At 58.0% G+C, this 115343-nt stretch carries 108 protein-coding genes, 3 tRNA genes and 1 pseudogene (2 of these 112 only partly in view); 46 read left to right on the forward strand and 66 right to left on the reverse strand.

Translation table 11 applies throughout. The features are described from left to right. Together TSA66_RS19970 and TSA66_RS19975 are read left to right on the forward strand one after the other, a co-directional pair. Window positions 1–280: the final stretch of a [protein-PII] uridylyltransferase gene (locus TSA66_RS19970; protein WP_040041265.1), read on the forward strand. 2270 nt of this gene lie to the left of the window's left edge; 280 of the gene's 2550 nt are visible here — the last part of the coding sequence; the start codon falls outside the window, past its left edge; it ends in the stop codon at window positions 278–280. A gap of 32 nt (window positions 281–312) precedes the next feature. Beyond that, window positions 313–1059: a pseudouridine synthase gene (locus TSA66_RS19975; protein WP_040041266.1), complete on the forward strand. Its 747-nt coding sequence runs from the start codon at window positions 313–315 to the stop codon at window positions 1057–1059. Window positions 1060–1093: 34 nt separating this feature from the next. On the opposite strand, the gene def is transcribed toward TSA66_RS19975, so the two are convergent. Genes def through TSA66_RS26590 form a run of 4 tightly spaced genes read right to left on the reverse strand, consistent with a single transcriptional unit; the run spans window position 1094 to window position 5651 of the window. Then, window positions 1094–1627: a peptide deformylase gene (def, locus tag TSA66_RS19980; RefSeq protein ID WP_040041267.1), complete on the reverse strand. Its 534-nt coding sequence runs from the start codon at window positions 1625–1627 to the stop codon at window positions 1094–1096. Next, on the reverse strand, window positions 1624–2499 hold the full coding sequence (galU, locus tag TSA66_RS19985) for a UTP--glucose-1-phosphate uridylyltransferase GalU (RefSeq protein ID WP_084200043.1): 876 nt from the start codon (window positions 2497–2499) through the stop codon (window positions 1624–1626). The genes def and galU overlap by 4 nt, the downstream gene beginning before the upstream one ends. Before the next feature lie 5 nt (window positions 2500–2504). Further along, window positions 2505–4568 (reverse strand): NAD-dependent DNA ligase LigA, encoded by a 2064-nt coding sequence (ligA, locus tag TSA66_RS19990; RefSeq protein ID WP_040041269.1) that lies wholly within the window; start codon window positions 4566–4568, stop codon window positions 2505–2507. A gap of 3 nt (window positions 4569–4571) precedes the next feature. After that, the gene (locus TSA66_RS26590) at window positions 4572–5651 is read right to left on the reverse strand and encodes a cell division protein ZipA C-terminal FtsZ-binding domain-containing protein (RefSeq protein ID WP_040041270.1); all 1080 of its coding nucleotides are present in this window, start codon (window positions 5649–5651) and stop codon (window positions 4572–4574) included. Window positions 5652–6064: 413 nt separating this feature from the next. Here TSA66_RS26590 and TSA66_RS27120 point away from each other — a divergent pair, with 413 nt between their 5' ends. Then, window positions 6065–6436 carry a hypothetical protein gene (locus TSA66_RS27120; RefSeq protein WP_157691735.1) on the forward strand — a complete coding sequence of 124 codons (372 nt, stop codon included), beginning with the start codon at window positions 6065–6067 and terminating at the stop codon, window positions 6434–6436. A 68-nt stretch (window positions 6437–6504) separates the two neighbouring features. Here TSA66_RS27120 and smc read toward each other — a convergent pair whose 3' ends face one another. Next, window positions 6505–10035: a chromosome segregation protein SMC gene (gene smc / locus TSA66_RS20005; protein ID WP_084199765.1), complete on the reverse strand. Its 3531-nt coding sequence runs from the start codon at window positions 10033–10035 to the stop codon at window positions 6505–6507. A 186-nt stretch (window positions 10036–10221) separates the two neighbouring features. Here smc and dapC point away from each other — a divergent pair, with 186 nt between their 5' ends. The 10 genes from dapC to alaC all read left to right on the forward strand — a co-directional run bounded on the left by dapC (window position 10222) and on the right by alaC (window position 21263). Then, window positions 10222–11427 carry a succinyldiaminopimelate transaminase gene (dapC, locus tag TSA66_RS20010; RefSeq protein ID WP_040041272.1) on the forward strand — a complete coding sequence of 402 codons (1206 nt, stop codon included), beginning with the start codon at window positions 10222–10224 and terminating at the stop codon, window positions 11425–11427. 23 nt (window positions 11428–11450) lie between these two features. After that, window positions 11451–12278, forward strand: a complete 828-nt coding sequence (dapD, locus tag TSA66_RS20015) for a 2,3,4,5-tetrahydropyridine-2,6-dicarboxylate N-succinyltransferase (RefSeq protein ID WP_040041273.1) — start codon at window positions 11451–11453, stop codon at window positions 12276–12278. 120 nt (window positions 12279–12398) lie between these two features. After that, window positions 12399–13532, forward strand: coding sequence for a PilT/PilU family type 4a pilus ATPase (locus tag TSA66_RS20020; protein WP_040041274.1), 1134 nt, complete (start codon window positions 12399–12401; stop codon window positions 13530–13532). Between the two features lie 4 nt (window positions 13533–13536). Further along, the gene (locus TSA66_RS20025) at window positions 13537–13890 is read left to right on the forward strand and encodes an ArsC family reductase (RefSeq protein WP_040041275.1); all 354 of its coding nucleotides are present in this window, start codon (window positions 13537–13539) and stop codon (window positions 13888–13890) included. Between the two features lie 3 nt (window positions 13891–13893). Continuing rightward, on the forward strand, window positions 13894–15021 hold the full coding sequence (gene dapE / locus TSA66_RS20030; protein WP_040041276.1) for a succinyl-diaminopimelate desuccinylase: 1128 nt from the start codon (window positions 13894–13896) through the stop codon (window positions 15019–15021). A 63-nt stretch (window positions 15022–15084) separates the two neighbouring features. After that, window positions 15085–15969 carry a 50S ribosomal protein L3 N(5)-glutamine methyltransferase gene (prmB, locus tag TSA66_RS20035; protein WP_040041277.1) on the forward strand — a complete coding sequence of 295 codons (885 nt, stop codon included), beginning with the start codon at window positions 15085–15087 and terminating at the stop codon, window positions 15967–15969. Between the two features lie 2 nt (window positions 15970–15971). Next, entirely contained in the window at window positions 15972–17933 is a 1962-nt protein-coding gene (locus TSA66_RS20040) for an ATP-binding cassette domain-containing protein (protein WP_040041278.1), read from the forward strand. Window positions 17934–17977: 44 nt separating this feature from the next. Next, complete coding sequence (locus tag TSA66_RS20045) at window positions 17978–19066, forward strand: CaiB/BaiF CoA transferase family protein (RefSeq protein WP_040041279.1); 1089 nt, start codon at window positions 17978–17980, stop codon at window positions 19064–19066. Between the two features lie 10 nt (window positions 19067–19076). Beyond that, complete coding sequence (locus tag TSA66_RS20050) at window positions 19077–19913, forward strand: Rossmann-like and DUF2520 domain-containing protein (RefSeq protein ID WP_040041280.1); 837 nt, start codon at window positions 19077–19079, stop codon at window positions 19911–19913. A 138-nt stretch (window positions 19914–20051) separates the two neighbouring features. Beyond that, on the forward strand, window positions 20052–21263 hold the full coding sequence (gene alaC / locus TSA66_RS20055) for an alanine transaminase (protein WP_040041281.1): 1212 nt from the start codon (window positions 20052–20054) through the stop codon (window positions 21261–21263). A 46-nt stretch (window positions 21264–21309) separates the two neighbouring features. Here alaC and TSA66_RS20060 read toward each other — a convergent pair whose 3' ends face one another. Beyond that, window positions 21310–21657 carry a hypothetical protein gene (locus tag TSA66_RS20060; RefSeq protein ID WP_040041282.1) on the reverse strand — a complete coding sequence of 116 codons (348 nt, stop codon included), beginning with the start codon at window positions 21655–21657 and terminating at the stop codon, window positions 21310–21312. 222 nt (window positions 21658–21879) lie between these two features. Here TSA66_RS20060 and ompR point away from each other — a divergent pair, with 222 nt between their 5' ends. The 4 genes from ompR (at window position 21880) to TSA66_RS20080 (ending at window position 26148) form a co-directional block, all read left to right on the forward strand. Next, a complete protein-coding gene (gene ompR, locus TSA66_RS20065) occupies window positions 21880–22641 on the forward strand; it encodes an osmolarity response regulator transcription factor OmpR (RefSeq protein WP_040041283.1) in 762 nt (253 codons plus the stop codon). An 18-nt stretch (window positions 22642–22659) separates the two neighbouring features. After that, window positions 22660–24012, forward strand: a complete 1353-nt coding sequence (locus tag TSA66_RS20070; protein ID WP_040041284.1) for an ATP-binding protein — start codon at window positions 22660–22662, stop codon at window positions 24010–24012. A 108-nt stretch (window positions 24013–24120) separates the two neighbouring features. After that, complete coding sequence (locus tag TSA66_RS20075) at window positions 24121–25308, forward strand: DUF4382 domain-containing protein (protein WP_084199767.1); 1188 nt, start codon at window positions 24121–24123, stop codon at window positions 25306–25308. Between the two features lie 234 nt (window positions 25309–25542). Further along, complete coding sequence (locus tag TSA66_RS20080; protein WP_040042804.1) at window positions 25543–26148, forward strand: DUF4382 domain-containing protein; 606 nt, start codon at window positions 25543–25545, stop codon at window positions 26146–26148. Window positions 26149–26199: 51 nt separating this feature from the next. Here TSA66_RS20080 and TSA66_RS20085 read toward each other — a convergent pair whose 3' ends face one another. Beyond that, a complete protein-coding gene (locus TSA66_RS20085) occupies window positions 26200–26496 on the reverse strand; it encodes an encapsulin-associated ferritin-like protein (RefSeq protein ID WP_040041286.1) in 297 nt (98 codons plus the stop codon). 201 nt (window positions 26497–26697) lie between these two features. Between TSA66_RS20085 and TSA66_RS20090 the strand changes: the two genes are divergently transcribed. After that, window positions 26698–27855, forward strand: a complete 1158-nt coding sequence (locus TSA66_RS20090; RefSeq protein WP_040041287.1) for an iron-containing alcohol dehydrogenase — start codon at window positions 26698–26700, stop codon at window positions 27853–27855. 126 nt (window positions 27856–27981) lie between these two features. Beyond that, the gene (locus TSA66_RS20095; RefSeq protein ID WP_040041288.1) at window positions 27982–28185 is read left to right on the forward strand and encodes a hypothetical protein; all 204 of its coding nucleotides are present in this window, start codon (window positions 27982–27984) and stop codon (window positions 28183–28185) included. Between the two features lie 11 nt (window positions 28186–28196). Here TSA66_RS20095 and ispF read toward each other — a convergent pair whose 3' ends face one another. Both ispF and ispD read right to left on the reverse strand, forming a co-directional pair. After that, the gene (gene ispF / locus TSA66_RS20100) at window positions 28197–28697 is read right to left on the reverse strand and encodes a 2-C-methyl-D-erythritol 2,4-cyclodiphosphate synthase (protein ID WP_040041289.1); all 501 of its coding nucleotides are present in this window, start codon (window positions 28695–28697) and stop codon (window positions 28197–28199) included. Then, window positions 28694–29392 carry a 2-C-methyl-D-erythritol 4-phosphate cytidylyltransferase gene (gene ispD / locus TSA66_RS20105; RefSeq protein ID WP_040041290.1) on the reverse strand — a complete coding sequence of 233 codons (699 nt, stop codon included), beginning with the start codon at window positions 29390–29392 and terminating at the stop codon, window positions 28694–28696. Before ispD ends, ispF begins: the two co-directional genes overlap by 4 nt. 144 nt (window positions 29393–29536) lie before the next feature. Between ispD and mfd the strand changes: the two genes are divergently transcribed. The 7 genes from mfd (at window position 29537) to TSA66_RS20140 (ending at window position 40070) form a co-directional block, all read left to right on the forward strand. Continuing rightward, window positions 29537–32977: a transcription-repair coupling factor gene (mfd, locus tag TSA66_RS20110; protein WP_040041291.1), complete on the forward strand. Its 3441-nt coding sequence runs from the start codon at window positions 29537–29539 to the stop codon at window positions 32975–32977. 85 nt (window positions 32978–33062) lie between these two features. After that, window positions 33063–33905 (forward strand): phosphoserine phosphatase SerB, encoded by an 843-nt coding sequence (gene serB / locus TSA66_RS20115; RefSeq protein ID WP_040041292.1) that lies wholly within the window; start codon window positions 33063–33065, stop codon window positions 33903–33905. 19 nt (window positions 33906–33924) lie between these two features. Then, on the forward strand, window positions 33925–34287 hold the full coding sequence (locus TSA66_RS20120) for a DUF4870 family protein (RefSeq protein ID WP_040041293.1): 363 nt from the start codon (window positions 33925–33927) through the stop codon (window positions 34285–34287). Window positions 34288–34558: 271 nt separating this feature from the next. Continuing rightward, entirely contained in the window at window positions 34559–35698 is a 1140-nt protein-coding gene (locus TSA66_RS20125; RefSeq protein ID WP_040041294.1) for an FIST signal transduction protein, read from the forward strand. A 4-nt stretch (window positions 35699–35702) separates the two neighbouring features. Next, complete coding sequence (locus TSA66_RS25795) at window positions 35703–38492, forward strand: bifunctional diguanylate cyclase/phosphodiesterase (RefSeq protein ID WP_052452467.1); 2790 nt, start codon at window positions 35703–35705, stop codon at window positions 38490–38492. A 63-nt stretch (window positions 38493–38555) separates the two neighbouring features. Next, the gene (locus TSA66_RS20135) at window positions 38556–39149 is read left to right on the forward strand and encodes a hemerythrin domain-containing protein (protein WP_040042806.1); all 594 of its coding nucleotides are present in this window, start codon (window positions 38556–38558) and stop codon (window positions 39147–39149) included. A gap of 48 nt (window positions 39150–39197) precedes the next feature. Beyond that, window positions 39198–40070: a YihY/virulence factor BrkB family protein gene (locus tag TSA66_RS20140; RefSeq protein WP_040041295.1), complete on the forward strand. Its 873-nt coding sequence runs from the start codon at window positions 39198–39200 to the stop codon at window positions 40068–40070. A 13-nt stretch (window positions 40071–40083) separates the two neighbouring features. Here the strand turns inward: TSA66_RS20140 and TSA66_RS20145 are convergent, their stop codons facing one another. The 6 genes from TSA66_RS20145 to TSA66_RS20170 form a co-directional block, all read right to left on the reverse strand. Then, the gene (locus tag TSA66_RS20145; protein ID WP_040041296.1) at window positions 40084–41274 is read right to left on the reverse strand and encodes a cystathionine beta-lyase; all 1191 of its coding nucleotides are present in this window, start codon (window positions 41272–41274) and stop codon (window positions 40084–40086) included. 12 nt (window positions 41275–41286) lie between these two features. Continuing rightward, window positions 41287–42642 carry a 30S ribosomal protein S12 methylthiotransferase RimO gene (gene rimO / locus TSA66_RS20150; RefSeq protein ID WP_040041297.1) on the reverse strand — a complete coding sequence of 452 codons (1356 nt, stop codon included), beginning with the start codon at window positions 42640–42642 and terminating at the stop codon, window positions 41287–41289. 90 nt (window positions 42643–42732) lie between these two features. Beyond that, entirely contained in the window at window positions 42733–43305 is a 573-nt protein-coding gene (gene phaR / locus TSA66_RS20155) for a polyhydroxyalkanoate synthesis repressor PhaR (protein WP_040041298.1), read from the reverse strand. Window positions 43306–43541: 236 nt separating this feature from the next. After that, window positions 43542–45251 carry a class I poly(R)-hydroxyalkanoic acid synthase gene (gene phaC / locus TSA66_RS20160; protein WP_040041299.1) on the reverse strand — a complete coding sequence of 570 codons (1710 nt, stop codon included), beginning with the start codon at window positions 45249–45251 and terminating at the stop codon, window positions 43542–43544. A 343-nt stretch (window positions 45252–45594) separates the two neighbouring features. Next, window positions 45595–46353 (reverse strand): peptidoglycan editing factor PgeF, encoded by a 759-nt coding sequence (gene pgeF, locus TSA66_RS20165; protein WP_040041300.1) that lies wholly within the window; start codon window positions 46351–46353, stop codon window positions 45595–45597. Between the two features lie 3 nt (window positions 46354–46356). Further along, window positions 46357–47376 (reverse strand): RluA family pseudouridine synthase, encoded by a 1020-nt coding sequence (locus TSA66_RS20170; RefSeq protein ID WP_040042807.1) that lies wholly within the window; start codon window positions 47374–47376, stop codon window positions 46357–46359. A 58-nt stretch (window positions 47377–47434) separates the two neighbouring features. On the opposite strand from TSA66_RS20170, the gene TSA66_RS20175 reads away from it, so the two are divergent. Beyond that, window positions 47435–48232 carry an outer membrane protein assembly factor BamD gene (locus TSA66_RS20175; protein ID WP_040042808.1) on the forward strand — a complete coding sequence of 266 codons (798 nt, stop codon included), beginning with the start codon at window positions 47435–47437 and terminating at the stop codon, window positions 48230–48232. Between the two features lie 52 nt (window positions 48233–48284). Here TSA66_RS20175 and yaaA read toward each other — a convergent pair whose 3' ends face one another. Next, entirely contained in the window at window positions 48285–49061 is a 777-nt protein-coding gene (gene yaaA / locus TSA66_RS20180; protein WP_040041301.1) for a peroxide stress protein YaaA, read from the reverse strand. 27 nt (window positions 49062–49088) lie between these two features. Here yaaA and TSA66_RS20185 point away from each other — a divergent pair, with 27 nt between their 5' ends. From TSA66_RS20185 to TSA66_RS20195, 3 genes are all read left to right on the forward strand, one after another. Further along, a complete protein-coding gene (locus tag TSA66_RS20185) occupies window positions 49089–49553 on the forward strand; it encodes a putative toxin-antitoxin system toxin component, PIN family (protein ID WP_040041302.1) in 465 nt (154 codons plus the stop codon). Between the two features lie 24 nt (window positions 49554–49577). After that, window positions 49578–50747, forward strand: a complete 1170-nt coding sequence (locus tag TSA66_RS20190; protein WP_040041303.1) for a pyridoxal phosphate-dependent aminotransferase — start codon at window positions 49578–49580, stop codon at window positions 50745–50747. Window positions 50748–50903: 156 nt separating this feature from the next. Next, window positions 50904–52058 (forward strand): HD-GYP domain-containing protein, encoded by a 1155-nt coding sequence (locus tag TSA66_RS20195; RefSeq protein ID WP_040041304.1) that lies wholly within the window; start codon window positions 50904–50906, stop codon window positions 52056–52058. A gap of 31 nt (window positions 52059–52089) precedes the next feature. On the opposite strand, the gene TSA66_RS20200 is transcribed toward TSA66_RS20195, so the two are convergent. Next, window positions 52090–52737 (reverse strand): glutathione S-transferase, encoded by a 648-nt coding sequence (locus TSA66_RS20200; protein ID WP_040041305.1) that lies wholly within the window; start codon window positions 52735–52737, stop codon window positions 52090–52092. A gap of 158 nt (window positions 52738–52895) precedes the next feature. Here TSA66_RS20200 and TSA66_RS20205 point away from each other — a divergent pair, with 158 nt between their 5' ends. The 4 genes from TSA66_RS20205 (at window position 52896) to TSA66_RS20220 (ending at window position 56333) form a co-directional block, all read left to right on the forward strand. Beyond that, window positions 52896–53675, forward strand: a complete 780-nt coding sequence (locus TSA66_RS20205) for an oxepin-CoA hydrolase, alternative type (protein ID WP_040041306.1) — start codon at window positions 52896–52898, stop codon at window positions 53673–53675. Continuing rightward, window positions 53672–54376, forward strand: a complete 705-nt coding sequence (locus TSA66_RS20210; protein ID WP_040041307.1) for a histidine phosphatase family protein — start codon at window positions 53672–53674, stop codon at window positions 54374–54376. The genes TSA66_RS20205 and TSA66_RS20210 overlap by 4 nt, the downstream gene beginning before the upstream one ends. Window positions 54377–54490: 114 nt before the next feature. Then, window positions 54491–55558, forward strand: a complete 1068-nt coding sequence (locus TSA66_RS20215; RefSeq protein ID WP_040041308.1) for a phosphotransferase family protein — start codon at window positions 54491–54493, stop codon at window positions 55556–55558. Window positions 55559–55640: 82 nt separating this feature from the next. Further along, a complete protein-coding gene (locus TSA66_RS20220) occupies window positions 55641–56333 on the forward strand; it encodes a glutathione binding-like protein (RefSeq protein WP_040041309.1) in 693 nt (230 codons plus the stop codon). 45 nt (window positions 56334–56378) lie between these two features. Here TSA66_RS20220 and TSA66_RS20225 read toward each other — a convergent pair whose 3' ends face one another. The 12 genes from TSA66_RS20225 to TSA66_RS20280 all read right to left on the reverse strand — a co-directional run bounded on the left by TSA66_RS20225 (window position 56379) and on the right by TSA66_RS20280 (window position 68858). Continuing rightward, entirely contained in the window at window positions 56379–56834 is a 456-nt protein-coding gene (locus TSA66_RS20225; protein ID WP_040041310.1) for a MaoC family dehydratase, read from the reverse strand. A 28-nt stretch (window positions 56835–56862) separates the two neighbouring features. Further along, on the reverse strand, window positions 56863–57318 hold the full coding sequence (locus TSA66_RS20230) for a MaoC family dehydratase (RefSeq protein WP_040041311.1): 456 nt from the start codon (window positions 57316–57318) through the stop codon (window positions 56863–56865). A gap of 20 nt (window positions 57319–57338) precedes the next feature. Further along, window positions 57339–58478, reverse strand: coding sequence for an acyl-CoA dehydrogenase family protein (locus TSA66_RS20235; RefSeq protein ID WP_040041312.1), 1140 nt, complete (start codon window positions 58476–58478; stop codon window positions 57339–57341). A gap of 9 nt (window positions 58479–58487) precedes the next feature. Beyond that, the gene (locus TSA66_RS20240; RefSeq protein WP_040041313.1) at window positions 58488–59684 is read right to left on the reverse strand and encodes an acyl-CoA dehydrogenase family protein; all 1197 of its coding nucleotides are present in this window, start codon (window positions 59682–59684) and stop codon (window positions 58488–58490) included. Window positions 59685–59820: 136 nt separating this feature from the next. Further along, entirely contained in the window at window positions 59821–60243 is a 423-nt protein-coding gene (locus TSA66_RS20245; RefSeq protein ID WP_040041314.1) for a DUF1178 family protein, read from the reverse strand. 184 nt (window positions 60244–60427) lie between these two features. Beyond that, on the reverse strand, window positions 60428–60709 hold the full coding sequence (locus TSA66_RS20250) for a hypothetical protein (RefSeq protein ID WP_040041315.1): 282 nt from the start codon (window positions 60707–60709) through the stop codon (window positions 60428–60430). 387 nt (window positions 60710–61096) lie between these two features. Beyond that, the gene (gene lipA / locus TSA66_RS20255; RefSeq protein ID WP_052452469.1) at window positions 61097–62077 is read right to left on the reverse strand and encodes a lipoyl synthase; all 981 of its coding nucleotides are present in this window, start codon (window positions 62075–62077) and stop codon (window positions 61097–61099) included. A 9-nt stretch (window positions 62078–62086) separates the two neighbouring features. Further along, window positions 62087–63211 (reverse strand): glycine cleavage system aminomethyltransferase GcvT, encoded by a 1125-nt coding sequence (gene gcvT / locus TSA66_RS20260; protein ID WP_040041316.1) that lies wholly within the window; start codon window positions 63209–63211, stop codon window positions 62087–62089. Between the two features lie 43 nt (window positions 63212–63254). Continuing rightward, on the reverse strand, window positions 63255–64634 hold the full coding sequence (locus TSA66_RS20265; protein WP_040041317.1) for an L-serine ammonia-lyase: 1380 nt from the start codon (window positions 64632–64634) through the stop codon (window positions 63255–63257). A 114-nt stretch (window positions 64635–64748) separates the two neighbouring features. Beyond that, window positions 64749–67613, reverse strand: coding sequence for an aminomethyl-transferring glycine dehydrogenase (gene gcvP / locus TSA66_RS20270; RefSeq protein ID WP_052452470.1), 2865 nt, complete (start codon window positions 67611–67613; stop codon window positions 64749–64751). Window positions 67614–67715: 102 nt separating this feature from the next. Continuing rightward, window positions 67716–68096 (reverse strand): glycine cleavage system protein GcvH, encoded by a 381-nt coding sequence (gcvH, locus tag TSA66_RS20275; RefSeq protein WP_040041319.1) that lies wholly within the window; start codon window positions 68094–68096, stop codon window positions 67716–67718. Window positions 68097–68663: 567 nt separating this feature from the next. After that, on the reverse strand, window positions 68664–68858 hold the full coding sequence (locus TSA66_RS20280; RefSeq protein WP_040041320.1) for a hypothetical protein: 195 nt from the start codon (window positions 68856–68858) through the stop codon (window positions 68664–68666). 529 nt (window positions 68859–69387) lie between these two features. Between TSA66_RS20280 and TSA66_RS20285 the strand changes: the two genes are divergently transcribed. From TSA66_RS20285 to TSA66_RS20295, 3 genes are all read left to right on the forward strand, one after another. Next, window positions 69388–71757 (forward strand): DNA polymerase II, encoded by a 2370-nt coding sequence (locus TSA66_RS20285; protein WP_040041321.1) that lies wholly within the window; start codon window positions 69388–69390, stop codon window positions 71755–71757. A 331-nt stretch (window positions 71758–72088) separates the two neighbouring features. Further along, entirely contained in the window at window positions 72089–73609 is a 1521-nt protein-coding gene (locus TSA66_RS20290) for an MFS transporter (RefSeq protein ID WP_040041322.1), read from the forward strand. A 44-nt stretch (window positions 73610–73653) separates the two neighbouring features. Beyond that, window positions 73654–74100: a MarR family winged helix-turn-helix transcriptional regulator gene (locus TSA66_RS20295; RefSeq protein WP_040041323.1), complete on the forward strand. Its 447-nt coding sequence runs from the start codon at window positions 73654–73656 to the stop codon at window positions 74098–74100. Between the two features lie 78 nt (window positions 74101–74178). On the opposite strand, the gene TSA66_RS20300 is transcribed toward TSA66_RS20295, so the two are convergent. From TSA66_RS20300 to TSA66_RS20310, 3 genes are all read right to left on the reverse strand, one after another. After that, on the reverse strand, window positions 74179–75363 hold the full coding sequence (locus tag TSA66_RS20300) for a DUF1501 domain-containing protein (RefSeq protein WP_040041324.1): 1185 nt from the start codon (window positions 75361–75363) through the stop codon (window positions 74179–74181). Window positions 75364–75385: 22 nt separating this feature from the next. Beyond that, on the reverse strand, window positions 75386–76939 hold the full coding sequence (locus TSA66_RS20305) for a DUF1800 domain-containing protein (RefSeq protein ID WP_094299016.1): 1554 nt from the start codon (window positions 76937–76939) through the stop codon (window positions 75386–75388). Window positions 76940–77098: 159 nt separating this feature from the next. Beyond that, the gene (locus tag TSA66_RS20310) at window positions 77099–77731 is read right to left on the reverse strand and encodes a DUF2076 domain-containing protein (RefSeq protein WP_040041326.1); all 633 of its coding nucleotides are present in this window, start codon (window positions 77729–77731) and stop codon (window positions 77099–77101) included. 264 nt (window positions 77732–77995) lie between these two features. Between TSA66_RS20310 and TSA66_RS26370 the strand changes: the two genes are divergently transcribed. The 3 genes from TSA66_RS26370 to ltaE all read left to right on the forward strand — a co-directional run bounded on the left by TSA66_RS26370 (window position 77996) and on the right by ltaE (window position 82050). Further along, window positions 77996–78370, forward strand: a complete 375-nt coding sequence (locus TSA66_RS26370; RefSeq protein ID WP_232429581.1) for an ABC transporter permease — start codon at window positions 77996–77998, stop codon at window positions 78368–78370. 245 nt (window positions 78371–78615) lie between these two features. Continuing rightward, the gene (locus TSA66_RS20320; RefSeq protein ID WP_040041328.1) at window positions 78616–80493 is read left to right on the forward strand and encodes a potassium transporter Kup; all 1878 of its coding nucleotides are present in this window, start codon (window positions 78616–78618) and stop codon (window positions 80491–80493) included. A gap of 492 nt (window positions 80494–80985) precedes the next feature. Next, window positions 80986–82050, forward strand: a complete 1065-nt coding sequence (ltaE, locus tag TSA66_RS20325; protein ID WP_040041329.1) for a low-specificity L-threonine aldolase — start codon at window positions 80986–80988, stop codon at window positions 82048–82050. 142 nt (window positions 82051–82192) lie between these two features. On the opposite strand, the gene TSA66_RS20330 is transcribed toward ltaE, so the two are convergent. Beyond that, window positions 82193–82525, reverse strand: a complete 333-nt coding sequence (locus TSA66_RS20330; RefSeq protein ID WP_157691736.1) for a hypothetical protein — start codon at window positions 82523–82525, stop codon at window positions 82193–82195. A gap of 422 nt (window positions 82526–82947) precedes the next feature. Here TSA66_RS20330 and TSA66_RS20335 point away from each other — a divergent pair, with 422 nt between their 5' ends. The 3 genes from TSA66_RS20335 to TSA66_RS25800 all read left to right on the forward strand — a co-directional run bounded on the left by TSA66_RS20335 (window position 82948) and on the right by TSA66_RS25800 (window position 85620). Beyond that, window positions 82948–83742 (forward strand): radical SAM protein, encoded by a 795-nt coding sequence (locus TSA66_RS20335; RefSeq protein WP_157691737.1) that lies wholly within the window; start codon window positions 82948–82950, stop codon window positions 83740–83742. 79 nt (window positions 83743–83821) lie between these two features. Beyond that, entirely contained in the window at window positions 83822–84574 is a 753-nt protein-coding gene (locus TSA66_RS20340) for a glycosyltransferase family 2 protein (protein WP_052452472.1), read from the forward strand. 65 nt (window positions 84575–84639) lie between these two features. Beyond that, window positions 84640–85620 carry a glycosyltransferase family 2 protein gene (locus TSA66_RS25800; protein WP_052452473.1) on the forward strand — a complete coding sequence of 327 codons (981 nt, stop codon included), beginning with the start codon at window positions 84640–84642 and terminating at the stop codon, window positions 85618–85620. Window positions 85621–86026: 406 nt separating this feature from the next. On the opposite strand, the gene TSA66_RS20350 is transcribed toward TSA66_RS25800, so the two are convergent. The 3 genes and pseudogenes from TSA66_RS20350 to TSA66_RS20360 form a co-directional block, all read right to left on the reverse strand. Continuing rightward, window positions 86027–86839 carry a universal stress protein gene (locus TSA66_RS20350; RefSeq protein WP_040041331.1) on the reverse strand — a complete coding sequence of 271 codons (813 nt, stop codon included), beginning with the start codon at window positions 86837–86839 and terminating at the stop codon, window positions 86027–86029. 267 nt (window positions 86840–87106) lie between these two features. Beyond that, window positions 87107–87237 (reverse strand): annotated as a pseudogene (locus TSA66_RS20355) (transposase); the annotation flags it as partial. Between the two features lie 94 nt (window positions 87238–87331). Further along, window positions 87332–87604 (reverse strand): hypothetical protein, encoded by a 273-nt coding sequence (locus TSA66_RS20360; RefSeq protein WP_040041332.1) that lies wholly within the window; start codon window positions 87602–87604, stop codon window positions 87332–87334. Window positions 87605–88028: 424 nt separating this feature from the next. Here TSA66_RS20360 and TSA66_RS20365 point away from each other — a divergent pair, with 424 nt between their 5' ends. Further along, window positions 88029–89123 carry an AI-2E family transporter gene (locus TSA66_RS20365; RefSeq protein WP_052452475.1) on the forward strand — a complete coding sequence of 365 codons (1095 nt, stop codon included), beginning with the start codon at window positions 88029–88031 and terminating at the stop codon, window positions 89121–89123. 734 nt (window positions 89124–89857) lie between these two features. On the opposite strand, the gene TSA66_RS20375 is transcribed toward TSA66_RS20365, so the two are convergent. The 28 genes from TSA66_RS20375 to TSA66_RS20500 all read right to left on the reverse strand — a co-directional run bounded on the left by TSA66_RS20375 (window position 89858) and on the right by TSA66_RS20500 (window position 112455). Further along, window positions 89858–89931, reverse strand: a tRNA-Cys gene (locus TSA66_RS20375). 91 nt (window positions 89932–90022) lie between these two features. Then, window positions 90023–90098: transfer RNA gene (locus tag TSA66_RS20380), tRNA-Gly, on the reverse strand. A gap of 105 nt (window positions 90099–90203) precedes the next feature. Beyond that, a tRNA-Gly gene (locus tag TSA66_RS20385) sits at window positions 90204–90279 on the reverse strand. 59 nt (window positions 90280–90338) lie between these two features. Then, window positions 90339–90923, reverse strand: a complete 585-nt coding sequence (gene pgsA / locus TSA66_RS20390) for a CDP-diacylglycerol--glycerol-3-phosphate 3-phosphatidyltransferase (RefSeq protein ID WP_040041333.1) — start codon at window positions 90921–90923, stop codon at window positions 90339–90341. Window positions 90924–91000: 77 nt separating this feature from the next. After that, window positions 91001–92857 (reverse strand): excinuclease ABC subunit UvrC, encoded by a 1857-nt coding sequence (gene uvrC / locus TSA66_RS20395; RefSeq protein WP_040041334.1) that lies wholly within the window; start codon window positions 92855–92857, stop codon window positions 91001–91003. Window positions 92858–92872: 15 nt separating this feature from the next. Further along, the gene (gene nagZ, locus TSA66_RS20400) at window positions 92873–93922 is read right to left on the reverse strand and encodes a beta-N-acetylhexosaminidase (protein ID WP_040041335.1); all 1050 of its coding nucleotides are present in this window, start codon (window positions 93920–93922) and stop codon (window positions 92873–92875) included. Then, entirely contained in the window at window positions 93919–94311 is a 393-nt protein-coding gene (acpS, locus tag TSA66_RS20405; protein ID WP_040041336.1) for a holo-ACP synthase, read from the reverse strand. Before acpS ends, nagZ begins: the two co-directional genes overlap by 4 nt. Then, complete coding sequence (gene pdxJ / locus TSA66_RS20410; RefSeq protein WP_040041337.1) at window positions 94308–95075, reverse strand: pyridoxine 5'-phosphate synthase; 768 nt, start codon at window positions 95073–95075, stop codon at window positions 94308–94310. The genes acpS and pdxJ overlap by 4 nt, the downstream gene beginning before the upstream one ends. A gap of 17 nt (window positions 95076–95092) precedes the next feature. After that, a complete protein-coding gene (gene recO / locus TSA66_RS20415) occupies window positions 95093–95932 on the reverse strand; it encodes a DNA repair protein RecO (RefSeq protein ID WP_040041338.1) in 840 nt (279 codons plus the stop codon). A gap of 87 nt (window positions 95933–96019) precedes the next feature. Continuing rightward, window positions 96020–96922 carry a GTPase Era gene (gene era / locus TSA66_RS20420; RefSeq protein WP_040041339.1) on the reverse strand — a complete coding sequence of 301 codons (903 nt, stop codon included), beginning with the start codon at window positions 96920–96922 and terminating at the stop codon, window positions 96020–96022. Beyond that, the gene (rnc, locus tag TSA66_RS20425; protein ID WP_040041340.1) at window positions 96919–97884 is read right to left on the reverse strand and encodes a ribonuclease III; all 966 of its coding nucleotides are present in this window, start codon (window positions 97882–97884) and stop codon (window positions 96919–96921) included. Before rnc ends, era begins: the two co-directional genes overlap by 4 nt. A gap of 15 nt (window positions 97885–97899) precedes the next feature. Next, window positions 97900–98289 carry a DUF4845 domain-containing protein gene (locus tag TSA66_RS20430; RefSeq protein WP_040041341.1) on the reverse strand — a complete coding sequence of 130 codons (390 nt, stop codon included), beginning with the start codon at window positions 98287–98289 and terminating at the stop codon, window positions 97900–97902. A gap of 19 nt (window positions 98290–98308) precedes the next feature. Next, complete coding sequence (gene lepB, locus TSA66_RS20435; RefSeq protein ID WP_040041342.1) at window positions 98309–99220, reverse strand: signal peptidase I; 912 nt, start codon at window positions 99218–99220, stop codon at window positions 98309–98311. Continuing rightward, the gene (gene lepA, locus TSA66_RS20440; protein WP_040041343.1) at window positions 99217–101010 is read right to left on the reverse strand and encodes a translation elongation factor 4; all 1794 of its coding nucleotides are present in this window, start codon (window positions 101008–101010) and stop codon (window positions 99217–99219) included. The genes lepB and lepA overlap by 4 nt, the downstream gene beginning before the upstream one ends. A 267-nt stretch (window positions 101011–101277) precedes the next feature. After that, window positions 101278–101529 (reverse strand): glutaredoxin family protein, encoded by a 252-nt coding sequence (locus TSA66_RS20445; protein WP_040042814.1) that lies wholly within the window; start codon window positions 101527–101529, stop codon window positions 101278–101280. Window positions 101530–101614: 85 nt separating this feature from the next. After that, window positions 101615–103102: a DegQ family serine endoprotease gene (locus TSA66_RS20450; protein ID WP_084199786.1), complete on the reverse strand. Its 1488-nt coding sequence runs from the start codon at window positions 103100–103102 to the stop codon at window positions 101615–101617. 20 nt (window positions 103103–103122) lie between these two features. Next, complete coding sequence (locus TSA66_RS20455) at window positions 103123–104160, reverse strand: MucB/RseB C-terminal domain-containing protein (RefSeq protein ID WP_040042816.1); 1038 nt, start codon at window positions 104158–104160, stop codon at window positions 103123–103125. Window positions 104161–104165: 5 nt separating this feature from the next. Beyond that, the gene (locus tag TSA66_RS26375; RefSeq protein ID WP_084199788.1) at window positions 104166–104813 is read right to left on the reverse strand and encodes a sigma-E factor negative regulatory protein; all 648 of its coding nucleotides are present in this window, start codon (window positions 104811–104813) and stop codon (window positions 104166–104168) included. Between the two features lie 69 nt (window positions 104814–104882). Further along, window positions 104883–105485 (reverse strand): RNA polymerase sigma factor RpoE, encoded by a 603-nt coding sequence (rpoE, locus tag TSA66_RS20460; RefSeq protein WP_040041344.1) that lies wholly within the window; start codon window positions 105483–105485, stop codon window positions 104883–104885. A 101-nt stretch (window positions 105486–105586) separates the two neighbouring features. Continuing rightward, on the reverse strand, window positions 105587–106081 hold the full coding sequence (locus TSA66_RS27125; RefSeq protein ID WP_332309949.1) for a protein YgfX: 495 nt from the start codon (window positions 106079–106081) through the stop codon (window positions 105587–105589). Between the two features lie 61 nt (window positions 106082–106142). Further along, a complete protein-coding gene (gene fabF, locus TSA66_RS20465; RefSeq protein ID WP_040041345.1) occupies window positions 106143–107390 on the reverse strand; it encodes a beta-ketoacyl-ACP synthase II in 1248 nt (415 codons plus the stop codon). 32 nt (window positions 107391–107422) lie between these two features. Next, a complete protein-coding gene (acpP, locus tag TSA66_RS20470; protein WP_040041346.1) occupies window positions 107423–107662 on the reverse strand; it encodes an acyl carrier protein in 240 nt (79 codons plus the stop codon). A gap of 122 nt (window positions 107663–107784) precedes the next feature. Beyond that, complete coding sequence (gene fabG, locus TSA66_RS20475) at window positions 107785–108531, reverse strand: 3-oxoacyl-ACP reductase FabG (protein WP_040041347.1); 747 nt, start codon at window positions 108529–108531, stop codon at window positions 107785–107787. After that, window positions 108528–109460: an ACP S-malonyltransferase gene (fabD, locus tag TSA66_RS20480; protein ID WP_040041348.1), complete on the reverse strand. Its 933-nt coding sequence runs from the start codon at window positions 109458–109460 to the stop codon at window positions 108528–108530. The genes fabG and fabD overlap by 4 nt, the downstream gene beginning before the upstream one ends. 17 nt (window positions 109461–109477) lie before the next feature. Beyond that, entirely contained in the window at window positions 109478–110464 is a 987-nt protein-coding gene (locus tag TSA66_RS20485) for a beta-ketoacyl-ACP synthase III (protein WP_040041349.1), read from the reverse strand. Next, window positions 110461–111552: a phosphate acyltransferase PlsX gene (plsX, locus tag TSA66_RS20490; RefSeq protein WP_040041350.1), complete on the reverse strand. Its 1092-nt coding sequence runs from the start codon at window positions 111550–111552 to the stop codon at window positions 110461–110463. The genes TSA66_RS20485 and plsX overlap by 4 nt, the downstream gene beginning before the upstream one ends. A gap of 149 nt (window positions 111553–111701) precedes the next feature. Continuing rightward, window positions 111702–111884, reverse strand: coding sequence for a 50S ribosomal protein L32 (gene rpmF / locus TSA66_RS20495; protein ID WP_040041351.1), 183 nt, complete (start codon window positions 111882–111884; stop codon window positions 111702–111704). Between the two features lie 73 nt (window positions 111885–111957). Beyond that, window positions 111958–112455, reverse strand: a complete 498-nt coding sequence (locus TSA66_RS20500; RefSeq protein ID WP_040041352.1) for a YceD family protein — start codon at window positions 112453–112455, stop codon at window positions 111958–111960. Window positions 112456–112561: 106 nt separating this feature from the next. On the opposite strand from TSA66_RS20500, the gene TSA66_RS20505 reads away from it, so the two are divergent. After that, on the forward strand, window positions 112562–113176 hold the full coding sequence (locus TSA66_RS20505; protein WP_040041353.1) for a Maf-like protein: 615 nt from the start codon (window positions 112562–112564) through the stop codon (window positions 113174–113176). Between the two features lie 39 nt (window positions 113177–113215). Beyond that, a complete protein-coding gene (locus TSA66_RS20510; protein ID WP_040041354.1) occupies window positions 113216–113968 on the forward strand; it encodes an SAM-dependent methyltransferase in 753 nt (250 codons plus the stop codon). A gap of 275 nt (window positions 113969–114243) precedes the next feature. Here the strand turns inward: TSA66_RS20510 and TSA66_RS20515 are convergent, their stop codons facing one another. Both TSA66_RS20515 and TSA66_RS20520 read right to left on the reverse strand, forming a co-directional pair. Then, entirely contained in the window at window positions 114244–115245 is a 1002-nt protein-coding gene (locus tag TSA66_RS20515) for a S49 family peptidase (protein ID WP_040041355.1), read from the reverse strand. Window positions 115246–115277: 32 nt separating this feature from the next. Beyond that, window positions 115278–115343, reverse strand: the 3' portion of a protein-coding gene (locus TSA66_RS20520; protein WP_040041356.1) for a Rieske (2Fe-2S) protein. The gene runs 306 nt beyond the window's last position; only the last 66 of its 372 coding nucleotides appear in the window; the start codon falls outside the window, past its right edge — the gene reads right to left on this strand; it ends in the stop codon at window positions 115278–115280.

Below are 115343 nucleotides of genomic sequence, written 5' to 3' on the forward strand. Positions count from 1 at the left end.
TCGCCTATCGCGCACCTTCCCGATCACGCCGACAGTTGACTTGCGCCCGGACGAACGCGGCCAGTATTACCTGCTCTCCGTTTCCGCCAACGACCGCAACGGCCTGCTGTATTCGATCGCCAATGTGCTGGCGAAATACAAAGTGAATCTGCATACCGCGAAGATCATGACGCTGGGCGAGCGCGTGGAAGACGTGTTCCTGGTGGATGGTCCGGTTTTAAACAATGCACGAAGCCAGATCCAGCTCGAAACCGAGCTGCTGGAAGCGCTTCGCGTATAAATACCTGCTCGCCTTATCCATACGATACTCCAATGACTGAACCCGTTCGCTTATCCAAACGCATGTCTGAACTTGGCCTGTGCTCGCGCCGCGAAGCCGATGAATGGATCGCGCGCGGCTGGGTGCGCGTAGACGGCGCCATTGTTTCCGAACTCGGAAGCAAGGTCCTTCCGCACCAGCGCATCAGCGTGGAACGTCAGGCCAGCGCCCAGCAAGCACGCCGGGTAACAGTCCTGCTTAACAAACCAATGGGCTATGTCAGCGGCCAGGCTGAAGACGGCTACAAGCCGGCGGTCACCCTGGTCAATGCAGAAAGCCGGTGGAAGGAAGACAAGGCCTCGCAGCAGTTCCACCCCAGCCAGTTGCGCAGCCTGGTTCCGGCAGGCAGGCTCGATATCGATTCGGTTGGATTGCTGGTGCTGACCCAGGACGGCCGCATCGCAAAGCAGCTGATCGGCGAAGACACCGCGATCGAGAAGGAATACCTGGTGCGTGTGCAGTACACGAAGCCGGGACGACTGCCGGAAGCCGACCTCAAGCTGCTGAATCACGGCCTTTCACTCGACGGCAAGAAGCTGTTGCCCGCCAAAGTACGCTGGCAAAATGACGATCAATTGAGCTTTATTCTGCGTGAAGGAAAAAAGCGCCAGATCCGCCGCATGTGCGAAGCAGTGGGGCTGAAAGTGCTCGGATTAAAACGCGTACGTATCGGCCGAGTCACGCTCGGCAATCTGCCGCCTGGTCAATGGCGCTACCTGGGAAGCGACGAAAAATTCTGAGCACTCCTGGCGACTGTGGCGGGATTAAGCCCGGTCAGTCATCGCTTGCGTCAAGCCCCGGAAACAACACGTCGGTAAAGCCAAAGCGCGAAAAATCCTTGATTTTCATCGGGTAAAGAATCCCGGCAAGATGGTCGCACTCGTGCTGGACAACGCGTGCATGAAACCCGTCCACGTCGCGCCTGATCGGATGGCCGTACCGATCGACGCCCTTGTAATGCAGCTTGGTCCAGCGCGGCACCATCCCGCGCAAGCCGGGAACGGAAAGACAACCTTCCCATCCATCCTCGATCTCATCCGACAGCGGAGTTAGCACTGGATTGATCAAGACCGTTTCCGGCACAGGAGGCGCATCCGGATAGCGCTGGTTTTGCCCTAAGCCGAAAATGACAAGCTGCAGGTTCACGCCGATCTGGGGCGCGGCAAGCCCGGCACCAGAGGCGGCGTGCATGGTATCGAACATATCCTCGATCAAGGCGTCCAGTTCCGGCGTTCCAAATTGCGTGACTGGTTCGGCCTGCAGCAACAGGCGCGCATCGCCCATCTTGAGGATTTCCCTGATACTCATTTGAACTGCTGAAGAAAATTAGAGAATGCCGCGCCCATTTCGGGATGCTTTAATCCCATCGCCACCGTCGCCTGCAGGTAGCCAAGCTTGGAGCCGCAGTCGTAGCGGTGTCCGACATATCGATACGCCAGCACCGGATCGGTTTTCATCAAGGCGGCAATGCCGTCGGTAAGCTGGATCTCGCCACCCGCGCCCTTTCCGAGGCCGTCGAGACACGCGAAAATCCGGTTGTCGAGGACATACCGTCCGACCACCGCCAGCGTCGACGGCGCAACTTCCGGCGCCGGTTTTTCGACAATGCTGTTGACCTTCTCCAGCCCGCTCTTGTAGGGCGTGACGCTGACGATGCCATACTGTCTCGTCTCGGCGCGCGGCACCTCGTGGACGGCCAGCAGACTCGCGCCCTCGCGGCTATACAGGTCGGTCATCTGGGCCAGCACCGGCGCCTGTCCCGCGTCGACGTCCATGAAATCATCGGCCAGCAGCACGGCGAACGGCTCATCCCCAATCACCGGGCGTGCGCACAGAACCGCATGCCCCAAGCCGAGCGGGGCAGACTGTCGAATATAGATGCAGTTGACGTTTTTCGGGACTGCATTGCGCACCACTTCGAGCAGCGCTGTCTTGCCGGCGGCTTCCAGTTCCGCCTCCAGCTCGTAAGCAGTATCGAAATGGTCCTCGATTGCACGCTTGTTGCGGCCGGTGATAAACACCAGATCCGTAATGCCTGCCGCGACCGCTTCTTCCACTGCATACTGGATCAATGGCTTGTCTACGATGGGGAGCATTTCCTTTGGTTGTGCCTTAGTGGCGGGCAAAAACCGGCTTCCCAGGCCGGCAACCGGAAAAACTGCCTTTCTGATTTTTTTCATCATTATTATTCCAGTAAATGAAGCAAGCCTGCTTCGTCGATAATCGTGACGCCCAGCTCCTGCGCCTTGGCCAGCTTGCTGCCCGCCTCCTCGCCTGCCACCACGTAGCTGGTCTTCTTTGAGACCGAACCTGCCACCTTTCCGCCAGCAGCCTCGATTTTCCCGGCCGCTTCATCCCGGGTCAGCGTCGGCAAGGTACCGGTCAGAACGAATGTTTTGCCCTGTAGTGGCTTGGGTAAATCAGCCGGGCGCTCGTGTTCCGCCCAATGGATGCCGGCGGCGCGCAGCTGCTCGATCAATTCCCGATTCATCGCTTCGGACAGGAACGTGGTGATCGAACGCGCCACTACCGGGCCAATGTCGGCGACTTCGAGCAACTGCTCTTCCGACGCATTCAACAGGGCATCCAGGTTACCGAAGTGATTCGCCAACTCCTTCGCCGTAGCCTCGCCGACATGACGAATGCCCAATGCGTAAATGAAGCGTGCCAGCGTGGTCGATTTGGATTTTTCCAACGCATTGAGCACGTTTTGTGCCGACTTGTCGGCCATGCGATCAAGTTCGACCAGCGCGCTCAGGCCGAGCCTGTACAGATCGGCAGCAGTGGTGACGACATGCTTGTCGACCAATTGATCGATCAGTTGCTCGCCGAATCCTTCGATATCCATCGCACGCCGCGACACGAAGTGCAGCAATCCACCTTTGCGCTGCGCGGCACATTTGATCCAACCGCCGGAACAGCGCGCAATGGCTTCCTCTTCCAGCCGGACAATGGGCGAGCCGCAGACCGGACATTGCGCCGGCATCCTGAATTCGCGCGCGTCGGCCGCGCGCAGTTCGGGGACATAGGCAACCACCTCGGGAATGACGTCACCGGCGCGGCGAACGATTGCGGTATCGCCAATCCGGATATCCTTGCGGCGGACTTCATCCTCGTTGTGCAGGGTGGCATTGGTCACAGTCACGCCACCGACAAATACCGGAGCGAGCCGCGCCACCGGCGTAATCGCCCCGGTACGTCCGACTTGAACGCCAATATCCTGCACTACCGTCATCGCTTCTTCAGCCGGGAATTTATGCGCGATTGCAAATCGCGGGGCGCGCGAAACGTAACCTAGTTTCAGCTGATGCTCCAGCCGATTCACCTTGTACACCACGCCGTCGATGTCATACGGCAGGTGCTGGCGCTTTGCGGCGATGCCATGGAAAAAATCGAGCAGCCCTTGCGCGCCCTTCACCACGGCACGCTCCCGACAGACAGGCAGCCCCAGGCTGGCGTACCAGTCGAGCAACGCGGCATGCGAAGGCGGCATCTGTGCGCCTTCCAGCAATCCGATACCGTAAGCGAAAAATCGCAGCGTGCGCTGCGCGGTAATACGCGCGTCAAGCTGGCGCAGGCTGCCCGCTGCGGCATTGCGCGGATTGACAAATTCTTTCAGGCCTGCAGCGCGCTGGCGTTCGTTGAGATTGGCGAAGTCGGCCTTGTACATCAGCACTTCGCCGCGCACATTAAGTATCGCCGGCGGATGATCGGTATGCAGGCGTAGCGGAATGGCGCGCACGGTACGGATGTTGGGCGTGACATTCTCTCCGGTGGCGCCGTCGCCCCGGGTTGCGGCTTGGGCCAGGACGCCATTCTCGTAGCGCAGGTTGATTGCCAGTCCGTCGAATTTCAGCTCGGCGGAATACTCCACTTCATCCGCAAGTTCAAGCCCCTCCCGAACGCGGCGGTCAAATGCGGTGGCGTCGTCTTCGCTAAACGCATTGTTCAGGGACAGCATCGGCACCGAATGGCGCACCTGCTCGAACTGGGGCAGCGGTTTGCCACCAACCCGCTGGGTTGGCGAATCGGAGGTAATCAGGTCGGGATGCGCCTGCTCCAGAGCCACCAGTTCGCGGAACATCTTGTCGTATTCCGCGTCCGGGATGGACGGCTTGTCGAGAACGTAATAGGCGTGGCTATGCCGATCCAACTCGGCCTTGAGCCATGCGGCGCGCTCCTGCCAATGGCTTTCTTCCGGACTTGCAGGGGAGGCATCCGGAGGCATTTTAAATAAATCCGGTTGCATCGTTTAACTGAACAAGCGCAGGGCCCTGGTCGAACCGGCCGGGATAGTTGCTGCATCCATCTGCCTGTAGAACGCACTGACCTGCTCGCCGATTTCGGCCAGTGTTGCTTCCGACAGCGCCTGGTTGCCGTCATCGACAACGGTGCCGTCAAGCCGAGCCGCAAGCATGCGAGCGCATGCGATCATCGCGCCGAAGCCGTCACGCGCCGGCGCGACGCGCGGCACATCGAGCAGCAAGGTCAGACGCGACGTGATTTCCTCGGCCAGCGTGACATTGGTGGATAGTGAAAACAGGATTCCGCCCTCCCCGTCTGGCATCACCAACCGGCCGTCAGGGCGAAGATCAAAACCTTGGCGCTCCAGCGCGCCCAACAACGTATTGATCGCCCATGCCGCACCGTTGGAATGGACATTGACGCTCAGTTGCGCATCATATTCAGTGACGAACTGATGCAGCGAGCGTGCCTTTTCCATCACCTCCGCCATGTCCGGCACATCGGGGTCGGCGTCCAATTCATCGGCGATCTGACGCAGACGCATGATCAGTTCCGAGTATTCGATTTCATTCAAGGCGCTGCTGCGATTCGCCAGCTGCACGCCGGCGCGCAATCCAGAATAAGCGCCACCGTGCGCAATCGGCTCCCAGTCGCCGTCGTCGCGCAGACCGATGAAATGAACTGGCTTGCTACCGACATGACGCAGCGCCTGCAGCTTCGGCAAAAGCTTTTCGCCGCGCACGGGCACGTCAAGCGATATCGGAATCACACAATCGATTAAGTCGTCCACCGGCAATTCGCGCTGAAAAACCCGCTTTGCTTGCGGTTCGGCACTCTCGGTCGGGGCCACCGGCTCGTCGTCCACTACGATGTCGGGTACGTCGACTTCGGCCTCCAGCGTCGGCTCATGCCGGCCAATCCCCGGCTCCGAAAGCGCGTCGGAATTCATCAACACATCGTCATGGTCTGAAGAAAAGGCTCGCTGCACGCTTTTCTTCGCCTTGTATTCCTGCCACTTGTTATAAGTAATCACGGCGGCCACGATAGTGCCGCCAATTGCCATCAGGCTTACCTGGAGGTCGGTCATGCCGCTTGCACCTTAGCGTAATGAATTGAAGCGCGCGTCGCGCAGGTTGAGGGAGAGCACGTGCATTGCAGCGCAGCTGATACAAAAATCATTTACATCAATCCAATAAATTCTGCCAGGTATTCGTTTTCGACGAATGCCATCCCGCAAAAGGCGAGAGTTCGAGTAACGGCGAGCATAAAGTTAGCAAGTTGAACAGTCTTGGTCAATGGACAACAAATATTTCGATGCGTATTCCAAAAAAGAAAGTAATTCCGACGGACTTGATCATGTCGGAATCAGGGAAATCGGGCCGTTGACCGTTATCAATACAACCACAATCATGCCGCTAATAAAATAACAACAAATCCAGAGGCGCCGCTGGAGTGCAGAAAACGAAACGTCTGTGAAACATTCTTTCGTATGGAGACCGCATGAATTTCGATTATGGAGCAGGCGCAACACTGAATCGCGACGCTACCCGGCGCGACAACCCCACAGAAACCAACGCAAACCGATCGAAAAGAAATCGCGATACAGCACCCATGAATAACTTATCCAGCACAAACATTCATACTAGCAAACCCAATTTGGACATTTCCAATACGAAAGAATTCAAATTGCAGGAACTTGCCATGCTGTCACTTTCGCCGATCCTGCGTACGATTCATCATTGGTGGCTGCAACGCGCGGAACAGCATTACCTGATTTGTGCCGACGTCGAACAGCAACGTGCGCGCGAAGCGCAAATGAACGTTGCGTATTATCAAAAGCGTGCCGCACTTGCCCGCTCTGCCCGTCTCTGAACATCGTTTCACTTAAAGAAAGGCGTCCCTGATTGTGGCGCCTTCCCTTATCCTCATTCAACCTCTCGTCACGCAACCTGAGCTTCGGTTGCAAAATTCGCTGCCGCTTCCATATCCACCGCGACAATGCGCGAAACGCCCTGCTCCTGCATCGTCACTCCAATCAACTGTTGTGCCATTTCCATAGCAATCTTGTTGTGTGAAATGAACAGGAATTGAGTTTGCGACGACATGCGCTTGACCATGTTGCAGAAACGTTCAGTGTTTGCATCGTCGAGCGGAGCGTCCACCTCGTCCAGCAGGCAAAATGGTGCGGGATTAAGCTGAAACATCGAGAACACCAGCGCCGTCGCAGTCAATGCTTTTTCTCCGCCTGACAGCAGGTGAATCGTTGCGTTTTTCTTTCCGGGCGGCTGTGCCATTACCTGCACCCCCGAATCAAGAATTTCTTCGCCAGTCATGATCAGCTTTGCATTGCCGCCGCCAAACAGTACCGGGAACAATTCGCCAAAATGTTTGTTGACCTTGTCAAAGGTATCCTGCAGCAATTCGCGTGTTTCCTTGTCGATTCTGTTGATCGCATCTTCCAACGTGCAGATCGCCTCGGTCAGATCGGCATGCTGCGCATCGAGGAAATTTTTGCGTTCGCGGGCCTGCGCCAATTCTTCCAGCGCGGCGAGATTGACGGCGCCTAAGGCCGCAATGGCGTTGGTCAGGCGCGTCACCTCGCCCTGCAGATAAGACGGTTTCATATCGCTATTCAACTTCTCCGCAAGAGCCGCTTCGTCCGCCTGCACCTCGAGGAGTTGCTGCGCATATTGTTCCTGATTCAGGCGCGCTGCTTGTTCCTTCAGCTGCAACTCCATGATCCGGTCGCGCTGCGGCTGCAAGCTGCGTTCGGCTTGCATGCGCGCTTCTTCCGTGTGGCGCAGCTTTTGGGTTAACTGGTCGAGTTCATGGCGGGCGTCCGCCAATGCACGCTCCTGTTCGGAGCGCTTTTCCAGGAGGGTCTGCAGACCGGCCTGCGCTGCCTGATCATCCAGACTTTCCAGTTCCAGATGTCCCTGCTGCATGCTTGCAAACAATTGTGTCGATTGCTCGGACGCGGTGGCAATACTGCGCTTCAATTCCTCGATCTTGTTGCGATGGGATTTTTCGGCGAATTCGGCTTCTTGGGCGCCACGTTCCAGTTCGCGCAGGCGCTGACGCGCGTCATTGAGCTGCTGCTCCTTCGTCAGATAGTCGGTCTGGCCATTTTCATGCCTTTCCTGCAACTCTGCCAGCTCGATGTCGAGCTGTTCGAACTTAGCCTCGGATTCCGCCTTGACTTGTTGCTGCTCCGCCTCCTGCGCAGCAATCTCCGCAAGATCTGTCTCAATCTGTGTGCTGCGCTGGTTGAAGCGCTCCTGCACTTCGGAGAGTTTCATCACTTCCAGCTGCAAGCTGTGCGCGGTCTGCGTCAAGCCGGTAACACGCTGGCGCAGCTCCTGCAGGCGCTGCATTGCCTGCGACAATGCCGCTTCCGTGCGCATGGCGCGGGACTTTGCTTCGTCAGCCAGCATCTGCTGCGCGCGCAATTGCTTAGTAATATTTTCGATTTCCTGTTGGCGCGCCAGCATGCCATCCTGCTCCGAGTCCGAAGCGTAGAAGCGCACACTTGATTTCTCGATCAAATGCCCTTGGCGCGTGACGAAACAACCGCCCGGCGGCAGCTTGGCGCGATCAACAAATGCCGAGTTGACGTCGTCGGCGACGAACACGTTGTGCAACCAGTCTTGCAGCAGCACACGCAGGCCGGGTTCATTCAGGTGCAACAGATTCAGGAACGGCTTCAACCCGGATGGCCCATCGGCGTAAACCGCGCCACCCATAGCGTTTGGCGTAAACAGCGCAAGCTTGGCCGGCGGCGTATCGTTGAAGAATGCCTTGGCCCAGTCGAGATTGGACACCTCCAGTGCAGATGTGCGTTCCCGCAGAACGGATTCCAGTGCAGTTTCCCAGCCCTGGTCGATATGCAGCTTCTGCCACAGGCGGGGCAGCTCGCTGAGTTCATGCTTCTTGAGCCAGGGCTGCACCTTGCCCTGGGTTTGCACATTTTCCTGCAGCTGCTTCAATGCAGTCAGGCGCGCATCAAGCTGCGCATTATTTGCAGTTTCAGTATTCAGCTGGGCCTGAGCGGCGCGACGCTCCTCTTCCAGCTTCGGCTGCATCTCCTGCGCGGCCTCCAGCTGTTCACGCGCCTCTTCCAATGCAGCCTGCTTTTCTTCGAGCTGCATTTTCAGGTTGGTTAAATGCGCGGTATCCGGCATCGCCATGCCATTCTTTTCCTGCGACAGGCGCTCGCGGCGCGATGCCAGATTAGCGAGGATGCCGGATGCATTGCGCTGGTGCGCAGATTCCAACTCGATCTGTTGCTGGACCTGCATGATCTTGCCGCGCGACTCGGTTGCCTTCAGCTGCGCCTCGCGCCATGCCTGTTCGAGTGCCGGCAGGTTGTCGTTCTGATTCTGGGCGGCCTGCTGCGCCTGCTCGACGCGCATGGCATGCTCTTCGAGGCGCATCTCGGCGTCGGCCAGCTCGTCCTGAAATTGCTGCCCCTGGCGCTGCCACTGGTCGCGTTGCGCCGTAAGCGAATTGAGCTGGGCCTGCAGCCGGTTGCGCGACTCGATCACGAACTTGATCTGCGCCTCGAGGCTGCCAATCTCGGAATTGGTCTGGTACAGGTGACCTTGCGCCTGGTGCATGCGGTCACCGGCTGCATAGTGCGCCTGACGCATGTGCTCGAGTTCAGTTTCGACATGGCGCAGCTTCGCAGTTTGCTCTTCCAGATCGAGTTGCGCCTTTTCGATATCGCGGAAAAATTTCTCCTGCTCGGCCTTCGCTTCGTTCTTGCGCAATAGCCACAACAGCTTTTGTTTTTCGTCTTGGTCGGCCTGCAGTTCGTGGAATTTCTGTGCGACCGCCGCCTGCACTTCCAGCTTTTCGAAATTGGTATTCAGTTCGCGCAGGATGTCTTCGACCCGGGTCAGGTTTTCGCGCGTATCGTGCAGCCGGTTTTCAGTTTCGCGGCGACGCTCCTTGTACTTGGACACGCCGGCAGCTTCTTCCAGGAAAATCCGCAGGTCTTCCGGGCGCGCTTCGATGATGCGCGAAATCATGCCTTGACCGATGATCGCATAAGCGCGCGGCCCCAGGCCGGTGCCGAGAAAGATGTCCTGGATATCCCGGCGGCGAACCGCCTGGTTGTTGATGTAGTAACTTGATGTGCCGTCGCGCGTCAGTACGCGCTTGACCGCGATTTCCGCATACTGGCTCCATTGGCCGGCGGCGCGGCCGTCGCTATTGTCGAACACCAGCTCGACCGAGGCGCGCCCGGCCGGCTTGCGGGCGGTGGAACCATTGAAGATCACGTCCTGCATCGATTCGCCGCGCAACTCGGACGCCTTCGACTCCCCCAACACCCAGCGCACCGCGTCCATGATGTTGGATTTGCCGCAGCCATTCGGCCCCACCACACCCACCAGCTGGCCCGGGACCTGGAAATTAGTAGGATCCACAAAAGACTTGAATCCCGATAATTTGATGGAATTTAGACGCACGTTATCGACTGTTCTACACTAAAGTAAGCATGCAACGGCCTTCGCCGCGCGAAAGGGCCTTATCATAACATTTCAAGTCTACGGTTCATTACTTTCAGCTCAGTAATCACGGGCAGATGGCATGAACGGTATAATGCCGCCTTTAGCGTTTTTGCATTCCGATCCACTCCCTCCGCGTCCGTCCAAGTGAATCCGCTCCTCGACAAGCTTCAACCCTATCCTTTCGAAAAGCTGCGGCTTTTGTTTTCCGGTATCACGCCAAATTCCGCCTATTCCCCGATCAGTCTCGGCATCGGCGAACCCAAGCATCCGACGCCGCCATTTATTCAAAAAGCGATAGCGGACAATTTGGGCGGACTAGCCAACTATCCGGCAACGGCCGGCTCCGATGCGTTGCGCGCCGCGGTTGCCGGCTGGCTGGAGCGGCGCTACGGTTTACCTCCATTTAACCCCGCGACGCAAATCCTGCCCGTTAACGGTTCCCGCGAAGCCTTGTTTGCGCTGGCACAAGCTGTAATTGATCCGAGCCGGGGTGACGCACTCGTGATGTGCCCGAATCCGTTCTATCAGATCTATGAAGGCGCCGCCTACCTGGCCGGCGCCCAGCCATATTTCGTCAATTCCGATCCGGGCCTCAACTTTGCACCGGACTATAAGAGCGTGCCTGCCGACGTGTGGCCACGCGTGCAGTTGCTTTATCTTTGCTCCCCAGGCAATCCGACCGGCGCCGTGCTGACGCTCGAAAACTGGAAGGAATTGTTTGAATTGTCCGATCGCTACGGCTTTGTGATCGCCGCCGACGAATGCTATTCCGAGATTTACTTCAAGGAAGACGCTCCGCTGGGCGGACTGGAAGCGGCACACAAGTTGGGCAGAACCGGCTATCCGCGCCTGATCGCTTTCTCCAGCCTGTCCAAGCGCTCCAACGTGCCGGGCATGCGCTCCGGCTTCGTCGCTGGCGACGCGGAAGTCATGAAGAAATTCCTGCTGTACCGCACCTATCATGGTGGCGCGATGAGCCCGCCGATCCAGGCCGCGTCCGTGGCAGCGTGGAACGACGAGCAGCACGTCGAGGAAAACCGCGCCAAATACATCGCCAAATTCAAACAGATCACGCCGATGCTGCAGGAAGCGCTTGACGTGCAGCTGCCCGACGCCGGTTTTTACCTGTGGGCGAAGGTCGACAAGCGCGTTGCCATTTCAGACACGGAATTCGCGAAGCGCCTCTATGCCGAATATAATGTGACCGTATTGCCGGGAAGCTATCTTGCGCGCGAAGCGCATGGCATCAACCCCGGCCAGAACCGTATCCGCATGGCATTGGTGGCTGAAGTGGAAGAATGCCTGGAAGCCGCCGGCCGCATCGTCGAATTCGCCAAGAAATTATCGTAATCCACCAACTTCAGAGCATTCAGATGACTCAACAACTCCAACAAATTATTGACCAGGCATGGGAAGACCGTGCCAATTTTTCGCCCAAGTCCGCCCCGGCAGAAGTGCGTGATGCGGTAGCACACGTGCTGGCCCAGCTCGATGCCGGCACGCTGCGCGTGGCGCAAAAAGATGGCGGCAACTGGACCGTCAACCAATGGGTCAAGAAGGCCGTGCTGCTGTCGTTCCGCCTGGAAGACAACGCGCCGATGCCGGCCGGCGGCAGCATGCAGTTCTACGACAAGGTGCCGACCAAGTTCGCCAGCTACACTGCCGAAGACTTCGCCAAGGGCGGCTTTCGCGTGGTGCCGCCGGCAGTGGCCCGGCGCGGCAGCTTCATCGCCAAGAACGTGGTGCTGATGCCGTCCTACGTGAACATCGGCGCCTACGTCGACGAAGGCACAATGGTCGACACCTGGGCCACCGTCGGCTCCTGCGCGCAGATCGGCAAGAACGTGCACCTGTCCGGCGGCGTCGGTATCGGCGGCGTGCTGGAACCGATGCAGGCCAATCCGACCATCATCGAAGACAACTGCTTCATCGGTGCCCGTTCCGAAATCGTGGAAGGCGTGATCGTCGAAGAGAACTCGGTGATCTCGATGGGCGTATATATCGGCCAGTCGACAAAAATCTACGATCGCGCCACCGGCGAAGTCAGCTATGGCCGTATTCCGGCCGGCTCGGTCGTCGTGTCGGGCAGCCTGCCTTCCGCCGACGGCAAGTACAGTCTGTACTGTGCGGTAATCGTCAAGCGCGTCGATGCCAAGACGCGCGCCAAGACCGGCATCAACGAACTGCTGCGCGAAGCGTAAGCTGTTCGCGTTATGGGCCCTGCCCCACTTCACGCCCCCGCGGGGCGTGAAGCGATGAGTCAAGAAACCCCACCGTCGCCCCGCCTTCCTGAGAAGGACGCTTTTACGTAGGAGAGCATCATGGCAATGGACCGTCTGTTCCAGCTGATGAAGGATAAAAAGGCATCGGATCTGTTCATGGCCGTGAACTCGCCGGTCCACATCAAGATCAACGGCCATCTGCTCCCCGTCAACCAGCAGAAGATGGACAACGCAACCATCAAAAACCTGCTGTCTGAAGTCGCTTCCGAATCACAGCTGCAGATACTGGAAACGCACAACGAGCTCAACATGGGCATCCCGGTTCCGGGGGTTGGCAGCTTCCGCTTGTCGGCATTCCGCCAGCGCGGTTCCGTATCTGCCGTATTTCGCTACATTCCCGGTGATATTCCGCGCCTGGCCGACCTCAACCTGCCGCCAGTACTGGCCGAGGTCATCATGGAAAAGCGCGGCCTGGTTCTGGTCGTGGGCGCGACGGGTTCCGGCAAATCGACCACGATCGCGGCCATGCTCGACCATCGCAATGCGAGCAAGACCGGTCACATCCTGACGCTGGAAGATCCGATCGAATTCCTGTTCACCAACAAAAAATCGATCGTGAACCAGCGCGAAATCGGGACCGATGCGGAAAGCCTGCAGATCGCGCTGAAAAATGCGCTGCGTCAGGCGCCGGACTGCATCCTGATTGGCGAGATCCGCGACAAGGAAACCATGAGTGCCGCGCTGGCCTATGCGCAGTCCGGCCACCTCGTCGTCGCCACGCTGCATGCGAACAACAGCTACCAGGCGCTCAATCGCATCATCAATTTCTATCCGATCGAAACCCGTACCTCGCTCCTGCCCGATCTCGCCGCGACCATCAAGGCGGTGATTTCGCAGCGCCTGGTGCAAACGAAGGATGGCGCCCGACGCGCAGCGATTGAAGTGCTGCTGAATACGCGCCATGTGGCCGAACTGATCGAGCAAGGCGATATCTCTCAGATCAAGGAAGCGATCGAGAAGAGCATGGCGCCCGGATCGCAGACTTTCGAACAGGCGCTGATGCAACTGATCCAGGACGATGTCGTCACGCAGGAAGAAGCCCTCGCCAACGCCGACTCGGCGAGCAACCTGTACTGGCTGATCAACAATGCGCAGGGCAAACAGGCGCAACCGGAACCCGAAGAAAAGAAAGACGAAGGCCCGACCTTCACCGAATTCACCCTGAACGTCTGACAGCATGACCGCACTCCTCTACGGCATCCCGAACTGCGACACCGTCAAAAAGGCAAGAACCTGGCTCGACCGCAACGGCATTGCCTACACCTTCCACGACTTCAAGAAGGCCGGGCTCAGCCGCGCGCAGATCGATACATGGCTGTCGGACGTTTCATGGGAAGTGCTGGTCAACCGCAAGGGAACGACGTGGCGCGCATTGAGCGACGAACGCAAGGCGGCGGTGGCCGATGCCGATAGCGCCGCCGACCTGATGCTGGAATCGCCGTCGGTGATCAAGCGCCCCGTGCTCGTGCTTGGAGGCAGCACGCATGTCGGATTTTCCGACGATGCCTACCAACAGATTTTCAACAAATAAGCCATGAGTAAAACGCTTGCCCTCACCGAAGAACTGATCGCCCTTTCCTCCGTGACGCCGGACGACAAGGGCTGTCAGCGCCGCATGATCGAACTATTGTCCCCCCTCGGATTTGAATGCGAGACCGTCGAGTCCGGCAGTGTGACCAACCTCTGGGCACGCAGGGGCACTGCGCAGCCGCTGGTCGTCTTCGCCGGGCATACCGATGTCGTGCCGACCGGCCCGCTCGATCAGTGGCACTCGGATCCGTTCTTGCCGACCCAGCGCGACGGCAAGCTGTACGGCCGCGGCGCGGCAGACATGAAGACGTCGATTGCCGCGATGGTTGTGGCTGTCGAAGAGTTCGTCGCGGCGCATCCGGACCACAAGGGCTCGATCGGCTTTCTGATCACAAGCGACGAGGAAGGCCCCGCCGTCGACGGCACCGTGGTGGTGTGCGACATGCTAAAGGAGCGCGGCGAGCAGCTCGATTACTGCATCGTCGGCGAACCCACGTCGACCGACCAGCTGGGAGACGTAATCAAGAACGGCCGCCGCGGCTCGATGTCCGGACGGTTGACCATCAAGGGCGTGCAGGGGCATATCGCCTATCCGCACATGGCGAAGAATCCGATCCATCTTGCCGCGCCCGCGCTGGCGGAGCTGGCGGCGGAGCATTGGGACGAAGGGAATGAATACTATTCGCCGACGTCCTGGCAGATGTCGAACATCCACGGCGGCACCGGCGCGACCAATGTCATTCCGGGCGAAGTCGTGGTCGACTTCAATTTCCGCTTTTCCACGGCAAGCACAGTCGAGGGCCTGCAGCAGCGGGTACACGCCATTCTGAACAAGTACGACTTCGACTACGACATCAAGTGGACCGTCGGCGGCCGTCCATTCCTCACGCCGCGCGGCGTGCTGTGCGACGCGATGACCCAGGCGATCAAGTCGGAAACCGGGATCGATGCCGATCTGTCGACTACCGGCGGCACTTCCGACGGACGCTTCATTGCCCAAATTTGTCCGCAGGTGATCGAATTCGGCCCGCCCAACGGCAGCATCCACAAGATCGACGAGCATATCGAGCTGCGCTTCATCGATCCGCTCAAGAACATCTACCGGCGCACCCTGGAAAACCTGCTGCGTTAACCTCCCGAATTCCCTGCACATGCACGAAGGGAATTCATCGCGACTTTCTCACAACCGTAATCCATGACACCAGAAAATTTTTCCACGATCCGCGACCTGCTGCGTTATGCGGTTACCCGCTTCAACAGCGCCCAGCTGTTCTTCGGCCACGGTAGCAGCAATGCATTCGATGAAGCCGCATACCTGATCCTGCACACGCTCAGGCTCCCCCTCGACAAGCTCGATCCCTTTCTCGATGCGCGCCTGCTGCCGGAAGAAGTCGCCGCCGTGCTCAAGGCGCTTGAGCGGCGCGCGAGCGAGCGCGTGCCGGCTGCCTACATCACGAACGAGGCGTGGCTTGGAGACTATCGCTTCTATGTCGACGAGCGCGTAATCGTGCCGCGTTCCTTCATTGCCGAACTGATTCCCGATCAGTTCGTGCCTTGGGTGGAAGATCCCAACGCCGTCGCCAACATCCTGGAATTGTGCACCGGCTCGGGCTGCCTGCCGGTCATGCTGGCCGACGCCTTCCCCAATGCGCATGTGGATGCAGTCGACATCTCGCCCGAGGCCCTGGCGGTAGCCCGGCGCAACGTGGACGACTATCACCTGCAGGACCGCATCACCCTGATCGAATCGGACCTGTACGCAAACGTCCCGAAAAAAAAATACGATTTGATCGTCACCAATCCGCCGTACGTCAACTCCGGTTCAATGAGCAAGCTGCCACAGGAATACCTAAACGAGCCGCAGATTGCGCTGGCCGGCGGTGCTGACGGCATGGATCTGGTACGCAGGATCGTGGCCGGTGCAGGAGAGCGGCTGACCGAGGATGGCGTACTGGTTGTGGAAATCGGCAATGAGCGGGAATTCGCGGAAGCGGCATTTTCCGACCTGGAGCTCACCTGGCTGTCGACCTCAGCCGGCGACGACATGGTGTTTCTAGTGACAGCTGACCAGCTGAAATAGCAATGATACGTTTTCAGCAAGTCAGCCTGATCCGCGGCATCAAGCCGCTGCTCGACAACGCCGACGTGACGCTCAACCCGGGCGAAAAAATCGGCCTGATCGGCGCCAACGGCGCCGGCAAGTCCAGCCTGTTCGCCCTGCTGCGCGGCGAGCTGCACGCCGACCAAGGAAGCGTCGACTTTCCATCGAAATGGCGCATGGCTTATGTGGCGCAGGAAACGCCTGCGCTTGACCGCCCGGCGCTGGAATATGCGATTGACGGCGATGCCGGTCTGCGCCGCTTACAGGCGGAACTGGCACAGCTGGAAGCCCTGCCCGATCATGCAGCCCATGGCACCCGCGTCGCGGAGCTTCACGCAGCGTTGGCGGATGCGGATGCCTACACGGTGCGCTCGCGCGCCGAACAGCTGCTGACCGGCCTGGGCTTCACGCAAGACCAGATGCAGCAGCCGGTCGCCAGTTTCTCCGGCGGCTGGCGCATGCGCCTCAACCTCGCCCAGGCGCTGATGTGCCCGTCCGACCTGCTGCTGCTGGACGAACCGACCAACCACCTCGATCTCGATGCCATCATCTGGCTTGAGGACTGGCTGAAACGTTATCCCGGCACACTGATTATCATTTCGCACGACCGCGATTTCCTTGACGGCGTGGTCAATGTGATCGTCCACATCGACGACCGCAAGCTCAAGCGCTATTCCGGCAACTACTCGGCCTTCGAACGCCAGCGCGCGGCGCAGATCGCGCTGACCCAGGCTTCCTACGAAAAGCAGGCCAGGCAGCGCGCCCACCTGCAATCCTTCATCGACCGCTTCAAGGCCAAGGCGACCAAGGCTCGCCAGGCGCAAAGCCGCATGAAGATGTTGGCGAAGATGGAGGAAATCGCACCGTTGCAAGCAGCCGCCGAATTCTCGTTCGAGTTCCGGGAACCGGTCAGCGCGCCGAACCCCTTGCTGGTGATGGAAGACGTCAACGCCGGCTACCACACCGAAGCCGGCGACAAGACCATTGTGTCGGGCATCACCTTCTCGCTGCAGACCGGCCAGCGCATTGGCCTGCTCGGCGTCAACGGCGCCGGCAAATCCACCCTGGTCAAGACTATCGCCGGCGAGCTGAAACCGCTGACCGGCGACGCGCGGCTTGGCAAAGGGCTGGTAATCGGCTATTTCGCGCAGCATCAGGTCGAAATGCTGCGGCATGACGAATCCCCCTTGTGGCACCTGATGCGTATTGCGCCCAACGTGCGCGAACAGGAGCTGCGCAATTTCCTCGGCGGCTTCAATTTTGGCGGCGACATGGTGACCAGCAAGATCGCACCGTTCTCCGGCGGCGAAAAGGCGCGCCTGGCGTTGGCGCTGATCGTCTGGCAGCGCCCCAACCTGCTGCTGCTGGACGAACCGACCAACCACCTCGACCTGGAAACGCGCGAGGCGCTCACCATGGCGCTGGCGCAGTTCGAGGGAACGCTGGTGCTGGTGTCGCACGACCGCCACCTGCTCCGCGCCACCACCGACCAGTTCATGATCGTGGCCGATGGCAAGCTGCAGCCGTTCGACGGCGACCTCGACGACTACCGTGACTGGCTGTTCAAGACCAAGCTCGGCAAAACGGATACCCCTTCTGCCGCTTCGGACCCATCCGAGAAGGCTTCCGCGGCAACGACGTCGGAGTCGCGCGAAGACCGCCAGGAGCGACGCCGCCAGGAAGCCGAGGAACGCCAGCGCCTGTCCGCGCTGAAGAAGCCGATCGAAGCACGCATCAAGCGACTTGACGAACAGATGGCGAAGCTCAACACACGCAAGGCCGAAGTCGATGCTCGGCTGGCCGATCCCGCCATCTATGACGACGCCAACAAGGACGAACTGAAGGCGCTGATCCTCGACCAGGCTTACCTGGCCAAGGAACTGGAACAGCTCGAAACAGAATGGCTGGAGCAGCAGGACGCGCTGGAACAGCTCACTACCTGAACTGCCGGGCAACAGCGATTTCACCGATTTCAAAGGGAGGCTGCATGAATCAACCGATCGACAAGCCGCTGCAAGGTGTTCGCGTACTGGACCTGACACGGCTGCTGCCCGGCCCGATGGCGACCCTGCATCTGGCCGACATGGGTGCCGACGTCATCAAGATCGAAGACCCGGGTGTCGGCGACTATGCGCGCACCATGGGTCCGGTGCGCCATGAAGTATCGCAGTTTTTCGTCGCGGTCAATCGTGGCAAGAAGTTCATGCGGCTCGACCTCAAGAACGCGGGACAGCGCGAAGAATTTCTCAAACTGGCCGAGGCTGCCGACGTCGTTGTCGAGAGCTTCCGGCCCGGCGTAATGGACAAGCTCGGCATCGGATGGGAGGTGCTGAAGCGCCGCAATCCGAGGCTCGTGATGTGCGCCATTTCCGGCTACGGGCAGGATGGGCCGCTGGCGCAGATGGCGGGCCATGACCTCAACTATGTCGGACTGGCCGGCATGCTGGAGCAGAATGTCGGGCCGGACGGCATCCCCGCCCTGTCCAACCTGCAGGTCGGCGATCTTCTGGGCGGCGCGCAGGCTGCGGTGCAAGGTATTCTCGCTGCCCTGATCGGCGTAAAGACAAACGGACGTGGGCGCTTCATCGACGTGTCGATGACCGATGCCGTATTCGCGCACAACATTATGCCGCTGGTCGCGGTCAACAACCACGGCCGGACTGCGCCGCCGGGGCACGACCTGCTGACTGGCGGCGTTCCCTGCTACAACGTCTATCGCGCCAGCGACAACCGTTTCATGGCGGTCGGCGCGCTCGAACTCAAGTTCTGGGAAGCCTGCTGCGACGTGCTGCAGCGCCCCGATCTGAAGGCACGCCACTGGAGCCTCGGGCAGGAGGTGGGCGGTGCCGACGCGATGGCGGTCAAGGCCGAGCTCGATGCGATCTTCGCGCAGCACAGTCTGGCGGCATGGACCGAAAAATTCTCCACCGCCGATTGCTGCGTAACGCCGGTCCTGCGCATGGACGAAGCCCTTATGCATCCGCTGTTCCAAGCGCGCGGCATGGCCGCGCAACAGACCCATGCGAGCGAAGGCAAATACTGGGCGACCGGGCCTGCGGTAAAGTTCAAGGAGTAGTCAAGCACCTATGGCTGCAACGCTCAATATCGTCGGCTGCGGCAAGCTTGGCCGGACCCTAGCGCGGCTGTGGACGGACCACTCCGTCCTGACCGTCCAGGACGTGCTGAACCAATCGCTGGAAAGCGCGCAGCAAGCAGTATCGTTCGTCGGCGCCGGACAGGCCGTGGCAGATTACGCCTCGCTGCGCCCTGCCGATATCTACATGATTGCGGCCACCGACGACCGGATCGTGCCTTGCTGCGAAGAGCTGGCGCGCGCCGGCAAACTCACGGCGCATACAGTGGTATTCCACTGCAGCGGCGCGCTGCCGTCTGGCGCACTGCAGGCCGCGCAGCAGGCAGGCGCGGCGGTCGCAAGCGTTCATCCGATCCGCAGCTTCGCAAGCCCGCAACAAGCGGCTGCCGACTTCGCTGGAACCTATTGCGGCGTGGAAGGCGATCCGCAAGCGCTCGCCACTCTGAACGAATCCTTCGCCGCCATCGGCGCGCGCATGGTGCCGATTCATGCCGACTGCAAGGTCATCTATCATGCAGCAGCGGTATTTGCGAGCAACTACCTGGTTACCCTGCTCGATGTCGCGCTGCAGGCTTATGCAAAATCAGGCGTGCCGCAGGACGTGGCCTTGCGCATGATGGAACCGCTGGTGCGAGGAACGCTGGACAACGTGTTCAATGTCGGAACGGTCAACGCGCTGACCGGGCCAATTGCACGCGGTGACATGGCAACGGCCGACAGGCAGGCGCGCGCCGTCGCCGAGTGGAACAAGAATCATGGGAAGCTATACGAACAGTTCGTCGAATTGACAAAGGCGCTTGCCGCACGGCGCCATTCAACCCAGACCTGAGTTCGCCCCGGCCAACCAACGTCGTTTGCCGTTTCGGATATCCTTGGTTAGAATCAAGCCAGAGACAGCTTTCCCCCTTCAGGAAAAGCCGGTTTCAACGTCGCTCGGACGGTTCCGGGCGCTTACGTAAAAATTCACATGACAACATCTCAAAGCCCGCGCCGCTTTGCGCGCATTGATCGTCTTCCCCCTTACGTTTTCAATATCACCGCCGAGCTGAAAATGGCGGCCCGTCGCCGCGGCGAGGATATCATCGACATGTCGATGGGTAATCCCGATGGCCCGACTCCGCCGCATATCGTCGATAAGCTGGTGGAAGTGGCCAAGCGGCCCGACACGCACGGTTACTCGGCTTCCAAGGGTATCCCGCGTTTGCGCCGCGCCATTGCGCGCTGGTACAAGACGCGCTACGACGTCGACTTCGACCCGGACAGCGAAGCGATCGTGACGATCGGCTCGAAGGAAGGCTTGGCGCACCTGATGCTCGCAACGCTGGAGCGCGGCGACACCGTGCTGGTGCCCAACCCCAGCTATCCGATCCACATCTACGGCGCGGTGATCGCCGGTGCCGATATCCGTTCGGTGCGCATGAGTCCCGGCGTCGATTTCTTTGCCGAGCTGGAGCGCGCCATCCGGGAAAGCTATCCGAAGCCCAAGATGATGATCTTCGGCTTTCCCTCCAATCCGACGGCGCAATGCGTGGAGCTCGATTTTTTCGAGCGCGTGGTCAAGCTGGCCAAGGAACACGACATTCTGGTCGTGCACGACCTGGCCTATGCCGACATCGTCTTCGACGGGTGGAAAGCGCCCTCCATCATGCAGGTACCGGGCGCGCGCGACGTCGCCGTGGAATTTTTCACGCTTTCGAAAAGTTATAACATGGCCGGCTGGCGCATCGGTTTCATGGTCGGTAACAAGGAACTGGTCGCCGCACTCGCGCGCATCAAGAGTTACCACGACTATGGCAGCTTTACCCCAGTCCAGGTCGCCGCGATCGCAGCGCTGGAAGGTGACCAGACGTGCGTGCAAGAGATCTGCGCGAAATATCAAAGCAGGCGCGACGTACTGGTCAAGGGCTTGCACGAAGCGGGTTGGAACGTGGACCTGCCGAAGGCCTCAATGTACATCTGGGCGCAGATTCCGGAACCGTACCGCCATCTCGGATCGCTGGAATTTGCGAAACAGCTGCTGGCAAAAGCGAAGGTCTGCGTTTCGCCAGGCGTCGGATTCGGTGAATATGGCGATGAGTATGTGCGCTTTGCGCTGATCGAAAACGAGGCACGCATCCGCCAGGCGATTCGCGGAATCAAGATCATGTTCCGTGAAGACGGGCTTGTCCGCCGCGATTGAGCGGTCGACGGCTGGCGCAATGCGAACGATTGCGCCAGCCAGTGTTCTATCGTTGTTTTGGCACGTAAATGTCGTGTCCGACTTCATCGATCTGCCGGCGCAGCGTGCGGCGGTCTTCCGGAGACATCCTTCCCTGCCGGCGCGCATTTTCCTGCGCGCTGGAGCCGCTGTCGCCCTGTGCAGTATAACCGCTGGTTTCAGGCAATCCCACGACCCTGCCGCGGCGCGGCTCCTGCTGGCGCTGCCCGGGCGGCTCCGGGTCTTGCAGATTGCGCTCGAGGACGGCATTCTGCAAGTAGGCGCGTTCGGTACGGCCGAACACGCCCGGGCCGGCAAGCACATTCGCCGTACCCGAAATCAATAACAGAAAGAAGCCAAAGTGAGTGAGCCGCATGTCTCGCCGCAAATTCATAAACTGCTTGCCCGCCGGTGCCGGAATCCATGTCCCTTGCTGCGTCTTGAGCTAGACTTCGCATAGCGGTTAAGCTTGAACAGTGATCCTAGTGTAGGTCGCATCATGCGATGCGATAACCTGATTAAGGTAAAGTTTGTAACTCTTTGTAATGCTTTTCATTAAGCAGATGAATCACCGACTTTCCGACGTTACCATAGCGCCATGAATACGACAAATCCGACAACAAACCATCCCGCCTCCAGCGGTCATCAGGCAAAAATCCTGGTGGTCGACGACGACCTGCGCCTGCGTGATCTGTTGCGCCGTTATCTGGCCGAACAAGGCTTTAACGTGGTGACTGCGGAAAATGCCCAAGCCATGAATAAGCTGTGGATCCGCGAGCGCTATGACTTGCTGGTGCTGGACCTGATGCTGCCCGGCGAAGACGGCCTGTCGATCTGCCGGCGCCTGCGCGGGGCCGGCGACCAGACACCGATCATCATGCTGACGGCCAAAGGGGAAGACGTCGACCGCATCGTCGGACTGGAGATGGGAGCCGACGACTACGTGCCGAAGCCGTTCAATCCGCGCGAACTGGTGGCGCGCATCAACGCGGTCCTGCGCCGCAAGGGACCGGATGAAATCCCGGGTGCGCCGTCGGAAACGCCGCAGACCTTCCGTTTTGGCGATTTCGTGCTCGATCTCGGCACCCGCACGCTCAAGCGCAACGACGACACCATTTCGCTCACCACCGGCGAATTCTCGGTGCTGAAAGTATTTGCACGACACGCACGCCAGCCGCTGTCGCGTGAAAAGCTGATGGAACTGGCACGCGGCCGCGAATACGAAGTGTTCGACCGCAGCCTGGACGTCCAGATTTCCCGCTTGCGCAAGCTGATCGAGCCGGATCCCTCCAATCCGATTTTCATTCAGACCGTGTGGGGACTCGGCTACGTATTCATTCCGGATGGCCAGCCGCGATAGAGGCATCCACCGCTTCGCATGAAGAAAATCCGAAACCGCCTCGGCTGGCTCAGGAGCGGTCTGTTCTGGCGGACCTTCATTTTGCTGGCGTTCCTGATTACGGCAAGCCTGTTGACGTGGGTGGCAAGCTTCCGTACGGTGGAACGCACGCCGCGCGCGCAGCAGATTGCGGCACAGGTGATCTCCATCGTAACCATCACGCGGGCGGCGCTGACCCACTCCGCACCGGATTTACGGCGCGAGCTCCTGTTCGACCTCGCCAGCAATGAAGGCATTCGCGTCTACCCCCTGGAAAAAAACGATGTGATCGAACCACCCGAGGACAGCGGCGTGCTTCCCGTGCTGGAGTCCGACGTCAAGGCCCGCCTAGGTAACGACACGAAATTCGCCGGCAAGGTCAACGATGTGGCCGGTTTCTGGATCAGCTTCAAGATCGATGACGATGAATACTGGCTGCGACTGGACCGCGAACGCATCGAGCGGGTATCGAACATCCAGTGGCTGGGCTGGGGCGCCATTTCCCTCGCACTAGCGCTGCTCGGCGCAGTCTTCATTTCGCGCCTGATCAATCAGCCGTTAGCGCGCCTGACCGATGCCACCCGCGCCATTGCCAAGGGCGTGCAGCCTGAGCCGCTGCCGGAAAAGGGCCCGACCGAGATCAGGGAAGCCAACCGCAGCTTCAACCAGATGGTGGCCGACCTGAAGCGACTGGAATCGGACCGTGCCATTATTCTTGCTGGTATTTCACATGACCTGCGCACCCCGCTCGCGCGCATGCAACTGGAACTGGAGCTGGCGAAGTTGAACGAAGATGCCCGCAACGGCATGCAATCCGACCTGGCGCAAATGGATTCGATCATTGGTCAGTTCCTCGAATATGCGAGGCCAAATGACAAGTCGCAGTACGCTTCGGTCGACCTGAGCGCGCTGCTGTCCAATTGCGCGCATGAGGCGGAACGCCTGCCGGACGTGCGGATCACGACCGATATCGCGAAAGGTGTAACGGTAATCGGCAACGCCACCGAACTGAAGCGCGTCGTCCACAACCTGATCGAGAATGCCCGCCGCTACGGCAAGAGCGCCGGCATCGATCTGGCCGAGATCGACATTGCCTGCCACGCAGAAAACGGGCAGGCGGTGATCGAGGTGGCAGACAATGGCTCGGGAGTGCCGGAATCCGAAATGGAGCGCCTGCTGCGGCCGTTTACGCGCATGGACATCGCACGAGGGCAAGCCAACGGTTCGGGATTGGGATTGGCCATCGTGGATCGCATCATCAAACGCCATCACGGCATGCTCAAGCTATCGAATCGCGCCAGCGGCGGATTGAAAATCAGGATTTCATTCGATTCGGCGACGGCGCGGGCATAACAATTTTTTACATAGTCTTTCTTTCCACGATATTTTTGATTCGTTACAGTTCTCTCGAGGTAAGGCTTCGGCCTGCCATTGGCAATGGACAAACACCAGGGAGCTGCAATGAAGAGAATATCGACATCCTTTCGCCATCTTGGCCTTCCAATGGCCCTTGGCCTCACCGGCCTGCTTTCCGCCTGCGGCGGCGGAGGGGACAGCACAGCAGCGCAGGGAACGCTGCAGGTCAAGCTGACCGATGCCCCGGCTTGCGGCTTCGACAACGTGTATGTGACGGTCTCCAAGGTCCGCGTCAATCAGAGTACGAGCGCCACTGAAGGCGACGGCGGCTGGCAAGATATCGTTCTGACCGCACCGAAGAAGATCGATCTGCTGACACTGACCAATGGCTTAACAACGGACCTCGGCATCAAGACCTTGCCGGCTGGCCGTTATACGCAGGTGCGCCTGGTACTGGAAAAAAATACCTCTGCACCGTCCGCCAATTCGGTCGTCGTAGGCGGACAAGCCAAGGCACTCTCCACACCGAGCGGGCAGACCAGCGGACTGAAGGTCAATATCAAGGACGGCGGATTCGAGGTAGCGGCCAACTCGACGGTGGACCTGATGCTCGATTTTGACGCCTGCAAATCCATCGTTGCCGAAGGCAACGGCAACTATTCTCTCAAGCCTGTCATTACGGCATTTCCGCTGCTTGCCGAAGCAGGAGTTACGGGCATCGCCGGCAGCGTCGCTGCTGGCCTGAGCGCCCCGCTCGTCACCGCGCAACAGAACGGTGTCGTGGTAAAGGCGACCGTGCCGACCGCGGACGGTAAGTTCGACCTGTCGCCACTGCCTGCTAGTTCGGCCTCATATGTGGTCGTCCTGACTGCAGACGGGCGCACGACCTCCGCCATCACGGGCGTTCCGGTGACTTCGGGCCAGAAAACCTCGATTGGCACGACGATCACCCCGACCGCTTCTGCGATGCGGACCATCAGCGGCACGTCAACGCCGGTCGCAGCGCAGGCGCTGGTGCGTGCCACGCAAAACTATTCGAACGGGACTGCGGTCGAGGTCGGCTTCAAGAATGCCGATGCGGGCACCGGCCAGTATTCCCTGTCGGTTCCGGTCGAAGCGCCGCTACTGGGCAGTTACAGCACCTCCGCGATCACTCTCGCACCCGATGCGCCTGCGACCGCCGGCAAGTACACGGTGGAGGCGTCTGCCACCGGCTATGCCTCCCAGGCTGCGAACGTTGACGTCAGCAGCGCCAATGCCACAGTGGATTTCCCGCTAGTGCCAGCACCCTGAATTGCCGCAGAAACGCTCTTTTGAGCCAAGCCTCCGCCTCCATGCGGAGGCTTTTTTTTCGGATGTCCCGACGCAGTCGAAAAAAAGCGAAATGCCTGCATTGTCCTAATGACATTAAAAAGCCACAGAAGAACGGCGCGCATCAATATAGAATATTGATTTTTGAACAATAATCACTATGGCAATGCGGCCGACGTCATTGATGCGGACCACATACCTATTCAGGGAGACAACATGCGACTCAGGAAAATCGCCCAACAAGCAAACTTGCTTGCGGCCATTGGCATGACGGTTCAACTTGCCGGTTGTGGTGGAGGAACCGACCACGCTATCGCCGAGGGCACGCTGCGCGTGTCGCTCGCCAATACCGGTTCAACTACGTGCGGCTACGATATGGTCCGCATCGCGGTGGATTCCGTCATGGTGAACCAGAATGCAAACGCGATCCCGGGTGACGCCGGCTGGCAACCGAGGGATGTGCCATTGGGGCTGCATCAGTCCAAGGACGTGAATCTGAGCGCGCAGAACAACAACGTTCCGCAGGAAGTCGTCACGATGTCAGTACCGGCTGGGCATTATGCGCAAGTACGCCTGTGGCTCGAGCAAAACAGTGCGCTTGTCGTGGCGCCCAGCTGGGTCATGAAGTCGGGAACCCAGATTGCACTCGATACGAGCAAGGCCGCCAGTATTCCGATTCCGTATGCATTCACTGTTCCGGCTAACGGACAAGTTGACCTCACCTTGAACTTCGACGTGTGCCAGTCCATTGTCGATACTGGCGGCATGTTCCAGCTGATATCGGCGCCGGTCATTAGCGCCACATCAACTGCGGGAACCTGACGGGTAGCCTTGCTGCGGCGGCTGGCAACAGCGCGCCGCACGTAATTTCGCTCAGTCAGGTTCGTGACTGGCAATATCGCCGGGCTTGAACAGCACCTCGCGCAGCTCGTGGTCCATCTTCGGATCGCGCCGCCTGATCCATTCCAGCACCATGGCGGCATGCTCCTTTTCCTCGTCGCGGTTGTGCTCGAGGATGCGTTTCAACTCCTGGTCGGCGGTCGCATCGATGCGCTGGTTGTACCAGTCGACCGCTTCGAGTTCTTCCATCAGGGAAGTAATTGCACGATGCATGTCCATGGTTGCCGCGGACAGTTTGTCGAGTGGTTCATGGAAGCCTTCACTTGCCATAGTTTCTCCTTGAGGTCATGTCGTCACAATGATGGAGATCATTGTGAAATCTGCACAAGGAAAGCTCAAATTGGCAGTTTCAATATTGAAGATAGACAAACACAATTCATGATTGCCCGAAAAGGCCGCCCCCAACCCGATTTCATGCTTGACGTTACAATAAGGCACGCAATAACAGTCCGATAACCTTGGGAGATTCCGGTGCTGAACTTCGATTTCTATAATCCGACCAACATTCTTTTCGGCAAGGGACGCATCGCCGATCTGGGCAAGGTGGTGCCGGTCAATGCGCGCGTGCTGGTACTGTACGGCGGCGGCAGTATCAAGAGCAACGGCGTGTTCGATGAAGTGATGACGGCATTGGCCGGACGCAGCGTCCATGAATTTTCCGGCATCGAGCCGAACCCGAGCTACGAAACGCTGATGCAGGCGGTCGAGCTGGTGCGCCGGGAAAAGCTGGACTTCCTGCTGGCCGTGGGCGGCGGTTCTGTCATCGATGGCACCAAGTTCGTGGCGGCGGCGGCCTGTTTCGATGGCGATCCCTGGGCGATACTGGAAAAGCGCGGCCGCAATATCACGCAGGCGCTGCCATTCGGCGCGATCCTGACGCTGCCGGCAACCGGCTCTGAAATGAACGACGGCTCGGTCATCACGCGCAAGGCACTGCAGGCGAAGATGGCATTTTCCAGCCGGCTGGTGTTCCCCAAGTTTTCCATCCTCGACCCGTCCAAAACCTTCACCTTGCCAGCAAGGCAGGTCGGCAACGGCGTGGTCGATGCATTTGCCCATGTGATGGAACAGTACATGACTTATCCGGTGAATTCGCCGGTGCAGGACCGTTTCGCCGAAGGCTTGCTGCAGACACTGATCGAGGAAGGCCCGAAGGCATTGGCCAATCCGCAAGACTATGACGTGCGCGCCAATATCATGTGGTGCGCAACACTTGCGCTGAACGGCCTGATTGGCGCCGGTGTGCCGCAGGACTGGGCCACGCACATGGTCGGCCATGAGCTGACCGCCTTGTACGGACTCGATCATGCGCAGACGCTGGCGATCGTGTTGCCGGGCATGCTACGCGTGCGCAAGGAAGGCAAGCGCGCAAAACTGCTGCAATACGCCGCGCGCGTGTGGAACATCAGCGAAGGCGATGAGGACGTCCGTATCGAACAGGCGATCCAACGCACCCAGGATTTCTTCGAGCAAATGGGCGTCAAAACCCGCCTCTCCGACTACCAGCTTGGCGCGCAAAACATCGAGGCGATCCTGAAACACCTGGAAAGCCACCGCATGGTGACGCTGGGCGAGCAGCGCGATGTGACGCTGGAAGTCAGCCGCAAGGTACTCGAACTGAGCGTGTAATCTGCTTCCGCCAAGCGTGAACTTCCTGCCAGACGGTCAATCTACTGTGTGATATGCACAAGGGCATAACGTGGCTTGATCGTCGGCATGGCTTCGTGTCCATGCATCACGTTCGCAGGAGGATTCATGAACCCCACACCCTCTTCCGGCAACACCGGGATCAACGCACCACCCCACCTGAAGCCGGGCGATGAAGCCGCGCCGGGCACGGTCGGCACCGGCGAAGATATCTGCCAGGATTGCTCAGGCACTGGAAAGCGAAAGGATGGCAGCGAGTGCCCGACCTGTGAAGGCACAGGCCGCATCGTCCAAGGAATTGGCGGCGGCTGAGTCCTGCGGATTCAGTTCATTTCATCGCGCCGGTAGATCAAGGCCACGGCTTCCGCCGCGATGCCCTCTTCCCGTCCGAGATAGCCGAGCTTCTCGTTGGTCTTCGCCTTGAGGTTGACCTGAGCCAGGGTGACATCGAGATCAGCGGCGACATTCGCGACCATTTGCGCGATATGCGGCGCCATTTTCGGCGCCTGCGCAATGATGGTGGCATCAACATTGCCGATCAGGTAGCCGGCGGCGGCGACGCGCTTGCACGCTTCGCGCAGCAGTACCCTGGAATCCGCCCCTGAAAATTGCGGGTCGGTATCAGGGAAATGCCGTCCGATGTCTCCCAGCCCGGCAGCGCCCAGGATCGCGTCGGTGATCGCATGCAGCAGCACGTCGGCATCCGAGTGCCCGAGCAAGCCGGCCCGATGGGGAATGGCGACGCCGCCGATGATCAGCTTGCGGCCCGGCACCAGCGCGTGGCAGTCGTACCCTTGTCCGATGCGGAACGGGGGCAGGTTCATGCGATTCCTTTCAAATACAGTTCGGCCAGCGCCACGTCATGCGGCAACGTGACCTTGAGATTGCGTGGGCTCCCTTCGACCAGCTTCGGCTGCAGGCCAAGCGCTTCGATCGCGCTTGCCTCGTCGGTGACGGCGTCCGCCTGTTCCAGCGCGCGCCGCAGCAATGCATAGCGAAACATCTGCGGCGTCTGCGCCGCCCACAAGTGTTCGCGCGAAACCGTCGCCTGCGCGCGGCGTTCGCCGTCGCCGCGCTTGAGCGTGTCGACCACCGGCAAGGCGAGCAGCCCGCCCACCGGATCATCGCGCAGTTCGCATACCAGCTTGCCGATCAACTCGCCGTTCAGCCCCGGTCTGGCGGCATCGTGCACCAGCACCCAGTCGTTCTCGCCGACCTGGCCACCGATGGCGCGCAAGCCATTCAGCACCGACTGATGCCGGGTCGCGCCGCCATGATAGATGACGGAGATGCGGTCGAACAGGTGGCTGGCGCCGGACAGCACATCGGCAATATAACCATCCTCGGGCGAGACAACGACATAGGTATGTGCAATTTCCGGCGTGGCGGCAAAGGTGTCCAGCACATGCCTGAGCATCGGCTTGCCTGCCAACGGCAGGTATTGCTTCGGGCAACCAGCGCTCATGCGCGCGCCGACGCCCGCGGCAGGGATGAGCGCGAAATAACGAGATGACATCATTGCGTTCCAATGAAAACCCCGTTCCGGCCGGGGCGAAGTGCTTGGTTTATAATCTCCGCATATTTTCTCACAGCCAAAGTGCGCTGAAATGCAGGCATTTCGGCACTTTTTGGCGAAACATGACATTTCAGATGTCCCGACTTGATGTCATTCGATCTAAAGAAATCCCTTCCCAAGCCCGGTAACCGATTTGCCCTGCCCGCTGTGCATGGCTCGGCCGACGCCTTCGTTCTGGCACAGGGCGCCATCGAACTGAAGGCGCAGAAGCGCATGCTGGCGGTGGTTGTCGCCAATGCCACCGATGCACAGCGCCTGCTCGACGAAATCCCGTGGTTCGGCGGCGAAGCCGAGTTGCGCTGCCACCTGTTGCCGGACTGGGAAACGCTGCCCTACGACGCCTTCTCGCCGCACCAGGACCTGGTATCGGAACGCCTGGCAACGCTGTATGAAGTGCAAAACGGCCAGTGCGACGTGCTGATCGTGCCAGCCACGACGGCCTTGTTGCGCATGGCGCAGCCCTCCTTCCTGGCCGCCCATACCTTTTATTTCAAGCAGGGCGAAACGCTGGACGAGGCGCGCCTGAAATCGCAGCTGACGCTGGCAGGCTATACCCATGTGTCTCAGGTGATGTCACCCGGCGAATACTCGGTGCGCGGCGGCCTGATCGACCTGTTTCCGATGGGTTCGGCGCTGCCTTACCGGCTCGACCTGTTCGGCGACACAATCGAGACGATCCGCACCTTCGATGCGGACACGCAGCGCTCGCTGTATCCGGTGCGCGAAGTGCGCCTGCTGCCGGGCCGCGAGTTCCCGATGGACGAAGCCTCGCGCACCGCCTTTCGCGGCCGCTGGCGCGAGGAATTCGAAGGCGATCCGTCCAAGTCGCCGATCTACAAAGACATCGGCAACGGCATCGCGTCCGCCGGCATCGAGTACTACCTGCCGCTGTTTTTCGATGAGACAGCAACGCTGTTCCAGTACCTACCGGACGATGCGACCTTCGCGCTGGTCGGCGATATCGACGGCGCGATCAAGCGCTTCTGGAGCGATACGCAGTCGCGCTACAAATTCCTGAAGGCCGACCGCGAGCGGCCGCTGCTGTCGCCGGAACGGCTGTTCCTGAAGGACGAGGATTTCTTCACGCTGGCCAAGCCGCACGGGCGCTGGGTAATCCAGGCAGGCGACACCGCCTCCGAGATTTCCGCGCCGATCCCCAATATCGCCGTCAACCGCCGTGTCGACGATCCGCTCACCAATCTGCGTTCCTACCTGCTGCAGACCGGCAAGCGCGTCATGATCTGCGCCGAGTCGAACGGCCGGCGCGAAACGCTGCAGCAGTACTTCAACGAATACAACCTGGCGCTCGCGCCGTGCGAAGGCTTTGCCGGCTTCGCCAGCGCTTCCGACAAGCTGATGCTGGGCGTGGCGCCCTTGCATGCCGGTTTCGAGCTTGGCTTCGATCACGGCAACCTCGCTTTCATCACCGAGACCGAGCTGTATGCCGGCTCCGGGCGCCGCGCAGGAAAACGCAAGCAGGAAGGCGCGACGCAGGTCGAATCGATGGTGCGCGACCTGTCGGAACTGAAGATCGGCGACCCGGTCGTGCATGTGAATCACGGCATTGGCCGCTACATGGGTCTGCTGAGCATGGACCTGGGCGAAGGCGAAACCGAATTCCTGCATCTCGAATACGCGAAAGACACCAAGCTGTACGTGCCGGTATCGCAGCTGCACGTGATCTCGCGCTACTCCGGCGCCTCGCCGGAAGACGCGCCGTTGCACGTGCTCGGCTCCGGCCAGTGGGAAAAGGCCAAGCGCAAGGCCGCGCAGCAGATCCGCGACACGGCGGCGGAACTGCTCAACCTGTATGCACGCCGCGCAGCGCGCCAGGGACATGCCTTCCAGTACTCGGCGCACGACTACGAAGCCTTCGCGGAAAGCTTCGGCTTCGAGGAAACGCCCGACCAGAGCGCAGCGATCAATGCTGTGATCAAGGATATGACCGGCGGCAAACCGATGGATCGGCTGATTTGCGGCGACGTCGGCTTCGGCAAGACCGAGGTCGCGCTGCGCGCCGCTTTTGTGGCCGTCATGGGCGGCAAGCAGGTCGCGATCCTGGCGCCGACCACGCTCTTGGCGGAACAGCATGCGCAAACCTTTGCCGACCGCTTTGCCGACTGGCCGGTGAAGATCGCAGAACTGTCGCGCTTTCGCACCGGGAAAGAGGTCACGGCGGCGATCAAGGGCATGGCCGAAGGCACGATCGATATCGTGATCGGCACCCACAAGCTGTTATCGAACGAGGTGAAATTCTCGCGCCTCGGCCTGGTCATCATTGATGAGGAACACCGTTTTGGCGTGCGGCAGAAGGAAGCGCTGAAAGCCCTGCGCGCCGAAGTCGATGTGCTGACGCTCACCGCGACGCCCATTCCACGCACGCTCGGCATGGCGCTGGAAGGCTTGCGCGACTTTTCGGTGATTGCCACCGCGCCGCAAAAGCGGCTGGCGATCAAGACCTTCGTGCGCAGCGAGAACGATTCGGTGATCCGCGAAGCCTGCCTGCGCGAACTGAAGCGCGGCGGCCAGGTGTACTTCCTGCACAACGAAGTCGAGACCATCCAGAACCGCATGGCGATGCTGGAAGAGCTGCTGCCGGAGGCGCGCATCGCGGTCGCGCACGGCCAGATGCACGAGCGCGACCTGGAAAAGGTGATGCGCGACTTCGTGGCGCAACGTTTCAATATCCTGTTGTGCACCACCATCATCGAAACCGGCATCGACGTGCCGACCGCGAACACCATCATCATGCACCGCGCCGACAAGTTCGGCCTGGCGCAATTGCACCAGTTGCGTGGCCGCGTCGGACGCTCGCACCACCAGGCGTATGCCTACCTGCTGGTGCATGACGTGCACGGCCTGACCAAGCAGGCGCAGCGCCGGCTGGACGCGATCCAGCAGATGGAGGAGCTGGGCAGCGGCTTCTACCTGGCGATGCACGACCTGGAAATCCGCGGCGCCGGCGAGGTGCTGGGCGAAAACCAGTCGGGCGAGATGATGGAAATCGGCTTCCAGCTCTACTCCGACATGCTCAATGAAGCGGTGCGCTCGCTCAAGAACGGCAAGGAACCAGACTTGGCCGCACCGCTGTCGACCACGACCGAGATCAACCTGCACGTGCCGGCGCTCTTGCCACAGGATTATTGCGGCGATGTGCACGAGCGGTTGTCGCTCTACAAGCGTTTGGCCAATTGCGACAGGCAGGAAGCGATCGACGACCTGCAGGAAGAATTGATCGACCGCTTCGGCAAGATGCCCGACCCGGCCAAGGCGCTAATCGAAACGCACCGGCTGCGGCTTGCCGCCACGCCGGTCGGAATTGTTAAAATCGATGCCCACGCCGAATTGGCGGTGCTGCACTTCCAGCCTAACCCGCCGATCGACGCGATGCGCATCATCGAGCTGATCCAGAAGAACCGCCACATCAAGCTGCATGGACAGGACAAGCTGCGCATCACGGCCAACATGCCGGATCTGGCAGCGCGCGTGTCGCAGGTGAAAGCGACCATTCGCTCGCTGGTCGGATAAGCGAACCATCGAATGGCATGGGGTGCATAGCGTCCCATGCGCCAATGTTTTTATTTTTTTCGAGACTGCGACAAGCAGCCAAGTAATGAATCTGATTCTCCAGGGCCTCGCCGCCGACCGCTCCACTATCGACCGCATCGCCACCATGGCGGATGCCCAGCGCATCGTCCAGCTCAACCCGGACGCCTATCGCTGCGAAGGCGTCGGGTATTCCGATGCATTGAAAACAAAGATCGACAGCGAATGCTTCGCCGCCCGGCTCGACTACGCATTTGTCGAAGCTGGCCGCAAGCTCGGCGACTTCAGCCTGGTCGCGATGGACATGGATTCGACGCTGATCACCATCGAATGCATCGACGAGATCGCAGACATGCAGGGCTTGAAACCGCAGGTTGCGGAAATTACGGAAGCGGCGATGCGCGGCGAAATCGAATTCCGCGAAAGCCTGACGCGCCGCGTATCGCTCTTGAAGGGGCTTGATGCGAGCGCATTGCAGCGCGTCTACGAAGAACGGCTGAAGCTTTCCCCGGGCGCGGAAAAGATGCTCGCCGCTGTGCAGGCGGCGGGGCTGAAAACCCTGCTGGTGTCCGGCGGTTTCACCTTCTTCACCGACCGCATGAAAACCCGCCTTGGCCTCGACTATACGCACTCAAACGAACTTGAAATCGTCGACGGCAAGCTGACTGGCAAGGTTGTCGGCAGCATCGTCGATGCCGATGAAAAAAAGAATACCGTCGAACGCGTGTGCCGCGAGCTTGATATATCGCCGAAGGAAGCAATCGTAATGGGCGACGGTGCCAACGATTTGAAAATGATGGGCATTTCCGGCATGTCCGTTGCGTTCCGCGCCAAGCCGGTTGTGCGGGCACAAGCAGATGTCGCCTTGAATTTTGTAGGATTGGACGGCATTTTGCCTTTGTTCGATTAACTCCCTCCAGGGAAACACCATGACCCAGGAACTCGTATTCGATGAAAAGTTGCAGTCCGCCAAGAACCTCGCCTGGTGGTTATACATCGGCCACGGTGCGAGCTTCCTGTTTTCGCTGGGCGCGTTTTCCTGGATTCCACTAATCATTAATTACATCAAGCGCGACGAAGCCCTCGGCACCTTCGTCTACACCCATCACAGCTGGCAAATCCGCTCGTTCTGGTGGTTTTTCTTTTGGATGGTGATCAGCGTGGCGCTCGCGTTTACCATCATCGGCATACCGCTCGCCTGGCTCATCGGCACGGTGGCATGGGTATGGAAAGCGTACCGCCTGCTCAAGGGCATTCTGGACCTTAACGATAACAAGGCAATGCCGGTTTGATGGCGCAGTATTTTGTTGCGCCACGGCATAACCTGTTCCTTGCCTCTTCCAAACCTGTGGCCAGTAAAAATGATGGCCAGGTTTCACTCCTTTCCAGACATTACCCGGCTGCCTATCAGGTTCGGGAATGCCGAGCCTGTCCTCGTATTTATTTCTAGGCATCAAGATTTCTTCGGTGTACTCTTTAAGCATTAATCGGTCAGTGATTGCCCTCGGCAACTGATACCGGCCGCGCCAAGAGCATGTAAAACATGCCGCAGGAGGGAGAACCATGCAACTGAGTACATTTTCATTCGATGCCGTGCGCGGCTGGTCGGTGTCCGCGTTTCCGCCGCTCGACTCCGAACGCACGCTCATCATGGTCTACGCGGCACCCGACTACCTCAACACTCCCCAGCCTATTTCGGAACTGTGCCGCGCCTATCCGCGTGCGCGGCTGATCGGTTGTTCCACGGCTGGCGAGATCGCCGGCCCGGCGGTCAACGACGGCAGTCTTTCCGTTGCGGTAATGCGGTTCGAGCACAGCGATGTCACCGCAGTCTCCGCCCAAATCAGGCATGCGTCCGATTCGCACGACGCCGGCACACTACTGGCCGGTCAACTCCGGCGCGCCGGCTTGCGCAGCGTCTTTGTCCTGTCCGACGGCTTGCACGTCAACGGCAGCGAGCTGGTGAAGGGATTGGCGTCGGCCTTGCCGGTCGATGTCACGGTCACTGGCGGCTTGGCGGCAGACGGCGACCGCTTTCAGCGTACATGGGTCATCCGTGACGGAAAGCCGGAGAGCGGGATCATTACCGCGGTCGGCCTGTACGGCGAGCGGCTCCGCATAACCCACGGCTCGCGCGGCGGCTGGGACAGCTTCGGCCCCGAACGACGCATCACGCGATCCAGCGGCAACATCCTGTACGAACTCGACGGCAAACCGGCGCTTGCGCTCTACAAGGAATATCTCGGCGAACGGGCATCCGGCTTGCCCGCCACCGGCCTGCTGTTTCCGCTGTCGATACGCAAGCAAGCCGGCGAATCGCGGCAGGTAGTCAGAACCATCCTCAGCATCGACGAATCCACCCAGGCGCTGATCTTTGCCGGCGACGTGCCGAAGGGCTATCTGGCGCAGCTCATGCGCGCCAATTTCGACAGGCTGCTCAATGGCGCAAGCCTTGCCGCAGGCCAGGCGAAGGGTGAGGACAAGGCGATCGGCCCGGTGCTTGCAGTCGCCATCAGCTGCGTCGGCCGCCGGCTGGTGCTGGGCGAACGCATCGAGGAAGAAACCGAAAGCACGCTGGAAAATTTGCCGCCCGCGACGCAGCAGGTCGGTTTCTATTCCTACGGCGAAATATCCCCGTACACGAACGGCAGCTGCGACCTGCACAACCAGACCATGACCTTGACGACGTTTTCCGAGTTCTAGACCCGTGCCTCCCAACCATAATCTGCTGCTGCGCCAACTGAAAAAACTCGGCATCGATGTTGCCGAAGGCCCGAACTCGCGGGAACAGTGGCTGCAATTTCTAGATCGCGTCAACCGCGCCTATACGGAAGCAGACCAGGAACGCTATCTGATGGAGCGTTCGCAGGAAATTTCTTCCCGCGAAATGCAGGAGCTATACACCCGGCTGGAGGAGGCGCAGCGCATCGCAGGATTGGGGAACTGGTCGTTCAACCATCTGGATCACAACGGGCATTGGTCGGAGGAGTGCTTCCGCATATTCGATTTCGATCCATCCTCGCCGCCGCCCAGCTTCCGCCATATTCTGCAAAGAGTGCAGAAAAGAGACCGCCGGCGTCTGAAACAGGCGTTTCAGGCTGCGCTGCGCAAAGGGCAAGGCTGCGAGATCGAATTCCGCCTGCGCCGGCCGAATGGCGCTACGCGCTGGGTACGCATGCTCGTCAAGCCGGTCGACAATGACGATGGCACGATCGCGCGCCTGCACGGCACGATGATGGATATTACCGTGCGCAAGCATAGCGAGATCCGCCAGGCGTTAAAGCACGCGATCACTCGCGCCGTGGCGGAATCCGTGTCGATCGACGATACCATGCCGCAGATCATCCAGATCGTCTGCGAGACGGTCGGCTGGGCGGGCGGCACGTTATGGATGTTCAATCGCCCGGAAAATTCATGCGAGCGCATCCATTCCTGGTCCGTGCCCGATTCGCGCGTGCGGCAATTTTTCGACGGCACGCCGTGCACTCTCGCCCTGCCGGCGCGCGACAACCTGATTGGCCAGGTCATCGATTCGGGCCAACCGGTGTGGATCGGCGACGTTGGCCGCATACCCGACGCCCCGATCACCGCGGCGCAACTCGGCGCGGGCCTGCGCGCGGCATTTGCCTTCCCGATCCTGAATGGAGGCGAGCTGCTTGGGGTGGCCGAATTCTTCGGCAGGCGGCCGCAGGAAGCCGATGACGAAATACTGCAAAGCGCGGCATCGATCGGACGTCATATCAGCCAGGTCCTGCAGCGCAGGCAGGCCGAACATGCCTTGCGCGAGAGCGAAGCCCATTTCCGCGCGCTGGTGGAGCAGGCAAGCGACAGCTTCTATGTGCACGACAGCACGGGCCGCCTGATCGACGTCAACCAGCATGCATGCGACAGCCTCGGCTACAGCCGCGCCGAACTGCTGTCGATGACCATGATGGAGATTGACGTCGACCTTTCCCTGGACGATTTGCGCCACCTGCAGGCACGCACCATCGAAGGTGCTGCGCTTGCCGTCGAGAGCCGCCATCGGCGCAAGAACGGCTCCACCTTTCCGGTCGAGATCCGCATGGGCCCGATCCGCATCGGCGGCAAGGAGCACCTGCTGTCGCTGGCGCGCGACGTTACCGAGCGCAAGTCCTTGCAGCAGCATATCGAGCATCTCGCCTACCATGATGCGCTCACCGCCCTGCCCAACCGCGCGATGTTCAACCGCCACCTGCGCCACGCCATCGCACAGGCGCAGCGATACAACAAGCGGCTGGCGGTGCTGTTCGTCGATCTCGACCGCTTCAAAAACATCAACGACACGCTGGGCCATGAAGCCGGCGACCGCCTGCTGCAGGAAATGGCGCATCGCATCGGATCATGCCTGCGCAGCGGCGACGTAGTCGCCCACCTGGGCAACGCGGAAAGCCTGGTGGCGCGGCTGGGCGGCGACGAATTCGTCGTGCTGGTCGAGGAAGTGACGGATAGCAGCCAGGCCAGCCAGATCGCCCACCGGATCCTGGCGGCGACCGTCAGGGAATACCAGCTCGACGGACAGCTGGTCCATATGACGGCGAGCATTGGCATCAGCTTGTTCCCGGAGGACGGACGCAACGAATATGCGCTGATGAAGCATGCGGATATCGCGATGTACCGTGCCAAGGAAAGCGGCAAGAATACGTTCCAGTTTTACTCAGCCCAGATGGATGCCCATTCGGCCAAGCTGCTGGCGCTCGAATCGGGCCTGCGCCGGGCTATCGAGCGCGACGAATTGACGCTGCACTATCAGCCAAGGGTGGATGCCCATACCGGGCGCATCACAGGGGCCGAGGCGCTGGTACGCTGGCGCCACCCCGACCTGGGGCTGGTGGCGCCGGCGCACTTCATTCCGCTGGCTGAAGAGACTGGCCTGATCGTGCCGCTGTCGAAATGGGTGCTGCGGCAAGCCTGCATGCAGCATTCCCAGTGGCGGCGGCAGGGGCTGCCGCCCTTGCGCGTTTCGGTCAATCTGTCGGCACGCCAGTTTACCGACGATAACCTTTCTGGCGAGACAGCAAGGACGCTGCATGAGTGCGGCATGGATCCTTCCCTGCTTGAGCTCGAAATTACCGAGAGCATGATGATGTACAACACCGACCGGACTATCCAGGTACTGTCGGAATTGCGCATGATGGGCATCGCCATCGCTATCGATGATTTCGGAATCGGCTATTCTTCCCTGTCGCATCTGAAGCAGTTCCCGATCGACATCATCAAGATGGACCGCGCGTTCATCAAGGATATTCCCAACGACTTTTCGGATGCGGCCATTGCCGATGCAATCATTGCAATGAGCAAGCGCCTCAACATGACGATCGTCGCCGAGGGCGTGGAATCGCTTGCGCAACTCGAATTCCTGCGCGAACGCGGCTGCGATGAAATACAAGGGTACTATTTCAGCAAGCCATTGCCCGCCGACGAATTCGTCCAGTTCGCATTCTCCAACTTGGGTATTTCGCAGCGCGTCCAGGCTTAGGCACATCGATTGCTTGGCTAAAAGGCTTCTTCGCCCCTCACCCTGCCAATGGAGGATGCCAGCATGAAATCGATTACCCGTTCCGTCGCCAATACGCTTTCGCCATCCATCACCAACATGATCCGCATGGACCATACCCATGTCCTGGCCACGTTTCATGAGTATGAAATGGATACAAGCCCGCAGAAAAAAAAGACATTGGCCGACTCGGTCTGCCTGGCCCTGGAAATTCATGCGCAGCTGGAGGAAGAAATTTTTTACCCCGCCATGCGCGAGCTTGCCGCCGACACGGCTGTCGTACAAAAAAGCATTCCTGAACATAACGAAATGCGCCGCCTGATTGCCGAACTGCGCCACATGGAGCCGACCGATCCGTCATACGACAAGATATTCCTCGAGTTGATGCGCGATGTGATGCACCACGTTGCGGATGAAGAAACGTCGCTGCTGCCGGATGCGGAACGGCTACTTGCGGACCGGCTAGGCGAACTTGGCATGCGCATGACCAAGCGCCGGCTGCAATTGGCGGCGCCCCATGCAGGCGAACTGGCGCGCGGCGCCATGCGCACATTTCCTACCACCTCCGTGGTCGTGGCGGCAGGTGCGCTGCTGGCCGGAACATATCTGGCGCGCCGGACGTTTGCCCGGCATGCGTGATGTAACAGCCAAAAACCTTATCCATTCACTCCACTGGGGGTAACGCTCATGCAGATTCCCGGTCTTCGGGGGCTTTCGCCCCTCGTACTCGTCAAGAAATCCGTCAAGGCATTTTCCGATGACGACATGTCGACTTATGCGGCAGCGCTTTCCTACCAGGTCTTGTTTTCGCTGTTTCCCTTCCTGCTGTTCCTGATCGCGCTGCTCGGATTCTTTAATCTGTCCGACTTCTTCGAGTGGCTGCGGCAGCAGGCACAGGTCTTTTTGCCGGAGCAGGCAATGCAGCAGGTCAACAAGGTGATCCACGAGCTCAAGCAGCCGAAAGGCGGCCTGATGTCGGTCGGGGCGATCATCGCACTCTGGACCGCCTCGGCCGGAGTGCGGGCCACGATGAACGCCTTGAACACGGCTTATGACGTGGAAGAAGGCCGCCCGGCATGGAAGCTTTACCCGCTCTCGGTGCTGTATACGATCGGACTTGCAGCCATGCTGATCGTCGCCGCCACCTTGTTCGTGATCGGGCCGCAGGCGGTGCAATGGGTGGCCAGCAAAATAGGCCTGGAACAGATTTTCGTCCTGTTATGGACTTGGCTGCGCTGGCCGGTTGTCCTGTTCCTGTTCACCCTGGCGATTGCCGTGGTCTATTACGTTGCTCCCGATGTCGAGCAGGACTTCCGCTTCATCACCCCTGGCGCGGCACTGGCCGTCATCGTGTGGATTGCGGCGTCGCTCGGGTTTAATCTCTACGTGCGCAGTTTTGCCGATTACAACGCGACCTATGGAAGTGTGGGCGCGATCATCGTGATGCTGCTGTACTTTTACATTTCGGCCGCGGTGTTGCTGTTCGGCGCCGAGATCAATGCGGTGATCGAACATCATTCGCCATCAGGGAAAGACCCCGGCGAAAAGAAACTGCATTAATAGTGACGCATCGTCAGGCGGCCCGCAGGGCCGCAAATGCCTGTTCGATATCCGCGATCAAATCCTGCGGGTCTTCCAGGCCGATATTGAAGCGCACCAGTTGCCCCTGATCGCGCCAGCTCGCGCGCATGGACTGTATGCGATACGGCACACACAGGCTGTTGGCACCGCCCCAGCTGTAGCCGATCTTGAATAGCCGGAGGCTGTCGATGAAGCGGTCGGTTTGGTCCTCGCCATAGCGCGCGTCGAACAGCACCGAAAACAGCCCGCCCGCACCAGTGAAGTCGCGCTTCCAGGTTTCATGCCCGGGGCAATCTGCGAAAGCCGGATGCAGGACTTTGGCGATTTCCGGCCGCGCCTTGAGCCAGGCAGCAACCGTGCGCGCAGCGGCATCGTGCGCGTCGAAACGCAGCTTCATGGTCGGCAGGCTGCGCAGCACGAGATAGCAGTCGTCCATGCCGACGCCATACCCCAGGCGCATATGCGCCATCTCGATACGATGGATCAACTCCTTGTCGCGCGTAATGACTGCTCCCATCAAGACATCGGAGCCGCCCGACTGGTACTTGGTCAGCGCCTGCATCACGATATCGACTCCATGCTCGAATGCCCGAAACGCAATGCCCGCTGACCAGGTATTGTCGATCGCCACATAGACCTTCTGCGTGCCCGTGCTCTTGCGCTTTGCGGCGCGGCAGATGGCGGGGATGTCGGGCACTTCCATCGATACCGAGCCCGGTGCTTCGGTCCAGATCAGCCGGGTATTGGCTTGGATCAGGTCGGCAATCCCCTCTCCAATCAGCGGATCGTAGAAACGCGCGCTGATGCCGAAATCGCGCGCCAGCCAATTGCCCAGCTCGCGGTTCGGGTTGTACACGTTATCCGGGATTAGCACATCGTCACCGCTTCGCAGCAGAGCAAGGTCGACCATCGAGATCGCCGCCAGCCCGCTCGGCGCCAGCAAGCAATGCTCGCCGCCCTCTATCTGCGCAAGGCGCGCTTCGAGGGTGAACGACGTCGGCGTGCCATGCAAGCCATAAGTGTAGGAATTCTTGTCCTGCCAGTTACGCGAACGCACGGCGGCGACGTTCTTGAACAGGACGGTGGAGGCATGATGAATCGCCGTCGGAAAAGCACCAAACCCATCCGGCGCCTTGTAGTCGCTGTGAATGAGCGTGGTCTGAAGCGATTTGCGATCCGTCATGCGACCTCCCGATCAGGACTCAGCCCACAAATCGTAGGCGTCGGCGGCGGCCACCCTGACGTCGACGAATTCACCGACGTGCAGCTTCCTGTGCGGCTCGAACGGTGGCTTGACATACACTACACCATCGATTTCCGGCGCATCAGCGGAAGAACGCGCGACGGCGCCGCCAGTCCTCTCCACTTCGTCGATCAGCACGCGGATAGTCTTGCCGACTTTCGCCTGCAAGCGCTTCTTGGAAATCCCTTCCTGCAGCGCCATCACGCGGTCGCGCCGTTTGTCGCGCACCTCTTCGGGCACCGGATCCGGCAATTCGTTCGCTGTCGCACCCTCCACCGGCGAATAGGAAAAACAGCCGAGCCGGTCGATCTCGGCTTCCTTCAGGAAGTCGAGCAGATACTCGAACTCCTGCTCCGTCTCTCCGGGGAATCCGGCGATGAAGGTCGAGCGGATTGTCAGATCCGGGCACATCTTGCGCCACGCCTGGATGCGCTCAATATTCTTTTCACCGTTGGCCGGACGTTTCATGCGCTTCAACACATCCGGGTGCGCGTGCTGCAGCGGCACATCGAGATAAGGCAAGACCCTGCCCTGCGCCATGAGCGGGATGATGTCATCAACATGCGGATACGGATAAACGTAATGCAGGCGCACCCAGGCATCGTATTGTGCGGCCAGCTCGCCCAAGGCAGTGACCAGCTGCGTCATATGCGTCTTGACCGGCTTGCCATTCCAGAAGCCGGTACGGAACTTCACGTCGACGCCGTACGCGCTGGTGTCCTGTGAAATCACCAGCAATTCCTTGACGCCGGCCTTGAACAGGTTTTCCGCCTCCAGCATCACATCGGCCACCGGGCGCGACACCAGGTCGCCACGCATCGACGGGATGATGCAGAAGCTGCAGCGATGATTGCAGCCCTCTGAAATCTTGAGGTAGGCATAGTGTTTCGGCGTTAGCTTGATACCTTGCGGCGGCACCAGGTCGACAAACGGGTCGTGCGGCTTGGGCAAATGCTGGTGCACGGCGCTCATCACTTCGCCAAGCGCATGCGGCCCCGTCACTGCCAGCACCTTTGGATGGACGCTCTGGACGATGTCCTTGCCGGCGGCATCCTTTTTCGCGCCCAGGCAACCGGTGACGATCACCTTGCCGTTTTCGTGCAGCGCTTCGCCGATTGCATCGAGCGACTCCTGCACGGCAGCATCGATGAAACCGCAGGTGTTGACGATCACCAGGTCGGCGCCGTCGTACGACTTCGCCGTCTCATAGCCTTCGGCGCGCAGCTGGGTGATGATTTGTTCCGAATCGACCAGGGCCTTGGGACAGCCGAGCGACACGAAACCGACTTTGGGAGAGGAATCGGACATAACAAAAAAGGGTACAAAGCGAATCCGCTATTGTACCCTTTCAAGCCGCCGTTCTTGCCTGCAGAGGCAAGAGTTACTTTAATGCGTTGACTATTTCTTATCCTTGTCGGTCATGCCGGGAAACGGGAAATTTCCCGGAAAACCGCCAAACATGTTCTTGGTCTGGTTTTGCATCTGTTCCTGCATCTGCATGAACAGGTTCTTGCTCTGCTCGATGTAGTTGCTCATCATCCCCTGCATCATCGGTCCCTGTACATTCATGAACTGGGTCCACATTTCCTGGCTAAACGGCTTGCCCTCGTAAAACCCCTTGGAGGTTTCAGCCAGCTTGTTCTGGATATCGATGAAGGCCTGGATGTTCTTCTCGAGATAGGAACCCATCATCCCCTGCATCGCGTGACCGTAGTAGCGGATGATCTGCGACAGCGCGCTGCTGGAAAACATCGGCGTACCGTTCGCCTCTTCTTCCAGGATGATCTGCAACAGGATGCTGCGGGTCAGGTCCTCTTCAGTCTTGGCATCGACGACGGTGAATTCCTCATTGTCGAGCACCAGTTGCTTCACATCGGAAAGCGTAATGTAGGAACTGGTCTGGGTGTCGTAAAGGCGGCGGTTCGGATACTTCTTGATCAAGCGCTCGGTAGCCTTTTTTGCACTATTCATCGAATTTCCAGTGTTTTGCGTTGCAACGCATTTATGCCGTTTTATAAAAAGCGAACAAGCGTTCGCCTCTGTCTCATTTAATTATAGTGCGAAAAAACAAAGATTTACGCAACTATTGCCAGATAATTATAGGCTTATTGCAACGCAATTGAGAACAACTTTATTTCTTTTTGACAATACCGACGCATCGACTCCGACACGCCGGCAAAATGCACCTTATCAATCCGGCGCGCTACTTACTCTGCCTTGACTTTCACGTAACGGCCGGGCGCGGGTTCGATCACCTTGTACTTGGCGCTGCCATACTTGGGCGCCTTCACTTGCCCGCCCGCGTTCTTTTCGAGGAATTTCGACCATTCGGGCCACCAGCTTCCCGTATGCTCGGTCGCGCCTTGCAACCACGTGCCCGCATCAGCCGCCGGCTTGTCATTGCTCCAGTAGCTGCGCTTCTTCTTGGCCGGTGGATTGATCACGCCCGCGATATGGCCGGAGGCGCCGAGCACGAAGCGGTTATTGCCGCGCTTCTTGGAATTCAACAGATTGGTCGATTCATAGGCGGCGGTCCATGGCACGATGTGATCTTCCCGCGAACCATAGATGAAGGCCGGAACATCGATAGCGCCGAGATCGACCGGAGTGCCGGCCACCGCGAGCTTGCCCGGCACTTTCAGGCTGTTTTCAAGATAGAGATTGCGCAGGTACCAGCAGAACATCGGTCCTGGAAGATTGGTGGCATCCGCATTCCAGTACAGGAGGTCGAACGGCGGCGGGTCCTCGCCTTTCAGGTAGTTCGACTTCACGTAATTCCAGACCAGATCGTTCGGACGCAGGCTGGAAAATGCGGACGTAAAATCGCGCCCGGGCATCAAGCCGCCATTGCCGATGGTCTTTTCGCGCAACGCCACCTGTGCTTCATCGATAAATACGTCGATGACACCGGTTTCAGAGAAGTCCAGCAGCGTCGTCAGCAAAGTGACGCTGGACACCGGTTTTTCGCCGCGCGCGAACAGCAATGCCAGCGCCGTCGACAGGATCGTTCCGCCGACGCAGAAGCCGAGCGCATTGATTTGCTCCTGTTTGGAAATGTCACGCACGACGTTAATCGCCTCAATCGCGCCTTGTTCGATATAGTCGTCCCAGGTCGCATTGGCCAGCGAGGCATCCGGATTGCGCCATGAAACCAGGAATACCGTATGGCCTTCGCTGACGGCATACCGCACCAGCGAATTCTCCGGCTGCAGGTCGAGAATGTAGTACTTGTTGATACACGGCGGCACCAGCAGCAGCGGCCGCTCGAACACGGTTTTTGTCAGCGGCTTGTACTGGATGAGCTGGAAAAATGCGTTTTCGAATACGACTGCGCCTTCGGTGTTGGCCACGTTGCGCCCGACTTCGAACGCAGACTCATCGGACTGCGAGATGTGGCCTTTTTGTAAGTCTTCGATCATGTGGGAAATGCCTTTCATCAGGCTCTCTCCCTTGGTTTCGATCAGTTTTTGCTGCACTTCCGGATTGGTCGCGAGGAAGTTGGCCGGCGACATAGCGTCGACTAATTGCTGAACCGCGAAACGGATTTTCTGTTTTGCGCGCGGCGTTGCTTCCACTGCGTTCGCCATCGCCATCAGAAAGCGCGAATTAAGCAGATAAGTGGCGGCATTGAAAGCGAACATCGGATTCGACTGCCATTCCGGTCCGGCAAAACGCCGGTCGGCAATGGCTGGCGTCTTGGAGCTCAGCATCTCCTGCCACAGCGAGGACAATTGCTGCATGTAGTCGTTCTGCAGCTGCACCACCGTGGAAGGGTCGATGGTTGCGCCGAATTCCTTCATCGTTGCGGTAATCGGCTTCGTATCGATTTGCTGTGTTTTCAGCCAGGATTGCCATACGTTTGGATCGAACTTGGGCATCCACGGGGCGAAATCGGTTTGCGGGGTGAACATGTTCATGCGTGCATCTCTAGGTTCTGACGTGTCGTTGAAGTTCGGATGTTGTACTTAACCTTCGGTTAGATCGTTGCCATCGCCGGACTTAACTTGTTTTTGTGATGTCTGTTACCGCGCAATTCTCCTTGCCGGCCACGATCTTTCTGCTGTACGTCTTGTGTCTCCCCAGCTACCCATTTTAACTTGCGCCATACGCGCTAACGCACACCCCGCCACAAGGAAATCGAAAATATTCCTGCATAACGACTGGCATTATGCATTCGATATTTCCCTTAAGAAAGGTTATGGAAAGAGATAGAAATAAATTGAAATGGGCGACCAAATCTTCCCCCATGAGAGAAGACAATTACTTGAGCCAAATCAACGATGCCATGCGGCCAGTCGTCTTGTCGCGTCGATAGGAAAAAAAACGGTCTTGATCGGCCACAGTACAGAGGCCGCCGCCGTACACGCGGGTTACACCGGTGCGTGCGAGTATCGATTTGGCCAGACGATAAATATCCGCCCAATATTTTCCCGTCTGAGCAGGATTCGGCTTGAAGGCCGATGCGAGGCCGGCATCACGCTTTGCGAAGGCATCAAATACATCCTGCCCGACCTCGAAACAGTCCGGTCCGATTGCCGGCCCGAGCCAGGCAAGTATCTCGCCGGCGCCAGCATCACGCATGTACGCGGCCGTGTTCTCCAATACGCCATGCGCAAGGCCGCGCCAGCCGGCATGCGCAGCTCCGACCACCCGCCCCTGCGTATCGCAAAACAACACAGGAAGGCAATCCGCAGTCTGGATGACACAGACCACGCCGGGTCGATCAGCGATGCTGGCGTCCGCGTCCGGGATGCCTTGCCCGATGTCGCCGGCATTGACCACCCTTGTGCCATGAACCTGCGATAACCACGCTGGCTCTGCCGGCAACTGCTTGCGCAACAGCGCCCGGTTTTGCCTGACATGCTCGGGATCGTCGCCGACATGCGTGCCCAGATTCAGTCCGCCACCGCCCGCGCCATCGTCATACGGCGCACGGCTTGTACCGCCCATACGCGTGGTCGACAATGCGGCGACATTGGTCGGCGCATTGCTCCAGTCGGGAACGATGAAATGGTGCATCGATCAGTCCGGGACAGTCGCTTCAATGCCCGCCCGCGCGAACAGCAGCGCCAAATCGGATGGCAATGCCGCACGCCATTCGCATGGTTTTCCTGATTGGGGATGCGTCAGGCCGAGCCGATAGGCGTGCAATGCCTGCCGCCCGAATGCCGGTGCCAAATGCGGCTTGCCGTACAGCGGATCGCCCACCAGCGCAAAACCGATTGACGCCATATGGACGCGAATTTGGTGAGTGCGCCCGGTTTCCAATTGACAGCGCAAAAGACTGACCGGACGGCTATCCAGTTGTCCGTTCGCCAGTCGCTCGTAATGCGTAATCGCCGGCTTCGCGCTTTCATGCGTGGAGACTGCCATTTTGATCCGGTCGCGCGGGTGGCGGCCGATTGCGGCCTCGATCCTGCCGCTAATCTGTGGCATGCCCCACACCAGTGCCAGGTATTCGCGCTTGACGGTACGCGCCTGCAACTGGCGTACCAGATCTGTCTGCGCCTCCAGTGTTTTGGCAACCACCATCAAGCCGCTGGTTTCCTTGTCAAGACGGTGCACGATCCCGGCGCGCGGCACACCGCCCAATGCCGGAATGTGGTGCAGCAAGCCATTGAGCAGGGTGCCGGTCCAGTTGCCTGCCGCCGGATGGACGACCAGCCCGGCCGGTTTGTCGATGACAAGAATGGACTTGTCTTCGTGGATGATCGACAGCGTCATCGCTTCCGGCTGATAGGCTTGTTCCTCTGGCGCCGCCTGCGGCTGGACGACAATGGTTTCATCACCCAGCATTGTCGTTTTCGCGCGGGCCGGCTGGCCTTCCACCGTCACATGGCCGGCTTCAATCCACTGCTGGATACGGCTGCGGGAATATTGCGGCACCAGGGTCGACAGTGCTTTGTCGAGCCGCATGCCGCAAAAATCGGGGTTCAGGGCCAGGGTGATCGCGGATTGGTCCGGCAATCCAGCGTCTTCGTCACCCTCGTCAAAATCGGAGTCGGGCAGGGTTTTATTCAAATTCGGTTTTTCGGCGCGCATCGTGGCAAGTTCCATCAGCTATAATCAATCTCTTGTTCAGATGTATTCTTGCAACGTCATGCAAAAAAAATCCCTGAAGTTCGCTGCCCTTGTTCTCGCCGCCTCGCTGTCGGGTTGCGGTCTGCTTCCCGAAAAAGTGGATGAGACCAAGGATTGGCCAGCCGCCAAATTATACTCGGAGGCTCGCGACGAATTATCGAGCGGGAATTACGAAAAAGCGATCCAGTACTTCGAAAAGCTGGAATCGCGTTACCCATTCGGCACTTATGCGCAGCAGGCGCAGATGGAAATCGCTTACGCCAATTACCGGCAAGGCGACCAGGCACAGGCGCTGGCTGCGGTGGAACGCTTCATCAAGCTCCACCCGAACCATCCGAATGTCGATTACATGTACTACCTGCGCGGATTGATCAACTTTAACGACAACACCGGCTTTTTCGATTTCCTGTCCAAACAGGATCCGAGCGAGCGCGATCCGAAAGCCGCGCATGAAGCGTTCGACTCCTTCAAGCAGCTGGCCGAACGTTTCCCGGACAGCAAGTACGCCAAGGATGCGATCGCCCGCATGAAGTACCTCGTCAACGCGATGGCACGGCATGAAGTGCACGTGGCGAATTACTACTATCGCCGTGGCGCCTTTGTGGCGGCAGCCAACCGGGCACAGGTGGCGGTCAACGAATACCGCGATGCGCCAGTGGTCGAAGAAGCCCTGACCATCATGGTGCGTTCATATGATGCGCTGGGGCTGACCGATCTGCGTGACGATGCGGAGCGCGTGCTGAAATCGAATTTCCCGAACAGTGCGTTTTTCAAGGGCGCCGTGGCGCAAAGCGAACCGTGGTGGAAAATCTGGTAGGTCGCACTTCCCGCAACAAAGCCTCGCAATGCGAGGCTTTGTTGTTTCTGGCCTAGCGCTCGATCCGGCGCCGAAAGAACCACACGTCTTCGCTCGAGGCGGCCGCGTCGAACGCATACCCGTCCGCATCGAACTCCTTCAGCTTCTCCGGCTGCCTGATCCCGTTTTTCACTGCATAGCGCGCCATCATGCCGCGCGCGCGCTTCGCATAAAACGAAATCACCTTGTATTTGCCGCCCTTCCAGTCCTCGAACACCGGCGTGATGACCGGCGCCTTCAGCAACCGAGGCTTGACCACCTTGAAATACTCTTCCGACGCCAGCTTGACCAGAGCCTTCGATTTCTGCTCGGCCAGAACCTGATTAAGCGCCTCGGTCACCCGGTCGCCCCAGAATGCATACAAATCCTTGCCGCGCGGGTTGGCCAGCCGGGTGCCCATTTCCAGCCGATACGGCTGCATCAGGTCCAGTGGCCGCAGCACACCGTACAGGCCGGATAAAATGCGAATCCGGGATTGCGCGACATCGAGATGTTTTGCGGTAAGCGACGGCGCATCGAATCCATCGTAGACGTCGCCATTAAATGCGAGAATCGCCTGTTTTGCATTCTCTTTGGTGAATCTGCGGGACCAGGAAGCGTAACGTCCGACATTTAACACGGCCAACGCATCCGAAATCTGCATCAGGCTCCCAATCTGCGCCGGCGACAGCTGTTTCAGGACGTCGATCAGTTCGGCCGAATGGTCGATGAAATCAGGGAGGGTGTACGCATCGGTGGTCGCAGGCGTATCGTAGTCGAGCGTCTTGGCGGGCGATAAAACAATCAGCATGGAAAATCAATCAGGATAACTAAGGCAATGATACCGACGCGCATTGTAATCGACACCAACGTCTGTCTGGATCTGTTCGTCTTTCACGACCCGCGCTGGGCAGAGCTGCTTGCGGCGCTGCAGGCCGGGACGGTGGAAGCAGTAACGCGAAACGACTGCCGCACCGAGTGGCTGATGGTTCTGGAGTACCGCCATCTCCCGCTGGACGAGCAATCGCGTCCGCTCGCGGCAGCGCAGTTCGATGCCCTGATCACCTGCCTCGCCGCCGACACGCTGTCGCCGTGCGACGACATTCGTCTTCCTGTCTGCAAGGATCCGGACGACCAGAAATTCCTCGAACTGGCACGCGACGCCCGGGCGCACACCTTGATCACCAAGGACAAGGCGCTGCTGAAACTGGGAAAAAGAACCGCGCGGGCGGGGCTGTTCCGTATCATCCGGCCGGAATCCTGGCTGCCGGCCGAAGCGGCTATGGTTACAATGCCAGCTTGACTCCCACAACTGTCCGCACCTCGCATGAATCCGTCTTCCAGCACTCCTGCATTGCAGTCGAAACTGCCGAACGTCGGCACCACGATCTTTACCGTCATGTCCGCCCTTGCCGCGGAAAAAGGCGCGGTCAACCTGGGCCAGGGCTTTCCTGATTTCGACTGCGATCCGGCGCTGGTCGACGCCGTGACGGCGGCGATGAAGCAAGGTCTGAACCAGTATCCGCCGATGGCGGGAGTGCCGGTATTGCGCGAAGCGATCGCGGCAAAAATCGATGCGCTGTATGCGCACGCCTATGACGCCGCTACGGAAATCACGGTGACGGCGGGCGCCACCCAGGCCATCCTGACCGCGATCCTGTGCAGCGTGCGGGCGGGCGATGAAGTCATCGTGATCGAACCGGCCTACGACAGCTACGTGCCTGCCATTGAGCTGTCCGGTGGCACACCTGTCTTCGTCCAGATGGAAGTTGGCCCGGACGGCTATTCCGTGCCGTGGACGAAAGTGGCTGCCGCAGTCACCGACCGCACTCGCCTGATCATGATCAATTCGCCGCACAATCCGACTGGCTCGGTGCTGCGCGCGGCCGACCTGGAAGCGCTCGCAGCCATCGTACGCGGAACCGGCATCCTGATCATTTCCGACGAAGTGTACGAGCATATGGTGTACGACGCTGTGCGCCATGAATCGGTCTGCCGACACCCTGAGCTGGCGGCGCGCTCCTTCGTCATCTCCAGCTTTGGCAAGACCTACCATGTGACCGGATGGAAGGTTGGCTATGTCGCCGCTCCGGCGCCGCTGTCCGCCGAATTCCGCAAGGTACATCAATTCAACGTCTTTACCGTCAATACGCCGGTGCAGCATGCACTGGCGCGCTACATGAGCGATCCGGCGCCCTATCTCGAACTGCCGGCGTTCTACCAGCGCAAGCGCGACCTGTTTCGCGCCGGCCTCGCGTCGACCCGCTTCAAACTGCTTCCATCCGACGGCACCTATTTCCAGTGCGTCGATTACTCCGGCATTTCGGACATGGCGGAAGCCGACTTTGCAAAATGGCTGACGGCGGAAATCGGCGTTGCCGCCATTCCGGTATCCGCCTTCTATCACCGGCCGCACGAATCGGGCATCGTCCGCTTCTGTTTCGCCAAAAGAGACGAAACCCTGCACCGTGCCTTGGAACGGCTTGCAACCCTCTAGAAAATTTCTTATGCTGCCTATAGGAAACAACAAAATTTGCCGATAACAGAGGCAAGGCGCGCCAGATTATTCATCGCCGGCCTGAAAGCAAGTTAAATAAAAGACATGCAAGGCCGCATTTTGCAACCCCGTCATTGTTCAGTGCAGGGATAGCAGATGGACCAGAAAAACCTCACTGTTGCGGACTTCCTGATCGGCCAGCCATTGCCATGGGACGTCTACACCGAAGGCGACAAGCTGCTGCTGCGCCGCGGGCAAATCGTCCAGTCCGTAGAACAGTTGAACAAGCTGTTCGAGCGCGGCCTGTATATCAATCGCTCCGCAGAGGAAGAGGCAGCAGCATCGGCCAAGGCGCACGAACGCCCCGCACCCAAGAAGGCGGAAACCCCGTCCGCGCTGCATTTCATCAATCTGGCCAACAAGCGGCTCGAGCGCCTGCAGTACAACCTGGCCAATGAAGACGGCGCGCAGGAAAAGATCCTCGAAGTAGTAAAAGCCCTCACTCATGCGGCAAACATCCACTCCGACGTGGCGCTGGCCAGCGTTCTGCTCAATCAGGATGCCGCTAACTATGCCGTGCGGCATAGCGTTGATACCGCGATCGTTGCGCTGCACGTGGCACGCGCGATGAAGAAAACGCCGGAGGAGATTCAAATCATCATGGCAGCGGCCTTGACCATGAATATCGGCATGCTGCGCCAGCAGGATCATCTCGAAAGCAAATCCGAACCGCTCACCGAGAAGGAAAACGACGTCATCCGCCATCATCCGCAGGAGTCAGTCGCCCTCCTGCGCCAGGCCGGCGTCACGCATCCGGAATGGCTATCGTATGTGCTGCTGCACCATGAAAACGAGGATGGCAGCGGCTATCCGCTCGGCACCGATATCGGGGACATCCCGCAAAACGCCAGAATCGTCGCGATGGCCGACCGCTATTGCGCGGCCGTCGCTCACCGCAAATACCGCAAGACCTTGATGCCGAATGCGTCGCTGCGCGATGTGCTGATGGCCGGCGGCAAGGCCAGCGATCCCATGCTGGCCGCCTACTTCATCAAGGAGCTCGGCATGTATCCGCCGGGCGCCTTCGTGCGTCTGCAAAGCGAGGAAATCGCGGTGGTGACAAAACGGGCGACCGCCGATTCTGCGGCAGTCGTGCATGCCTTCATCGGCCCGCGCAACTCCGCGCTTTCCATCCCGCTGCAACGTGAAACAGCGAAGAAAGCGTTTGCGATCCGGGAAGCTGTGTCCAGCGATCAGATCACCCTGCGCTTCAGCATGCATCAGCTCTGGGGCGACGTTGCCTCGCCATGAATAAAGGCCGCGCAGCGGCCTTTTCTTCGGATTATTTGAAGCGCTGCCTGAACAGTTCGGAGTTGGCCTTGCGATCCGCATTGACGCGCTGCGCAGCCGGGCGCGCATTCATCATCGCCACATATTCCTGCACCGGCAAATCGGCCAGCACATCTTCGCCATAGATCTTCTTTGTCGTGCTGCTAATCAGCGGTAAATGAACCAGCGCGGCACAATCCGCCATGGTGAATTGCGCACCAGCCACATAGGGCGCGAATTTCGCCAGGTGCGCAAACGCCTTTGCATTGCGCCGCAACAGCTTGCGCGCGCGCTCTTTCACCTCATCCGACACCTTGCCGCCGAAGAAGGCTTCCACGAACAATTCGCGCGCCACCAGCTCCAGATGCAGTTCCAGGAAGGTGATCAGCTCGCGCACCTTGGCGGCAGCGAACGGATCGGGCGGCAGCAGCGGCTTTTCCCGATAGGCAGCTTCGAGATACTCCATCATCACCTGCGATTCGCACAGCAGGCCGTGCTCCGTTTCGAAAAAGGGCACCTTGCCGAGCGGCGAGCGCGCCAGCATCTCGGGGGAACGGTCGGTCCATACCAGCTCTTCTTCGAATGGCACTCCCTTTTCCAGCAGCGCGAACTTGACCTTGTTGTAGTAATTGCTGGCGGCAAAGCCGCAGAGTTTCAGCATGTCGTCTCCCCCTCTTGTTGATGGTTTCTTGTGCGAGAAGCTTACCGCAGGAAATAATCGATTTGCAGCCTCGCCCACTTGACTCCCGCATTTCGGCAATAATATCGTGCAATGCTATTGCGTTTCATCGCACATCAATTTTCCAACCCGCCATCACCATGTCCGCCGAACTCCAAGCCTCGCGCCAGGACGCGACCCTGATTCTGACCATCTCCAATCCCGGCGCCAGGAATGCACTCCATCCTGATATGTACGCCGCTGCGATCGAGACCCTGACCACCGCCGAACGCGACGAGTCGATCCGTGCCGTCGTGCTGACCGGTGCCGACCATTTTTTCTGCGCCGGTGGCAACCTCAACCGGCTCCTCGATAACCGCAGCAAGGATCCGTCCGTGCAGGCCGACGCGATCGACCAGTTGAACGGCTGGATCGAGGCGATCCGCGACTGCCCGAAACCGGTCATTGCCGCCGTCGACGGTGCGGCAGCCGGGGCCGGCTTTTCGCTGGCGCTGGCTTGCGACATGATCGTCGCCGGCCAATCCGCCAAGTTCGTGATGGCCTATGTACGCGTCGGCCTCACGCCCGACGGCGGCGGCTCCTGGTTGTTGACGCGCGCCCTGCCGCGCCAGTTGGCGTTTGAAGTCCTTGTCGAAGGCAAGCCGGTGAGTGCGCCGCGGCTGCATGACTTGGGCCTGGTCAATCGCCTGGTAGCCGACGGCACTGCGCTCGACGCTGCCCTTACCTGGGCCGACGAGCTGGCCGAACTGTCGCCCAATGCCGTCGAACGCATCAAGTCGCTCACGCACGAAGCGCAAGTCAGCACGCTGTCCAAGCACTTCGACACCGAAAAGCGGCATTTTGTCGAGAGCCTGCATCATCGCGACGCGCACGAAGGCATTACCGCTTTCCTGGATAAAAGAAAGCCTCACTACAAATGACTCCCCATCAAAGGCGGCGCATCTACCTGATGCGCCACGGCAGCGTCACGTATTTCGACGACCAGGGCAAACCCTTTCTCCCCGAACAGGTGCCTCTGAACGAACTAGGCCGACAGCAGGCTACCGCCGCGGGCAAGGTATTCGCGCAGGCTGGATTGCATTTTGACCGGGTGATCGTGTCCGGCTTGCCGCGCACCGTCGAAACTGCAACACGGGTCTTGGCCGAAACCGGACAGCAAATCGAACTGGAGCAATGGCCCGACCTGGAAGAACTACGTGGCGGCAAGCTCTCGGCGATTCCCGACGAAAGCCTGAAAGAGGCCTTCGTCGGCGCGTTTGACGGGCTAGTACCGGAAGACAAGCAATTTCTCGGCGGCGAAACCATCGGCCAGCTGCTGGACCGCGTGCATCCATGCATCGACCGCCTGCGCGCCGATCAATCCTGGGATACGGTCCTGCTGGTGCTGCATGGCGGCGTCAATCGCGCCATCCTGTCCTATGCGCTGACCAACCAGCGGCTCTTCCTCGGCAACCTGGCGCAGACTGCCGGCTGCATCAATGCCATAGACGTCGGCGCAGTCCACGCTGACTGGGTGGTCCGCATCGTCAATTACTCGCCCATCTCTGAACTACAGGGCGAATCGCGCCACACTACGATGGAAGTACTGCTGGAGCAGTACCGCAAGTCGCGCGGCCTGTAGGCAGCCGAGCGCCTTATTGGCTACGTGCCAGCACAAGCTAAAATAGTACGGTCGTACACTTTTATGATGTAAAATGAGCCATCGTTGATCCGCCCCTTACGCAAAGGAGACAAGATGTTCGAAGAATTCATGGGCACCCGGCCGGTGTCGGAACGCGCGAAGTTCGATGTCGACGCATTGCAGGCATACATGCGCGACCACGTCGAAGGCTATTCCGGTGCGCCGCTTACCGTTGAACAATTCAAGGGGGGGCAATCCAACCCGACCTTCAAGCTTTCCGCGGGCGACCAGCGCTATGTACTGCGCACCAAGCCGGGACCGGCCGCCAAGCTGCTCGCCTCCGCCCATGCGATCGACCGCGAGTTCCGCGTGATGGACGCGCTCAACAAGGCTGGATTTCCCGCGGCGCGACAATACGCATTGTGTCTGGACGAGTCGGTGATCGGCCGCGCCTTCTACATCATGGAATTCGTCGACGGCCGCGTGCTGTGGGACCAGTCCATGCCGGGCATGAGCAACGCCGATCGCGCTGCCCACTACGACGAGATGAACCGCGTAATCGCACAGCTGCATACGATCGATTACGCCGCCATCGGCTTGGCCGATTTCGGCAAGCCGGGCAACTACTTTGCGCGCCAGATCGACCGCTGGACCAAGCAGTACCGCGCATCGGAAACCGAAAAGATCGACGCGATGGACAAGCTGATCGAATGGCTGCCGAATAACATCCCGCCTGGCGACGAAACCAGCATCGTGCATGGCGACTACCGTCTCGACAACATGATCTTCCATCCCACCGAGCCGCGCGTGCTGGCCGTCCTGGACTGGGAATTGTCGACGCTGGGCCATCCACTGGCCGATTTCTCGTACCACTGCATGAGCTGGCATATCCCTCAGGGGCAGTTCCGCGGCATCGGCGGCCTCGACCACAAGGCGCTCGGCATCCCCACCGAAGACGAGTACATTGCGAAATACTGCGAGCGCACCGGCAAGACGATCCGCAAGGAAGACTTCGACTTCTACCTCGCCTACAACATGTTCCGCCTGGCCGGCATCATGCAGGGCATCATGAAGCGCTACGTCGACGGCACCGCCGCCAGCGAGCAGGCGCTCAAGAACGGCAAGGCCGCGCGCCCGATGGCGGAAATGGGGTGGAGCTACGCGTCCCGCGCCAAGGGCTGATCCCCGTCCTTCTTGTCAGCACGGAACCTCAAACTTCTGCATAATCAAACAGGGTTTGAGGTTCCGATAACGAGGAGAAAAAATGATCGACGTTTATACCGCCGCCACGCCGAACGGCCACAAGATTCACATCATGCTGGAAGAATGCGGCCTGCCCTACCGGGTACATCCCATCAACATCGGCGAAGGCGACCAATTCAAGCCCGAATTCCTTGCGATTTCCCCTAACAACAAGATTCCTGCCATCGTTGACGCCGATGGCCCGGACGGCAAGCCGATCTCGCTGTTCGAATCCGGCGCGATCCTCGTCTACCTCGCCAGCAAAGCCGGCAAATTCCTGGGCGACACCGACCGCCAGAAATTTGTGACCTTGCAGTGGCTGATGTTCCAGATGGGCGGCGTCGGGCCGATGCTGGGGCAGGCGCACCACTTCCGCATCTATGCGCCGGAAAAAATCGAGTACGCGGTCAACCGCTATACCAATGAAGCAAAGCGTCTGTACGGCGTGATCGACAAGCAGCTGTCGAACAATGCCTATCTGGCTGGCGACGAATATACGATCGCCGATATTGCCACTTTCCCCTGGCTGCGCTCATGGAAGAATCAGGGGGTCGAGCTGGCGGAATTTCCGAATGTGAAGCGCTGGTTCGACGAACTCAGCGAACGTCCTGCCGTCAAGCGCGGCGTCGAAGTGCTGGCCAGCGCGCAAAAGCCACTGACGGACGACAAGGCGAGAGAAATGCTGTTCGGGAAAGCCCAGTACGCAAAGCACTGAACAACCGAACGTCCCGGGCAGCCAGGACGTTTGACAGAATGACGATTACCAATAGCGCAGCGAAATCGATTCGGCTATACAGACCGGCTTGTCGCCGCCCTCGCGCTCAACCGTCACCTTCCAGATAAGCTGCGCGCCATTCTCGATATCTTCCACGCCTTGCAAGATCATGCGGGCGCGCACCTTGCTCCCGACCGGAACGGGCGCCGGGAAGCGTACCTTGTTAAGGCCGTAATTCACGCCCATTTTACTCATCGGCATGCTGACTGCACTCTCCATCAGCATCGGCAGCAGCGACAGCGTGAGAAAGCCATGCGCGATGGTGCCGCCGTAGGGCGACTCCTTGCGGGAGCGCTCGACGTCGATATGAATCCATTGATGGTCGCCGGTCGCGTCGGCAAACATGTTGATGCGCTCCTGGCTGATCGCAACCCAGTCGCTCACTGCGACTTCCTGCCCAATCAGGCTTTTTAATTCTTCTACCGAAGTAATTTCACGCATGTTGTCTCCTCACTGATCTCGTTGATTTTCAGGCAGGCCGGCGCTGGAACATGCCCATCCCCTTGACGGTGGCGACTAACTCTCCATGCTGGTTTTTCGCTTCCCACAAGGTGACGACGACGCCGCGATCCGGCCGGCTGCCCGAAGGCCGCTTTTCCAGCGCGGTGGTGGTGACAGTCAGGGTGTCGCCGCCGCGCACCGGCTTGAGCCAGCGGATCTCATCGACCCCGGGCGAACCCAGGCTGGCGGCGCGATTGAGGAATCCATCCACCATCAAGCGCATGATCATGCCGCAGGTATGCCACCCGCTGGCGATGATGCCGCCATACATCGATTTTGCCGCAGCCTCCTTGTCGACATGAAAAGGTTGGGGGTCGAACTGTGTCGCGAAATCGATGATTTCTTCCTCCGCCACAGTACGGTGTCCGACTTCAATGGTTTTGCCTACTTCAAAATCTTCAAAGTACCAGTTCGGTTGCAACATGTCCCCTCCCCCCCTTTAATTCAAGCGGCGTCCTTGAAGCCAGGTTGCGCGGCAAAGCGTGCCAGGTGATGATCAGTATCGCCCAAGGTAAGCTCGATCATGGTCAGGCGCTTGAAGTGGTGCGCCGACGGCAGTTCATTGGTCACGCCCATGCCGCCGTGCAGTTGCACTGCCTGCTGGCCGACGTATTTCATCGCCTGCCCAACGCGCGCCTTCGCTGCCGACACCGTACGGCGGCGCTCGGCCACATCGGCCGATTCCACTTTTACCGCGGCCAGCGTCGCCATCGAGCGCGCTTGCTCCGTCTGCATGAACATCTCGGCCATGCGGTGCTGCAGCACCTGGAATTTACCGATCGGGACACCGAACTGCTGACGGGTCTTCAGGTATTCCAGCGTCGCGGCATTCAATGCATCCATCGCGCCGACAGCTTCTGCGCACAGCAAGGCTGCGCCGTAGTCGGCCGCCGCATCCAGGATGTCCCAGCCCGCGCCTTCCTTGCCAAGCAAGGCGGACGGCTGCACCTGTACATTGTCGAACGTGATATCGGCCGCGCGCTGGCAGTCGAGCGTGCGGTAATCGCGACGGGATACGCCGGTCGCGTCTGCCGGAACCACAAACAGGGAAATGCCGCTGGTGTCGCGCTGATTGCCGCCGGTGCGTGCCGAGACAATCAGCTTGTCGGCCTGCCCGCCGTGGATGACGACGGTCTTGGTCCCGTTAATGACGTATCCATCGCCATTGGCCTTGGCCGTGGTCACGATATCGGCCAGGTCGTGGCGCGCCTGTTTTTCGCCGAGCGCGGCCGCCAGCTTCAGTTCGCCGCCAGCGACCTGTTCCAGCAGCGCTTCCTGGCCGCCAGCGAGTTTGAGGAACTGGGCGCCGAGGATCGTAGCGAAATACGGCTCAACGACCAGCCCGCGGCCGAGTTCCTGCATCACGACCAGCATGTCGACTGCGGATCCGTTAAAGCCGCCCTGCTCTTCGGGAACCGGCAGTGCGGTCATGCCCAGTTCGGTCAGCGTCGCCCACGCCTCATCCGATACGCCCTTGTCGGAGTGAACGATCTTGTTGCGATGCTCAAAGGTGTAGTCCTTGTCGATGAAGCGGCGCAGCGCATCCTTGAATTGCTGTTGTTCCGGGGTGTAATTGAAGTCCATGTCTCCTCCTTACAGGCCCAGGATCATCTGGGAAATGATGTTCTTCTGGATCTCGTTGGATCCGCCGTAGATCGATGTCTTGCGATAGTTGAAGTAGTAGCCAGCCAGTGGCGCAGCATCGTCGTCCCCGGCCACGCTGTGCTCGTGTTCGCCTTCCAGGTAGGTCGGATCGAACGGCATCGCGTACGGCCCGACGGCTTCGACCATCAATTCGGTCAGCCACTGCTGCACCTCGGTGCCTTTCACCTTCAGCATCGATGCTTCCGGCCCCGGGCCGCGCTTGGCGCCCTCCTGCGACAGCACGCGCAGCACGGTCATTTCAAGCGCCATGATTTCAATCTCCAGGCTGGCGACCTTGGCGGCGAACAGCGGATCGTCGAGCAGCGGCTTGCCGTTCTTGAACTGCTTGTTGGCGACGCGCTTCAAGAACTGCAGTTCACGCTTGGCGCGGCCGACCGCCGCGATATTGGTGCGCTCGTGGCCAAGCAGGTATTTCGCGTACGTCCAGCCCTTGTTTTCTTCGCCGATCAGGTTCGCCACCGGCACCTTCACATTGTCGAAGAAAACTTCGTTCACTTCGTGGTCTTCATCGAGCATGATGATCGGACGCACAGTGATGCCCGGCGTCTTCATGTCGATCAGCAGGAACGAGATGCCTTCCTGCTTGCGCGCATTCGGATCGGTGCGCACCAGGCAGAAAATCATGTCGGCGTGCTGGCCCAGCGTGGTCCAGGTCTTCTGGCCATTGACGATGTAGAAGTCGCCCTGGCGCTCGGCGCGCGTCTTCAGCGATGCGAGATCGGAACCGGAACCGGGTTCGGAATAGCCCTGGCACCACCAGTCATCGCAATTCAGGATGCGCGGCAGATAGTGCTTCTTCTGTGCCTCGTTACCGTAGGCCATGATGACCGGAGCCACCATGTTCACGCCAAATGGCAGGATAGCCGGCGTTCCGGCGCGCGCGCACTCTTCTTCCCAGATATGGCGCTGCACCGCGGTCCAGCCGGTACCGCCGTATTCGACCGGCCATCCGGTGCCGACCCAGCCCTGCTTGGCGACGATCTTGTGCCAGCGGACGAAATCTTCTTTCGAGAGGCGTTTGTGGTTGAGGACTTTATGCTGCAAGTCTTTGGGAAGATTCGCATCCAGGAAGGCGCGAACAGTATCGCGGAAGGACAAATCCTCCGCCGTGTAATTCAAATCCATGCTGTCTCCTAGTTGTCCGGGTTAAAAAGCACGACCGTTCGAAAAGATTATACAGCGGATTTCAGGAACGCATAGCGAAATAATAAGTGGCGGACCAGCGGGTCAGTGTGACCAGCCGAGGCAAGGAAAACGGCAGTTATTGGAGCGGTTGCTTCAAGGCCGCGGGTAACGGAAGCGGGGTAACATCGATCCCCTCGTCCACCAGCGCCTCGCATTCGGCCACGCTCGCGATGCCGCGAATCGAACGCTCCGGTGATTCGTTGTAGTGGATGCGCCGAGCCTCGTCGGCAAAGCGTTCGCCGACATCCTCGGCGCTGGCAACGACCTGGCGCATCATGTTCATGATTTGCGCTTGGATCTTGGCCGCGACGTTCCCGCGCGGCTCTTGTGCAGTAGAAAGATTGAGGCGTGGAGCGGAAGGAAGCTTGTTGACTGAGCGGCTTTCGCAGACCGGGCACTCGATGCGGTTCTGAGCCAGTTGCGTCATATAGTCATCCTCCGAAGAAAACCATCCTTCGAAGCGATGATCATGCTCACAACTGAGGTTATAGACTTTCATGGAAGTGCCGGATCGAAAACCGTATTGGAAACAGGCAATTGCCGTTCCCACGCATTGTGCGGATGAAGATGGCTAACAAGTCACCGCAGAAACAAGTGGCGCTATTTTACAGTTTTCTATCGGTACACGTAGTGCGGGAGCGGATGCGCTTGGCATCGCTATGACCAGGCGACATCCCGTTGAATTAATTAAATTCGAACTGCTGCTGTGCGCTTGCCAGAATGTTGGGCAAGCGCTGCGCAAAAAGCACCGCCTTTGCGCGGCGGCGAGCGTTATGCGCATCCATTGCACCAGTCAGCTTTTTCACATTCGTCTTGATATCCATAACCTGTTCAGATTTAGCAAGCCGAACCAAACTGCGCAAGCTCTCGCGCAACAGATACTGTTGACGCTGCGTCGCATCTTCTCCCAACATCGCTGCAATCAGGTTGTCAATCACTTGGTCCGTCTCAAGTCGCTTCTTCATGATTGTCTCCAGTTGATGATGGGAATTTTCTGACTAGAAAGTATCCTTAATTCTATGCCAGCAATTTTTGAGGAATCTCAATCAGAATTCGGATTTCATTCTCTCCGGTAATGATAAATATTTAATTGTCAACAAAAAAAAGCCCGCATGGCTGACGCAATGCGGGCAAATACTTCCTGGGAGGCCTTAAGGGACCGACCTCATCGTATGACAGTCCGAATATGACAGTTTTGCGTTACCACAAAGAACATATTACCGTTGACGATTATCAAAAGTTACCCACAGCAACTGTGGCTAAGCCTGTTGATAACCATGTTGATTTGTTCCTATCCTTCTGATTTGGAAAGATTTTTTCTACGTACACATTCCTTGAGCAAGACGCGCCATTCAGAACTGCCCCTTCGCCTGCAAGTCAGCATGGTACGACGAGCGCACCATCGGTCCAGATGCGACGTGCGTAAAGCCCATTTTTTGCCCGGCGACGCGCAATGCATCGAATTCTTCCGGCGTGACGTAACGCTGAACCTGCAAATGGTGCGCGCTCGGCTGCAGGTACTGGCCCAAGGTCAGCATCTCGATCCGGTGTTCACGCATGTCGCGCATCACCGCCTCGACTTCTTCCAGGGTTTCGCCAAGCCCCAGCATCAGTCCGGATTTGGTCGGCACGTTCGGATGCTGTTCTTTCACGCGCAACAACAGATCGAGCGAATGATCGTAATCCGCTCCCGGTCGAGCTTGCTTGTACAGGCGCGGCACCGTTTCGAGGTTGTGATTGAACACATCCGGCGGCGCCTCCCGGAAGATTTCCAGCGCAGTGTCGACCCGCCCGCGGAAGTCCGGGGTCAGAATCTCGATCGAAATGCCCGGATTCAGGCGTCGCGTCTGCTGGATGCAGGCCACGAAATGCGCCGCACCACCGTCGCGCAAATCGTCGCGGTCAACCGAGGTGATCACAACATACTTTAAACCCATCGCCTTGATCGTCTCGGCCATGTTCTTTGGCTCCTCCGGATCAAGCGGATTGGGACGGCCATGGCCGACGTCGCAGAAAGGGCAGCGACGAGTGCAGATGTCACCCATGATCATGAAGGTGGCCGTGCCGCTCTTGAAGCATTCGCCCAAATTGGGGCAATTCGCTTCTTCACATACCGTATGCAGCTTGTTCTCGCGCAGCACCGACTTCAGGCGCTGCACCTCGCGCGTTCCGGTGAATTCCGCGCGTATCCACTTCGGCTTGCGCAGATACTGCGATGGCTCCGTTGGCGCAATCTTGATCGGAATACGCGCCATCTTTTCCGCGCCGCGCAGCTTTTCACCAGCCTGCACCGGACGCGGGACATCCGTCTTGTCGATCTTCGAGTCGTTCATCGGCAGCCTTCAACCGCGGTAGTAGCGCTGCGGCGCAAACGGTGTCTTCGCCACCTCCACCGGTACCGGCTTTCCACGCACGATAGCCAGGAGCGCGGTGCCAATCTTGGCATGTGCGGTGTCGACATAGCCCATCGCGACTGGTCCGCCAACTGTAGGGCCGAATCCGCCGCTGGTCACTTTTCCGATCACACGGCCTTCCAGATCGGTCAGCTCTGCGCCTTCGCGCACAGGCATGCGGTCCTTGACCAGCAGGCCGATACGTTTGCGCGCAACGCCTTCGGCGAGCTGACGCATGACGGTTTCCGCACCCAGATAGCCGCCGGGACGGGCACCATCTGCACGCCGCGCCTTCGACAACGCCCACGCGAGGCTCGCTTCGACCGGCGTTGTTGTCGTATCCATGTCATGGCCGTACAGGCACAGGCCGGCTTCCAGGCGCAGGGAGTCGCGCGCGCCAAGGCCGATCGGCGCCACTTCCGGCTGCGCCAGCAGCAGGCGTGCCAGCTTTTCCGCTTTTTCATTTGGCACCGAGATTTCAAAGCCGTCCTCGCCGGTATAGCCGGAACGGCTGACGAAGCACTCGGCGCCGGCCAGCCAGACCGTGGTAGTCTGCATGAAGACCATCTTGACGGTGTCAGGCGCAAGACGCGCCATGACGGCCGCCGCAGCCGGCCCTTGCAGGGCCAGCAAGGCACGCTCGGAGAGCTCTTCTATCGTGCAATGGGCGCCGATATGCTTGCGCATGTGTGCGACATCCTGCTGCTTGCATGCCGCATTCACCACCACAAACAGATGGTCGCCGCCGTTCGACACCATCAGATCGTCCAGAATGCCGCCCTGTTCGTTGGTGAACATCGCGTAACGCTGGGTATTCAACGGGAGGTCGACGATATCGACCGGTACCAGCGTCTCCAGCGCGGCAGCGGCGCCCGGTCCGGACAGGCGCACCTGCCCCATGTGCGATACATCGAACAGGCCGGCCTGAGCGCGCGTGTGATTATGCTCCTTGAGCACGCCGGTCGGATATTGCACCGGCATTTCGTAACCGGCGAACGGCACCATGCGGGCGCCAAGTTCGACATGCAGGTTGTACAGCGGAGTACGGGCCAGAGCTTGCGTGGTGTTTTCCATAGAATTGTTTTCCTTTTTTATCCAATGCTGCAAACGCGCGGCATCAGCACTCGATCACATTGACCGCAAGCCCTCCGCGCGCGGTCTCCTTGTACTTCGTTTTCATGTCTGCGCCGGTCTCGCGCATGGTCTTGATCACCTTGTCGAGCGACACGAAATGCTGTCCGCTGCCGCGCAAGGCCATGCGCGCCGCGTTGATCGCCTTGATCGATCCCATTGCATTACGCTCGATGCACGGCACCTGCACCAGCCCGCCGATCGGGTCGCAGGTCAGACCAAGGTTGTGTTCCATCCCGATTTCCGCCGCGTTTTCCACCTGCTCGGGCGTACCACCCATGACTTCGGCCAGCGCGCCTGCGGCCATCGAACAGGCGACGCCGACCTCGCCCTGGCAGCCGACCTCGGCACCGGAAATCGACGCATTCTCCTTGTAGAGGATGCCGATCGCAGCAGCCGTCAGCAGGAAGCGCATCACGCCCTCGTCATTGGCTCCCGCAACAAAGCGATGGTAGTAATGCAGCACCGCCGGGATGATGCCGGCGGCCCCGTTAGTCGGTGCCGTCACAACGCGTCCACCGGCCGCATTTTCTTCATTTGCCGCCAGCGCATACAGGTTCACCCAATCCATCGTCGTCAACGGATCACGCAGGCTGGCTTCCGGCTGGCTGGAAAGTTTGCGATGCAATTCGGCGGCACGGCGTTTCACCTGCAGTCCGCCGGGCAGCGTCCCTTCCCGCTCGCAGCCGCGCTTAACGCACTCCTGCATCACCTGCCATATCTTCAGCAGACCTGCACGCGTTTCGTCATCGCTCCGCCATGTCTTTTCATTGTCGAACATGAGCTGACTGATCGTCAGGCCATGCTGCCGGCACAGGGCGAGCAGTTCGGCCGCGCTTTTGAACTGGTAAGGCAATGCCGTCGTGTCCGGAACGATCCGGTCGACTCCTGCCGCATCTTCGTTCACCACAAAGCCGCCACCTACCGAGTAATACACCTTGCTGCGGATTTCGTCGCCTGCCGCATCGTATGCCGTGAAACGCATGCCGTTCGGATGGTAGGGCAAGGATTGCCGCTTGTGGAGCAACAGGTGCTCGCTCTCGACAAAAGGAATTATTTTCTTCCCGAGCAGGTTGATGCGCTTTTCATGCCGTATCTTTTCCAGCGTGACGGCAATCGTATCGGTATCGACCAGGTTCGGCGCTTCGCCCTGTATGCCGAGCATTACCGCCTTGTCGCTGCCGTGGCCTTTTCCCGTCGCGCCCAGCGAGCCATACAGCTCCGCCTTGACCGCTTCCGTCTGCGCCAGCAACCCTGCATCCTGCAAGCCGGTTACAAATTGCAGCGCTGCCCGCATCGGCCCGACCGTATGAGAACTGGAAGGACCGATACCAATCTTGAACAACTCAAAAACGCTGATGGCCATACTTCCCGCCTGCCGCCTCGTCTTCCCCTTGGGTTGATCCTCTCCCGTCATCGGGAGAGGAAAGGATGCACCGCTGACGCGCTCTTGTCGAAGTGGCGCGTTCTGAAGCCGGCCTTATTCGTAGTCGGACATCGGCGGGCACGCGCAGACCAGATTGCGGTCGCCGTACACGTTGTCGACGCGCCCGACCGGCGGCCAGTACTTGCCCTCGCGCAGGGAGCTGACCGGGAACACCGCCTGTTCGCGCGTGTAGGGACGATTCCACTCGCCGGTAATGTCCATCGCCGTATGCGGTGCATTGCGCAGCGGGCTTTCCTCCGCCTTGTAGACACCCTGTTCGACGGCGCGGATCTCTTCGCGAATGGCGATCATCGCCTCGCAGAAGCGGTCGAGCTCTTCCTTCGATTCGCTTTCGGTCGGCTCGATCATCAGCGTGCCCGGCACGGGGAACGACATGGTCGGCGCGTGGAAGCCGAAGTCCATCAGGCGCTTGGCGACATCGTCGACGGTTACGCCTGTATCCTTCAGCGGACGCAAGTCCACGATGCATTCATGTGCCACCAGCCCGTTCGTGCCGGTGTACAGGATCGGGAAATGCGGTTCCAGGCGCTTGGCGATGTAGTTCGCGTTGAGGATCGCCATCTCGCTGGCCGCCTTCAGGCCCTGGCGCCCCATCAGCTTGATGTAGGTCCAGCTGATCGGCAGGATGCTGGCGCTGCCCCACGGTGCCGCGCAAACCGGCGCCACGTGTTTTTCCAGCATGCGGTGTCCCGGCAGGAACGGCGCCAGGTGCGACTTCACGCCGATCGGGCCGACGCCTGGTCCGCCGCCGCCGTGCGGAATGCAGAAGGTCTTGTGCAGGTTCAGGTGCGACACGTCGCCGCCAAATTTGCCCGGAGCGCACAGGCCGACCATCGCATTCATGTTGGCGCCGTCGATATAGACCTGGCCGCCATGTGAATGCACGATTTCGCACACTTCGCGCACTGCCTCTTCGAACACGCCGTGCGTGGACGGATAAGTGATCATGATCGCTGCAAGGTCGTTCGCATGCTTTTCGGCCTTCACCTTCAAGTCCGCGATGTCCACGTTGCCACGCTCGTCGCAAGCCACGACCACAACCTGCATGCCGGCCATGTGCGCCGTTGCCGGGTTGGTGCCATGCGCGGAGCTAGGAATCAGGCAGACATTGCGATGTCCTTCGCCGCGGCTCTGGTGATAGCCACGAATCGCCAGCAGGCCAGCGTATTCGCCTTGCGAGCCGGCGTTCGGCTGCAGCGATACCGAGTCATAGCCGGTGCACGCGACCAGCATCTGCTCCAGCTCGGTGATCATCTGCTGATAGCCCTGTGCCTGCTCGAGCGGCGCAAACGGATGAATATTGCCGAATTCCTTCCAGGTGATCGGAATCATTTCGGTCGTCGCGTTCAGCTTCATGGTGCAGGAACCGAGCGGGATCATGGTACGGTCCAGCGCCAGGTCCTTGTCCGACAGCTTGCGCAGGTAGCGCAACAGTTCGGTTTCCGAATGATGGGTGTTGAATACCGGGTGCGTGAGGAATTCGCTGGTACGGGCGAGCGATGCCGGAATGCGGTCGGTCACATCGGCTTCGACCGCTGCGAACGCCGGGATTGCCTTGCCGGCTCCGGCAAAAATACGCCACAGTGCTTCCACATCCGCCGAGGTGGTCGTCTCGTCGAGCGAAATGCCAACATTTTCATCATCGACCACGCGCAGATTGACTGCCTGCTGGCGTGCGGCGTCGTGCAGCTGCTGGGTGCGGCTACCTGTGCGCACCACGATGGTGTCGAAGAATGCAGCCGTACCGACGTCGCAATCCAGCTTGCGCAGGCCGGCAGCGAGCGTTGCGGTCAGGCGATGCACACGCTGGGCGATGGTCTTCAGGCCCTGAGGGCCATGATAAACGGCGAACATGCTGGCGATATTGGCCAGCAGGACCTGCGCGGTGCACACGTTGGACGTCGCTTTCTCGCGGCGAATGTGCTGCTCGCGCGTCTGCAATGCCAGGCGATACGCCTTGTTGCCGCTGCTGTCGATCGAGACGCCGACCACGCGGCCCGGCATCAGACGCTTGTTCGCGTCGCGCGTGGCGAAATATGCCGCATGCGGGCCGCCGTAACCGAGCGGGACGCCGAAGCGCTGCGCCGAGCCGATTGCCACATCGGCGCCGAATTCTCCCGGCGGCGTCAACATCGTCAGCGCCAGCAGGTCGGCTGCGACCACTACCAGCGCATCCTTGGCGTGCGCCTTGGCGACGATATCCTTGTAGTCATGGATTTCGCCGTCGAGGGTCGGGTACTGTAGCAATACGCCGAAACAGTCGAGCGCATCGAGATCCTTGCGATGGTCGCCCACCACGACCTGCACGCCGATCGGCTCGGCGCGGGTGCGCACCACGTCGATCGTTTGCGGGAAGCACTCCTGCGACACGAAGAAGATCTTGCTCTTGCTCTTGGAGACGCGCTGGCAGAAAGTCATCGCCTCGGCTGCGGCAGTCGCCTCGTCGAGCAGCGACGCATTCGCGATTTCCATGCCGGTCAGGTCCGACACCATGGTTTGGTAGTTAAGCAGCGCTTCCAGTCGGCCTTGCGAAATCTCTGGCTGATACGGCGTGTAGGCGGTGTACCAGGCCGGATTTTCCAGCAGGTTGCGCAGGATGACCGCCGGCGTATGGGTGTTGTAGTAGCCCATGCCGATATAGGACTTGAAGACCTGGTTCTTCGACGCGATTGCGCGCAACTCTTCCAGGACTTCCGCTTCATTGCGCGGCTCGCCCAGTTCGAGCGCCTTGTCGGTCAGAATCGCCGCCGGCACCACCTTCTTGATGAAGGCGTCCATCGAATCGAATCCGAGTGCTGCGAGCATTGCCTTCTTTTCCGGTTCCGCCGGCCCGATATGCCTGCCGATGAAATCCGTGTGCTGCTGCAAATCCTCAAAAGCAGCTCGTTTCTGAACCATGGTTACCTACCTCTCGATACAAATTGAAAATGGCGAGCGCTGAGTACGATTCCGAATCAGCGTAAAAACGTAGTCGCAGCGGTCTCCCGCTGCGACGTGGCATTAATGCAGCGTCTCGATATAGGCCTTGTAGCCGGCTTCATCCAGAAAGCCGTCAAGATCGCCCGGCTGACCAATCTTGAACTTGAAGAACCAGCCCGCGCCCAGCGGATCTTCGTTCACCTTGCCCGGCTCGTCGGCAAGCGTGGCGTTGATTTCGGTGACGACACCGGCAGCCGGCATCAGGATTTCACCGGCCGTCTTAACCGACTCGATCACTGCGGCTTCCTCGCCCTTGTTGAACTCGCGGCCGGTTTCGGGCAACTGGACATAGACGATATCGCCGAGATGATCCTGCGCATAATCGGTAATCCCCACCGTCACCGACCCGTCTTCCTCGATGCGCAGCCATTCATGCTCCTGCGTATATACAGTCTTGCTCATTTGCCCACTCCTTTTAAAAGTAATTAATCAATCCTACGCGTTCAAAGCGTCTAGCCTCACGCGATGTGATTACATTGCGCTGAATTCAGACACTTCGCACACCGTAACAATTCTTGTTTTAAGGCGAGTATGTCACTCACAGGTAGCGCACACTCCCTTCCGGGATCACCTCTCGCACTGGCGAGATTTTAGTGCGTTCCATATTTTTATTGTGTTCAATTGAACCCCAACAAATATCGATAAATCGATTTACAGGAGCGTTTTTTATTCTGCCATGAAAATTTTATTGAATTTTCATTTCAAATAAAAAGAATAAGTGTTTACCGAAATTTACATATCGGTTAAACAATGGCATGCACGAACTTTGCGGACATTGACGGCATGGCGTCAGGCGAAAAAAAACCCGCATGCCTGGTCAAGGCTCATGCGGGTCGTACGAATTACTTAACAGGAAGGTTCACATATGATGCTAACCCGGAAGCGAGCCTGTACACCCCCTCTCGGGTAAGCGCGGATTTAATTCCAATAAGAAATTAAAAAATCATGCATTGGCGGGATGGCCCGAACTTAGTGCGCCTGCATGCTGGAAGTGCGTTCATGGCTCACGCCGGCAACCGAAGGATGAGCGCTTTCGACGCTTTCCGCATGTTTAGAAGGTGAATGATCAGGAACCGCATTGTGAATGCCATACCATTCGCCCGGTTCGTAGGCACAGCCACCGATGAGCACCACAATGCCAAACGAGGCAACAAGATATTTCATAGCGGATCTAAGACAGACTTTCACAAAAATTCGCACGAATCTGCTTGCAAAGATAAAACAGGAAATTGCGCCACCAACCGGTGCGCTTGATCATGTTTCGTCCTTGGCAAGTGCCTTGATTTTCATCAACCAAAATTTTTCCTTACGGATCAGGCACATGGAGTGTTCCTGTCCCGCTTATCCACAAGGTTAACCACAATAAATGTGAGGAACCTTGGCCGGCCTCAATAAAGAGTATTTGCTTATAATACTGTGCTTGCATACAGTTAATCACCATGAAATCCCAAATCGTCCGCATGCGTCGGGAAGGTTTCGCTTTGCCAACGTACGCGCTTAAGGATGCCGCTTGCTGAGCAGGCTTATGGTGAAAAGCGTGTCGAAATCCTCTATAAACCGTACATTGTCTGAATGACAGCGATCTGAAATGAGGAATATCAGCATCTTCGCTTTGAAAATAAAAACACTACGTGACCTTCAAGCGATGCAAGAGCGCATTCATCCGCTTGATGGGGCGCAATCGAGGTAGTACGTGGCTCAATTCAAGCAGGGCTTTCTGTTGACCCGGCACTGGCGCGACACGGTCGACGGTACGGAAGTCGACTTCTGGCTGGCGACTGACGACGGCCCGCGACGGCTCCGGTTGGCGGCTCAGCCGTCGGTGGCATTCATTCCGGCCGAGCAGCGCGAACAGGCGGAAGCGCTTTTACGTGGTGAGCGCTCCTGCGAGCTGCGGACCCTGCGTCTGACTGATTTTCACCGCCGCACCGTAGTCGGATTGTATTGCCGGGGGTATCGCCAGCTGCAGAAACTGGAAAAACGCTTACGGGAAAACGGCATCGACGTCTACGAAGCCGATGTGCGACCGCCGGAGCGTTACCTGATGGAGCGATTCATTACCGCGCCGGTATGCTTCAGCGAGGAGCCTGTTGGCGAGGGAGGCGGACCGCTGCTCGTTGGCCACATGAAGCCTTCGCCCGGTTACCGTCCTTGCCTGCGGCTCGTGTCGCTCGATATCGAAACGAGCGCCCATGGCGAGCTGTATTCGATTGCGCTGGAGGGGTGTGGTCAGCGCCAGGTTTATATGCTGGGTCCGCCGAATGGCGAAAGCGCTCCGCTCGACTTCGACCTGGAATACTGCGACAGCCATGCGCAGATGCTCGAGCGGCTAAATCGCTGGATGAAACGGCATGATCCCGACGCCATTATCGGCTGGAACCTCGTGCAGTTTGACCTGCAAGTGCTGCAGCGGCATGCGCAGCGCTATCGCATGCAACTATACCTTGGACGAGATGGCACGGCGATGGAATGGCGCGAACACAGCAGGCATCAGCACTTCTTCGCCGCCGCGGCAGGACGCCTGATCATCGACGGGATCGAAGCGCTCAAATCGGCGAGCTGGAGTTTTCCGTCATTCAGCCTGGAACATGTGGCGCAGACACTGCTCGGCGAAGGCAAGTCCATCGATAATCCGTACGACCGGATGGCCGAAATCGAGCGACGCTTCGTCGAAGACAAGCCTGCACTCGCCCGCTACAACCTGAAAGACTGCGAGCTGGTGACGCGTATCTTTGCGAAGAGCCGGCTGATGTCGTTCTTATTGGAACGAGCCAGCGTTACCGGATTACCCGCCGACCGCAGCGGTGGTTCAGTGGCGGCCTTCGAGCATCTATACATGCCGTTGATGCACCGCCAGGGCTATGTTGCGCCCAACCTTGGCGATATTGTGGGAGAAAACAGCCCGGGCGGCTACGTGATGGACTCCCGCGCCGGCCTGTACGACTCGGTGCTGGTCCTCGATTACAAAAGCCTCTATCCCTCGATCATCCGTACCTTTCTGATCGATCCCGTCGGGCTGGTGGAAGGCATGGACAAGGCCAATGACATGGATAGCGTGCCGGGATTTCGCGGCGCACGGTTTTCGCGCGACAAGCACTGTCTGCCTGCCATCGTCAAGCAAATCTGGCAGGCACGCGAAGCGGCCAAACGTGACGGCAACCAGGCGCTGTCGCAGGCATTGAAAATCATCATGAACGCATTCTACGGCGTACTTGGGTCAAGCGGCTGCCGCTTCTTCGATCCACGTCTGGCCTCCTCAATCACATTGCGAGGCCAGGAGATCATGCACCGAACGCGAGAACTCATCGAGGCGCAAGGCTATCAGGTCATCTACGGCGACACTGACTCCACATTCGTGGCGCTGCAACGCGCGCATACGGAAGAACAGGCGGTCGAGATTGCCAACGCACTGGTGACATACGTTAACCAGTGGTGGGAGCAACATCTACGACAGAAATTCGGGCTCGACAGTGCACTGGAACTCGAGTTCGACACGCATTACCGGCGTTTCTTGATGCCGACCATCCGCGGCTCGGACGAGGGCAGCAAAAAACGCTACGCCGGTTTGATCGTCAAGACGGATGGAAGCGAGGAAGTCGTCTTCAGGGGGATGGAATCCGTGCGTTCCGACTGGACGCCATTAGCACAGCAGTTTCAGCAGGAGCTGTATTGGCGCATCTTCAAGGGGGCAGCATATCGGGACTACATGCGCGACTATGTGCATCGTACTGTCAGCGGCGAGCTCAATGAATTGCTCGTATACCGCAAGCGGCTGCGCCGTCCGTTGGATGCATACCAACGCAACGTGCCGCCGCATGTTCGTGCAGCGCGGATTGCGGATGAATACAACCTGCAACAGGGGCGTCCAGCGCAATACCAGCATGGCGGCTGGATCCGTTATGTCATGACGACGGCGGGCCCGGAACCACTGGAAGCCTGGCGCTCCCCCATCGATGTCGAACACTATCTCACACGCCAGCTGCAGCCCGTGGCGGACGCGATACTGCCATTCCTTGGCGAGGATTTTGCAGCGCTGACAAGCCACCAATTTGCTCTCTTTTAGCGTTACGGACTGAAGTTCAACGCGCGTTTTGACGCTTAAAACCGTCGACCTTGCCCCCCTCCCGCTCTAATGCTTGCTTTTTACTCCCGAGCTGCCTTTCGCTTTGCCTTGCAAGCAAGCTACTCCCGAACTCTGCACTGAAGCAGTATCACTACGTTTGACACGACGGTGCTCGAAGCGTAATATCGTTGACATGTCAAACGTTGATATATCAAACGAATCGAGCGAGAACGCGTCTCCCGGCTCCAATACTGCCCCTTCGGCCGCCTCCGATTCCGCAAAGCATTCTGACTTCACTACCGCCCCGTCTTTTCGCCAATCCCTGCTCGCCATGCTTGGGCTGGCCTTCGTCGTGATGATGGTGGCACTCGACCAGACTGTCGTGGGGACCGCCCTGCCGACCATCGTCGCCGAGCTGAAGGGCTTCGACCTGTATGCCTGGGTCGCTACCTCCTACTTGCTGGCGTCGGTCATCACCGTGCCGATCTTCGGCAGGCTGGGCGACCATTTCGGGCGCAAGTATTTTGTTGTCGCGGCCATCACGGTCTTCACGCTCGCCTCGGCGCTGTGCGGCATGGCAAACAGCATGCTGTTTTTGGTGCTGGCGCGTGGACTGCAGGGGATCGGCGGCGGAATGATGGTCGGCACCGCCTTTGCATCCGTCCCGGATCTTTTCCCGGAGCCGCATGTACGCCTGCGCTGGCAGGTCATCATCAGCTCGGCATTCGGGATAGCCAACGCCATCGGCCCTTCGCTTGGCGGCCTGCTGACTGAATATGCCGGCTGGCGCAGCGTGTTCTACGTTAACTTACCGGTTGGCTTGCTGGGCATGTACTTCGTCGCTCGCCACATGCCGCTCATTCGTCATCACAAGCACGAGGGCCCAATGAAGCTGGACTGGGCGGGCGCCTGCCTGATCGCGGCATTACTCGGCAGCCTGCAACTCTTTGTGGAATTGTTGCCGACTCATGGAATGAGCGGCGGCATGAGCCTGATGGCGATCATCAGCACCGCCGCCTTCATCGGGCTGATATTCCGTGAAAAGCATGCGAGCCATCCCATACTCCCGCTCGACATGCTGCGCAACCCGGCGCTAGCCTCGCTGTTCATGCTTGCCGTGCTGATGGGATTCATGATGTTTGCGCTGATCTTCTACATGCCGCTGCTATTGCAGGGCGGCTTCGGTCTCGCGCCGGACGTCGCCGGCCTGCTGATGACACCCTTGGTGGTATGTATCACGATAGGCTCCATTTCCAACAGCAGGCTGCTGACCCGCATTCCGAATCCTGCCTGGATGTTGTATGCCGGCTTCATCCTGATGGGTTTTTCCGCGATCGGGATCACGACTCTGCAGCAGAGTACTCCTCATGTACTGATGGTTTGCTACATGGTCGGCAGCGGACTCGGCTTGGGTTTTGTGTTGCCGAACCTGACCATCTTTGCGCAGGAAGCCGCGGGTCGCGCGCACCTGGGCATCGCCACGGCCATGATCCAGTCGTTGCGCATGGTCGGTGGCATGCTCGGCACGGCACTGGTTGGCACCCTGGTCAACCACACGTACGTCAGCCACGTTCGAGCCGCGCTGGATGCGACACACGCGACCCAATGGTTCGTCCACCTGCGTGATCCGCAAATCCTGATCAACAAGGCGGCGCAATACCAGCTGGCAGAGCAACTGCATGCGCTTGGCCAGGATAGTGCTGCGCTGATCGAGGCCGCGCGATTGTCGCTGGTCTCGTCGATTCACGCTGGCCAGATGCTTTCCGTGGTGGTGGCCGTCATTGCAGTCTGGCAGATGCGCCGGCTACCGCGGTTGCACTTGCGCCGGCAAGCAGCACAGAAGTCGGCATAATTCAAACGGCAAACGCATCATCCGACACTATCGAGGAATTGAACATGGTCCAAGCAACCGAACAATTAAAAGTACTACAGCAACTCGGTCGCACCTACCGTGCGTTCCTCTCTGCCTATGAAAAGGAAGTCGGGCATTTTTTGCCGCGTTGGAAGGTAATGCTGCATTTGTACAATGAACAAGGGCCCTGTCCACAAAAACAGCTCGGTGATGCGTCGCACATGGACCCCGGCGCACTGTCTCGCCAGCTCAGTGCGCTCGAGACTCTCGGCTGGATCGTGCGCAGCACCGACCAGCATGACAAGCGCATTACCAATGTCTTACTTACCAAGGAAGGCAAACAGCAGGTCGAGCAAAGCCTGCCCAAGCGGACAGCTTTCATCGAACGCACCTTGGGCGATCTGCCAGACGAACAGTTGCGCCAGCTGATGGACTCCCTGCTGCAACTCGAAACCCGTTTCAGCGCAACCTGCAAAAATGTACATGCGTAAATCGACTGGTTCATTACCAAAACTCTGTCTCTGTCCGCACTTCGTCTTTTTTCAACATGGGCCAATGGCGGCCAAATCCTAAACAATGCCCAGCTGCCTGGCTTTTGCCCCTGGAAATATCTGCTCCAGTTGCGAAGGACTCAGGCCATACACACGTTCGAATAGTCCAGCGAGTACCGCGCGGTATTCATTCAGGACCGGATAATCACGGTTCTGGAACAGCGACGCGGCGTCGACTCTTACCTGCTCGCCAGCGATCCGCCCGCCGTTTACCGAGCCGCCCAATATCCAGAACACCGTGCCATGCCCATGATCGGTTCCGCGGTTTCCATTTTCCCTGAACGTGCGGCCAAACTCGCTGACGACCACCACGACAGTATTGCGCCACTCCGGCCCCATTTCCTGCGCCAGCGCGGCCAAGCCACGGCCGAGCTCATCGAATCGTCCGGCCAGGTAACCGGTGGCGGCACCTTGCCCTACATGGGTATCCCACCCACCGACATCGATGAAGCCCAAGCTGTATTTGTCCCGCATTAGCCGCGCCACCCGGCGAGCCTCGACTTCGAAACCTTTCGCATTGATTGCGTTACGGTTGGCCGCCTCCATTTCACCCGCCATCTCGCGTGCCACTTCGTTACGCATGGAGAATCCCTCCTCCACCTGACGCCCGATCGGAGTGTTCTTGTACATCGACGCGATGAGATTGCTTTGCCTCATATCCAGAGCCGGCTTCCCGATACTGCGCAATGCAGTATTCGGAACTTGCGCCGGGCCTTGGAATACCAGTGGCAGCTGATCGGTGAAGGACATCGGCGAGGCGTTGTTCAATACGCCGGCGAGACGATTCAAGAAACCAGATCGGAAATCGCGATGTCCGCCACCGCCCTGCCCCAACTCCATGCTGTCCTGTGTTTCGAAATGGCTGCGTGATAGGTTATCCGTTCCGGCAAACGGAATGAAAGTTACCTGCCGTTGGGTGAACAATGGATAAATTGAATCGCGCAGAACTGGATGCAATCCCCAGTCGCCGGACAATGCGATGGCGGAATTGAGGTCGTTCGATGGCCGCGGAATGGCGATTTTGGGACGCGAGTCGTAATAAAAGTCGCTACTGGTCGGTATCAAGAGACTAGCCGCGTCATAGCCGCCACGTAAAAACACCAGCAACAGCTTGGCCGGTGCACTCGGCGCCGCCAGCAGTTGCCCCGACAGCGAAGCCAGCTGCAATACGCCTAATCGTTTCAGGAGTTCGCGCCGATGCATGTTTTATGATCCTCAGTGCGGTTTAGCGGTACATGAATTCGGGCGACGACAACAGGAAGGCGTTCCATTCCTGCGGCGAGCCCGCCTGGTCAAGTGCCTGCCGGGTCGCTGCGCCGAGTGTCTTTTGAAACGATTCGTAATAGAAGGGATTGGCAAGCTGCGGAAAGGCCGGGCGATCCTGCGCCTGCAGCCCTTCTACCTTGAACAGGCCAGCGCTGCCGGAGCCGATCGCCTTGCCAATTTCGAAGCGGGTCGTCATCTGGCCAGGACTGACCCACGCGGAACTTGCCAACGGAAAGCCGTCCGGCGTCTGTCGGCCATACAAAGGCTCTCCCATGCGGTGCAACCATCCAATCATCGGCCCTGCGGTCAGGATGGCCTTGTCGTCGTAGGAGAGCCGCACTGCAGATACTACGTAATGAATCGGGTCCTTGAATTCACGGCCGAGCGACTGCTTGAATTCCGGGCTGCTGAACAGTTCAGCCAGCGTGGCAGCAATATCGCCGTCCGTACGGAGAAAGGCCTTCGACATCCGCTGAACCAAGGCGTCCGAGGGATCGTCACCGACAAAAAACAATGCCAACTTGCGGCTGATGAATCGCGCCGTTGCCGGATGACGACTGAGCCGGTCGACCGCCTCGTCGATTTCCGCCAGCCCTCGTCCTCGCACGACTGTGCCGAGCAGGACCTTGTCACCATAGTCATGGCGGTTGGGATTGAACTCGAAGAGGCCGCGCCGGACGTATTGGCTCTGCAGCTTCGGTCGTACGTTGGGTGTCTGCGTATCGAGGTTCACGCCGGCACCAGTCAGGATGCGGGCAAGTTCCTGCACGTCTTTCTGCGTATAGCCGCCGTCCACGCCCAATGTGTGCAGCTCCATCAGCTCGCGGGCGTAATTCTCGTTGACGTGGTTGACTGCGTTCTGCTCGTTGTCCAGATTGCGCAGCATCGCCGGGTGGTAGACGGTCGCGGCCAGAAGATCGCGAAACTTCCCGAGCGCATGCGGACGAATCGCATGGTCTTCATAGTCGCCGACCATCGCCCGCAAATTGTGCTTGCCTTGATGAATACTGAAGTGGTTCAGCCAGAACCAGGTCATCTGCTCGCGCAGCTGATTATGCGAATAGGTATCCCGCAATAAGGAACGCGTTGCCGCTTCACGCGCCAGCCTGTTGAGCTCTTCCTGATATGCGTGCTGCGCTGCCTTCTTCTCGTCATCGCTGGCAATCGTATCAAGCTGCTTGCGCCTTTGCTCCAACTCGATCACCAGCTGATCGAGTGGCCGCTGGGAGATCGTCAGGTTGTTGATCTGCGCTTCAATTGACTGGGGCAAGCGATCGGCACCAGGATGGAGCTGCTGGGCCAGAAAGCGGTCCGCACCTACCGTTTTAATTTCATGAAAGGAGGAACTGCTCGCCCCCCACGTGATGCGGTTAAGTATGGCGTCCGGCTTTATAGTGTCCAGTCCGAATTCCTGCGGGACTGGCGTGCCGCGAGAAGCACACCCAGCCAGGATTGCCAAGAATGAAACCGCGACTGCGCGTGAACGTATTGTGGACAAGAGCATTCTTCTCATGATGATTTTTGGGCATCAGGCCTCTGCATCTGTTATCCCGGTCAACGCCCTGTCCACATGGTTCGATGACGGAGGCAGTGCGCCGTAATGTAACTTAAAGTAAGCCGTACCTCTCATGATCTTTCTGGAGATACGGGCATAGCGCAGCCATCCCCTGGCTCAGATCAGCGAATTGTCATCGCTGTCGAAGTCTCCGGCAATATCATCAAAAAAGCCGGGATCACCGCGCTCCGTAGTCAATGGTGCGGCACGGTCATAGTAATTGTTGACGACGGTTGTCTCCGACGGCACGCCGGCCAGGGACTGGGCGCCTAGGAAACTGCTTCCGCTGTTATGGTGGATTAAATGCTCAATCCCTTCAAACAACAATGCCCCACCAGCGACGCCTGCGGCGGTCGTGGCAATATTGCCCAGTGTAGAGCGTAACCCGTCACTGAGAAATCCCGGACGGGCGGAAAGCGGCGTACTGTTCCCTTGTGCAGGATAAACCCGTGCGCCTGTCGCGGCCGAAGACGGCTTGTTGCCCCAAGAACTCGCTGAATCGATAAAGTTCGCATTGCCGGGCTCCCGCGCCGCCTGCAACTGCGCCTGCAAATCAGCGATCTGCATTTTGGCTTGAGATAGCGCACGATCGAGTAACAGGACTTTTTGAACCAGCAAATAGGCGGCGTCAGGTTGCTGTCCCACCGCGTCATGAATCATCGCTGCCGCTTGTGGATCTTTGGCGGCGACGCGTGCCTGAACAAGTTGATTCAAGAAGTTGCCTAGCACTTCATGCTCTTGTGCAGTCATTTGCTCTCCTCTCGGTTGCTGACAAAATCAAATCCACAGGATAGAAAGCAAAACTTAAAAGGGCCTTAAAAAGGTTATTGATCCATCCCATGTCCCTGATCACGGCGCTCATCGCTGTCCATCACAACATCCGTGTTACGCACCTTGTGGCCATATGCGAGATCATCGTGCTCGCAAACAGGCCAAGCCGGAACGACTACATATCCACCTTCTTGCCCCTCACCCTGGTACGACCCGCACTATGCGCTGACGATATTGGGAATTGTGCTCGGCAGCGTATTGAATTCCGTCAGCCTCGGACTGGACACGTTTTTCGGCTCCGTCGTCCAAGAACGTGCAGAAATCGAAGCGCAACGTGCGTTAGGCGCGTCGCGGCGGGAAGCGCTCGCGCGGCCGACCCGCAATGAAGTACGCAGGGGCATGATTCCGATAACGAACCAAATGGCGGCGGCCGGCATCATTACCTTGCCCGGCACCATGACCGGTCAAATACTGGCAGGCATCGCCGCGCTCGACGCAGCCCAATACCAGATCCTGCTGCTGTTTCTGCTAGCAAGCCCCCGGCGAGCTTGCTGCCGTCGGCACTGTTTGTCTTGCTTCCTAAGTCGGTGGCCGGCAGTCCCCACCGACTTAGGGTGAATGCCTTGGCAAAGGCTGGCACAAAACTTGATTCCTGCTTTTCTCTTGCTTCTTTTTTCCTTCGAATAACTGGATGCACGCTCCTATTGCGCGCCATACAATATCGTTGTGCCAATGTCAGGGAAACATACCTGCTGCGCAGCGATATCCAAAGGGAGCTGCCAGCCAACGCAATTCAGCTATGCCGGCATGGCTACTGAGAGACGCATGCGGCATCATCCTAGCAACAAAAAGAAGGTGAAATTTTGACGTCGACCGCCAAGAAAAACAGCATCGCTACACTTACTCTCGCCGCCATCGGGGTCGTCTACGGTGACATCGGCACTAGCCCCCTGTACACCATGAAAGAGGTGTTTTCCCCGGCACATGGTCTTGTTCTCAATCCAGCCAACCTCCTCGGTGTGGTCTCGTTGATTCTGTGGGGCCTCATTATCGTCATCTCATTCAAGTACGTGACACTTGTCTTGCGCGCCGACAACCGGGGGGAAGGCGGAATCATGGCGCTAACAGCCTTGGCACTATCCGCAGTTTCTTCGCGATCGCGCTTGCATTATCCGGTGATGGTGCTTGGAATGATTGGGGCGGGGCTTTTTTTCGGTGATGGAGTAATTACCCCTGCGATTTCAGTCCTCTCTGCAATTGAAGGGTTGGAGGTCGCAACTCCGGCATTCAAGCCGTACGTTATCCCATTGACCCTTGTGGTTTTGATTGCGCTCTACGCGGTCCAGTCGCGTGGCACTGGGGGCATTGGAAAGTGGTTTGGCCCCATCGTCCTTGTCTGGTTCATGGCACTTGCCGTGATGGGTGTTTTGAACATCGTTCAGAACCCTGCCATTCTCGCCGCATTCAATCCGGCGCACGCCGCGACCTTTCTGGTCCATAACCGGTGGTTCGCGTTTCTGGCGCTTGGGGCCATCGTACTGTCGATGACCGGAGCCGAGGCGCTGTATGCGGACATGGGCCATTTCGGGAGGAAATCGGTTCGCCTTGCATGGTTTGCAGTTGTTTTTCCGGCCCTCTGCCTGAATTACCTTGGACAAGGAGCGCTGCTTCTTTCCAACCCCGAAGCGGCGTCTAATCCATTCTTCCAGCAACTGGGTCCATGGAGTGTCATCCCACTTGTCGCTCTTTCCACAATGGCGACAGTCATTGCTTCCCAAGCGACCATCTCGGGCGCTTTCTCCGTGACGCAGCAAGCCATCGCGTTAGGTTTTCTTCCCCGCATGAGTATCTCTCATACATCCGAGAGCGAGATGGGGCAGATTTACATTCCCCTGGTGAACTGGCTGCAGCTGGCGGCCGTTGTTTTGGCTGTCGTTGGCTTCGGCTCATCATCCCACCTCGCCTCGGCCTATGGCATCGCCGCGACCGCTACCATGCTGACAACAACGCTGTTGATGTTCATCGTGATTCGGCATATATGGCATTACCCGTTGCTGGTATGCGTTGTCACCACCGGCTTCTTCCTTACTATCGACATCGCACTGTTCTCCTCGACGAGCTTGAAGATTCTTCATGGCGGCTGGTTCCCCTTGGTGATAAGTGCGGCCATGGTTACCACCATGCTCACGTGGAGAAAAGGAAGGGAACTGGTCTTTGAGAACATCAAGAAGCACTTCATTCCGGTGAAAGATTTTTTGATATCGCTCTTTGTCGCCCCGCCACATCGCGTGGAGGGAACGGCGATCTATTTCCGCCCGGAAGGCGATGGCGTCCCGCATGCCTTGTTGCACAATCTCCTGCACAACAAGGTATTGCATGAACGCGTTATTTTTCTCACAGTTATTTCAACCGATGTTCCTCACATTCCTGACGACAAGCGCATCGAGGTGGAATCATTGGGGCACGCGTGCTATCAGGTCAATGTCCGTTACGGCTTCAAGGACGAGCGCGACATACCGGTCGCATTACGACTATGCGAGAAATCAGGTTTGGAAGTCGACCCCATGCAGACGTCGTTTTTTATTGCACGCCACAATGTCTTGGCGACGACAGGAGGAGGGATGGCTCAATGGCGGGAAGGGTTTTACTCGGCGATGGCAAGGAACGCCAGAGACGCTGCGGACTACTTCCGAATTCCACCTAACCGTGTCATCGAGCTAGGCACCCAGGTGGAAATATGAACTGTCTAAGCGATCCTATCTGATGACGACGAAACTCTCATTTCAGAGGCCATTGCCCCCTGCCCCAAAGGCCCCGGATTCCTGAATTACCCCCGCATGAATCGATAAATCTACTGGCCTTATTATGGATAGAGCGGCTGAGCGCCCTCTTCCGTGATGCTGTCTATAGGGTAAGCATGCGTCAGCTATTGGCGGAAGCTCTGTTAAAAGCACGGAGCCAACTCATTCTCTGGCAGGCAGACTATTTCCTGCGTACGAATAATTGAATATGGCACGTTCTGTTAGGCTGACATTTTTACAGCAGAGTCTTTGGTGCGTATTTACACTGCCTCGCCACGAAGCGGGCTTAGCCGGACTCTGATAGCAGCGATGCACTTGCATATATCGGGAGATTCAAAAGTATCTACGAAACCGGTGGCGATTCACACCGAGATAAAGCATCGCCCGCATAAAAGCTCGATAATGTCCCCGATCTTTTTACCAAGGTAAACCATGACCGACTTTCGCAGCGACACCGTCACCCAACCGACACCGGCGATGAAACAGGCAATGCTGGAGGCGCCGCTGGGCGACGATGTGTTCGGTGACGATCCCAGCGTCAACCGCTTGCAGGAACTGGGCGCACAGATGCTGGGCTTCGAGGCGGCGCTGTTCGCGCCGAGCGGCACGCAAACCAACCTGATCGCACTGATGACGCATTGCCAGCGCGGCGACGAGGCGATTGTCGGCCAGATGTGGCATACCTATCGCTGGGAAGCGGGCGGCATGGCGGTGCTCGGGTCGATTCAGCCGCAGCCGCTGGAGCACCAACCGGACGGCACCATCGCGCTAGCCGACATCGAAGGCGCGATCAAGGTTGATGATCCGCATTTCGCAAAAACGCGCCTGGTTGTCATGGAAAACACTACTGGCGGCAAGCCGCTGCCTCTCGCCTATATGCGCGACGTCAGCGCATTGGCGCAGCGCCACGGCTTGCGCACGCATATCGACGGCGCGCGACTGTTCAATGCGGCAGTGGCACTGGCTGACGGCGGCGATCCGGTGCAAAAGGCGCGCGAACTGGCGCAATCCTACGATTCGGTATCGCTGTGCCTGTCGAAGGGGCTGGGCGCGCCTGTGGGATCGTTGCTGCTCGGCTCGCGTGATTTCATTAAGCAGGCGCGGCGTATCCGCAAGATGCTGGGCGGCGGCATGCGTCAGGCCGGCATGCTCGCTGCAGCGGGAATCCATGCGTTGCAACATCACGTGCATCGTCTTGCGGAAGACCACGCCAACGCACGCCTGCTGGCCGACGGACTGACCATGGCCGCCTCGTCCCACGCAAAACTGAAAGGCCGCGCCACCGCACATGCGGCGCAGACCAATATTGTTTTTCTCGATGTCGACGCCGATATCGCGGATGCGTTTTTGCGGCATCTCGCCGACAACGACGTGCGTGTCACCGGCGGCTATTTCCGCGCCAGCGAGCGTGCAATGAAACGCATCCGTTGGGTGACGCATCTTGATGTGAATCGTGCGGATGTGGAGCGAGCGTTGCAAGTCGTTACCGATTTCTGAGATCGAACGCAATCGGGATCATGTCGCACGAAAAACGGGGGCAGGTCTCGCAATCCAGTGTGTGCGATTGCAAGGCCTGCCCCCGTTTTTCATGCACATGAATGCAAATGCATGCCGCATGCGCCGAATAATTTTCGAAGCGTTATTTACCTGCCGCAGCCTGACTACTGACGGACTGAGGATTGCCAATCGCGGCGACGATATCGGGAACGGTTTCTGTCGACAGGCCAGCTTTTTTGCGGATACCCAACGTGCCATCGCTGGCGCGCATCAGGTCAAATTCATTGATCCCCAACGTGCGGTTGAAAACCGGAATTTTGGCGCCATCATCCAGCGTCACGACATTGAGTACGGATCCTTCGTTAGCCACCGCCACTGGCCTCACCCCATTTTTTTGTACATTTGCCGAATTTCTTCTCGCAGTGCCGCCTCTTCTCTTGTAGTGACCGCGGAGCTTGATTCGATTGGTGAGCATTGACAAGCGAAGCCGTGAAGACAAGGGCGGAGTTTGCCGCTTCGTCGCCGTTCTACGGTAGGAAAATCGTCGTGACTCCAAATGACGACGTGTACATTGCCCTGCCTTATGCCCCCCAAAAACGATGGGATTGAAGCTTGGGCGTCTATTTCCCATTGTCTGGGCATAGGAGCACATACAGACGAAACATGAATCAAGACTGAGAAAACCGGAGCGATTCGACTGACTTTTAGTCATTCTCAAGTGCTTCGGCGGGCTTTCAAAACAGACTTCTCCCTGGTGCTGATTAAAACCGCGTAAGCATTCAAGGGGGGCCGATGGCGACTTACACGAAGAGAGCTGTGTCTTTTCTGCACGCTGCATTGCTTCCTTTGCGCCGCCTCTGGTATGGCGTGCGCCGCCGCTATCGAACGTTACGCATCATGCCTGCTGCGAGCCGCCTGCTTGGTCCGCAGTATGTGCGCAGCCGGGATGCGATCGAGATTGACATCACCTATGTCTGCAACCTGCGCTGCAACAACTGCAACCGTTCCATCACGCAGGCGCCTGAAAAGACCCACATGACGGTCGGGATGATCGAGGATTTTGTGCGCGACTCCATCGCACAGGGAAAGCGCTGGCGCGTGATCCGCCTGCTCGGCGGCGAGCCAACCTTGCATCCGCAATTTGGCATGATCATCGAGGCATTGCGCCGCTACCGGCAGTTCGCTCCACGTTGCGACATCCAGGTTGTCAGCAATGGCTTTGGCAAGGCCGTGCAAGCGGTTCTCGAAACGATTCCCGGCGATGTGACGATCGAGAATTCCGGCAAGGATGGCCAGAGAATCCAGCCCATGTTCGGGCCGTTCAACCTCGCGCCGATAGACGATCCCGCATTTCGTTCGGTCGATTACGTGAATGGCTGCTCCATCATGGAAGAGTGCGGCATGGGTTTGGCGCCCACCGGTTATTACCAGTGCGCGGTGGCCGGCGGCATCGACCGGCTGCTGCGCGGGCAGCAGGGATACCGGAGCCTTCCAGCCGACGATGACGACATGCAGGAACTCAGTCGCAATCTTTGCCGACTGTGCGGGCATTTCCGGGATGGCCACATGGTGCCGGCGGATCTGCGTCCGCCCTTGCTCGATACGCCCAGATCGGAAACCTGGGACAGGATTTACACAGACTGGAAAAAACGCCGCCGGCCTCTGCGCGCCACTGAAAAGGCGGCCCCATAAGTGTCTCGATAGACGCCTCGATCACCGTCACCGCCTGCTCACCCTTTCGTCTGCACCCCAACCTGCAAGAGCCTGAGTCATGTCACTGACATTCTCGATCATCACCTGTACCTGGAACAGCATGCCCTGGATCGATGAGTCCATCGCGTCGGTATTGATGCAGGACTGCCAGGACTTCGAATGCATCTTCGTCGACGGCGGCTCCACCGACGGCACACTGGAGCGCATACGCGCGGTGCCGCGGCCGTACCGCCTGCTCGAAAATGTGGGCGGCGGGATAAGCCGCGCGATGAACGCTGGCCTGGAGGCCGCGCGCGGCGACATCATCGCGCACCTGCACTCCGACGATTTCTACGTTCGTCCCGATGTGTTGTCGATGGTCGCGCGACAGCTCGAAACCAGCGGAAATGAGTGGCTTTTTGGCCGCGCGATGCCAGTCAAGCATGGCATTCTCCAACAGGAGAATTTCGTCGCGCCGCGATTTACCTACGAGGCGCTCGTGCGCGCCAATTTCATTCCGCATCCGTCCACCTTCGTGCGCCGCCGCTTGTTCGCGCGGGCAGGCCGCTTCAATGCCGAATTGAAGTATGCGATGGATTACGAGCTGTGGCTGCGTCTGGCCCGGCTCGCGCAGCCGCTGCAGCTCGATATCCCGTTGGCCGCGATGCGCGAGCATGACGGCAGCCTGACGACGCGCGAGTGGCTGGCCGCCATGCAGGAGGCGCTGCAAGTGCGACTGGCGTTCACCGACCAGGGGATGGCCGCCCGCAGCATGCACTATCTGCGCTATCTGGTCCGGCACCGCCGCGCGATCCGCGCAGGAGCGACATAGCGCCATCGCGCCAGTTTTTCCATGTGCCCGCGACCGACCCGATACCTTCGATAACAAGGAGTCTCATGCCAACGCCCTTTTCCTTGTCCCTCATCTTGTGTACCTATGGCAGAACCACCGAGCTGGAACTGCTGTTCCAGTCATTGGCCGCACAGTCGTTCCGGAATTTCGAGGTCGTCGTGGTGGACCAGAATCCGGATGCGCGGATAATGCCCTACCTAGAGCGTGCCCGTGCGGCTGGAATACGGCTGCAGCATGTCAGGCACGACGTGCCGAATCTGTCGGTCGCCAGAAATATCGGTCTGCATCATGCGCAGGGGGCATGGGTGGGTTTCCCGGATGACGATTGCTGGTACGAACCGAACATGCTGGAGCGATTGGCCAGCGCTTTCACGGCGGCCGGGGACCTCTCCGGGTTGGTGGCGCGGTGGTCCGAATGGCGCGAGCCGGCCACCCTGCCGCATCGCTTCACATGGGCGCGCTATCACGTCTTTCGGGATCGGCTGGCGGTGTCGTTCATGCTCTTCTTTCGGCGCAGCCTGTTTGACCGCATCGGCGGTTTCGATCCACGGCTGGGCATCGGGCAGTGGTTCGGCGCGGCCGAGGAGACCGACTTCGTGATGCGTGCGCTGCACGCCGGTGCGGTGCTCGAGTTTCGTCCGGCGGCGGTCGTCCATCATCCGCTCAAGGAGCCGGGCAATACGGCCGCCGATCGCCGCGATGCCCGGCAGCGCGAACGTGGTACCGGCGCTCTGTACGTCAAGCACGGCCTGCCACCGATGGTGATCGCGCGCGGCCTGGCCGCCCCGCTGCTCAAGCCATTGCTGGGCCGGGAGGGATTGGGCAACCTCGCGATCGGCTGGATGACGGCACTCGGCCGCTGGGAAGGCCTGGTCCAGTGGCGCAGGCAAGCCCGGCTCTCGAACGAGCTTCCTGCAGTCTCGGCCATCAAGGCGCCGCCCTATGCTGCCGATCGTGTGCGTGCTCTCATCCATGAAGCCGAGCCATCTGGGTATGCAGAGATGATGGATAGCCTGAATCGGTGACTTGCTGGCGTCTTCCTGCTGGGCTAAGGCATCGTGCAGATATGCCTTGCATGATTCTGACGGCGATGGCGGCGGCCAGCCGCCATTGTCGGGCGCGGATTTGCCAGACAGTTTAAGTCGGCACGGCACGCGGATGCCGCCTTTGCGCCTACGCGCGCCGGATGATTGCGTGGGCGCAAAAGCAGCCACCGCGAGCGTGCACGGCGCAAACGACCAAGGCCGCGCAGATAGTACCGAAGTTCTTGCCGGTGATTGTCACCGGCCTTACCTATACATAACGGGAAGTCGAACGCACGCCGGACCTGCTTCGCCCCGCAAATTCCCTTGGCTGCCCCGCAGCATGGAGAGTCCTCGGGCGCCTGCCCCTTTAGGCAAATTGCTTTGGCTCCCGATGCAATCCGAACACTTAATTGGACATCAGCACCGGCACGGTCATGTGCCGGAGTATGTAGCGGGTTCCGGCGCCGCGACTCATAAACGGCAATCCGACATGCCCATGCGCTCCCATGACGAGCAAGTCCGTTGCGAGGTCCGTGGTTGCGTTGAGCAGCATGTCCATGATGCCGATGTCGGTAACCAGCATGACTTGCGATTGGGCTTGAATGCCATGACAGGCAAGATGGCGAATGACGTTATCGCATGCGCTACGCGCCTCTTCCGCATTCGGGGCAAACGATATGACGGTAGTCTTTTCGCAGCCTTCCATCAACGGCAGCGCGTCGTTGAGCGCGCGGGCCGCCTCACGCACATTGCTCCATGCAACGAGTGGGCGCCTGCCGATTTCAGTGTATTTGCCAATATAAGGAATAATCAGCACAGGACGACCGGCATTCAGCACGACTTCTTCAGTCAGATCGGCAGGAACACACGGCCCGGCCTTATCGTCATGCTGCCCCATGATGACCAGATCGGCGTGGCGCGCCCAATCGGTGACCCACCGCACCAATTCAGCTTCACTGCCGCGATTAATGTCATGCCATTCGACGCGCGGCAAGCCAGCCGTGGCGGCCTCAAATGCAGCCTTGCTGGCTTGTGCGGCGGCGGCGTATTCCGGTGTCGGCCAAGAGGACACCACACCCACGCTTTGCGATTGCGCCAACTGCCCAAACACGCCAATCAGACGTGCCTGATGCGTGCGAGCAAGCGATACGGCCAAATCCAGACGGCAAGAAGTACGCTCGCTTTGATCCAGGTGAACCATCAAATTTTTTAATGACATACCTTATCCTCCACGACGTCGAAGCTGTTCAGTGTAGAGGCATTTGACCAGGTGCACAACAAAGCCAACCACGCCTCACCAACAGCTTAGCAATCACGCCCCCCAGGAGGTGTTATGAACCTTGGCCCAGCATTGCAGGACCTTTAGCGAGCACGAGACATGCGAGTGCGACGAAATGGCGTCCCGCCAGGATATCGGCTAGCTCGTCATAGTCGCACATCAGAATGCAAAAACGGGCTTGCCCAGGAAGCCGGCCACAATCAGGCACTTGCCCTTCCAGTTGTATAACGTTGCGTCGCTGATGCCGTACTTGCGGCACAGTTCCGCCACCTTCATTCCCGCTTCGGCTTCTTTAAGAATATGCCGATCAATTGTTCTTCGGTGAATCGCTTTTTCATACCTGCCTTCCAAGGGGCAGACTCTACATCATTGCCGTACTAATCTTGGGTAGCAGGTCACTTGCGTCGGAAAGCGCGATTTTTCCTCGATCCCTTAAGGACGGACGAGGATATTCTGCAGCACCATGCGCCGCTGATTAAATGAAAACGGGAACTCCTGCAGCAGGTGCTCGATCTGGTGATCGGACGGGCTGTCGGCGGCCCGGCGAAGAAAGGAAACACCGCTCTTGCGGCTCTTGGTGACGATCTCCGTTACCACCGCTGGCCAGTCGGCTGACATTGCTGCAGAGGTGATTAACTCGTCACGACCGACGATGTGAACGCCGGATGCATCTAGCTGTGAAATGAAAGTGTCGAAATTCGCCATGCACGTCCCGTTTTTTGCGCAGGTCGTTATTTTCCGGAGGCCGCACGCGTGTGCAATCCCATATTCATGGGGAAGATGTGCCATGCGGAAGGCGCTGAGCCCATCGCCAAATAGCACCTGCCTTTAGCAGGCATGTCAGTGGAGTAAGGCTGTACAACCGGTAATTGGCATCCGAACTATTTCCAGTCTGCAGCTAGCTAGGCACTTTCTCTTTAATGACGGCAGTCCGGAAGAGGTTGTCCGCCTTCGATTAAATCGACCATCGCGCGTGGCTTTTGCTCCAATTGCTTCAGAGAAGCATGAGGTCACACTAGAGAAAATATCCATCCAAGGATGCTGCCGGCACACCGGCAATCATGACAAAAGAAGGCATGATGGTGACTCCATCTGCGGTTGTCCTGACTTGACCATAATTGGAGGATGTATGCTTGGCATTGATACCCGCGCGGCGAAGGCCGCATGGACCGTATTCCTGTTGGCTGCGGTGTTGTACCTACTCTACATGGTTCGGGCCACCCTGTTGATCGTGGTGCTTTCGATCTTTTTCGCCTACGTGGTTTACCCGCTGGTCCAAATCGGGGAGCGCTACAAGCCCCGCCTCATTCCTCGAACCGCCGTCGTTGCGATGGTGTTCCTGTTTTTGATTGCGCTCGCTGGTGTATCTGGAGCTGTGTTTGGGAGTCGGATCGCTGATGAAGCGGTGCGCCTGAGCCAGGACTTGCCCAAACTTCTCGACGTCGCCAACGTCTCGGAACGCATCCCCTTACCAAGGTTTCTCGAACCGCAGCGCCATAAGATGGTTGCTTTTGTGACGGAACAGGTGCAAGCGGGAGCGGGCCAGGCTGTTCCCTTTGCCAAACGCCTGGGAGTTAGCGTGCTGCATATCGCCAGCAACCTGATCTACCTGATTCTGATCCCGATTCTCAGCTTTATGCTGATCAAGGAAGGACCGGCGATGCGCCAGAATTTCCTGATGCTGCTCGATCGTTCGCAAAGCAAGCTGTGGGGACGCATTACGGGCGACCTGGATCTGCTGTTGGCTGGCTTTGTGCGCGCCCTCCTGCTGCTGTCGTTGGCCACCTTCATTAGCTACAGCGCTGCCTTATCCCTCATGGGAGCCCCCTACGCTCTGCTCTTGGGCGGAACAGCAGCGCTTCTGGAATTTATTCCGTTTGTGGGGCCATTGGCAGCGATCGGGGTGCTCCTGGCGGTACTCGGATTTGGCGGGTTTGAACATTTGCTTTGGGTACTCTTCTTTATCCTGGCGTACCGCGGGTTGCAGGATTATGTTCTCGCTCCCTATCTGATGAGCGAAGGAGTTGAAGTTGCGCCGCTGCTGGTGATCATCGGATTGCTGGCCGGCGACCAGATCGCTGGGATTGCGGGAATTTTTTTATCAGTACCCGTGATTGCGGCAATTCGGATCATTTTCATGCGGGTGCGGGAAGCCTACACCGCGAAAACCGGGGCGCCCATCCCCAGTCCGGTTGGCTCTGGTGCAAATAGCAGGTCGTGCTAAACAGTCCCCGTATCACGCCGAGCCACTATCGAGAATATGTCCTAACTGCTAAAATTGCGCGCTCTACGTCCGCGGCCATGGCGGAACAGGTAGACGCAAGGGACTTGAATAGAAAATTTGAGTGCCCCGGTGGAAACGCCGGGAGTAGAACCCGTCAAATTCGGTGAAACCTTTAACCTGGTAATACCGAGCCAATCCCACGGAAGTGGGCAGGTGTAGAGACTAGACGGCGGGCACCTAATGCAACAGCAATGGTGAAGGTATAGTCCAGACCACAAACGGCATGGCCGGCGGCGAAAGCCGTAGTTGGTACGAAAATCCCTCGCTCGTAAGAGCGTGCCGGTTCGATTCCGGCTGGCCGCACCAGACAAACACGCTTCCTGCTTCACAAACCCCTTCTCTGATGTTCGCAAAATAGGACTAAATTTTCGTCCTTGTTTGCGCACACCCGAACCCTCGCTATGCGCTTAACGGGACACAGCACATGGAAAAGTCGGCGTCGGTTGATTGAGATTTGGAAAGTTTTTGGAAAGCACCCTGCACTGCAGTTTATAGGCCACTACCTAAAAGGCAGCATTGGCGCGCGGTTATGGGGCATCGCAGAATAGACACGGATGTAAATACCCAGTCTTTTAAGTCAGCTGTGTCTACCAATTTCACCACTCGGGCAGCTTGCGCCAAGCTTAGCAGGCGCACAAGCGAAAAAAGCGCACGCGGCGCTTTTATTAGAAAACTGGAGGCGGGGGTCGGAATCGAACCGGCGTAGACGGCTTTGCAGGCCGCTGCATAACCACTTTGCTACCCCGCCGCGGAAGCTTATTGTAACTGCAAACTTAAACTGCTGTTGCAGCATACGCGTCTGCAAAACAAGGGGAGCCAGAAAAGCTCCCCTGAAAATCTGGAGCGGGAGAAGAGTCTCGAACTCTCGACCTCAACCTTGGCAAGGTTGCGCTCTACCAACTGAGCTACTCCCGCATTAAAACTTGCAACTTTGCGCCCATGTAACTTAGGGGCAGCATTTTTACTAGGCTCTCACCCTAGAATAAAAAAAGGAAGCCGGCTAGCTTCCTTTCCGAATTCTGGAGCGGGAGAAGAGTCTCGAACTCTCGACCTCAACCTTGGCAAGGTTGCGCTCTACCAACTGAGCTACTCCCGCGTTCACAACAGACAAGCATTATAGAGGTTTTCCGTTTTTTGTCAAGCGCCAAGAACTTCCTAATCTAAGCGGCCCGATCTTTCCTTGATCAATGGCCACGCCTTTTTAAGGTAATAGAACATCGACCAGACAGTCAGTACTGCAGCAATCACCAACAACCACGCTCCCCAATACCGGGTGTCGAGCACACCGAACAAGGTATCGTTAAAGAGCAGCATCGGAATCGCGATCATCTGTGCCGTAGTTTTGATCTTCCCGATCGAGCTGACCGCGACCGACCGCGCCGCCCCGATCTGCGCCATCCATTCACGCAAGGCGGAAATGGCGATCTCACGACCAATGATGATGAAAGCAATGACCGCATTGACACGCTCGAATTCCACCAGCACCAGCAGCGCACCAGCGACCATCAACTTATCGGCAACAGGATCAAGAAAAGCGCCGAAAGCGGATGTCTCGTTCCAGCGGCGCGCCAGAAATCCATCGAACCAGTCGGTTACTGCAGCGACAATGAATATGGCACTGGAAGCGACGCCCTTCGACAGGGGCGACAACCAGGCGTCAGGCAGGTAAAACACGCCTACCACCAGCGGGATAAGCGCCACACGCAACCAGGTAAGCAGGATGGGAATATTAAAAGGCATAGGTCGGCACCGGAGAATAAGCACGATTATCGCGTGGAACTTGCCTGAACCGCAATGTGCCGCTTCATGCTGCTGAATTAATGCAACTGTCGATAGATTTCTTCCGCAAGCTGGCGCGATATACCGTCCACAGAGGCCAGTTCTTCCACGCTGGCGTCGGCGACTCCGCGCAAGCCACCGAATCGCGCCAATAGCTTTTGTCGCCGCTTCGCACCGACGCCCTCGATTTCCTCCAGCCGCGACGTCTGCCGCGCTTTTGCGCGCTTGGCGCGCATGCCAGTAATGGCAAAACGATGCGCCTCGTCGCGAATTTGCGCAATCAGCATCAGTGCCGCCGATTCCTTGCCCAATTCCTGCGGCGGACGTTCATCGGCGAATACCAGCGTTTCCAGGCCGACCTTACGTCCCTCCCCCTTTGCGACGCCGACAATCAGCCCGACATCGAGCCCCAATTCACTGAATACCTGCCGCGCCATCTCGACCTGCCCTTTGCCGCCGTCGATCAGCACCACATCGGGCATCACGCCCTCGCCGTTGGCAACTTTCTCGTAACGCCGCGTCAGCACCTGGCGCATTGCCGCGTAATCGTCACCGGGTGTAATGCCGGCGATGTTGTAACGCCGGTATTCGCCGTTCTGCATTGCATGATGGTGAAACACCACGCACGATGCCTGGGTCGCTTCGCCTTGCGTATGGCTGATGTCAAAGCATTCAATGCGCAGGTTGTCGATATCGGACACATCCAGGCCGAGCGCATCGACCAGGGCGCGCGTACGCGCTTGCTGCGACCCTTGTTCCGAGAGCAGGCGCGCCAGTGCGATTCCCGCGCCTTTATGTGCCATTTCCAGCCATTGCCGGCGCTGCCCTTGCGGCTGGAACACCAGATTGATGCGATGGCCGCACTGTTCGGCCAGTGCCATCATCAGTGCCGGCTCGTCGAATTCGACATTCAGAATCAGCGTCGGCGGAATGAACTTGTCGATGTAATGCTGCGCCAGGAACGCCTTCAAGACTTCAGCATCGGCCGCGTCGCCGTCAGCGGCAAGCGCGCTGTCGACGTGGGCAGGGAAATATGCACGGTCGCCCAAGTGGCGGCCGCCGCGCACCATTGCCAGATTCACGCATGCCCTGCCGCCCTGCACGACAACGGCAATGATATCGATGTCCGCATCGCCGACCGTTTCCATCGTTTGCTGGTGCAGGACGCGCGACAGCGCGCTGATCTGGTTGCGCACCGCTGCCGCTTGCTCGAACTTGAGTTCGGCAGCAAATGCATGCATTTTCCTTTCCAGCTCCTCCAGCACTTCGGTCTGCCGGCCGCGCAAAAACCTGGCGGCATTGTCGACATCGGATGCATAGTCTTCACGGCTGATCGCGTTCACACAGGGTGCGCTGCACCGCTGGATCTGGTGCAGCAGGCAAGGACGTGTGCGATTGGCGAACACCGAATCCTCGCACGTCCTCAGCCTAAACACCTTCTGCAGGATCTGCATCGACTCCTTGACCGCCCAGGCGCTGGGGAAAGGACCGAAATACTGGTTCTTCTTGTCGACGGCGCCGCGGTAATACGCCATGCGCGGCACATCCTGCCCGGTGATCTTCAGATAGGGATACGACTTATCATCCCGGAACAGGATGTTGAAGCGCGGCTGCAGCGTCTTGATCAGGTTGTTTTCAAGCAGAAGCGCTTCCGCCTCGCTGCGCGTAACCGTCGTTTCCAGGCGCGCGATACGCTCCACCATCATCGCAATGCGTGGGCTGGTCAGCGTCTTCTGAAAGTAACTGGAAACGCGCTTCTTGAGATCACGCGCCTTTCCCACGTATAGCAGCGTATTGTCCGCGTCGAAGTAACGATATACGCCGGGCAGATGCGGCAGCTTGGCGACAGTCTCAAGAACAACTTCGCGTGGGTCAGGAGCGGCAACGTCCGGCATCGGGCGATACAACCATTAAGCGGAAACGAGTTCTTGCGCAGTTTGCTTGGCGGCGCGGTAGCGAGCGTCCTGCTGCAACGCATCCCAGCCAAGAGCAGAGCCTTGCGGCACCAATGCCGCAAGACGTGCCGCAGAGGCCTTGGTCGCAGCATTGGGCTTCACCTTCAACCCATCCAGCAATTCGTCCGCCTTGTCAGGAGAGTTGCAGATCAAGACCATGTCGCACCCGGCGGAAAGCGCTGCATTGGCACCATCCACCACGCCGCCGGCGACGCTCGCGCCTTCCATGCTGAGGTCGTCACTGAAGATGACGCCTTCGAAACCCATATCCTTGCGCAGGATGGATAGCCACTTCTTCGAAAAACCGGCCGGGCTCTTGTCGACTTTCGGATAAATCACGTGCGCCGGCATAACCGCAGCCAAACCGAGGCCAAGCCAGCCGTAGGGCGCAGCGTCATCGCCCAGGATCTCCTTGAGATTGCGTTCGTCCACGGGGATGGCGAAATGGGAATCCGCTTCCGCAAACCCATGCCCGGGAAAATGCTTGCCGCAATTCGCCATACCTGCCAGGGCCAGGCCATGATTGAGGCTCTTTGCCAGCAGGGTCACCACCCGTGCATCGCGGTGGAACGCGCGGTCGCCGATCACGCCGGATTGTCCATGATCGAGGTCGAGCACCGGTGTAAATGACAAGTCGACGCCGCACGCACGCAACTCCGCTGCCAGCACAAAGCCAACGTCGGTCGCCGCCCGCGTTGCTTCCAGCACGTCGCGTTCCCACAGTTCGCCTAGCCGGCGCATTGCCGGCAACTTGGTGAAGCCATCCGTCTTGAAGCGTTGCACGCGCCCGCCCTCATGGTCGACGGCAATCAGCACACCCGGGCGCGCCTCGTGAATCGCTGCTGTCAGTTCGCACAGTTGCTGGCGGTTCTGGTAATTGCGTGCGAACAGGATGACGCCGCCCGTCAGCGGATGCTGGATGCGTCGAATATCGTCGTCTTTGAGCGAGGTGCCGACGACGTCGAGCATGACTGGGCCGAGGCCGGTATTGGAATGTGCTTTCATTTTTTCTCCACTATCACGAAGGCGACCGCGTATTCGGCTTCATCGGTTATCGACACCTGGGCGGTCAAGCCATTCTGTTCCATAAATTCCTTCAGCGCGCCACTGGTCACCGCAACCGGCTTGCCGCTTGCGGCGTTCAAGGTCTGCATTGCACGCCAAGTCATCGGCATGCGCATTCCCAGCCCGATTGCCTTCGAAAATGCTTCTTTCGCGGCAAAGCGCGTTGCCAGAAAACGGATTCCGCGGGCTTCCACCTTTGCCTTGCGACGCCGGTATTTTTCCAGCTCCTCGGGCCCGAGGATTTTTTCGGCAAAGCGCTCGCCGTTGCGCGCCAATGCCGCTTCCACCCGAGATATCTGAATGATGTCGGTGCCGATACCGTAGATCATTTTTTGTGAATGCCCAGGCGCGCTGCGACCATGATGGCCTTCATTTCCTTGATCGCGTTTTGCCAGCCAATGAACACGGCTTGCGCGACAATGGCATGACCGATATTGAGCTCGGCAATCTCTGGAATGGCTGCAATTGCCTGCACATTGGTGTAATGCAATCCATGTCCTGCGTTCACCTTCAGGCCCAGCCCTATGCCTTCCAGAATGCCGGCATGCACCCGTGCCAACTCGTGCTGCTGTTCGCTTTCCGTACGCGCATCAGCATAGCGTCCCGTGTGAATCTCAATGACAGGCGCGCCGGTTTCCGCGGATGCCTTGATCTGAACCGGATCCGCATCGATGAACAGGCTGACCCGGATGCCGGCGGCCTGCAGCTGCCGGACCGCAGCCTGTATGGTCGGGAACTGCCGCGCCACGTCCAAGCCGCCTTCTGTCGTCACTTCATTGCGCCGCTCCGGCACCAGACAGACGTCCTGCGGCTTGATGCGGCAGGCAAAATCGATCATTTCGGGCGTCACGGCCGCTTCGAGATTCATGCGGGTACGCAATTGCGGGCGGATCGCTTCGACATCCGCATCCTTGATGTGGCGGCGATCTTCGCGCAGATGCAGGGTGATTGCATCGGCGCCGGCTTCCTCCGCCAGCAAGGCGGCCTGCACCGGGTCTGGGTAGACGGTTCCACGCGCGTTTCGCAGCGTTGCAACGTGATCGATATTAACGCCGAGATCAATGACGGGGCTAGTGGGGTGCAGGAGGCTCATGGCGGGTAATCGTGGTTTTATAACTGCATCAAATCTATCAGAATCTGGCGTGTGTTGAGCGGTGCTCCGCCTAAATGGTGCGCAAGCAGAAAGCGCATCAAGAACTTGCTCTGCGCCTGCGTGGTGCTGTCGGTGTAATCCTCGCGCTCCATGTCGAGCAAGGTCTTGCCGGACACGCGCGGCGCCGTATCGGCCGGATGCGCCGGTCGCGGGCCACGTTCGGGATCGACCACGTAGATTTTGCTCTCTTCGACCGGCTGTCCGGTTGCGACGCATTGGGTGAAGTTGCCGCCCACGCCGGTTTCCTTCAACAATGCGCGTTCAAATTTCCGCAGCACGATGGGTGCCGGCTCGTCGTGCGCTAGTTCGTTGAGGGTGGCAATGTAGTGGTCGAATAGTGCAGGATGAGGATCGTCACGCGCCAGCAACTTAACCAGCAACTCGTTGAGATAGAAACCGCACAGCAGCGCCGATTTTTCAAGCGGCAGCAAGCCGCCGATCCACTCTGCCTGGGTCAGCGTGCGCACCTCCGCTTTACCGCTCCAGCCCATGGATAAGGGCTGAAAGGTCTGCAGTACTCCGCGCAGCTTGGAATGCGGCCTCTTGGCGCCCTTAGCGATCAAGGCAACGCGCCCATAGTCGCGTGAAAAGACATCGACGATCAGGCTGGTTTCCTTGTATGGATAGCCATGCAGCACAAATGCCGGCTGGCCGATGACCCGGGTGTCCCGATCAGGAGGTTTGGTGCGCCCCCCATTGGACGAAGGCGCGCGTGATTTGGTGGCGTTATCGGATTGCGGCGGCGCCGGCCTTACTTCACGCAATGCATCGTCGGGCTGACTTGATTCCGGGGTCATACAGTGTGATGCATCCAATCGCGTCGTCGATGGCCGCGTGGGATACGGCTCCTCGTCGACAGTGTCACTTGTCATCCGATATAAGGTCTACTCGTAGCCGTATGCACGCAGACCGGCTTCATTATCGGCCCAGCCCGACTTTACCTTGACCCAGATTTCCAGATATACCGGACCACCAAACAGCTTTTCCATGTCGAGGCGCGCTTGAGTGGAAATATCCTTGAGTTTCGCCCCTTTCTGACCGATCACCATGGCCTTGTGGCTATCGCGATCGACCAGGATAGCGGCGAAAATCCTGCGCAGCCGGCCTTCTTCCTCGAACTTCTCAATCACGACGGTACTAGTGTAGGGTAACTCATCACCGACAAAGCGGAAGACCTTTTCCCGCACGATCTCGGCAGCCAGGAACTTCTCGCTGCGATCGGTGATGTCATCCTCATCGAACATCGGTGCATTGATTGGAAGATGCTTTTGGATTTCTCCTTCAAGCACATCCAGCTGATAGCGCTGCTTGGCCGACACGGGAATAACTGCGGCAAAATCGTGCGCCGCAGCCACCTGCTGAGCGAACGGAAACATCTCCGCCTTTTCCTTGATGCGGTCCGATTTGTTAATAATCAGGATGCAAGGAACGTTCTTCGGAAGCAGGCCGAGCACCTGCTTGTCGGCCGGGCCGAAGGTGCCGGCTTCGACCACAAACAGGATCACGTCGGCTGCCGTCAACGTATTGGTGACCGTGCGGTTCAGCGTCTTGTTGAGCGCATTGGCGTGCCGGGTCTGAAAGCCGGGCGTATCAACATAGACGAATTGCGCGTTTTCCTTGGTCTGGATACCGGTGATCCGATGCCGGGTAGTTTGTGCCTTGCGCGATGTAATGCTGACCTTCGCACCGATGAGCGCATTCATTAACGTCGACTTTCCGACGTTGGGTCGACCGACGATCGCGATATAGCCGCATCGAAAGTCAGTGGGAGCGGCGGGTAATGTCATGCAGTCTTTGATTGGGTGGGAGTTGCCGGAGCAGTTGCTCCTTCGGTAGTGCCTGATTCGGGTTGAACGGCGGGAGTGTCGAGTTTGCTTTCGAACCTCACTTCCGGTTTGGGGATCTTTCCATCCGCCTTCAAATCAAGCTTGGCCTGCTTGGCGTCTGCCTTGACGGCCTTCGCACTCTTTTTCGGTTCGTCCTCGACCGGCGCATCGGGCTGGATGGTCGCGATGCCGGCCAGTTTGAGTTGTGAAGCCTTGGGCCGTGGCTTGCGCCCGGATGCAGTCGTTTTCAGCAAGGCGCTCTGCACTGCTTCCAGAGCCAGTTTTGCGGCAGCCTGCTCGCCTGCCCGCCGACTTCCGCCCGTTCCAAACACCTGAATGTCAAGCTTCGGGACTAGGCACTCGATCTCGAATTCCTGATTATGGGCAGCACCATGGGTAGCAACAACATTGTATTGAGGCAACGCTAATTTTTTACCTTGCAGGAATTCCTGCAGCAGGGTCTTTGCATCCTTGCCCAGTGTCTTTGGATCTACAGTGTCGAGGATCGGAATATAGAGCGAGCGGATCACATCACGCGCTGCATTGAAGCCGGCATCCAGGAAAATGGCCCCAAGCAATGCCTCAAGCGTATCGGCAAGAATGGATGGGCGGCGAAAGCCGCCGGACTTCAATTCACCCTCGCCCAACCGGAGGAAATGGAACAGTTCGAGCCGTTGCGCAATTTCATACAAAGATTGCTGTTTGACGAGGTTTGCGCGCAAGCGTGACAAATCGCCTTCATCAATCTTGTTGTAGCGTTCAAACAAAAGAGATGCAACAACGCAATTAAGCACCGAATCACCGAGAAATTCGAGCCGTTCGTTATGCAGGCTGCTATGGCTACGGTGCGTCAAGGCTTGCTGCAGCAGCGCAGCATCCTTGAATGTGTGGCCTAGACGGTCCTGCAATAACTTTAGATCCATTTGTTCGCTTGTTCTTTATTGCGCCGTTTTCTGCGCTGGCTTGCCGCCCGTGCTAGCCACATAATCGATAACCAGGCTAGTCGGGCCAATCAGGCCAATTCGTTTTTCATATGCAACGCTGACATCGAATCCGTCAGCCGATTTCGTAATCTCCAGATCGCTACCGCTGATCGATTCAATATATCCAGCTTCACGCTGTTTATCGAAAGAAAGTTGAATATCCCGCGCGCTGGTTGCATTGGCCGCAGCGTTCGTCATTGCCTTTTTGATTGCCGTATATTCAATCAATGTGGGAACCACCTTCATTCCCAGCACGACCAATACCGCGATGATGGCGGTTACGAACATAAAGCCGACTAAAGAAAGACCGTTTTGCTTGATTTGAGTTGCTAATCGAAGCTTCATGTGACCTCCCTCATTTTAATTATTTAAAACTGCCTATGCGCCTGAAGTCACCCAGGTTCATCCAGACAAAAAATGCCTTTCCGACAATATTTCCATCCGGCACAAATCCCCAATACCGGCTATCGAGACTGTTATCCCGATTATCTCCCATCATGAAGTAATGTCCAGCTGGGACCGAGCACGCAAATCCTTCCAAATTGTAGCTGCATAGCTCGTGCATCGGAAATGGATCTGGGTTTTGAACATAGGCCGGTGCGCGTTCGTCATTCAGAATCCGGTGCGTCGCTCCGGGCAGTTTTTCCACGTATTGCTTGGAATACGTCAAATGCTCTTCATCCAGGTAGTCCGGCAAAGGCGCATAAGAAACCTCTTTACCGTTCACTGTTAAGCGCTTGTTTCTATAGACAATTTTATCACCCGGCACGCCAATTACGCGCTTGATGTAATCCAGCGATGGATCTTTCGGATATTTGAAGACCATGACATCGCCGCGCTGAGGATTGTTGATTTCAATAATTTTCTTGTTGAGGATCGGCAGGCGAATTCCGTAGGTGTACTTATTCACGAGAATCAGATCGCCGATCACCAGCGTCGGCACCATCGAGCTGGACGGAATCTTGAACGGCTCGTACAGGAAGGACCGCAGGACAAATACGAGCGCAATGACCGGGAAAAAGCTGCCCGAGTACTCAATCCAGGTCGGCTGCTTGAGGATTTCAGATTCCAGCCGTGCACGACTGCTGTTGTCGGTCTTAACACCTTCCTGCTGAAACTTTGCCTGGCGCGCGTCGAATTCAGCCAGCGCAGCGTCGGCCTTGGCGCGTCGTTGCTTGGCGAAGTGGAAGACGTCGAGAGCCCAGATGACGCCGGTGACAATAGTGAGGATGAACAGGATTAACGCAAAATTACCCAAGATTGCTTGCAAACTCATTTATCTTCCACTTGTAAAATCGCCAAGAATGCCTCTTGCGGCACCTCCACCGAACCAACCTGTTTCATGCGCTTCTTGCCCGCCTTCTGCTTTTCGAGCAGCTTGCGCTTGCGGGAAATATCGCCACCGTAGCATTTGGCCAGGACGTTCTTACGCATTGCCTTGACGTTTTCACGCGCAATGATGTTGGAGCCGATCGCCGCTTGGATCGCGACATCGAACATTTGGCGCGGGATCAGTTCACGCATCTTGGCCGCCACGGCGCGGCCACGGTACTGGCTGCTAGAACGATGCACGATGATAGCCAAGGCATCGACCTTATCGCCATTGATCAACATGTCGACCTTCACCACATCGGCAGCGCGATACTCCTTGAACTCGTAATCCATTGACGCATAACCGCGCGATGTGGATTTGAGCTTGTCGAAGAAATCAAGCACGATTTCCGCCATCGGCATTTCATAAGTCAGCATTACCTGCTTGCCATGGTAGGCCATGTTGATCTGCACGCCGCGCTTCTGAGTACATAACGTGATGACCGAACCCACGTATTCCTGTGGCATATAAAGATTGACCGTGACGATCGGCTCGCGGATTTCCTCGATTTTGGAAGGGTCCGGCATCTTGGACGGATTATCCACCATCAAGATGGTGCCGTCGCGCAGTGCCACTTCATAGATCACCGTTGGTGCAGTGGTAATCAAGTCCATGTCGAACTCGCGCTCAAGCCGTTCCTGGACGATCTCCATGTGCAGCAAACCGAGGAAGCCACAGCGGAAGCCGAAACCGAGCGCCTGCGACACTTCCGGCTCATATTGCAGCGCAGCATCGTTCAGCTTCAGTTTCTCCAGGGACTCGCGCAACGCATCGTACTGGTTCGCCTCGACCGGAAACAGACCGGCGAACACCTGTGGCTGTACTTCCTTGAAACCGGGCAGCGGTTGCGCGGCCGGTTTGCCCGCCAACGTAATCGTGTCACCCACGCGCGCCGCCTTCAATTCCTTGATACCGGCAATCACAAAACCCACCTGCCCTGCAGACAGCGATTCGCGCGCTTGCGATTTCGGCGTAAATACGCCAACGCTCTCGGTCAGATATTGAGCGCCAGTGGCCATCAAGGATATCTTATCCTTCGGGCGCAAGGTCCCATTCACGACCCGGACCAGCATCACGACACCAACGTAATTATCGAACCAGGAATCGATGATCAACGCCTGTAGCAACGCGTCGGGATTACCTTTTGGCGGCGGCACCTTAGCGATCAATGCCTCCAGCACGTCCTCGACACCGAGACCAGTTTTTGCGGAGCAGCGTACTGCGTCGCTTGCTTCGATGCCAATTACATCTTCGATCTCGGCGATTGCGTTGTCGGGGTTAGCAGAAGGCAAGTCAATCTTGTTTAGCACCGGAACGACCTCGACATTCAAATCGAGCGCCGTATAACAGTTAGCAACCGTCTGGGCCTCCACGCCCTGCGAAGCGTCGACGACCAGCAATGCGCCTTCGCAGGCCGACAACGACCTGCTCACTTCGTAGCTGAAGTCAACGTGGCCGGGAGTATCAATCAAATTCAGGTTGTAGACCTTGCCGTCCCGCGCCTTGTAGCTGAGTGCTGCAGTTTGTGCCTTGATTGTGATGCCGCGCTCGCGTTCCAGATCCATCGAGTCTAGGACTTGCGCTTCCATCTCTCGGTCGGAAAGGCCGCCACACAGTTGAATGATGCGATCGGCGAGCGTTGATTTGCCGTGATCAATATGGGCAATGATGGAAAAATTGCGGATGTTGTCCATTAACTAAGATGCACACAAAAAAAGCGCTCTGAGCGGGGCAGATTCCCCAAGCGAGCGCCTTAGAGCTGAAGGTTGTTCGATAGTCGGCATTTTACCGGATTTCCGGGGCTAAAGCCCATAACATCAGGGAATACAGAGTCGATTTCACTGAAAATCGGCTCGAAATGCCGTTTCCAATCGGAGTGCAAAGTGACGATACGCCATTTTCAGCGCAGGATAATGCGCAGGCAACCTTGCTGTTCAGGATATGGAACTGGCCCAAGCGGTTTAGCTTTGTGCCAGAAACCCTCTGACTTTCCCTTCATCGAGAAAATAATTACATAACTGTACGCTATTTGCTCCCTTTTTTTGACCGAATAACACTGGCACCAGTTCGTCAAACTGGGCAACCAGCTCGTTATCACTATCAATATCGATGACCTCAACCGTAAAGGGATATTCACCGCTCAACGCTTGCAGCGCTTCCAGCATGTCATCGCAAAGATGGCAGTAGGACCTGGAGTAAAGAACGAAATGCATGGGGGAATTCATTGGCTCTTTCGGCAAACCGGCAAGAAAGATCTCCGACCGACGACCAATCGGAGATCTGCCAGAAATTAATCGTTCACCGTCCGTTGCTGGGCCGAATTGGAACAAACTGCGATGCCTCGCCGCGCCGCACAAGCAAGACGGCCGTCTTTTTAGGATCGAGTTTCGCAACCAGAGCGTTGAACTGCTTGGCATCCTTCACATCAGTATTGTTCAAACGCAGGATGATGTCACCGGAACGCAGTCCGACACGCGCGGCAGCGCCATCCGATTCATCCACAATGACGCCGCCTTCGATCTTGAGCTCTTTCTTCTGCGCCTCGGACAAATCGCTGACGATCAGCCCGAGTGCATTGGCGGTTTGATCAGGCTTGGACTGACGCTCCTCTTTCTTCGCCAATTTTTCCGGCTCGAGTTCGGCGACAGTCAACGTGATATCCCGGCTTGCGCCTTTGCGCCAAATGGTCAACGCTACCCGGGTGCCGGGTTTCGTCGCACCCACCAGCCTAGGCAAATCAGTCGATTTTTCAATCGGCGCACCGTTGTACTTGAGAATAATGTCCCCCGCCTCCAGTCCACCTTTTTCAGCTGGACCACCGGGTTCGACGCGCTGGATGAGCGCTCCTTGGGCACGCGCCAATCCGAGAGATTCCGCGACATCCTTGGTAACTTCGCCGATCTGAACGCCAATTCGGCCGCGAGTAACTTTGCCGGTAGTGCGCAACTGATCCGCCACACGCACCGCCTCGTCGATCGGGACTGCGAATGAAATCCCCATGTAGCCGCCCGAGCGGCTATAGATCTGCGAATTAATACCGATAACCTCTCCACGCATATTGATTAAGGGGCCGCCCGAATTTCCAGGATTAACCGCGACATCAGTCTGAATCAAAGGCAAATATTCGCCGGTATCCCGCGCCTTGGCCGAGATAATACCGGCAGTGACCGTATTATCGAGGCCAAACGGCGAGCCGATCGCAATAACCCATTCACCGACGCGCAACTTGCTCGGATCCCCCATGATCAAACGCGGAAGATCTTTGCCATCGATCTTGACCACAGCCACATCAGTCCGCTTGTCGACCCCGATAATTTTCGCCTTGAATTCGCGCTTGTCCGTAAGGGTGACATAGACTTCGTCCGCGCCCTCCACTACATGCGCGTTAGTCAGGACAAAGCCATCCGCAGAAATAATAAAGCCCGACCCGACTCCGCGCGGCACTTCTTCCTCCTGCGACTGGGGCGCTTGGCGGCGATTACGCGGTGTGCGGTCTGGCTGCTGTTGCCGTGGCATGGGTATGCCAAAAAAGCGACGAAAGAATTCCTGCATCTCCTCATCCTCGCCGCCCGGCATGCCCTGCCCCTGCCTGACTCGCTCCGTAGTGCGGATGTTTACCACAGCCGGCCCCGTTCGTTCAGCCAAGTCTGCAAAATCTGCCGGAACGGTAACCGGAGCAGCATGAGCCCGGGAAATGAACATGTTATTCGTCGTCGGCAACAATGCGTTGAATGTACCGAACAGTGCCATCAACAGAAAGCCTCGAGCAAAGGAGATTGTTTTCATAAAATCCTTACTTATTTTAGCTATTTAGATTTGAATTCAATCGAATTGGCGACTTGCCTGATCGCTGAGGAGGGAACCTCGCCGACGATGGTAAGCCAAAAATCACCGTAACGCTTACCGATAATATTCATTGCTCCTTGCTGCATCGATCCTTCAGTGCGACTTTGCGCTCCGGGTTCGATGAATACCGAAATTGCCGCCAGACCATCTGAAAATACCATTTGAGCAACCTCGTGCTGACTTGGCTGTACACTGACACGAGATCCACGTGAGGTCGCTGTTGCTGAAGGGGACGACGCATCGGACACTATGCGCCTAACCTCCCGTATTTTCCGAAATCCTGGGGGTAACGACTTCACAGTCCATCCAGAGAGATGCGCTTGACTCATTGTCGCGTTTTCCACGTGCCAACCATTGGTATTCGGAAAACTTGGTTTCACACGATTACGGTCGATATTGCCAACCGAGACTTCGGTAAATGCGATTTGCTCGATGGCCTCATGCTTTTCGTTGAGTGTCTGTGCCCGCAACAGTAAGCCAGTCGCTTTATCTGCCCATAAACGATACCCATAGCGAAGATTATCGGTTGGCTCCAAGATAATTGCCTGACAATCACGACCAGCAACGCGTCCTACGACATCTTTCCTGACGTCGTAGTACTCAGCCAAATCAGCCGGATTCATCGCAAGAATGGCAGGAAAGATATCGTGCGTTACGCGCTTCTCGACCAAGAGTGTCTTCACTTCCGGCACATAACAAATGACTTCCTCATTATTGCGTATATACTCGCGCGGTTTGCCATCCAGGATTTCGAGCTTTTCAATCTCATTTTTCCCATCAAGCACATGGGTGATGCGCGACGTCCGCATCTCGTTTGCCTGTTGATATACAAAGGTGCCGGAGTAGTTAAGCTTTTGTGCTGCAACCTGAATCTTCTTCAGCCAACCAAGTGCTTCCCGCTTTTCACTTTGTGGATCGGCATTTTCGGCATTTGCTGAAAAGGCGAGGAGAAGCGACAGGGCAACGACAAACTTAAACAAACCAAATGTTTGCCGCATATGAATCATTTATTAGAATCACTTGCAAATGTTGCTGAGCGTGCGTATTGAGCGCTACTGAAGACCGAAGGAGAAAAGCGCTGATGAGCCAACAAATAATCATCGATGCGCGGATCGCGCAGCACAACTCCCTCCGAGGCGGAAGCAGCAATAACAGCGCCCTGCTCCGTGTCGGGAAAAGCGCTCACAACTTTTCCTGAATCACTTGCCGATGCGACAGCTGTTGGAGTGCTCACGCCAGTCCCGCCTCCATTTAATGCCACCATTAGCTGAGGTGTAGCGATAAATGCCGCCGCAGCCGCGGCGACGGCCGCGACGGCACCGGGCACCGCCCAGCGCCTGATAGGACGAGTCGTTGTATGAGGTCGTGAATCAAAATGGACAGTTTCCGCTTCTGCCTTATGTTGAGTCGGTGGCGCGACAATCGTCGGCTCGCTCTCAAGGCGTGCTGCCATACGAGCCGCAAATCCAGGACTCAGCGAAACAGCCATGTCGTCCGAACGCAACACATCACCAATCTGATGATAAATGTCCCATGCAGCTTTTCCTTCAGAGTGGCGCAATGCTGCCAATGCCAGTTCCACCTCGGGACTAGCGCATTCTCCGTCAGCAAATGCAGAAACCTTTTCCCCTGTCATTTCATTCGTATTCATAAAACCTCGTTCAGGCTGCGCCAATCCCTGTTTTTTCACCCTAAAACCTTGCATTTCCCGGCACTGCCGTTACCAGCGCTTATCGATTGCAGTGCCTAGCAACGGCCTTAATTTTTCTGCGATTGCTTCACGTGCCCTGAATATCCGGCTACGTACGGTACCGATCGGGCACCCCATCGCTTCTGCAATTTCATCGTAGCTCAACCCTTCAATTTCACGCAATGTAATTGCGATGCGCAACTCATCGGGCAAAGCATCCATAGCCACGTTTACGGTCTCGGCAATTTGCTTAGTCGCCAGCATGGATTCAGGGGTATTGATATCCCTCAGGTGTTCGCCATCATCAAATGTTTCCGCCTCCTCGGCATCGGCTTCAGTCGAAGTGGGCGCGCGCCGCCCCTGCGTCACCAAATAGTTCTTCGCAGTGTTGATGCCGATGCGATAAAGCCACGTATAAAATGCCGAGTCGCCACGGAATTGCGGTAATGCACGGTAAGCCTTGATGAAGGCTTCCTGCACGACGTCCTCCGCCTCCGCCTGGTCGCGCACAAGCCGCGACACGAGCCGCATCAGCTTCCTTTGATACTTGGTCACCAAAAGCTCGAACGCCTTTTTATCGCCGCGCTGTACACGCTCGACAAGCAGTTGGTCAATATCGCGTTCTGTCGTCAATCCCCGTTCCCTTGTTTCATTGCAACATGTACGCGGCTAATGTAGTTGACTGGAAGAAATGCAATAAGTTCAATTTATTTTGAACATATTTCAGGAAGTTACTATTCCTGCAATTCACTACGTGTGGCAATCCAACGACATGCAACAGACAGCGCCCGAAAGCTGTCCCGCGAAACGCTATCGGGCAAAATCGGCACGGTCGTTATTTTCCCGTTTTCGGCCTGCAATCGAAGCAACAGCATAGATGGCCAGATCGTTGAATCCTTCAACAATACAACCACTGCTTCTTGGCTTTTTACATGCGGCCGATTTGTGTTCGTACAAGGGCCTGCAGAATCAACTTCGGTGAGGCGAAACTGCCCAGCACCGGAGATATCAATATGTAAGATTTTTCGATGCCGGACACCATGATAAAACCCAAAAACTGAGAGGAAAATGATGGTGGCGCCGAGTAAGGCGCGCGACAAGCGGGGAAGGTCTCCGACTGCATCAAAGACGATGCCAAGTCCGATAGCCGCAGCGCCTATGCATATAGCGCCGACCATCACGAAGAGTATCCGTGACGGTCGCACTATAGCGGATACCGCGATAGACATGATGGAGAGGATGAGGGGCGATTCAATCGCGCCCCTCGATATGAGAGGGGCGCGAGAGGAATTACACCTTGCCGAAGATGAGAGTGCCGTTCGTACCGCCAAAACCAAACGAATTCTTCACCGCGATATTGATAGGCATGTTGCGCGCCGTATTTGCGCAATAATCAAGATCACATGCCGGGTCTTGATTGAAGATATTGATGGTGGGCGGAGACACTTGGTTGTGCACAGCCAATACCGTAAACACCGATTCCAAACCGCCTGCGCCGCCCAACAAGTGGCCGGTCATCGATTTGGTGGAATTCACTACCACCCCCTTGGCACAATCACCCAAGGCCCGCTTGATCGCAACCGTCTCGGCGATATCACCAAGCGGTGTAGATGTACCGTGCGCATTCACGTAATCGACCTGGTCGGCGTTGATTTGTGCATTGCTCATTGCAGCGATCATGCAGCGGCGTGCGCCGTCACCATCCTCACGCGGAGCCGTCATGTGGTAAGCGTCTGCGCTCATGCCAAATCCAAGCACTTCAGCATAAATCTTTGCACCGCGCGCTTTTGCATGCTCGTATTCTTCGAGCACCATGACGCCAGCGCCCTCGCCGAGCACAAAGCCATCGCGGTCTTTATCCCACGGACGGGAGGCAGTTGCCGGGTCGTCGTTACGCGCCGATAGCGCGCGTGCGGCGGCAAAGCCACCCACACCCAATGGCGACACCGTGGATTCCGCGCCACCTGCAACCATGACATCGGCATCGCCATACTCGATCATGCGCGCTGCCGCCCCAATACAATGCAGACCGGTGGTGCATGCAGTAACGAGCGCCAAATTCGGCCCCTTCAGACCGTATTTGATCGACAGGTGGCCGGAGATCATGTTAATGATCGACGCCGGAACGAAGAATGGGCTGATACGACGCGGACCACGGTTGGTCAACTCAGCATGGGTTTCTTCTATCATTGGCAAGCCGCCAATTCCGGAACCGATGATGACGCCGATTCTTTCGGCATTTTCATCAGTCACCGTCAGGCCACTGTCCTGGACTGCCTGTATCCCGGCAGCCATGCCGTAATGGATGAAGGCATCCATGTGGCGCGCTTCTTTACCGGGAATGTAATCCTCGATATTGAAGCCCTTTACCTCACCAGCAAAACGCGTGGAGAAAGGCGTGGCGTCAAATTTGGTGATGGTCGCAATGCCTGATTTGCCTTCGATCAGCGCACCCCATGCGTCAGCAACGGTATTACCGACGGGGGAAACGCATCCGAGGCCAGTCACTACGACGCGACGTTCACGTGAGCGGCTCAAGCGGTTCTCCTAGACTCAATCCAAAAACTCTATTAGGCCTTGACGTGCGCCTTGGCGTAATCGATCGCCTGCTGCACGGTGGTGATCTTCTCGGCCTGCTCGTCCGGAATCTCCATCTCGAATTCATCTTCGAGTGCCATTACCAGCTCAACGGTGTCAAGCGAATCAGCGCCGAGGTCGTCGACGAACGAGGATTCGTTCTTGATGTCGGCTTCAGCCACACCCAGTTGCTCAGCGACGATTTTCTTAACGCGTTGTTCGATATCGGACATATTATCCCTCCAGTGGATTGCAGAAAGTGCGCGCATTTTATCAGGTTTGCGCAATGAAAATTCACTTTTGGCTTCTGTTTTCAATGATGCTTGAACTTCAGCCAAAAGTGTCTAAGTAATGCTTAACTCATGTACATGCCGCCATTGACATGCAGCGTGGTACCAGTGATGTAACCCGCCTGAGGTGAAGCGAGGAAAGCTACGGCCGCCGCAATGTCCTCGGGCTGACCAAAACGACCAAGGGGAATTTGCTGCATCAAGGCGGCCATCTGCTGCTCGCCCAACTCCCTGGTCATGTCAGTGTCGATGAATCCGGGCGCCACACAATTGACCGTAATATTGCGACTGCCGATTTCACGCGCCAATGCGCGACTCATGCCGGCTACGCCCGCCTTTGCGGCGGCATAATTCATTTGCCCCGGATTGCCGGCCGAGCCGACCACCGAAGTGATATTGATGATGCGTCCATGCTTAGCCTTCATCATGCCACGCAGGACCGCGCGCGAGAGTCGCGCCACCGCCGTCAAGTTGGTCGCGATGACAGCATCCCACTCTTCGTCTTTCATGCGCATGGCAAGCTGGTCTTGCGTAATGCCGGCATTGTTGACTAGGATCGACAGGCCGCCGAACTCCTTCTGAACCTGCTCAATCACTTCGCTGCAGCGCTCCGCATCGGTCACGTTGAGCACGACACCCTTGCCGCAGTCTGGCATTACCGCTGACAAGTACTCGGTAATCGCCGCAGCGCCTGCTTCAGAGGTTGCTGTGCCGATCACTTTAGCGCCTTGCTTCGCAAGCTCTTGTGCAATTGCACGACCGATGCCGCGCGAAGCACCGGTAACCAGTGCGACTTGATTATTCAGATTCACTTAAGCAGCTCCAATACTTTGTCCAGCGACGCCTGGTCGGTTATTGCTTCGCCAGTCAGTTCACCATTAATCCGTTTGGTCAAACCTGCCAGCACCTTTCCGGGACCGCATTCGATAACATGCGTAACACCTTCGCCAGCCATTTTTTGTACCGTTTCAACCCAGCGCACAGGGTTAGCTGCTTGGCGCACTAAGGCATCCTTGATCGCTTCGACATCTTGCACGATGGCGACATCGACATTGTTAATCAAAGGAATCTGAGGCGCCGTAAATGCCAGCTTCGCCATATATTCACGTAGGCGATCCGACGCCGGCTTCAGCAATGAAGAATGGAACGGTGCCGACACCGGCAGCGGCAGTGCACGCTTTGCCCCTTTTGCCTTGGCCACGTTGCAGGCACGCTCAACCGCCCCTTTGTGCCCAGCAATGACAACCTGCGCAGGCGCATTGAAATTCACAGCCTCGACCACTTCTCCTTGAGCAGCTTCCGCGCAGGCCGCACGGACTTCCTCATCGGACAGCCCGAGGATCGCCGCCATGCCTCCTTGCCCCACTGGCACCGCCTCTTGCATTGCCTGAGCGCGGAAACGCACCAACGGCACGGCATCCTTGAATGCAATTGCACCAGCAGCAACCAACGCCGAGTATTCGCCCAGACTATGACCAGCGACGACAGCAGGCACCTTACCGCCAGCAGCAAGCCACGCGCGGTAAAAAGCAACCGCAGCGGTCAACATGACAGGCTGCGTATTCGTGGTCAGGTCAAGCGCCTCCTTTGGTCCGTCGGCAATGAGTTTGCCGAGATCGAACTGCAATGCATCGGAGGCCTCGTCCACGGTTTGTTTGACGACTGCATTGCCTGCAAAGCCGCTCAACATGCCAATGGCTTGCGAGCCTTGGCCCGGAAAAACAAATGTGAATTTGGTCATGATTGTTTTTAGAAAAATTACATGCGCACGAGCGCTGCACCCCAGGTAAATCCTCCGCCGACGCCTTCCATCATGACGTTTTGACCGGGCTTGATACGACCATCGCGCACTGCCACATCAAGCGCCAGTGGAATCGATGCCGCAGAGGTATTTCCGTGCTGATCGACAGTAACGACCATCTTGTCCATCGACATGCCGAGCTTTTTCGCTGTCCCTTGCATGATCCGGATATTGGCCTGATGCGGAACGAGCCAATCAATTTGCGACGCGCTCATGTCGGCTGCGTCCAGTGCCTCTTTCGCCACTTTCTCCAGCACGGAGACGGCGAGTTTGAAGACTGCCTGTCCATCCATGTACAAGAAGGCACTGCCATCAACCGCACCGCCGCTAATACTGCCCGGAACGCAGAGGATATTGCCGTGACTGCCATCAGCATGCAATCTAGTTGCAAGGACACCGGGTTCAGTGGAGGCGCTGAGAACAACCGCACCGGCTCCGTCGCCAAATAGCACGCAAGTGGTACGGTCCTCGAAATTCAGAATGCGGGAAAAGACCTCGGCGCCAACGATCAGCACATTTTTGTGTGCACCGGCCTTGATGAAACTGTCGGCGATTGATATCGCATACACAAAGCCACTGCAAACTGCCTGCACGTCGAAAGCAGCGGCACCATTGCTGATGCCCAACTTGCGCTGCACAACACATGCCGTACTCGGGAATCCTCCCAGATGATCGGGCGTGGACGTCGCGACAATGACGAGGTCGATATCATTCGGCTTCAGAGCAGCCATATCGAGTGCGCGTCTGGAAGCCTCCACTGCCAAGTCGCTCGACTGCACGGCCGGCTCGGCATAATGTCGTGCTGAAATTCCGCTGCGCGAAACAATCCATTCATCAGAAGTCTCGACCCCCTTTTCCGCCAGCTGCGCCGCCAGTTCAATATTGGTCACGCGCTTGGGCGGGAGATAGCTTCCCGTACCTACTATTTTGCTATAGCGACTCATGCCGTTTTCTGTTGTGCTAAATCAGACACCGCGGATAAATTTTCGGGTGTGGAAGGAGCGTCGGATTGCGGCATCAAATCCGCAATCGTTTTTGAAATGCGCGAAATGACATCGTAATTGGCGGCGTCGTATGCGCGCTTGATGGCCCATTCATAGCCGTATGCGCTCTCGCCACCATGACTCTTGAAAACAAGTCCGCGCAGGCCCAGCAGGCTGGCGCCGTTATAGCGGGACGGATTCATGCGACGGGAAAACGACCTGAGCGCACCGAATGCGAAGATTGCACCCAGCATGTTGAGCGGATTGCGCTTGAATTCCGAAGTCAGCGCCTTCTTGACGAATCTACCCAAGCCTTCCGACGCTTTCAGCACCACATTGCCAACGAATCCATCGCAAACGACGATATCCGTCGTACCCGCAAAGATGTCATTGCCCTCGACGTTGCCGTAGAAATTGAGGATGCCTCTTTCATGATCGGCGCGCAGCAATGGTGCTGTTTGCTTGACGACTTCGTTGCCCTTGATGTCTTCCTCGCCGATGTTGAGCAAACCCACTGTCGGTTTCGCCTTGCCTTCCAAGGCGGCGACCAGCGCAGTCGCCATCAGCGCGAATTGATGCAGGTGATGCGGCTCGCAATCAACGTTCGCCCCAAGGTCAAGCATATAGGTCGGCGAATCCTTCTGATTCGGCATGGGAAAACAGATCGCGGGACGATCAATGCCCGGAATCGTTTTCAGCACATAACGCGATACCGCCATCAGCGCACCGGTATTGCCAGCCGAAACGCAGACATGCGCACGCCCCTCCTTGACCAAGCTGATCGCCACGCGCATGGAAGAGTCCTTCTTGCGGCGCAAGGCGACTTCGACGGGATCGTCCATCGCAACAATCTCGGTTGCATTGACTATGGATAAACGAGGATGATCGACTGCGTGATGCTTTTTCAGTTCGGCCCGAATAATATCTTCAAGACCGACCAAGATCAGCTCTGCGTCAGGTTCGTGCTTGGCGAAGGAGACGGCTGCAGGAATAGTGACCGACGGGCCGTGATCACCGCCCATGCAGTCAATAGAAATTTTGATTGTCATTGTTTTGACTCAGTACCTCGCCCCTAACTGCTTTAGCGGGCCAGATCCGGTGCGATTCAAAATGACGCAATGCGTTTTTCCAGCATATGAAAAAACGGCGCCAAGTCAAACTTCCGCGCCGCTTTTAGCTTAGGAACAATGACCGACAATTATTCGTCGTTTTTGGTCTTGAGAACCTTGCGACCGCGATAGTAGCCGTTCGGGCTGATGTGGTGACGCAGATGCGTTTCGCCGGTGGTCGGTTCCACAGCCAGCGCCGGAGCGCTCAGATGATCGTGCGAGCGGTGCATACCGCGCTTGGACGGGGACTTCTTGTTTTGTTGAACGGCCATGATGACTCCTAAACCTTAAGATTCAAAATTTTAACATATCCGGCTTGCCGACCTATTGCAAACCAGGAACTCTTTACTTCTTTAAATTCTTCAGCACCGCAAACGGAGAGACTTTTCCCACATCTTTCGGTGCCACTGGCATGGCTTGATCCGGACAAACCTCATGCTTCGGGGACAGTGGGATCGCGAGCAGCGCCTCATCCTCGATCAGCTCAGCAAAATTAAATGCCCGGCTGCCGACAATCACATCAACCGACTCATCTGCGAGCAGCGCCTCGATTTCATCCGCACTGACCTCGTCCCGCGCCAGAACCACCACCGATTCGGACTCGATATCAAACCCAAACGGGGTCAGGCACCGCTGACACATTAACCGTACACCGCCGGAGATAGAAAGCGTCAATTGCGGATGACCACGACTGTCATTCCCGCCTTTCAAGGACCAACGCAGCGCGCCGGACTTGTCAACTGACTCTTCCGAGAGTCGCGGCAAATCCGCTACCGTAATCTCGCCTTCGCGGCCCTCTTTGAGCCGGCAAAATTCGAACGCGTCGATGACAAAAGCATTCATACAGAAGCCGAACCCGGAAAACCTGCGATAATAACAGGCTTTTCCCTTATTCGTCAAAGTGTTAGACGGGCTTTAACAAGCCGCCAGCCAAAAATACAAATAGCCCATGTCCTCCCCGTCCGCTTTTCCTCGCCTGATTCTGGCATCCAGTTCCAAATATCGCAAAGAATTGCTGAGCCGCCTACGCCTGCCGTTTGAAGTACTGGTGCCAAATATTGACGAAACACCGAATCCGGGAGAAACCCCGGAGCAGACCGCGATGCGCCTTGCCCATGAAAAATCTCGCGCAGTTCTGGCACAAGCGCCGGAGGCCATCGTGATTGGGTCAGACCAGGTTGCCACTTTGGACGGCGAGCAGATCGGCAAACCCGTATCACACGCCAATGCTCTGATACAGTTGCAAAAGATGCGCGGCAAGCGCGTGGTTTTTCATAGTGCTCTATGTGTGTACGACGGGCGCAACCCAGATGCCACGCAAGCAGTGCAACTGGAAAACGTGCAGACCTTCGTCACCTTCCGCGACCTCCGGGACGAAGAACTGGAATCTTATCTTCGCATCGAGCAACCTTACGATTGCGCAGGCAGCGCGAAAAATGAAGGTTTGGGAATCGCGATCATCGAAAGAATTGAAAGCACCGATCCCACGGCGCTCACCGGACTGCCGCTAATTGCGCTATGCACGATGCTGCGCCGCGCCGGCGTGCCGTTTTTCTCCGTATAGCACTACCCACAGCCAATCCCCCTCCTGTAAAGCGGACATATGCCCGGCATCCTTTACCTGATACCCAATACGCTTGGTCCGGCCGCCCCGGCGCCCGCCGATCCGCTTGCCCACGTCATCCCGATTGAAGTGCAGTCCATTACCGCGCAGCTCGGTTATTTCATTGCCGAGAATGCGAAGACGACGCGCGCCTTTCTCAAGCTGATCGCTGCACAGCACCCCCTGGCAAAGCCATTACAAGAAATACATATCAGCGAACTGAACGTCAATACGCCCGCCGCACAATTGCCCGCGCTACTGGCTCCGATTAAAGCCGGGCAAGACGGTGGCTTGATTTCGGAAGCTGGCGTACCGGCCGTGGCCGATCCGGGCGCCAACCTGGTTCGCCTGGCCCACCACGAGGGAATACGGGTCAAGCCCCTGGTTGGGCCATCATCTCTTCTACTAGCAGTCATGGCGAGCGGCTTGAGTGGCCAGAGCTTTGCGTTCAACGGCTATCTTCCGACAGACGCAACACAACGGACCAAGCGGATCAAAACGCTTGAGGATCGATCGAGACTGGAACGGCAGACCCAGCTATTCATCGAAACCCCTTATCGCAATGCTGCATTGCTGGAAGCACTGGTCACGGCCTGCAAGCCTAATACGTTGCTATGCGTGGCGACTGATTTGAGCCTGCCAACGGAGACCATTGCGACGCAGGCTATAAGTAAATGGAAGCAGGATTTGGCGGCAGGCAGGGCGCCGGATTTCCACAAAAAACCAACCGTTTTCTTGCTATTGTCTGAGTAGCATCGCCCAAATGAGCAAAACGGCGGTATTGCGCCGCCGTTTTGCATGCCCATAAGGGCAATCAGAGAAGCCCAAGGCTTCTCAGCGCCGCGTCCGAGACGCGGCAATGATCGTCCAGCCCGCAAGTCTTTCCTTTTGCATATTTTTATGCGTCACAAGGATCAAAACCGAAACCAGACAAAATCAGTATAAATCGCCATACACAAGTATCAAGGCCGGAAAATGCATTTCTGCCCCCCTACTCATCCATGCTGCGGAGAGCTACTGCAAACACCCTAGCGGAAACTCGGCTTGGCCGAATGACTCCAGAATGCTCCCATCGCAGCGCTGCCGACGGCCCCACCGAATTTCTTCAAGAGCCTCTCGGACAAGCCTTCACGCTGGGTGTAATCGACGATGTCTTCGGCCTTGAGCACATCGCGCGCCACGGTATCTACCGTGCCGAAACCATCCGCCAATCCCATGTCGACTGCTTGTGAGCCGATCCAGAATAGGCCTGAAAATGTTTCAGGCGTTTCCTTCAGGCGTTTCCCCCGACCTTGACGCACCACGTCGATGAATTGCTGATGCACAGTGTTGAGCATGTCTTGTGCATAGTTCTTTTGCCTGGCGGTTTGCGGGCTGAAAGGGTCCAGAAAGCCCTTGTTTTCTCCAGCTGTCATAAGGCGACGCTCGACGCCGACCTTATCCATCAGGCCCGTGAATCCGAAGCCATCCATCAGCACTCCGATGGAACCGACGATGCTCGCCTTATTGACAAAAATCTTGTCGGCCCCCGCCGCAATGTAATAGCCCCCCGAGGCACAAACCTCATCGACCACCACGTAAAGCGGCTTGCGCGGGTATTCCTTGCGCAGGCGGATCATTTCATCGTTGATGATACCGGCCTGAACTGGACTACCGCCCGGGCTATTGATGCGCAAGATGATGCCGACCGAGTTATCTTCCGAAAATGCCCGGTTCAAGGCTGGAATGACCGAGTCAGCGGCTCCCGACGTACCCGTCTCGATCGTGCCGTCAATCTCAATAAGCGCGGTATGCGGCCCGACGATTTCCTCTTCCTGGTTGCTCAGGACGAAGGCCATCCACAAGCCGACGACAATGACGCCAAGCGTTACAAATCGAAAAAAAATGTTCCAGCGGCGGCGCGTGCGCTGTTCATCGAGGCTGGCAAATGCAAGCTTCTCCAGAACCTCACGCTCCCAACCTTCTTTCCTTGCCGGACCGGTTGCAGTCGGCGAAACAGGGCGATTTTCTTCAGAATTATTATCAATCATTGTGCTGTACTCGATTGTGTGGCTGCCAGCCTTTATGCTCTTGCCGGCTTGATATAGTCATCCGGCGTCCAGAATACCTGATTCTCTTTTTCAAAGAC

The sequence above is a fragment of the Noviherbaspirillum autotrophicum genome, assembly GCF_000818395.1.
GTDB lineage: Bacteria > Pseudomonadota > Gammaproteobacteria > Burkholderiales > Burkholderiaceae_D > Noviherbaspirillum > Noviherbaspirillum autotrophicum.

Excerpts from the sequence above, each read along its gene's own strand:
- TSA66_RS19975 (WP_040041266.1), top strand. The coding sequence starts at position 313 with ATGACTGAACCCGTTCGCTTATCCAAACGCATGTCTGAACTTGGCCTG.
- def (WP_040041267.1), bottom strand. The coding sequence starts at position 1,627 with ATGAGTATCAGGGAAATCCTCAAGATGGGCGATGCGCGCCTGTTGCTG.
- galU (WP_084200043.1), bottom strand. The coding sequence starts at position 2,499 with ATGAAAAAAATCAGAAAGGCAGTTTTTCCGGTTGCCGGCCTGGGAAGC.
- ligA (WP_040041269.1), bottom strand. The coding sequence starts at position 4,568 with ATGCAACCGGATTTATTTAAAATGCCTCCGGATGCCTCCCCTGCAAGT.
- TSA66_RS26590 (WP_040041270.1), bottom strand. The coding sequence starts at position 5,651 with ATGACCGACCTCCAGGTAAGCCTGATGGCAATTGGCGGCACTATCGTG.
- TSA66_RS27120 (WP_157691735.1), top strand. The coding sequence starts at position 6,065 with ATGAATTTCGATTATGGAGCAGGCGCAACACTGAATCGCGACGCTACC.
- dapD (WP_040041273.1), top strand. The coding sequence starts at position 11,451 with ATGACTCAACAACTCCAACAAATTATTGACCAGGCATGGGAAGACCGT.
- TSA66_RS20020 (WP_040041274.1), top strand. The coding sequence starts at position 12,399 with ATGGCAATGGACCGTCTGTTCCAGCTGATGAAGGATAAAAAGGCATCG.
- TSA66_RS20025 (WP_040041275.1), top strand. The coding sequence starts at position 13,537 with ATGACCGCACTCCTCTACGGCATCCCGAACTGCGACACCGTCAAAAAG.
- dapE (WP_040041276.1), top strand. The coding sequence starts at position 13,894 with ATGAGTAAAACGCTTGCCCTCACCGAAGAACTGATCGCCCTTTCCTCC.
- prmB (WP_040041277.1), top strand. The coding sequence starts at position 15,085 with ATGACACCAGAAAATTTTTCCACGATCCGCGACCTGCTGCGTTATGCG.
- TSA66_RS20040 (WP_040041278.1), top strand. The coding sequence starts at position 15,972 with ATGATACGTTTTCAGCAAGTCAGCCTGATCCGCGGCATCAAGCCGCTG.
- TSA66_RS20045 (WP_040041279.1), top strand. The coding sequence starts at position 17,978 with ATGAATCAACCGATCGACAAGCCGCTGCAAGGTGTTCGCGTACTGGAC.
- TSA66_RS20050 (WP_040041280.1), top strand. The coding sequence starts at position 19,077 with ATGGCTGCAACGCTCAATATCGTCGGCTGCGGCAAGCTTGGCCGGACC.
- alaC (WP_040041281.1), top strand. The coding sequence starts at position 20,052 with ATGACAACATCTCAAAGCCCGCGCCGCTTTGCGCGCATTGATCGTCTT.
- TSA66_RS20060 (WP_040041282.1), bottom strand. The coding sequence starts at position 21,657 with ATGCGGCTCACTCACTTTGGCTTCTTTCTGTTATTGATTTCGGGTACG.
- ompR (WP_040041283.1), top strand. The coding sequence starts at position 21,880 with ATGAATACGACAAATCCGACAACAAACCATCCCGCCTCCAGCGGTCAT.
- TSA66_RS20070 (WP_040041284.1), top strand. The coding sequence starts at position 22,660 with ATGAAGAAAATCCGAAACCGCCTCGGCTGGCTCAGGAGCGGTCTGTTC.
- TSA66_RS20075 (WP_084199767.1), top strand. The coding sequence starts at position 24,121 with ATGAAGAGAATATCGACATCCTTTCGCCATCTTGGCCTTCCAATGGCC.
- TSA66_RS20080 (WP_040042804.1), top strand. The coding sequence starts at position 25,543 with ATGCGACTCAGGAAAATCGCCCAACAAGCAAACTTGCTTGCGGCCATT.
- TSA66_RS20085 (WP_040041286.1), bottom strand. The coding sequence starts at position 26,496 with ATGGCAAGTGAAGGCTTCCATGAACCACTCGACAAACTGTCCGCGGCA.
- TSA66_RS20095 (WP_040041288.1), top strand. The coding sequence starts at position 27,982 with ATGAACCCCACACCCTCTTCCGGCAACACCGGGATCAACGCACCACCC.
- ispF (WP_040041289.1), bottom strand. The coding sequence starts at position 28,697 with ATGAACCTGCCCCCGTTCCGCATCGGACAAGGGTACGACTGCCACGCG.
- ispD (WP_040041290.1), bottom strand. The coding sequence starts at position 29,392 with ATGATGTCATCTCGTTATTTCGCGCTCATCCCTGCCGCGGGCGTCGGC.
- mfd (WP_040041291.1), top strand. The coding sequence starts at position 29,537 with ATGTCATTCGATCTAAAGAAATCCCTTCCCAAGCCCGGTAACCGATTT.
- serB (WP_040041292.1), top strand. The coding sequence starts at position 33,063 with ATGAATCTGATTCTCCAGGGCCTCGCCGCCGACCGCTCCACTATCGAC.
- TSA66_RS20120 (WP_040041293.1), top strand. The coding sequence starts at position 33,925 with ATGACCCAGGAACTCGTATTCGATGAAAAGTTGCAGTCCGCCAAGAAC.
- TSA66_RS20125 (WP_040041294.1), top strand. The coding sequence starts at position 34,559 with ATGCAACTGAGTACATTTTCATTCGATGCCGTGCGCGGCTGGTCGGTG.
- TSA66_RS20135 (WP_040042806.1), top strand. The coding sequence starts at position 38,556 with ATGAAATCGATTACCCGTTCCGTCGCCAATACGCTTTCGCCATCCATC.
- TSA66_RS20140 (WP_040041295.1), top strand. The coding sequence starts at position 39,198 with ATGCAGATTCCCGGTCTTCGGGGGCTTTCGCCCCTCGTACTCGTCAAG.
- TSA66_RS20145 (WP_040041296.1), bottom strand. The coding sequence starts at position 41,274 with ATGACGGATCGCAAATCGCTTCAGACCACGCTCATTCACAGCGACTAC.
- rimO (WP_040041297.1), bottom strand. The coding sequence starts at position 42,642 with ATGTCCGATTCCTCTCCCAAAGTCGGTTTCGTGTCGCTCGGCTGTCCC.
- phaR (WP_040041298.1), bottom strand. The coding sequence starts at position 43,305 with ATGAATAGTGCAAAAAAGGCTACCGAGCGCTTGATCAAGAAGTATCCG.
- phaC (WP_040041299.1), bottom strand. The coding sequence starts at position 45,251 with ATGAACATGTTCACCCCGCAAACCGATTTCGCCCCGTGGATGCCCAAG.
- pgeF (WP_040041300.1), bottom strand. The coding sequence starts at position 46,353 with ATGCACCATTTCATCGTTCCCGACTGGAGCAATGCGCCGACCAATGTC.
- TSA66_RS20170 (WP_040042807.1), bottom strand. The coding sequence starts at position 47,376 with ATGCGCGCCGAAAAACCGAATTTGAATAAAACCCTGCCCGACTCCGAT.
- TSA66_RS20175 (WP_040042808.1), top strand. The coding sequence starts at position 47,435 with ATGCAAAAAAAATCCCTGAAGTTCGCTGCCCTTGTTCTCGCCGCCTCG.
- yaaA (WP_040041301.1), bottom strand. The coding sequence starts at position 49,061 with ATGCTGATTGTTTTATCGCCCGCCAAGACGCTCGACTACGATACGCCT.
- TSA66_RS20185 (WP_040041302.1), top strand. The coding sequence starts at position 49,089 with ATGATACCGACGCGCATTGTAATCGACACCAACGTCTGTCTGGATCTG.
- TSA66_RS20190 (WP_040041303.1), top strand. The coding sequence starts at position 49,578 with ATGAATCCGTCTTCCAGCACTCCTGCATTGCAGTCGAAACTGCCGAAC.
- TSA66_RS20195 (WP_040041304.1), top strand. The coding sequence starts at position 50,904 with ATGGACCAGAAAAACCTCACTGTTGCGGACTTCCTGATCGGCCAGCCA.
- TSA66_RS20200 (WP_040041305.1), bottom strand. The coding sequence starts at position 52,737 with ATGCTGAAACTCTGCGGCTTTGCCGCCAGCAATTACTACAACAAGGTC.
- TSA66_RS20205 (WP_040041306.1), top strand. The coding sequence starts at position 52,896 with ATGTCCGCCGAACTCCAAGCCTCGCGCCAGGACGCGACCCTGATTCTG.
- TSA66_RS20210 (WP_040041307.1), top strand. The coding sequence starts at position 53,672 with ATGACTCCCCATCAAAGGCGGCGCATCTACCTGATGCGCCACGGCAGC.
- TSA66_RS20215 (WP_040041308.1), top strand. The coding sequence starts at position 54,491 with ATGTTCGAAGAATTCATGGGCACCCGGCCGGTGTCGGAACGCGCGAAG.
- TSA66_RS20220 (WP_040041309.1), top strand. The coding sequence starts at position 55,641 with ATGATCGACGTTTATACCGCCGCCACGCCGAACGGCCACAAGATTCAC.
- TSA66_RS20225 (WP_040041310.1), bottom strand. The coding sequence starts at position 56,834 with ATGCGTGAAATTACTTCGGTAGAAGAATTAAAAAGCCTGATTGGGCAG.
- TSA66_RS20230 (WP_040041311.1), bottom strand. The coding sequence starts at position 57,318 with ATGTTGCAACCGAACTGGTACTTTGAAGATTTTGAAGTAGGCAAAACC.
- TSA66_RS20235 (WP_040041312.1), bottom strand. The coding sequence starts at position 58,478 with ATGGACTTCAATTACACCCCGGAACAACAGCAATTCAAGGATGCGCTG.
- TSA66_RS20240 (WP_040041313.1), bottom strand. The coding sequence starts at position 59,684 with ATGGATTTGAATTACACGGCGGAGGATTTGTCCTTCCGCGATACTGTT.
- TSA66_RS20245 (WP_040041314.1), bottom strand. The coding sequence starts at position 60,243 with ATGAAAGTCTATAACCTCAGTTGTGAGCATGATCATCGCTTCGAAGGA.
- TSA66_RS20250 (WP_040041315.1), bottom strand. The coding sequence starts at position 60,709 with ATGAAGAAGCGACTTGAGACGGACCAAGTGATTGACAACCTGATTGCA.
- lipA (WP_052452469.1), bottom strand. The coding sequence starts at position 62,077 with ATGAACGACTCGAAGATCGACAAGACGGATGTCCCGCGTCCGGTGCAG.
- gcvT (WP_040041316.1), bottom strand. The coding sequence starts at position 63,211 with ATGGAAAACACCACGCAAGCTCTGGCCCGTACTCCGCTGTACAACCTG.
- TSA66_RS20265 (WP_040041317.1), bottom strand. The coding sequence starts at position 64,634 with ATGGCCATCAGCGTTTTTGAGTTGTTCAAGATTGGTATCGGTCCTTCC.
- gcvP (WP_052452470.1), bottom strand. The coding sequence starts at position 67,613 with ATGGTTCAGAAACGAGCTGCTTTTGAGGATTTGCAGCAGCACACGGAT.
- gcvH (WP_040041319.1), bottom strand. The coding sequence starts at position 68,096 with ATGAGCAAGACTGTATATACGCAGGAGCATGAATGGCTGCGCATCGAG.
- TSA66_RS20280 (WP_040041320.1), bottom strand. The coding sequence starts at position 68,858 with ATGAAATATCTTGTTGCCTCGTTTGGCATTGTGGTGCTCATCGGTGGC.
- TSA66_RS20290 (WP_040041322.1), top strand. The coding sequence starts at position 72,089 with ATGCTTGGGCTGGCCTTCGTCGTGATGATGGTGGCACTCGACCAGACT.
- TSA66_RS20295 (WP_040041323.1), top strand. The coding sequence starts at position 73,654 with ATGGTCCAAGCAACCGAACAATTAAAAGTACTACAGCAACTCGGTCGC.
- TSA66_RS20300 (WP_040041324.1), bottom strand. The coding sequence starts at position 75,363 with ATGCATCGGCGCGAACTCCTGAAACGATTAGGCGTATTGCAGCTGGCT.
- TSA66_RS20305 (WP_094299016.1), bottom strand. The coding sequence starts at position 76,939 with ATGAGAAGAATGCTCTTGTCCACAATACGTTCACGCGCAGTCGCGGTT.
- TSA66_RS20310 (WP_040041326.1), bottom strand. The coding sequence starts at position 77,731 with ATGACTGCACAAGAGCATGAAGTGCTAGGCAACTTCTTGAATCAACTT.
- ltaE (WP_040041329.1), top strand. The coding sequence starts at position 80,986 with ATGACCGACTTTCGCAGCGACACCGTCACCCAACCGACACCGGCGATG.
- TSA66_RS20330 (WP_157691736.1), bottom strand. The coding sequence starts at position 82,525 with ATGCTCACCAATCGAATCAAGCTCCGCGGTCACTACAAGAGAAGAGGC.
- TSA66_RS20335 (WP_157691737.1), top strand. The coding sequence starts at position 82,948 with ATGCCTGCTGCGAGCCGCCTGCTTGGTCCGCAGTATGTGCGCAGCCGG.
- TSA66_RS20340 (WP_052452472.1), top strand. The coding sequence starts at position 83,822 with ATGTCACTGACATTCTCGATCATCACCTGTACCTGGAACAGCATGCCC.
- TSA66_RS25800 (WP_052452473.1), top strand. The coding sequence starts at position 84,640 with ATGCCAACGCCCTTTTCCTTGTCCCTCATCTTGTGTACCTATGGCAGA.
- TSA66_RS20350 (WP_040041331.1), bottom strand. The coding sequence starts at position 86,839 with ATGTCATTAAAAAATTTGATGGTTCACCTGGATCAAAGCGAGCGTACT.
- TSA66_RS20360 (WP_040041332.1), bottom strand. The coding sequence starts at position 87,604 with ATGGCGAATTTCGACACTTTCATTTCACAGCTAGATGCATCCGGCGTT.
- TSA66_RS20365 (WP_052452475.1), top strand. The coding sequence starts at position 88,029 with ATGCTTGGCATTGATACCCGCGCGGCGAAGGCCGCATGGACCGTATTC.
- pgsA (WP_040041333.1), bottom strand. The coding sequence starts at position 90,923 with ATGCCTTTTAATATTCCCATCCTGCTTACCTGGTTGCGTGTGGCGCTT.
- uvrC (WP_040041334.1), bottom strand. The coding sequence starts at position 92,857 with ATGCCGGACGTTGCCGCTCCTGACCCACGCGAAGTTGTTCTTGAGACT.
- nagZ (WP_040041335.1), bottom strand. The coding sequence starts at position 93,922 with ATGAAAGCACATTCCAATACCGGCCTCGGCCCAGTCATGCTCGACGTC.
- acpS (WP_040041336.1), bottom strand. The coding sequence starts at position 94,311 with ATGATCTACGGTATCGGCACCGACATCATTCAGATATCTCGGGTGGAA.
- pdxJ (WP_040041337.1), bottom strand. The coding sequence starts at position 95,075 with ATGAGCCTCCTGCACCCCACTAGCCCCGTCATTGATCTCGGCGTTAAT.
- recO (WP_040041338.1), bottom strand. The coding sequence starts at position 95,932 with ATGACCCCGGAATCAAGTCAGCCCGACGATGCATTGCGTGAAGTAAGG.
- era (WP_040041339.1), bottom strand. The coding sequence starts at position 96,922 with ATGACATTACCCGCCGCTCCCACTGACTTTCGATGCGGCTATATCGCG.
- rnc (WP_040041340.1), bottom strand. The coding sequence starts at position 97,884 with ATGGATCTAAAGTTATTGCAGGACCGTCTAGGCCACACATTCAAGGAT.
- TSA66_RS20430 (WP_040041341.1), bottom strand. The coding sequence starts at position 98,289 with ATGAAGCTTCGATTAGCAACTCAAATCAAGCAAAACGGTCTTTCTTTA.
- lepB (WP_040041342.1), bottom strand. The coding sequence starts at position 99,220 with ATGAGTTTGCAAGCAATCTTGGGTAATTTTGCGTTAATCCTGTTCATC.
- lepA (WP_040041343.1), bottom strand. The coding sequence starts at position 101,010 with ATGGACAACATCCGCAATTTTTCCATCATTGCCCATATTGATCACGGC.
- TSA66_RS20445 (WP_040042814.1), bottom strand. The coding sequence starts at position 101,529 with ATGCATTTCGTTCTTTACTCCAGGTCCTACTGCCATCTTTGCGATGAC.
- TSA66_RS20450 (WP_084199786.1), bottom strand. The coding sequence starts at position 103,102 with ATGAAAACAATCTCCTTTGCTCGAGGCTTTCTGTTGATGGCACTGTTC.
- TSA66_RS20455 (WP_040042816.1), bottom strand. The coding sequence starts at position 104,160 with ATGCGGCAAACATTTGGTTTGTTTAAGTTTGTCGTTGCCCTGTCGCTT.
- TSA66_RS26375 (WP_084199788.1), bottom strand. The coding sequence starts at position 104,813 with ATGAATACGAATGAAATGACAGGGGAAAAGGTTTCTGCATTTGCTGAC.
- TSA66_RS27125 (WP_332309949.1), bottom strand. The coding sequence starts at position 106,081 with ATGTCTATCGCGGTATCCGCTATAGTGCGACCGTCACGGATACTCTTC.
- acpP (WP_040041346.1), bottom strand. The coding sequence starts at position 107,662 with ATGTCCGATATCGAACAACGCGTTAAGAAAATCGTCGCTGAGCAACTG.
- fabD (WP_040041348.1), bottom strand. The coding sequence starts at position 109,460 with ATGACCAAATTCACATTTGTTTTTCCGGGCCAAGGCTCGCAAGCCATT.
- TSA66_RS20485 (WP_040041349.1), bottom strand. The coding sequence starts at position 110,464 with ATGAGTCGCTATAGCAAAATAGTAGGTACGGGAAGCTATCTCCCGCCC.
- plsX (WP_040041350.1), bottom strand. The coding sequence starts at position 111,552 with ATGACAATCAAAATTTCTATTGACTGCATGGGCGGTGATCACGGCCCG.
- rpmF (WP_040041351.1), bottom strand. The coding sequence starts at position 111,884 with ATGGCCGTTCAACAAAACAAGAAGTCCCCGTCCAAGCGCGGTATGCAC.
- TSA66_RS20500 (WP_040041352.1), bottom strand. The coding sequence starts at position 112,455 with ATGAATGCTTTTGTCATCGACGCGTTCGAATTTTGCCGGCTCAAAGAG.
- TSA66_RS20505 (WP_040041353.1), top strand. The coding sequence starts at position 112,562 with ATGTCCTCCCCGTCCGCTTTTCCTCGCCTGATTCTGGCATCCAGTTCC.
- TSA66_RS20510 (WP_040041354.1), top strand. The coding sequence starts at position 113,216 with ATGCCCGGCATCCTTTACCTGATACCCAATACGCTTGGTCCGGCCGCC.
- TSA66_RS20515 (WP_040041355.1), bottom strand. The coding sequence starts at position 115,245 with ATGATTGATAATAATTCTGAAGAAAATCGCCCTGTTTCGCCGACTGCA.